Source organism: Paeniroseomonas aquatica (genome assembly GCF_030409335.1).
Lineage (GTDB): Bacteria > Pseudomonadota > Alphaproteobacteria > Acetobacterales > Acetobacteraceae > Belnapia > Belnapia aquatica.
In genome coordinates this window covers 1-91,094 of sequence record NZ_JAUFPN010000194.1, presented here as the reverse complement: position 1 = coordinate 91,094, position 91,094 = coordinate 1, and the positions used below count along the sequence as shown (strand labels likewise).

Below are 91,094 nucleotides of genomic sequence, written 5' to 3'. Positions count from 1 at the left end.
GAGCCCGGCGGCGGCGCAGCGGGGCCTGCCCGCGCCGGTGCCGGCGGTGGCGCCCGCCGCGGCACCGCAGGTCATGCCGGGCATCGCCGCCCCGGCCGGATCCGACCCGGCCGCCGGCACCCGGCGGGTGTCCTACAGCCTGCGCCAGCTCGGGCTGCGCGCGCCGATGCAGCTGCGCGGCGTCTCGGACCTGCAGGGCGTGCTCTTCGGCGTGCGCGGCGACGAGGTGGTGACCGAGGCGCGGCTGGTGCTGCAGGGGGCGACCTCGCCGGCGCTGATCCCCGAGCTGAGCCAGATCGCGGTCACGCTGAACGAGCAGTTCGTCGGCGCCATCCAGCCGGAGCGGAACCGGCCCGCCTTCGGGCCGCTGGAATTCCCGGTGAACCCGGTCTTCTTCGCCGACAACAACCGGATGAACTTCCGCTTCTCCGGCCGCTACGCGGTGGAGTGCAACGACCCGCTCTCGGGCCTGCTCTGGTCGGTGATCTCGGATACCTCGACGCTGAGCCTGGTGCTGGAGAAGCTGCCGCTGGCCCGCGACCTGGCGCGGCTGCCGGAGCCCTTCTTCGACCCGCGCCTGCTGCGCGACCCGCTGACCCTGCCGGTCGTGCTGCCGGAGGCCGCCGGCAACGACGCGCTGCGGGCGGCGGCCATCGCCGCCTCCTGGTTCGCGGTGCAGGCGGACTACCGCGGGGCGAGCTTCCCGGTCTCGGCCGCGCCGCCGCCGCGCGGCCATGCCGTCGTCGTCGCCATCGGCCCGGACGGCATCCCCGGGCTGAGCCTGCCGCGCTTCGAGGGCCCGACCGTCGCCCTGCTGCCCAACCCCGGCGACCCCTCCGGCCTGCTGCTGGTGCTCGGCGGCCGCACCGGGGCGGAGGCCGTCGCCGCCGCCACCGCCGTGGCGGTGGGGCGGGAGGCGCTGGCCGGCGAGATCGCCCTGGTGCAGCCGCCGGACGTGCCGGCCCGGCAGCCCTACGACGCGCCGCGCTGGATCCGCAGCGACCGGCCGGTGAAGCTGGGCGAGCTGGTCGATCCCTCCGAGCTGCAGGTCTACGGCTATGCGCCCGGGCCGATCTCCGTCCCCTTCCGCACCGCGCCGGACCTCCTCACCTGGCGCAACCGGCCGCTGGAGGCGGAGATCCGGTTCCGCGCGCCGCCGGGGCCGATCGCCGACGTCGCGGTCTCGCGCCTCGACGCCACGGTCAACGACCTCTACCTCCGCAGCTTCCCGCTGCGGCGGGCGGATCCGGCCTGGCCGCTGTCGCTGGCCGGCCGCCTCTTCGGCGGCGCCGACCGGTCGGAGGGCCGTGCCGGCATCCCGCCCTGGATCGTCTTCGGCCAGAACGAGCTGCAGCTGCGCTTCGACATGCGGCCGCTGTCGCGCGGCGAATGCGCCGCGGTGCCGGGCGACATCCGCGCCAGCATCGACCCCGACAGCACCATCGACCTGTCCTCGGCGCATCGCTTCGCCACCCTGCCGAACCTGGCCCATTTCGCCGGCTCGGGCTTCCCCTTCACCCGGCTGGCCGACCTCTCGACCACCGCGGCGGTGCTGCCGGACCGGCCGAGCGCCGGCGAATTGTCGGCCTTCCTCGGTCTAGTCGGCCGGATGTCGGCGCTGGTCGGCTATCCCGCGACCGGGCTGCAGGTGATCCGGCCGCAGGGGCTGCAACAGGCGGCGGAGAAGGAGCTGATCGTCATCGGCGCGCTGGGCCGCAACCCGGCCCTGCCGCAGCTGCTGCAGAACGCGCCGCTGCAGCTCGAGGGCAACCGGCTCAGCGTGGCGCTGCCGGACGCGCTCGGCCGGTTCCGCCAGCTGTTTGACCGCCGCGGCCGCAGCGGCGAGGCCGAGCGCGCCTCCGCCCAGCTGGCCGCGCCGGGGGAGGGCCTGGGGGCGATCTTCGGCTTCGAATCGCCGCTGCGCGCCGGCCGGTCGGTGCTGGTGCTGACCGGCGCCACCCCGGCCGGGCTCGAGGAGATGGTGCAGGCGCTGGGCGACGCCGAGCAGCAGCCGCGCATCCAGGGCGACCTCGCGCTGCTGAGCGGCGGCCGGATCCAGGCCTTCACCCTCGGCGACAGCTACACGACCGGCAGCCTGCCGCCCTGGCTCTGGCCGCAGCTCTACCTGTCCTCCAGCCCGGCGGCGCTGCTCGGGACCCTGGCCCTGGCCGTCATCCTCCTGGCCGCGCCGCTGTACTGGACGCTGCGACGGCGGGCCGTGCAACGCCTGCGGGTGAGGACCCAGTGATGGCACGCCGCGCACGCCTGATCGCCGCCGCGCTGGGGCGCGCGGCCATGGGGGCGGCCCTCGGGGCCGCCCTGCCGCCGGCCGGGCAGGCCCAGCCGGCCCCGCCCCCTCCGGCCAGCGGCCAGGAGGCGGCGGTCGCCACCCTGATCGACCAGGCCAATTACTGGCGCCTGCAGAACCGGCCGGAGCTGGCGCTGCGGACGCTGGAGCGGGTGCTGGCCGTCGATCCCCGCAACGTCGACGCGCTGGCGGGGGCGGCGCAGTCGCAGGCGCAGCTCGGCAACCGGCCGGCGGCGGAGGGCTACCTCGCCCGCCTGCGGCAGGTGGCGCCGGGCGACCCGCGGCTGAGCGAGACCGACATCACCGTGCGCGCCGCGACGGTGGACCAGGGCGCGCTGGCCGAGGCCCGCCGGCTCGGCCAGGCCGGCCGCGCGGCCGAGGCGGCGCAGCGCTACCGGGAGCTGTTCCGCGGCGCCGCGCCCCCCGATGCCTATGCGCAGGAATACTACGCCACCCTGGCCGGCACCGAGCAGGGCTATGCGGAGGGGCGCGACGGCCTCGCCCGGCTGAGCCAGCGCGCCCCGGCCGATACCCGGCTGCAGCTCGCCCATGCCCAGGTGCTGACCTACCGGGACGCCACCCGCGGCGAGGGCATCGGCCGGCTGCGCCAGCTCGCCGCCAACCCCGAGGTGGCCGCCGCGGCCGCCGCCGCCTGGCGGCAGGCGCTGCTCTGGCAGGGGCCGAACCGCGCCCTGGAGCCGGAGCTGCAGGCCTTCCTGCAGCGCTTCCCGAACGACCAGCAGGTCGCGGCGAAGCTGGCCGAGGCGCAGAACCCGCCCGCCGGGGCGCCCGACGAGGGCGGCCTGTCCCGCATCCGGGGCTTCGAGCAGCTGAACGCCGGGCGGCTGCGCGAGGCGCAGCGGGAATTCGAGACCGCGGTCGGCCGCAACCCGGAGGACGCGGATGCGACGGGCGGGCTCGGCCTGGTGCGGCTGCGCGAGGGCCGCTTCGGCGAGGCGCGGACCCTGCTCGAGCGCGCGATCCGGCTGGCGCCGGACCGGCGCGGCCAATGGCAGCGGGCGCTGGATGGCGCCGCCTATGCGGCGGAGGTCGCGGCGGCGCGGAGCCAGCTGCAGGCCGGCAACCTGGAGGCGGCGGAGCCCCGCCTGCGCCGCGCCGCCAGCCGCGAGGGCGGCGACCGGGCGGATGCCGAAGCGCTGCTCGGCGACCTCGCGCTGCGGCGGGGCGACTTGGCCGGGGCGGAGGCGCGCTACCGCGCCGCGCTGGCCCGGCGGCCGAACCTCGGCGCGGCGGCCAGCGGCCTGTACGAGGTGCTGCAGCAGCAGGGCCGCTTCGCCGAGGCGGAGGCGCTGCAGCGCCAGGCCGGCAGCGCCCTGGCCGGCGGCGATGCCGGCGCCGGCCGGGCCAGCGCCGTCCGCGGCGAGGCGCAGCGGGCCGCCGATCCGGCGGCCGCCATCGCCCTGCTGCGGCAGGCGCAGCAGCTCGACCCTTCCAGCCCCTGGATCCGGCTCGACCTCGCCCGGCTGCTGGCCCGCCAGGGCCGCGGCGCGGAAGTCCGGGCGACGCTGGAAGGGCCTGGCCCGGGCGCGGGCAGCCCGGACCAGCTCCACGCCGCCGCCCTCTTCGCGGAGGAGGACAGCCGGCCGGAGGAGGCCGCCGTGCTGCTGGAGCGCATCCCGGTGCGGCTGCGCAACGCCGACATGAACCGGCTGCTGGCCCGGACCAGGGTGGCGGCCGAGGTGCAGCAGGCCATGGGCCTGTGGCGCCGCGGCCGGCGGGCCGAGGCCCGGGTGGCGCTGTTCGGCATCGCCGGGCGGTCCGACCCGAGCGGGGCCGGCGGCCAGCTCGCGGTGCGCGCGCTGGGCCAGCTGAACGACCCCGCGGGCGCCGCCGAGGCGGGGCGGACCGCCATGGCGGCCAATCCCCGCGCGGCCCCGGCCGCCAGGCTCGGCCTCGCCGGGGCGCTGCTGGCCGCGGGGGCGGAGCCGGAGGCCGTCCAGCTCGCCCGCTCGGTGGAGGGCCTGCCCAACCTGACCGGCGAAGAGCGGCGGCAGTCGGTGGCGCTGCAGTCCGGCCTCGCGGTGCGGGTCGCGGACCGGCTGAACGAGCAGGGCGACCAGGCCGCCGCCTATGACGCGCTGGCCCCGGTGCTGGCGCGGGACCCGGCGGACCCGAGCGCCAACCTGGCCCTGGCCCGGCTGTACCAGGGCGCCAGCCAGCCGCGGCAGGCCGCGCTGGTGGCGGAAGGCGTGCTGCAGGCCGACCCGCGCAGCCTGGATGCCCGCGTCGCCGCGGTGGATGCGGCGATCGCCGGCCGCGACTGGCAGCGGGCGGAGGCGCTGCTGGTGGAGGCCCGGGCGCTGCATCCGCACGAGCCGCGGGTGGCGCTGCTGGAGGCCCGGCTGGCCCGGGCCTCGGGCAACAGCGCCCGGGCGCTGCGGGCGCTGGAGGCGGCGGCGGCGCAGCCGCGCCGGGCGCAGCCGGGCGCCGGGCTGGCCGCCGCCGGGAGGCTGGCCGGCCCGGTCGAGGCCAACCCGTTCCGCCGGACGGCCGGGCCCGCCGCCGCCGGGCCGATCGCCCAGGGCAGCGATCCGCTCGCTGCCGAGATCCAGCGCGAACTGGCGGCGGTGCGGGAGGAGACGACGGCCCGGCTGCAGGGCGGCATGGGCTTCCGCACCCGGACCGGCACCGCCGGCCTCGACCGGCTGGAGGAATATTCGGCGCCGATGGAGGCCTCGGTCGGGGCCGGCCGCCTCGGCGGGCGCTTCACCGCGACGGTGACGCCGGTCAGCCTCTCGAGCGGCAAGCTGGAGGGCACCACGGCCGAGAGCCTGCGCAGCTTCGGCAGCAATGCCCTGGCGGTGCCGGCGGGCACGACCGGCATCTCCGCCGCCACCCGGGAGCGGCTGGCGCCGCGGCAGACCGAGGCGAGCGGCGTCGGCCTCGGCCTCGGCTATGCCCGCGGCGGCTTCGCCGCCGATGTCGGCACCACCCCGGTCGGCTTCCGCCAGCAGCATGTGCTCGGCGGCATCGAGCTGACGCCGGCGCTCTCCGGTACCCTGCGGCTGCGGCTGACCGGCGAGCAGCGGGCGGTGACCGACAGCCTGCTCTCCTGGTCCGGCCAGCGGGATTCGCTGTCGGGCCGCAGCTGGGGCGGCGTGGTCCGCACCGGTGGCCGGGCGCAGCTGGAATACGCGGCCGGGCCGGTGGGGCTCTACGCCGGCGGCGGCTACTACGGCTTCAGCGGCGAGAACACCGCCCGCAACAGCCGCATCGAGGCCGGCGCCGGCCTCACCTATGCCTTCTGGCGGGAGCCGGAGGACGAGCTGCAGGCCGGGCTCGACCTCGTCTACCTCAGCTACGACAACAACCAGCGGCTCTTCACCTTCGGCAACGGCGGCTATTTCAGCCCGCGGAGCTACGTCGCGCTCAACCTGCCGGTCGACTGGCGCGGCCGCAGCGGCAACCTCTCCTACCGGCTCGGCGGGACCATCGGCTACCAGAGCTACCGCGAGGATGCCGCCCGCTACTTCCCGCACGACCCCGCCGCGCAGGGGCAGCTCGAGGCCTCGCTCGGCGGCGACCCGACCGGCCGGTCGAGCCAGCCGGCGCGGTCGGAGACCGGCCTCACCGGCGGCATCCGCGGCGATCTCGAGTATTCGGTCACGCCGAACCTGCGCATCGGCGGCCTGCTGCGCTACGAGCGGACGGCGAATTGGAACGAGGCGCGCGGGCTGTTCTTCGCCCGCTACCGCTTCGACCAGTAGGGCCCCGGCACCGCCACGCGGCGCTAGGGGAAGTGCCGGGCCGCGCCTTCGCCCCGCAGCTGCGGGTTGTCAAAGACCGGGTCGCGCCAGCGCCGCAGCGCCTCGCCCAGGGCGCCGGCCAGGTCGCGCTTCTGCTCGTCGCCCAGCAGCTTGCCGATCTCGACCGCCCGGCCGCGCTGGCGCAGCACCAGCAGGGCGACGCGGCCCGGGCGTTCCTCCAGCCGCAGCTGCGCCCAGTAGGGGTCGATCCGCAGCTCCTCCCGGCGGCCCTGGAAGTCGGTGCGGCGGATGGTCAGGCGCTCCTCGGTGAGCACCAGGACCTCGACCGAGCGCAGGCTCCAGCGCCGGTGCAGCGTCAGCAGGCCCAGCACCAGCGCCGCTTCCAGCCCGGTGAAGCCGAGCACCGGCCAGGCGCCGAGCGCCAGGAACAGCAGCCCGATCGCCGCCGAGGCGACCAGCACGAAGCCGGCGACCAGGCGCATGCCGCGCGCATCGAGGCTGCGCGGCGGGGTGCAGATGGCTTCGAACAGGACAGGGTCGGGCTGGGCTGGCATGCTGCAGCAGGACATGGGATGGCGCTGCCATCCGTCCAGCCGCCCCCAGGTGAATCGCCGCCGATGCCCCGCCCCCCCGCCAGACCGAAGCCCCCCCTGCACGGCAGCGCCCTGGCCTCCCGCCGGGCGCGGCGGATGTCGGCTGCCCAGGCCGGCGAATTCCTGCGGGCGCTGGCCATGCACAACCCGACGCCGGAGACGGAGCTGCTCTACGGCACCCCCTTCACCCTGCTGGTCGCGGTGGTGCTCTCGGCCCAGACCACCGATGCGGCGGTGAACAAATGCACCCCCGCCCTCTTCGCCGCGGCGCCCGGCCCGGCCGAGATGGCGGCGCTGGGGCCGGAGGGCATCGCCCCCTACATCCGCCGGATCGGGCTCTGGCAGGGCAAGGCGAAGAATGTCGCGGCGCTGTCGCGGATCCTGGTCGAGCAGCATGGCGGGGTGGTGCCGTCCGACCGGGCGGCGCTCGAGGCACTGCCGGGCGTCGGCCGCAAGACCGCCAATGTCGTGCTGAACGTGGCCTTCGGCGAGAACACCATGGCGGTGGACACGCACATATTCCGGCTCGGCAACCGCACCGGCCTCGCACCCGGCAAGACCCCGCGGGAGGTGGAGGACGGGCTGGTGAAGCGCTGCCCGCCGGAGCTGCTGCGGGACGCGCACCACTGGCTGATCCTGCACGGGCGCTACGTCTGCAAGGCGCGCCAGCCGGAATGCTGGCGCTGCCCGGCGGCAAGCCACTGCAACTACGGCGATAAGGTCCCGGCCCCGGGCTGACATCATTCGGTTCCCGACCCGGCTCCGGGAACTGCCGGAGGCAGGGCCGCGTTATCCTGGCGCAATCGATCCGAAGGCACCGGCCCGCCGTTCCGGCGGTCCCCCGCCCGGCTCGTCCGCCGGCGATCCTCGCAGGCGGCTCCACGGCGACCGCAGTTGAAGGGACCCCGTATGTCCGATGCCCTCCCGGGCACCGCCGCTGCCAGCTTGGTCCCAGGCCAGGCAGTCGCGCGCCCGCTCCCGTCGATGCTGCTCTGCCTGTCCCACCTGCGCTGGGACTTCGTCTTCCAGCGGCCGCAGCACCTGCTGACGCGGGCGGCGCGAACCTATGCCGTGGTCTTCTTCGAGGAGCCGATCTTCCATCCCGGCATCGCCCCGCGGCTGGACCGGCGGCAGACGCCGGAAGGGGTGACGGTCGCCGTGCCCCTGCTGCCCGAGGGCATGCCCGCCGGGGCGGCGGTCGCGGCGCAGCGGCAGCTGCTGGACGAGTTGCTGGCCGAGTCGGCCGCGGCCTCGCTGATCGCCTGGTTCTATACGCCGATGGCGCTGGAATTCGCCGGGCACCTGGCGCCGGCGGTGACCGTCTACGACTGCATGGACGAGCTCTCGGCCTTCCGCGGCGCGCCGCCGCGGATGCTGACCCTGGAGCAGGAGCTGATCTCCCGCGCCGACCTGGTCTTCACCGGCGGCCGCAGCCTGTACGAGGCCAAGCGGAACCGCCATCCGCGGGTGTCCTGCTTCCCCTCCTCGATCGATACCTCGCATTTCGCCGCCGCCCGCCAGGGCGCCGACGACCCGGCGGACCAGGCGGGCATCCCGCATCCGCGCATCGGCTTCTTCGGGGTGATCGACGAGCGGATGGATGCCGGGCTGGTCGGCGCCCTGGCCGCCGCCCGGCCGGACTGGTCCTTCGTGATGATCGGCCCGGTGGTGAAGATCGATCCCGCGGACCTGCCGCGGCTGCCGAACGTCCACTGGCTGGGCGGGCGCAGCTACCCGGAGCTGCCGCGCTACCTCGCGGGCTGGAACGCCGGCTTCATGCCCTTCGCGCTGAACGAGAGCACCAAGTTCATCAGCCCGACCAAGACGCCTGAATTCCTGGCGGCCGGCCTGCCGGTGGTTTCCACGGCGATCACCGACGTGGTGCGCGACTGGGGGCCGAAGGCCGACGGCGGACCTGGGCTGGTCGAGATCGCGGCCGAGCCGGTGGCCTTCGCCGCCGCCCTGCAGCGGGTGCTGGAGCAGGCCGGCGCGCCCTGGCTGAAGCAGGTCGATCGCCGGCTGGCGCAGATCTCCTGGGACCAGACCTGGGCCGAGATGGACGGCCAGATCGAGGCCGCGCTGCGGGCCGCGACGCGCCAGAAATCCGGCGCGGATACCACCACGATGCGGAGGGCGGGCCATGTTTGACTGGCTTATCGTTGGCGCCGGCTTCGCCGGCAGCGTACTGGCCGAACGGCTGGCGAGCGTGCGGGGCGAGAAGGTGCTGGTCATCGACCGGCGGCCGCATATCGGCGGCAATGCCTATGATCACCTGGACGAGGCCGGGCTGCTGATCCACCGCTACGGCCCGCACATCTTCCACACCAATTCGAAGCAGGTCTTCGACCACCTCTCGCGCTTCACCGGCTGGCGGCCCTACGAGCACCGCGTGCTCGCCGAGGTCACCAAGCCCGGCACCGATGAGACGGTGCGGGTGCCGATGCCGATCAACCTCGACACCATCAACCGGCTGTATGACCTGTCGCTGGACCAGGACGAGGTCGAGGGCTGGCTGGCCGCGCGGGCGGAGCAGGTGCCGACGATCCGGACCTCGGAGGATGTCGTCGTCTCCAAGGTCGGGCGCGAGCTCTACGAGAAGTTCTTCCGCGGCTATACCCGCAAGCAATGGGCGCTCGACCCGTCCGAGCTGGACAAGTCGGTGACGGCGCGGGTGCCGACCCGGACGAATACCGACGACCGCTACTTCACCGATACCTTCCAGGCAATGCCGGCCGATGGCTATACCAAGATGTTCGAGAAGATGCTGTCGCATCCGAACATCACCATCCGCACCGGCGTGGACTATGCCGAGGTGCGCGACAGCATCCCGCACAAGCGGGTGATTTGGACCGGGCCGGTCGACGAGTATTTCGGCTTCCGCTACGGCAAGCTGCCCTACCGCTCGCTCCGCTTCGAGCACAGCATACTGGACCAGGCCGAGTACCAGCCGGTCGGGACGGTGAACTACCCCGCCGAGGAGGTGCCCTATACCCGCATCAGCGAGTACAAGCACCTGACCGGGCAGGTCCATCCGAAGACCAGCATCACCGCGGAATTCCCGAGCGCCGAGGGCGATCCCTACTACCCGATCCCCCGGCCGGAGAACCAGGCGCTGTACAAGCGCTACGAGGCCCTGGCCGATGCGGCGCAGGATGTCTGGTTCGTCGGCCGGCTGGCGACCTACCGCTACTACAACATGGACCAGATCGTCGGGCAGGCGCTGGCGACCTTCACGAAGATCGACGCCAGCCTACCGCCGGAAGCGGCGAACGACGACGCCGAGGCGCTGCGCCGCGCCGCCGCGGGGGACTAGCCCGCCACGGTGAAGATGCGGCCGCAGGCGGCGGCCGGGCCAGGGTCCAGGCCCAGCCCCGCCAGGCAGGCCCAGACGCCGACCGAGGCGGAATCGAGCACGGGGATGCCCAGCTCGGCTTCCATCGCCGGCACGGCAAGCCAGCCCGGCAGGTTGGTGCTCCAGATCAGCACGGCCTCGGCGCCGGGCGCGAGGATCCGGACCAGCGCTGCGAGCCGCCCGGGCGGCACCGCGCCGGCCGCGCGGTTGTCGCCGATGCCGAGCCCGCGGGTCGCGATCGTCTCCACCGCGAAGCCGCGGCCATGCGCCGCCGCATCCGCGGCGCTGCCCTGGGCCAGGATGCCGATGCGGCGGATGCCGAGGCGGGCCAGCAGGGTCGCGGTTGCCAGCGCCGTCGTCGTGGCGGGGCAACCCGCGGCTTCCGCCATGACCGCGGCGAGGGCCCTGTCGGTCGCCAGCCCGAGCGCGGCGCCCTTCGAGCCGTTCCAGCAGACCACCTCGGCGCCGGCATGGCCGAGCAGCCGCGCCGCCTCGCGGTAGCTCGGCAGGTCGTAGCCGTCGGCCGGCTGGCCGAGGCCCTGGCCCCAGTAGGGGATGCGGGCGACGCAGGAATCGACCTGCGGGAAGGCCGGCATGATCGCCGCCAGGGCACGCTCCACGGTGCGGTTCGAGGAGGGCAGGATGGTGCCGATGACGCGGCGGGGCTTCGATGGCGCTGTCATGGCACGGTCAGCACCCCGACCGTGGCGCCGGCCATGCAGCAGGCGATGCTGGCGGCGACCAGGCTCGGCAGGCCGAGGCGGATGATCTCGGCCCGGCGCTCCGGGCACATCGCCGCCATGCCGGTCACCATGATCCCGACCGAGGCGAAATTGGTGAAGCCGCAGAGCGCATAGGTGAGGATGATGCGGGACCGCTCCGCCAGCCCGGCGCCGCCGCTGGCCGCCAGCTGCAGGTAGCTGACGAACTCGTTCACCACGACCTTCACGCCGAGGCTCCGGGCGACCGTCGCGCAGTCCTCGACGGGGACGCCCATGGCGAAGGCCAGCGGCCAGAAGACCCAGCCGACCACCTGCTGCAGGGTCAGGCCGCCCAGCGGCTCCAGCATGCCGTTCAGCAGCGCCACCAGCGCGACGAAGACCACCAGCGCCGCCATGATGCCGAACAGCAGCTGCAGCCCGTCGGCGGTGCCGCGGACGATGGCGTCCATGGTGCTGTCGTAGATGCGTGGGGCTTCGACCGCCGGCGTGTCCTGCGGCGTCTCCCGCTCGGGCCGCATCAGCAGGGCGGCGAGGATGGCACCGGGGGCCGAGACCAGGCTGGCGGTGAGCAATTGGCCGGCGGCATCGGGGACCACCGGGGCGATCATCGTGGCATAGACCACCAGCATGTTGCCGCTGATGGTCGCCAGCCCGGCCACCATCGCGACGAACAGCTCGGCCCGGGTCAGCGTCGCCAGCCAGGGGCGGATCAGCAGCGGCGCCTCCACCATGCCGACGAAGACATTGGCGGCGACCGAGAGGTTGCAGGCGCCGGAAAGGCCGAACAGCCGGCGCAGGCCACGGGCCAGCACATCCACCACCAGCGGCATCACCCGCCAGTGGTACAGCACGGCCGAGAGCGCCCCGACCAGCAGCACCAGCGGCAGCGCCTGGAAGAACAGGATGAAGCTGCCGCCCGGGGTGAGCTCGGCATAGGGCAGCGGGCCGCCGCCGAGGTAGCCGAAGACCAGGGTGGTGCCGGCGCGGGTGGCGGTGGCCAGGGCATTGACCGCATTCCCCACCAGGGCGAAGCCGGCCCGCAGCGGCGGGACATGCAGCAGCGCCGCGGCGATCAGCAGCTGCCCGCCGAGACCGGCGACCACCACCCGGGCACGGACGCCCCGGCGGAAGCCGCCGCAGGCCCAGGCCAGCAAACACAGCAGCGGCAGCCCGGCCAGGGCCTGGAGTTGCAGCAGGCTCATGGCGTGGCGGTCACTGGGCGGCGGCCTTCATCGGGGAGGGCGGGTCCATCTCCACCGCCTCGATCCGCGCCCCGGCGGCGGTGATCTTCTGCGCGGTGATCTCGATCTGCTGCACGTCCTGCTGCATCTCGGCGAAGTGGCGCTTGAGGTTGGCGACGCGGCGGTCCAGCCGGCCGGTCTCCTCCGCCAGCCTCGAGACCTCGAGGCGGAGGTGCTGCGCCTCGGCCCGCAGCCGGACGTCGCGCATCAAGGCGCGCATCGCCCCCAGCACCGCCCAGAGCGTGCCGGGCGAGACGAGGTAGACACCGCGGCGCGCGGCCTCCTGCACCAGCCCGCCATGCACCGCATGCAGGTCGGCGTGCAGCGCTTCGGAGGGGAGGAAGATCAGCGCCCCCTCGGCGGTCTCGCCGGGGCGGATGTATTTTGTCGCGACGTCGTCGACATGCCGGCGGATGTCGGTCGCCAGCCGGCGCTGGGCCAGGGCGCGGGCGGCGTCGTCCGGCGCGGCGCGCAGCGCCTGCCAGGCCTCGAGCGGGAATTTGCTGTCGATGGCGATCGGCCCGGGCGGGAAGGGCAGGCGGATCAGCGCGTCGCAGCGGACCCCGCTGGCGAGGGTGTACTGCCAGGCCCAGCCATCCGCCGGCAGCCGGTCCGCCAGCATGTCCCGCAGTTGCACCTCGCCGAAGGCGCCGCGCGACTGCTTGTTGCCGAGAATGCCCGAGAGCGTCGTCACCTGGGTGCCCAGCGCCTCGATATTCGCGCGGGCGGCATCGATGACGGCCAGGCGTTCATGGATGCGGCGGGCGCTGTCCTGGGTGCGGTCGGCGCTCTCGGCGAGACTCCGGGCGAGGCGCTCGTTCTGCGCCGCCACGGCGCCGTCGAGCCGCTGGGAGAGCGCGTCCATCCGGTCGGCCAGCAGCGCCACGCCGTCGTTGCCGCGAGGCCGGAAGGCCAGCACCACCAGCATGCCGGCCAGCGCGGCCGCCACCGGCACCAGAACCGGCAAGATCCACTCCGGCACGCCGCATCCCCCGAGTCGCAGGCGGGCAGCCTTGCATGTCCGGGCCTCCGGCCGCGAGCCTCAGGGCGCCCGCAGGTTCTCCCGCAGGGTGCGGCCGGCGTATTCGCGGCGGAACAGGCCGCGGCGTTGCAGCTCGGGCACGACCAGGCGGCCGAATTCCTCGAACATCAGCGGCGAGACGGTCGGCGAGAGCACGAAGCCGTCGCAGCCGCCGGCGCGGAACAGGTCCTCCATATGATCGGCGACCATGGCGGCGGTGCCGACGACCAGGCCGCGCGGCCGGCTGGCGGCCTCGGCGAAGCTGATGCCCTCGGCCTTCATGAGCTGGAGCACGCGGTCCTCGGTCCCCTGGATTCCCTGGTGGCCCTGGGCGGCGGAGAGCGCCTCCGGCGTGCGGTGCTGGCTGAGGTCGGCGCCGAGCATGGTGGAATTGGTGGCCAGCGTCAGCTCCGGGTTGATCAGGGACTGCAGGTGGGCGGCCTTCTCCCGGGCGATGGACGCGGTCTCGCCCAGCACCACCGAGAGCGCGGGCAGGATGGCGCACTCCTCCGGTGCGCGGCCGGCGGCGGCGACGCGGGCCTTCATGTCGGCATAGAAGGCCAGTGTCTCCGCCCGGCCGTGCGAGGCGCAGAAGACCGCCTCCGCCCAGCGCGCGGCGAAGGCGCGGCCGCGCGGGGAGGCGCCGGCCTGGAGGAAGACCGGCCGGGTCTGCGGGCTGCGCGGCATCGCCAGCGGGCCGCGGGTGGTGACGTATTGCCCGGCGTAGTCGGCGTAGCGGATGCGGTCGGGATCGGCGAAGCGGCCTGCCGCGGCATCCAGCACCAGCGCATCGGGCTCCCATCCCTCCCAGAGGGCGCAGCAGGCCTCCAGCATCTCATCCGCCTGATCGTAGCGCTGGTCCTTGGGCGGCAGGGTCATGCCGAAGTTGCGCGCCTCGAATTCGGTGGCGGAGGTGACGACGTTCCAGCAGGCGCGGCCGCCGCTGAGGTGGTCGAGCGTCGAGAGCATCCGCGCCAGCAGGTAGGGCGGGTGGAAGGTGGTCGAGAGCGTGGCGCCGAGGCCGAGGTGGCGGGTGACGCGGGCCATCAGCGGCAGCACCAGCATCGGGTCGAGGTAGCTGATCTGCCCGCCCAGCTCGACATAGGGGCGGAAGCTGCCGCGGTGGATGTCCGCGATGCCGAAGGCGTCGGCGTAGAAGCAGCCGTCGAAGCGGGCGGCTTCCAGCACCCGGGCGATGTGCTCGTAGCGGGCGGGGTCGAGGATGTTCTGCAGGTCGGCGCCGGGATGGCGCCAGCCGCCGGCATGGTTGGCGGTGGGGCCGGTCTTCAGGTAGGCGACCAGGTTCATCCGGCGGGGCATGGCACTACTCCTTCGGGCCCTGTGCCTGCCCGGGCGGATGGCGTCGTCCCGGATCGGCGTCCTGCGGCCGGAGTGTGGGCGGGGCGCCGCCGGCCGTCGAGGGCCGGGCCGCCGGGCCCGGCTTGCTCCCGCCCGGGCGAGCCGCCATCTTCGACTTTGATGGCATCCAGGGAGAAAGTGGTGGCGACGACTGCAGGGCATGACGGCGCCGGCCCGGACGCCTCGCTGCGGCATGCGGCGCGGCTCGGGCGGCTGGCCGAGCTGGCGGTGCGCGTGGGCCTCGGCCTGACCCCGGGGCAGGAGCTGGTGATGACCGCACCGGTGGAGGCGCTGCCGCTGGCGCGGCTGATCACCGAGCAGGCCTACCGGGCCGGCGCCAGCCTGGTCACCACCATCCTGGGCGACGACCAGTCGACGCTGGCGCGCTTCCGCCATGCCCCGGAGGCCAGCTTCGATGCCGCCCCCGCCTGGCTGTACGACGGCATGGCGCAGGCCTTCCGCGACGGCGCGGCCCGGCTGGCCATCGTCGGCGACGATCCCACGCTGCTGGCCGGGCAGGACCCGGCGAAGGTGGCGCGGGCCAACCGGGCGCGGTCGCTGGCCTATCGGCCGGCGCTGGAGCTGATCACCGCCACCGCCATCAACTGGACCCTGGTCGCCCATGCGACGCCGGCCTGGGCCCGCTGCATGTTCCCCGACCTCGACGAGGCGGCGGCGGTGGCCCGCTTGTGGGACGCCATCTTCGCCGCCTCCCGGGTCGACGAACCGGACCCGGTGGAGGCCTGGGCGCAGCACAATGCCCGGCTGATGGCCAAGCGGCGGATGCTGAACGAGCGGCGCTACGCCGCGCTGCACTTCCGTGGCCCGGGCACCGACCTGCGGGTCGGCCTGGCCGATGGCCATGCCTGGATGGGCGGGCTCTCGACCGCGAAGAACGGCATCACCGGCAACCCGAACATCCCGACCGAGGAGGTCTTCACCACGCCCCACTGCCTGCGGGTCGAGGGCGTGGTCGCGGCCAGCAAGCCGCTGGCCTACCAGGGCACGCTGATCCGCGACATCCGGGTGCGGTTCGAGGCGGGGCGGATCACCGAGGCCGCGGCCAGCGCCGGCCAGCCGGTGCTGGAGCGGATGATCGGCACCGACGACGGCGCCCGCCGCCTGGGCGAGGTGGCGCTGGTGCCGCATTCCAACCCGATCTCGCAGAGCGGGCTGCTGTTCTACAACACGCTGTTCGACGAGAATGCCGCCAGCCACATCGCGCTCGGCCAGGCCTATTCGAAATGCTTCGTCGATCCCGGGCTGGAGGCGGCCCAGCTGGCCGAACGCGGCGCCAATCGCAGCCTGATCCACGTGGACTGGATGATCGGCTCGGGCGAGACCGAGGTCGACGGGCTGGACGCGGCGGGCCAGGCCGAGCCGCTGATGCGCCGGGGCGAGTGGGTGCGGTAGCGGCGCGCCCGGGGCCGCGCGGATGATCGGGTCCGGGGTGGCGCTGCAGAGCTTCGTGCTGGCCTTCTCCGCGCTCTTCTCCATCGTCAACCCGATCGGCGCCTCGCTCATCTTCAGCCAGGTGACGGCGGAGCGGACGCATGCGGCGCGGGTGGCGCTGGCCCGCCGCATCGGCTGCTACGCGGCGCTGGTGATGCTGGGCTCGCTGTGGTTCGGCGCCTACCTGCTTGAGTTCTTCGGCGTCAGCCTGGCGGCGCTCCGCATCGCCGGCGGGCTGGTCGTGGCGACCCGGGCCTGGAGCCTGCTCTCGGCGCCGGAGCATATCGAGGCGCGCAAGCAGGAGCAGGCCGAGGGGGCCGAGGGCGAGGAGGATGTCGCCTTCTTCCCGCTCACCATGCCCTTCACCACCGGGCCCGGGACCATATCGGTGGCGATCGCCCTCGGGGCCAACCGGCCTGCGGGGGGAATCACGGCGATCCTGCCCTTCTTCGCCGGCATCTCGGCCGCCGCCATCCTCGTGGCGGCGGCGGTCTGGCTGGCCTATGCCTCGGCGGACCGGCTGACGGGGCTGCTGGGGGAGGCGCGCGCCCGCGTCGTCACCCGGCTGGCCGCCTTCCTCATGCTCTGCGTCGGCACCCAGATCACCCTGAGCGGCGTGACCGACGTGCTCGGGTCCCTGCTGGCAGCGAACCGGTAAGGGAATCGGCGCAGTCCGGGATCGGGCCTTGGCCGCCGCGCCGGGCGGGCCGGCCTCGCCGAAGGGAAGATGTGTCGATGCGCCTGGGACCGCCCTGGACTCCGAAGCTGATCGTGGCGCGGCGGCGGACCGCCATGGCCGCCCCCCTGGCCTCCCCCCTGGCCTGCCTGCTGCTCGGCATGGCGCTGCTGGCGGGCTGCAGCCCGCGGGTCGTGGGGCTCGGTGCGCCGGTCACCACGCCGGCGATCGGGGCGGGGCATCTCCGCACGGCCGACGGCCTTCGCCTGGCGCTGCACGAATGGCAGCCGGACGGCCCGCCCCGGGCGCAGCTGCTGGCGCTGCACGGGCTGAACGACCACGCCGCCAATTTCATCGCCGAAAGCGCCCCGCCGCTGCGCGCGGGCGGGCTGCGCCTCCTCGCCTACGACCAGCGCGGCCATGCGGGCAATCCGCACCGGGGGATCTGGGCCGGCCCCGAGGCCCTGGCGAGCGACGCGGTGGCGGCCATCCGGCTGATCCGCGCGCAGCGGCCCGATGTCCCGCTCTTCGTGCTCGGCGAGAGCATGGGGGCGAATGTCGCCCTGCTGGCGGCGGAGCGGCTGCAGGCGGCGGGGGAGGCGTCGCTGGTCGACGGCTGGATCCTGCTCGCGCCGGGGCTGTGGCGGCTCGAGGAGATGAATGCGGTGACGGCGGCGTCCTTCCGCCTGGCCCTGCTGCAATTCCCCAGCCTCGGCGTGTCCTCGGCCTCGCCCGCCATGATCGCCACCGACAACCAGGCCGCGCTGGACCGCTTCGCCGAGGACCCCCTCACCGTGAAGGACACCCGGGTGGATGTCGTGGCCGGGCTGCTGGAGATGAACGGGATCTCCAAGGCCGCGGTGGCGCGGTGCTGCGCGGCGCCGACGCTGTTCCTGTACGGGGCGAAGGACAACGTCACCGAGCAGGCGCCGACGGTCGCCACCCTGCGCCGCCTGCCGGCCGGCGGCGGCGGCCGGGTGGGGCTGTACCGGCAGGGATGGCACATCCTGCTGCGCGACCAGCAGCGGGCGGTGGTGGCGGAGGACATCCTGGCCTTCACCCGCGCGCCGCAGGCGGCCCTGCCTTCGGGGGCGGAGCAGGAGGGCGCGGCCTGGATCGCCAGGGGCGCCTTCTAGCGCCGACCCCGGCCGGACCGGCGGGCCAAGACCGCGCCGGCAACGACGCGGTGCGGTCAGGCGGCCCGCCGCGCCACTAACTCCTGATGCCTCGGCATGGAAACCGGGTAGCCTGCCCCGGTTTCCATGAACTCGTCCAGGATCGTACCGATCGCGGCGCGTTCCGGCGGGTGAGGGTTTGACGGTACCTTTGGCATCACTGCCCTGGCTGCTCGCCACGATCTGCTGCGCCCTGTCGCTGACCGCGGCGGTCGCGGCGGTGGTGCATGCGGCCCGGGTCCGGCCTGCCTCCCGCCGCTGCGAGGGCGGGGTCACGCTGATCCTGCCGCTGGCCGGCCCGACGCCGGCGCTCGCGGCGCTGTTCCGGGCGCTGGCGGCGCAGACCCTGCGGCCACGGCGGCTCATCGTGGCGGTCGAGGGCCCGGCCGATCCGGCCGCCGCCCAGGCCCTGTCCCTGGCCGCCCTGCTGCCCTTCCCGCTGCAGCTGGCCTTCGCCGCGCATACGAGGACCCGCAGCCACAAGTGCAGCAACCTGATCGCCGGCTTCCGGCAGCTGGACGAGGAGGACGCCGCCGCGGTGATGCTCGATGCCGACATCCTGCCGCAGCGGTGGTGGCTGTCGACGCTGGCGAGCCCGGCGCTGGAGGGCAGCTGGGACCTGGTCACCGGCTACCGCTGGCCCCTGACCGCGGGGGCGGGCGTCCTGGCGCAGTACCTCGCCTGGCTCGACCGCGGCTTCGCCGTGCTGCCGAAATTCCAGGCCTCCGCCTTCGCCTGGGGCGGCTCGCTCGCCTTCTCCCGCCGGGCGCTGGCGGTGCTGGACGTGCCGGCGGTCCTCGACCGCGTGCTCTCGGACGACCTGGCGATCGGGACCGCGGCCCGCCGGGCGGGGCTGCGGGTGCTGACGCGCCGGATCCTGCTGCTGCCGACTCCGCCCGAGGGCGGGGTCGCCTCCTTCATGCGGCGGCAGATGCGGATCGTGCACCTCTATCGCCCGCTGCTGTTCCACGCCTCGCTGCTGGTCTTCGGCCTGGACCTGGCCGGCTGGGTGGCGCTGCTGGGCCTGGCGGCCGGGTCGGGCCTGGCGCAGGGGCTCGTCCTCGGCCTGCTGGCGCTGCGGCTGCTGCGCTGGGGGCTGCAGGACCGGCTGGGCCGGCTGATCGGCGCCCCGGAGCCGCGCCGCGAGCGGCTCCGCCAGCTGCTGGTCGCGCTCACCCCGCCGGTCGGCACCCTGGTGACGCTGGTGCTCCTGCTGCAGGCGGTGCCGTGCCGGCGGCTGTCCTGGCGGCACGTCTCCTATGCCCTGGATGGCCCGGACCGGGTGCGCGTCCTGCCCTAGCGCCCCCGGCCTAGCGCCCCCGGCTGCCGCCCCCGTGTTGAATCCCCGGGGTGGAGGGGCCAGCATGCGGGACCCGCGCAAGACGGGTTCGCAACGGAGGAACGCCAGGATGGACTTCAGCGGAAAGGTCGCCGTGGTGACGGGCGGCGCGAATGGCATCGGCCGCGCCGTCTCGCTGGGCTTCGCCCGGCAGGGCGCGAAGGTGGTGGTGGTGGATCGCGATGCCGAGGCCGGCGCGGCGGTCGCCGCCGAGATCGGCCGGGCGGCGATCTTCCGCGCCGCCGACGTGACCCGCTCGGCCGATGTGCAGGCCTATGTGCAGGCGGCGCTCGACAGCTTCGGCCGGATCGACTGCTTCCACAACAACGCCGGCATCGAGGGCAAGGTCGCGCCGACCGCGGAGTACGACGAAGCGGTCTTCGACGCGGTCATGGGCGTCAACGTCAAGGGCGTCTTCCTCGGCCTGCGCCACGTGCTGCCGGTGATGATCCGCCAGCGCGGCGGCGCGGTGGTGAACACCGCCTCCATCGCCGGGATGATCGGCACCGCGGGCATGCCGGCCTATGTCGCCTCCAAGCATGCGGTGATGGGCCTCACGAAGGTCGCCGCCGGCGAGGTCGGGCCGCTCGGCGTCCGGGTCAATGCCATCTGCCCCGGACCGATCGCCACGCGCATGGTGCAGGACATCGCCCGGCAGGTGTCGCCGAACAACCCGGAGGGGCTCGAGGCCCGCTACGCCGGCTCGATCCCGCTGCGCCGCTACGGCACCGCGGAGGAGGTGGCGAACCTCGTGCTGTTCCTCTGCTCCGACCTCGCCGGCAACATCACCGGCGCGCAATACGCGATCGACGGCGGGCGGACGGCGGCCCCGGTCGGCATCTCGGCCGGCAGCCTGGATTAGCCGGCGGCAGGGGCAGGCCGCCGTCGGGCGGTGGGCTCAGTCCACCGCCGCGACCAGGCTGTAGACCGACATCGGGTCGAGCCTGTAGCGGGTCGGCGTCAGGCTGCGCAGGGTCACGCCGGGGTTCGCGCCGCGGAACAGGCTGAGGGCCAGCTCCACCTCGCGCGAGAGCTCCTGCTCGGCGATGCTCGCCATCTCGTAGCCGTCGAAGCCGGCGAGGTAGCAGGTCTGGGTGCCGAGCGCCTGGGTCGCGCCGAGGGCCAGGCCGAGCGGGCCGGTATCCGACACCGGGCCGATCTTCCCCGGCTGGTCCATGCGCAGCGCCGGGGCCTGGAAGACCGAGAGGTCGACGTCGCCGGGCAGGCAGCCCGGGACGCGCGGCGGCGTCGGCACGACGACGGCGGCGATGCCGCCGAGATGGTCGTGCGTGCCGGCGCGGAAGGCGTCGTGCCCCGGCAGGCACAGCAGCTGGGTGCCGCCGATCCGGCGGGCATGGGCGAGGTGGCGCGTGCTGGAGAAGACGACCAGCGGCCGGGTCCTGGCGACGAAGCGGCTGATGGCCTCCAGGTGCCGGGTGACCGAGGGGCCGCCGCCGATCAGCAGCACGCAGGGCGCGGCGAAGCTGTTGGGCCGCAGTTCCGGGTAGGGCTGCAGGTCGACGTCGCCGCCGCTCTGCCGCTGCAGCGCCTGGATGATCGAGTGAACCGAGTAGCGGTTCTTCGAGATCCAATCCATGACGTCCTTCTGCGGCAGGTTGTTCGCGCCGGACAGCATGTAGGGCAGGTTGGTGCCCCATTCGTGGACCCGGCGCAGCGCCTCGAAGGGCGCCACGGCGCTGCTCAGCGCCTGGTAGTCGAGCGGCTCGTTGCCGCCCTGGCCGGCGAGGTGGATGAGGGCGGTCTCGGTCCGCAGGTTGCCGGCGCCGCGGCCCATGCCGGTGAAGGTGCCGTCCACCACGTCGGCGCCGCCCTCGATGGCGGCGAGGGTATTGGCGAAGGCCAGGCACATGTTGTCGTGCCCGTGGAAGCCGATGATCTTGTTGGGCAGCGCTTCCCGCAGCTCGCGGAACAGCGCCGACACGCTGGAGGGCAGGCAGCCGCCGTAGCTGTCGACCAGGGCCAGGCTTACGTAGCTGTCCGACTCGTCGAAGGCGGTGCGGATCTGCGAAAGGTCGTTCTGGAAGGTCGAGAGGTACATGACGTTGAAGCCGACCTTGAGGCCGATGTCCTTCAGCGCCCGGGCCAGGCCCACGCCATGCCCGAGCGCATTCGGCGCCACGGTGATCCGCACCAGGTCCACCAGATGGGCGATCGGGCCGAACAGGGTGGCGAGCCGCTCCGGCTGGTAATTCTTGCCGTCGATCATGACGACGAGCTTCTGGTCGGGCCGCAGGACGGCGCGCACCGATGTCAGCATCTCCGGCGTCAGGAAATAGTATTCGCCGAAATAGCCCTCGGCGGGATCGTTCACGTAGCCGATCTCGATGTAGGTGATCGGCAGGCGGGCGATGCTGCTGAGATAGGTCCGGACCGTTTCCGGCTCGAAGTCCCAGTTCGTGTAATACCCGCCGTCACGCAACGTGCAATCGAGCACCTGGACCATGGGGATCTCCTGCGGGCGATCTGAAAGGTGGTGAACGCACTATGCGAAATATCTACCATGACGCGCTTTGTCCGGGCAATATCCAACCATAGACAAGGCATGGGGCCTACGGTCGGGACCGGGGTGTCAGGGCCTTCGGGCCGGGCGTCGCCGGCCGGCGCTGCCAGCCGCCGCGGCCTGCACGGCTTTCTGGCAGGCGCCGGATCGGGGATTTCCGCGAGCATGCGCCGCATGTCTTGCCGGAAGATTGTCGCGCCCCGGCCGGGCACCGCCGCGGCCAGCCGGGGGCGATGCGCGGCCCCCGGCGACGGCGGGCCGGATGGTTGCGCCGGTCCTGGCCCGACCATACAAGGCCCGGGCGCCCGGCGGCCGCAGACAAGGACGAGGAGCTGACCGATGTATCCAGGCATCACGGCGGATCCGGCGGCGGACGCGACCCTGGCCGATGCTTTCACCCTGTCGTCGAGGCTGTTGCCGGACGACGACGCCGCCGAATTCCTGGTGACGCTGTCGAGGCTGCCCGCCGCGCTCGCGGGGGCCAGGCTCCGGCTGCGTCTCGGCCCGACGACGGTGATGGCGATCAGCCTGCCGCCGGAGTCCCGGGATGCCCCGCTGCGCTTCGGCCCGACGCGGCTGCCGCTGTGGAAGCTCCGGCGCCAGCGGGCATTCGACGTCGTCGTCTCGAGCGAGGGCGACGCGCCGCCTCTGCGCTGTGCCGTCACCCGCCTGTCCGGCGAGCTGCTGGAAGCGCTGACCCTGCCGAGCCCTGAGGCGTTCTTCGACAGGATCCAGCTGCACCACCGCCGCTACAAGGACCCCAGGCTGCTGATGCTCGGGGCGATCTCGGCCTACGGGCGCTTCGCGGATTTCGAGGTGCGGGCGGCCGCCCTGACCATTCCCGCGCATCGCCTGCTGGAGCGCGACTTCCGCCGCTTCGACGCGCATGACCTCGAGCTGATGCGCTGGATCTGCGACCAGGGGCTGGATCTGGTCGATGAGGGCGCCGGGCTGCTGGCGCGGACGGCCAGCCCCAAATGGACGCTGGTGCGCTGGACCGTGTCCCTGGCCACGGTCTGCGGCCTGCTCTCGATCTGCCAGGACCGGCTGGACCACGCGACCCGGTTCTTCGGCGTCGCCGCGTCGCAGACGGAGCGCGTCACCATCTCGCCGGTCAGCGCCCTCAACCTGGTGAATGCCTGCTTCATCCATGGCCTGCTGCTGGCGGCGGAGGGGGGGCTGGAGCAGGCCCGGGACTCGCTCGAGCGCGGCGTCAGGGCCTTCCCGATCTGTGCCGGCGCGCAGAATGTCATGCGCAACGTCTGGGTGCTGGGCGACCTGCTGAACGTCTGCAAGGCGTCCCGCAGCTGCTTCCTGGCCCTGGGGCGGCTCGGCCTGCTGCAGCCGAAGTCGGAGCCGCAGATGAAGGCGACCGATTCCATCGACCTCGGGCAGATCCAGTCGCCGCTCCAGGCCATCCTCCGGGCCGGCCGGTCGCCACGGCTCCTGGCCGCGGTCCAGGACATCGCCGGCCGCCCGCTCGGTCCCGGGATCGGCGGCTGACGCGGCCCGGCGCCGGGGGCTGCGCTGGAGCAAACTCCGATCTGATGGACTCATCAGGCCGGAGGTATTTGCTCGCCACAACAACAGGCTAGAGCGGGCTCGGTGAGCCAGTGCGAACGGAAACCGCTCTAGCGGTGCCCGCTGCCCTGCCGCAGCCGCCACAGCTCGGCCGCGATCGCGAAATCCTCCTCCCAGTCGACGTCGACGGTCTTGTCCTTGGGAATGCAGTGCAGCAGCGGGCGGCGGCCGACCCGGTCGCTGCAGGCCCTGTAGACCTCGACGGCGGCGATGAAGATGGCGCTGTTGACCTCGTACAGCGGCGCCAGGGTCTGGGTCCGCGGCCATTTCTCCTGCGCCCGGTCGTAGTTGACCGGCCTGCCCTCGCCGCTCCAGATGAAGGTCTTCAGCTCGGTCACGCCCAGCAGGCTGTCGTGCGTGCCGGCGGCCAGCGCCTGCCGGTAGGCCGCGATGGCCAGGCCGTACTCCGCCGCCCCGAAGAACGGCGAGGTCACATGGGTCCAGAGCACGTCGCCCTCCGGCAGGATGCCGGGCACGTAGGTGATGACATCGTCGGTCCGCGTCGATGAGGCGCAGAGGTGGTCCGGGCGCCGGTCGAGCCTCAGGCGCCCGCCATGGGCGCTGAGCCAGGGCTGCGCGATCTCGATGACCGCCGCGTCGTTGGTCGACAGGACGACCTGGTCGATCGCGGCACAGCCGAGGAGCTGCTCCAGCTTGATGCCCAGCAGCCCGTCCGGCCGGTCGGCGAAGGGGCGGGTATTCTTGTGCGGGACCCGCTGGCTGCCGGCGCGGCACGGCAGGAAGGCAATGACGGGCATCGGTACACTCACCTCACAACAGGGGGACAAGCCCACGGAGATCGCGGATCGTCGGGAAGCCGGTCTCCGCTGCCAGGGCCCGCATCCGACGCTTGGCGGTGGAGAAATGGTCGGCGTAGATGAAGCGGCAGCCCGTCGCCGCCGCGGCCTTCCAGTCGGCCTCGGCATCGCCGACGAAGACCACCTCCGGCATCGGCGCGCGGATGCCGAGCTGCGCCGCCACCAGGGCGAGGTTGTCGACCTTGGTCGCGGGCGAGCCGTGAATGGCCGCGAACCACCGTGCCAGGCCGCGCTCGGCGAAGACCGCCGCCAGCTCGGCGCCGTCGGAGCCCGAGACGACGAAGAGCGGGACGCCCGCGTCCTGCAGCTGGCGCAGCACGCCGACCATGCCGGGCGTCGCGGGGCAGCGGACGTAGCGGGCATAGAGCGCGCTGCCATAGGCGGCGCACAGGGCGTCGCGCGAGGTCGCGGGGTAGGGGGACAGGTCCTGCCAGCCCAGCAGCGCATCGAAGAGGCGATAGCGCGACATGCCGAAATTCGCCCGCTGGAAGACCCGGAAGCGGGCGACATCGGCCGCCGCGAAGCCGGCGCCCTGCAGCACCTGTTCGAAGATGGCCGTCTTCAGCCGGTTGGAGGCGAGGAGCACGCCGTCACAGTCGAAGACGACGGCCCGCGGCTTGCGCGTCATGCCGCCGCCCTGCCGGTTCCGCCGCGGCAGGGCGCCCGCCCGGGGGCCGCCGTCGGCGCGGGTCCTGCGGAGCCTGTCTCGGGAAAGCCTCGGGCAGCGTCCGGGTGCATCGGCAGGGCCTTGCGACGTGACATGCGGGTTGCGTTTGCTGCACCGGCAGAATAGCCAAGGACGGGTGGTGCGGCAATCGATGATCCCGCCATGATTGATGGGGGCGGGGCCGGCGCCGGCTCCCGGGCGCCGGCAGGACAGGTCAGAGGCGGGTGACCGATGCCTGCAGCGGACGCGGCCCCTCGCTGGAGCGGACCGGCTCCGGCCGCGCCGGCACGCAGTCGGCGGGATCGGTGCCCGCCGTCCCGCTCATCACCAGGAGGGAGCGGTAATCGGCGCCCGGCCTCGGCACCACCAAGCAGCCGGCGTGCAGCACGAGGAGGTTCGAGGCATCGACGTGGTAGTCGACGGCGCCGGCGCTGTCGGCGCCCGGGCCGCCGAGATGGCCGCCCTCGACGACGCCGACCCGCGTCGGCACCGGGCTCCAGAGGATGACGTGGCTCGCCCCGCTGGCCGGATCGCCGCCATCGCGGATGGCCCGCAGCATGCTGTCGACGTCGGTCACCCGCTCGGTCCTCAGGGTGACCTCGTTCAGCACCGTCAGCTCGAGCAGCTTCCTGCCCAGGGTGGCGGCGGCCTCCTCGGGCGACTGCGGCACCGTGGGATCCATGTCGAGCGGCACCTCATGGACGCCGAACCGGGCCAGGCCGCGCAGGATGTCGTATTCGGCGCCGGCGATGATGTTCCGCCGCCGCAGCCAGCGGATGCGCCGCAGCATGTCGTCGGCCTTCAGCTCGCCGGCCCGGCCGGGGGTCCCGGCCCCGCCGACCCGGCTGCCGCGCTGGAGCAGCAGGGCCTCCGCATCCGCCAGGCGCACGACGACGGAGGCCAGCTCCGCATGCTCGGGCAGGCTGATGGGGAAGCTGAAGCCGAGGTAGCCGTCGTCCAGGCCGGCATCCGCCAGGTCCTGCCGGAACCGGTCCACCCGGCCGGTGCCGATGCAGACTCCGTCGGAGAAGGCCAGGATCAGGGCGTCACGCAGCGGCGCGGTCCGCGAATAGATCCAGCCGGACACCAGCTGCGCGGAAACTTCCTCGATCGCACCCTTGATCACATCTGTGCTCCACCGGTTGAGTCAGGTCAGGTGCCGCGCTTCTTTCGTTGTCCCCGCAGGAGAGCCACGTCGAGCATCGGGGAGGAGGGGCTGGCCGTGGTCGTCGGCCCGTCATCGGCCGAGCCCGGCCGGGCCGCGGCGGCGAAGGCCTGCAGGTAGCGCCGCGCCATCTCGACCGGGCCGAAGGGCTGCGGGATATGGGCCAGCAGCGCCGCGTGGGTCGCGGGATCGGTCGCCGTCGCGATGATCCGGGCGAGGTCGTTGCCGTCGCCGCGGCGGAAGTGCAGCCCGGTGACGCCGTTCCTGACCTTCTCGGCCATGCCGCCGATGCCGGTGCAGATCACCGGCCGGCCGGCGGCATAGGCTTCCTGGATGACGACCGGCGAATTCTCCCACCAGACGCTCGGCGTCAGGACATAGTCGCATTCGCGCATGAGATCGAAGACGGCGCCGTTCTCGTAGGGTCCGGTGAAGCGCAGGAAGGGCAGGCTTGCCGTCAGCTCCTGCAGCCGGGCGCGGAAGTCGTCCGGGACGCCCATCAGGTTGCCGTGGATGCGGATCTCGATCCGCTCGGCCATGCCGGGCATGCCGGCCAGGCGCTCCGCCGCGGTCAGCAGGACATCGACGCCCTTGAAGGGGGTGACCTGGCCGAAGTAGCCGAAGACCCAGGTGGATTTCTGCCCCGCGGCCGGCCCCTCATCCTGCTCCGGGATGAAGCGCGCCAGGCCATTCTCGATCATCCCCATCCGCGCGGCGGGGACGCCCCACTGCACGAAGCGGTCGATCAGGAACTGGCTCGGCGCGATGAAGTGGTCCACCGCCGCGAAGCTGTCGCGGAACAGCTCGGCCCGCAGGCCCATGCGGCGCCAGCCCAGCTCGGGGAAGCAGGCGCCGCAGGCGCTCTCGGTCGCCATCGAGCACAGGCTGCGATGCGGCCGGGTCACCATCTGCCCGTGGTGGTGGCAGATGGCCAGGAACTCGTGCAGCGTCACCACCGTGCGCAGGTCGGGCGTCAGTGCCAGGTCGCGCAGGGCGTTGATGCCGAAGCTCATGAAGTGGTGGAAGTTCAGCAGCCGCGCGCCGGTCTCGCGGAGGATGCCGCGGAGCTGCTGCAGCGTGGCGGCGTCGCCCAGCTGATAGAGGTGGTCGTAGGCCGCGGGGTCGTGGAAGACCGCGTATTCATCGGCCCCGAGATCCAGCTGGTCCCGCAGCGGCAGGGGCACGGCGGCGATGAAGACGGCGGGGATGCCGAGCGCCCGCAGGCCCTGGAACAGCGTATGGGCCGCGATCTCCGCCCCGCCCTTGGAGATCGAGGGATGGGCATGGGAGATGATGGCGACCGGCAGCAGCGCCTGCAGCCCGGGATCCAGCTCGATGCTCATCGGCTGCCGCCCTGCGCCGGGGCCGCCGCATCGACGGATTCGAGCATCCGGTCGGGCCGGCCGCCCAGTGCGGTCATGCGGGCCCGGCCGGCCACCCGTGCCGCCGGGCCGAGGAAGGCCTGGCCATGGGTCGCGCCGACCGCCGGGCTGGCGGTGGCCAGGTGGGCGCGGAAGTTGGCGGCGGTCCAGACCATGCCGGCCAGGGCCGCGCCATTGGTGGCGGTCAGCACGGACAGCGCTTCCTCCTCCCCCATCAGCCTGTCGAGGCTGCCGGACCAGGCCGCGGCATCCGGGAAGGCGCCGGCGCCCACGACCATGAAGCGCCGGGCGCCCAGGCTGTCGAGGATGGCCGGCAGCGCCAGGAAGGGCTTGCTGGTATCGTCCATGGTGAAGAGGGCGCAGGGCGCGCCGGTGGCCGTCCGCACCCAGTCGGCCATCAGCGGCAGCTGCGCCCGCGCCATGCCCTGTTCCGCCACCAGGGCGACGGCCGGAAGCGGGTCGCGGCCCCGCAGCCGCAGCGCCAGCTGGTCGACCATCAGCCGGGCATCGGAGGGATGCGGAGGCAGGATGGCGATGACGTAGCGTTCGGCCTGCGGCGCCGTGCCCAGCATCTGCGACGCCGCCAGCCGGCCCGCCATCTCGTCGCGCACGGCGCCGGCGAAATCCGCGAAGAAGGTCTCGTTCGCCAGGGCGGGGTAGAAGCGCAGCGCCGCCTCATAGGGCACCGCATGGCCGAGCCGGCGCACCACCTGCGGCTCGAGGGCGAAATTCACCGAGGTCCCGTCCGAGAACCAGGCCTTGAGGACCGGCGAGACCAGATCCTCGGGCTGCAGCATGCCGGTCATGGCGGCGACGAAGCCGGCCCGATCGAGCAGGCCGGGCAGCTTCGGGGCGGCGGCGCCGAGATCCGGCCGCGGCAGGAAATAGAGGCTGCCGGGGAGGCTGTGCAGCACCCGGTCGGCCAGCTTCACCGAGAGCCTGACCAGGCGCTTCGTCGGGCTGAGCAGCCAGCCATGCACGAAGCAGCCGAAGCCGGGCAGCGCCAGGATCTCATCGACCGCGGCCTCGACCGTGGCGCCCGAGACCGCCGCGGTGTCGGGCAGCCAGCTCCGGCCGCTCAGCATGGCGCCGCGCAGGGCATTGACGCGCCCGGCATGGCACAGCGCCTGGACCCGGCCGAACTCCGCCGCGAAGCCGGGGCCGTCCTGCAGCCGCAGCGGGCTGACGCTGCGGATGAATTGCCGCAGCTCCGGGCCGAGGAAGACGAAGACGTCGGTGGTCTCCGCGCCGGGCTGCCAATCGGTCTGCAGCAGGCCGACGAAGGCATGCGCATCGGGCGGCAGGTCGGCGCGTTCGTAGCAGGCCAGCGCCATGGCGCCGGCGTATTTGCGCCGATCCGCGAGCACCACCGGGAATTCCTGCCCGGCGTCGCGCCTGACCCAGCCGGTGAGCCATACCGCGCCGGGCCGTTCGGCCCAGATGGTCTCGACGTAGCCCGCCAGGTGATCGGACACCGGGCGCAGCGGCTGGGCGAGCAGCTCGGCCGCGGCCTGCGCATGCGCTTCCAGGACGCTGCGGAGATCGAGGTCGGCGGCGGGGCGGCTGGGCTCCATGACGGATGGACCGCTCAGGCGGCGGGGTGCGGCGGTCGGGTCGATCCGGCAGCCCGGCCGCAGCAGCCGTAATGATATGCGACCATGATGCCCCCGAGACCGTAATTCGCCGCGCAAGCCTCGCCGGATGGCCGGTCGCGTCCTGCCGCGTCGCTCATGCGTTAATGTGGTGTTCGACCGAAGTCGCACCCATTTGCAGTTGCGAGATGGCGGGCGTCAAGGGCGGCGACGCCCGAACTCGCAACGACACCGGGGCGATGCGCACGATCCGCGGTGCCCTGTCCCGCGCGGGACACACCAAGCCCCGCCCTGCCTGCGGGACGTGGTGCCGGCACCGGAACGGGTGGCGGCCGGGCCGGGCTGCGACTCGGGCCGGGCTGCGACTCGGGCCGGGCAGGGGACCGGATGGTGAACGGCCTTGTGGAGCGCGGGATCCGGGACCCACAAGCCCTTGTGGCCGAAGCCTTTTCCGCCCGCCCGAGTCGCAGGTCAGCGATTCGTTCCTGCGACTCGCGCCATCATATTGATTCGGTGGAACCAATTTTTGGCCGATGGGCGTGGCGATTCACGCCCTGTTCCGGCTACCCGACGCGGTTGGCAACCAAATCCGTCACCACCCCCGGATCGGCGAGGGTGCTGGTATCGCCCAGCGCCCCGGTCTCGTTCGCCGCGATCTTGCGCAGGATGCGGCGCATGATCTTGCCGGAGCGGGTCTTGGGCAGGCCCGGCGCCCATTGGATGGCATCCGGCGAGGCGATCGGGCCGATCTCCTTCCGCACCCAGGCGACCAGCTCCTTCCGCAGCGCCTCGGTCGGCTCCTCGCCGGTTTTGAGCGTGACGTAGCAGTAGATGCCCTGGCCCTTGAGGTCGTGCGGCATGCCGACGACGGCGGCCTCCGCCACCTTCGGGTGGGCGACCAGGGCGCTCTCGATCTCGGCGGTGCCCATGCGGTGGCCGGAGACGTTGATGACGTCGTCGACCCGGCCGGTGATCCACCAGTAGCCGTCCTCGTCGCGCCGGGCGCCGTCGCCGGTGAAGTAGGTGCCGGGGAAGGTGGAGAAGTAGGTCTGGATGAAGCGCTCGTGGTCGCCGTAGACGCTGCGCGCTTGGCCGGGCCAGCTGTCGAGGATGACCAGGTTGCCCTCGGTCGCGCCCTCCAGCCGGTTGCCCTCGCCATCCACCAGCGCCGGCAGCACGCCGGGCAGCGGCAGGGTGGCCGACCCCGGCTTCTGGTCCACGGCGCCGGGGAGGGGGGAGATCAGGATGCCGCCGGTCTCGGTCTGCCACCAGGTATCGACGATGGGGCAGCGGCTGTCGCCGACCACGCGGTAGTACCAGAGCCAGGCTTCCGGGTTGATCGGCTCGCCCACCGAACCGAGGATTCGCAGCGAGGCGCGAGAGGTCTTCTGCACCGGCGCCTCGCCGTCGCGCATCAGGGCGCGGATGGCGGTCGGCGCGGTGTAGAAGATGTTCACCTGGTGCTTGTCCACCACCTCCCAGAAGCGGGAGACGCTGGGGTAGTTCGGCACGCCCTCGAACATCAGGGTCGTCGCGCCGTTGGCCAGCGGGCCATAGACGATGTAGGTGTGGCCAGTCACCCAGCCGACGTCGGCGGTGCACCAGTAGACCTCGCCCGGCTTGTAGTCGAAGACCAGCTCATGCGTGTAGCTGGCCCAGACCATGTAGCCGCCGGTGGTATGCAGCACGCCCTTCGGCTTGCCGGTGCTGCCGCTGGTATAGAGGATGAACAGCGGGTCCTCGGCGCCCATCGGCTCCGGCGCGCACTCGGCCGGCTGGCCGGCGGTGATCGCCTCGTACCAGTGGTCGCGGCCGGCCTGCATCGGCACCTCGCGGCCGGTGTTCCGCACCACGACGACGGCGCGGATGCTGGGGCAGGTCGCCAGCGCCTCGTCGGCATTGGTCTTCAGCGCGACGGCACGGCCGCCGCGGCGGCCCTCATCCGCGGTGATCAGCACCGTGCATTCGCTGTCCTGGATGCGCGAGGCCAGGCTGTCCGGGGAGAAGCCGCCGAAGACGATGGAATGGATGGCGCCGACCCGGGCGCAGGCCAGCATGGCGACCGCCGCCTCGACGATCATCGGCAGGTAGATGCAGACCCGGTCGCCCTTCTGCACGCCGAGGTCGCGCAGCGCATTGGCGAGGCGGCAGACCCGCCCGTGCAGGTCGCGGTAGGTGACCCTGGCGTCGCTGTTCGGGTCATCGCCCTCCCAGAGGATGGCGGTCTGGTCGCCCCTGGTCGCCAGGTGCCGGTCGAGGCAGGAGACCGAGGCATTGAGGATGCCGTCCTCGAACCAGCGGATCGAGACGTCGCCGGTGAAGCTGGTGTTCTTGATGATGGTCGGCGGGGTCATCCAGGCGACGCGGCCGGCCTCCCGGGCCCAGAAGGCGGCGGGGTCGGCGGCGGCGGCGGCGGTCATGGCCTTGTGCTGCTCGGCGGTGACCAGCGCATGGTCGGCGATGGCCGGCTTCACCGTGATCAGTTGGGTCTCGGACATTCTGGGCCTCCCCTGGCGTCACGCTTTGTAGGGGGAGTTTGTCCATGCCGCCTTGCGCGGCGTCAATCGGGGCGGCGGAGGCGGCGCGAAAAGGCCGTGAAGCCTGACCCGCGGGCGGGCCGCGTCAGGCGTCCGGTTCACCCGGGCGGCCGGGGCAGGGGGTCATACCCCGGCGTCCGCCGGCACCACCAGCAGCCCGTCCACCACGCGCGAGGGAACCGCCTCCAGCTCCTGGCCGACGCAGGGGCCGGTGATGCAGACCCCGTCCTCGATCCGGAACCGCGCGCCATGGACCGAGCAGATGATGTGGGTCTTGCGGGTATCGAGGAAGCGGTGCGGCAGGGGCTCCAGCGGCAGGCCGATGTGCGGGCAGGAATTGACGTAGACCATCACCTGCCCGGCCTTCCGCACCGCGAAGAGGCCGGTGAAGCCGCCGGGCGCGGCCGGGAAGCCGCGCGCCGCACCCTCGGCGATCTCGTCCTCCCGGCACAGGACCCGTTCATCCGCGCCGACCGCCGCGTCCACCATCATGCGTCCTTCGTCAGGCCGAGCCGCTCGTGCCAGCCGGCGATGCTTTCCTCGGGGTAGCGCTGGTGCTGGCGGTCCTTGGGCCCGGCCTCCACCGCCACCCAGTCCGGCTTGAACTCCAGCATGATGTGGGTCGTCTCCGGCGGCGCCGGCAAGGGCGTATCGATGGCCGAGGCGAAGGGATGCACCAGCTCCGGCCAGGTCGGGTCATACAGCCACAGGGCGCTGCCGCATTGGCTGCAGAAATGCCGCTCCCCGCTGCTGCGATGCGCCCGCGCGTCCTCCGGGTTCTTCACCTTGGCATGGTGGATGGTGATGTTCTGCCGCCCCGTCACCTTCAGGCTGGCGTTGTCCGCCCCGAGGTTGATGGCATAGCCCCCGCCGCCCTGGGTCTTCCGGCAGATGGAGCAATAGCAACGCTGGTAGGGATAGGGATGCGGGCTTTCCACCCGGAATTTCACCGCGCCGCACTGGCAGGACCCTTCGAGCCGCATGCTCACCTCCGCTTCCTCGGGGGCTTCCAGCCGCCCATCCGGCACAGCATGGCCCAGTGTTCCGCGCCGATGGGCATCACGGAAAGGCGCGACTGGCGCACCAGGGCCAGATCGGCCAATTCGGGGGTCGCCTTGATGGCCGCCAGGGTCACCGGCCGCGGCACGGGGGAGAGCGCCTGCATGTCCACGCAGACCCAGCGGCCGGTCTCGTCGCTCGGGTCCGGGTAGGCCTCGCGCACCACCTCGACCACGCCGACGATCTCCTTGCCGATGTTGGAGTGGTAGAAGAAGGCCAGGTCGCCCTGCCGCATGGCCCGCAGGTTGATAGCGGCCAGCGCGTTGCGCACGCCGGTCCAGGGCTCGACCTTGGCCTCGACCTGCTGGTCCCAGGAAAACGCGTCCGGCTCGCTCTTCACCAGCCAATGGCCCATCGGATCATCCCCGTTGCGGGGATGATCCTACCCCAGCCCCTCAGGCGCGAACCAGCGGGCAGCCGCCCTCGCTCAGCGGCCGCCAGGCATCCTCCGGCGCGATGGTCGCGAGCGGCTTGTTGAAGTCGAAGGGATGGCGGGCTTCGGCGGCCGGCTTGACCTGCCAGAGGTACATCACGTGCAGGGTCCGGCCATCCTCCCGGATGCGGACGTTGTCGTTGTAGAAGTCGTTGACCGGCGTCGCCTTCATCCTCGCCGCGACCGCATCCGCGTCCAGGCCGCCGACCTCCTTCGCCGCCTTCAGCCAATGCGTCACGCCGGTATAGACCGCGGCATGCTGCAGCCCGGGCGGGCTGTTCATGCGGGCGATGTAGCGGCGGGACCAGGCGCGCGTCGCCTCCGTCATGTCCCAATAGAAGCTGTCGGTATAGACCATGCCCTCGCAGGTGCGCTGGCCCAGCGCGACCACGTCGGTCACCTGCACCAGCAGCGTCGCCAGCTTGGTGCCGCCGCGGGTGATGCCGAATTCCGCCGCCTGCTTGATGCAGTTCTGCAGATCGACGCCGGCCAGCGCCATGCCGATGACCTTGGCGCCGGAGGCCCGGGCCTGGATCAGGAAGGCGGAGAAATCCGCGTTGTTCAGCGGCGCCCGCACCGCGCCCAGGACCTTGCCGCCGTTGGCGCGGACCGCGGCCATGGTGTCGCGTTCCAGCGCATGGCCGAAGGCGTAGTCGGAGGTGATGAAGTACCAGCTGTCGCCGCCCGACTTGGTCAGGGCGGTGCCGGTGCCATGCGCCAGGGCATAGGTGTCGAAGCCGAAGTGCATGCCGTAGGGGGAGCACTTCGCCCCGGTCATGTCCGAGGTCGCCGGCCCGGTGATGAGGTAGATCCGCTTCTTCTCGCGGCAGACCTCCTGGATGGCGAGGCCCGAGGAGCTGGCGGCGCCATCCACCAGCACGTCGACGCCGAGGTTGTCGATCCATTCCCGGGCGAGGCCGGCGGAGACATCGGCGCGGTTCTGGCCATCGGCCTGGCGCAGGGTGATGGGGCGGCCGAGCAGGCTGCCGCCGAAATCCTGCACCGCGAGCTCCGCCGCCACCCGGTTGCCGGGGCCGCCGACATCCTTGAACGGCCCGCTCATGTCGCTGAGCAGGCCGATCTGCACCGGCCGCGCGGCCTGGGCCCGCAGGATTCCCGGCGCGGCGAATGGCGCCGCCGTCAGCCCGGCCAGCAGGGCCCGTCGTTCGATCTTGGACATGGTGGTTCTCCCTTGGGCGAAACTATCCCAGGTCGCCGCCACCACGCCAAGCCCGGCGGTGCTCAGCCGGCGGGCGGCATCGTCTCGGCCAGCGGCGGCAGCGCCACCACCTTGGCGTACCAGGCCTCGAGCTTCGGGTGGCCGGGGCGCCAGGGCTCGTGCGGGAAGCGGAAGTCGAGATAGCCGAGGGCGCAGCCGATGGTGATCTCGCCGATGGTGGTGAGCATCCCAAGCCTATCGGCCTCGGCCTCCAGCACGTCGAGCGCGCGGGCGACCTTGCCCTGCTGCATGACGATGTAGTCGATGCGGCCCTGGTCCTGCGGCAGCGCCACCTCGCGCCGGCGCGGCTGGCTGGCATCCAGGATGCCGTCGGCCAGGGCCTGCTGCTGCAGCGCCTTCCAGCGGGCCGGGCCGGCGGGCGGAAACAGCTTCGGCGCATCACCGATGCTGTCGAGGTATTCGCAGATCACCGGGCTGTCGTAGAGCGAGACGCCGTCGTCGGTGACCAGCGAGGGCACCTTGGCCAGCGGGTTGACCGGCAGTAGCGCCGGGTCGGTGGTGCCGACGGTCCAGCGCTCCAGCGGCACGCCGCGGGCGATGGCGCTGGCGGTGCATTTGCGGACATAGGGGCTGGCTGGCGAAAAGGCGATCTTCATGGGCGGTCCCTCCGGATTGCGGCGGGAACCATGGGTCAGCCCGCCGGGCGCCGCAAGGCGGCCAGGGGGAAGTTGGACGGCCGCCGCGAAACCCCCGATGATCGCCCGAAGGATCAGGAGACGGGCATGCGGATCGCGGTGATCGGGGCCGGCGGCGTCGGCGGTGGCTTCGGCGTGGCCCTGGCCAGGGCCGGGGCGGATGTGACCTTCCTCGCGCGGGGGGCGCATCTCGCGGCCATGCGGGAGAAGGGGCTGCGCGTCGAGGGCGGCCGCGGCGAGAGCCACCTGCTGCCCACCCAGGCGACCGACGACCCCGCCGCCATCGGCGTGGTGGACCTGGTGCTGTTCTGCGTGAAGCTCTGGGATGTCGAGACCGCGGGGGAACGGATCAGGCCCATGGTCGGGCCGGAGACCGCGGTGCTGCCGCTGCAGAACGGTATCGACGCGAGCGAGCGGCTGCTGCCGATCCTCGGCCCCCGCGCGGTGATGGGCGGCGTCGCCCAGATCAGCGCCACCATCGCCGAGCCCGGCGTCATCCGCCAGACCGGCACCTTCATGCGGATGATCTTCGGCGAGCTGGACGGGACCCGCAGCCCGCGCGCCGAGGCCTTCCTCGCGCTCTGCGAGAAGGCCGGCTTCGATGCCACGCTCAGCCCCGCCATCGTGACCGAGCTGTGGATGAAATTCATCATGCTGGCCAGCAACGCGGGGCTGACGGCCCTGACCCGCCAGCCGATCGGCCGGCTGCGGGACGACCCGGACATCGCGCCCTATTTCACCGCGGCCTACCGGGAGGTGATCGAGGTGGCCCGCGCCCGCGGCGTGCCGCTGCCGCCCGACGTGGAACAGAAGATGGCCGGCTTCAATCGGAACTCCCCGCCGAGCATGATGGCCTCCATGGCGATCGACCTGATCCGCGGCAACCGGATCGAACTGCCCTGGCTCTCGGGCAAGGTGGTGGCGATGGGCCGGGAGGCCGGCGTCCCGACCCCGACCCATGCCCTGATCTATGCCGCGCTGAAGCCCTACGTGGACGGCACGCCGGCCTGAGGCCGCCCCGGGACCGATGCAAAGCGCGAGGGCGGCCAACGCCCCGCCGAAGGAGGATCCGCCCATGAACCGCCGCCGCCTGCTGCCGGTGCTCGCCGGCCTGCCGTTCTGCCGCCCGGCCCTGGCCCAGCCGAGCCTGGCCCAACCCGTCTGGAGCCCCGACCGCCCGGTGCGCCTCGTCGTCGGCTTCGCCCCCGGCGGCAGCACCGATACCACCGCCCGGGTGGTGGCCCAGGCCATCACCGCCGGGCTGGGCCAGCCGGTGCTGGTCGAGAACCGCACCGGCGCCGCCGGCAACGTCGGCACCGAATACGTCGCCCGCAGCGCGCCCGACGGGCATACGCTGGTGGTGGCCTCGATGGGGTCGCACGCGACCAATGCGGCGCTGTATCGCAACCTGCCCTTCGACCCGGTGAAGGATTTCGCCCCGGTGTCGCTGGTGGCGCTGAGCGCCGCGCTGCTGGTGGTCCACCCCGGCCTGGCGGTGCCGGATGTCGCGGCGCTGGTGGCGCGCGCCCGGGCCAGGCCGGGCAGCCTCAACTGCGGCACCGCCGGCGCCGGCAGCACCCAGCACTTCGCCATGGCGCAGTTCGAGCACCTGGCCGGGGTGAAATTCACCCAGGTCTCCTACCGCGGCGGCGCCCCGGCCATGACCGACCTCGTCTCCGGCCGGCTGGACCTGATGTTCGCCCCGGTGGTCGAGGCCCTGCAGCAGGTCCGCGCCGGCCAGGTCCGGGCGCTCGGCATCACCCGGGAGTCGAGATCCGCGCAGCTGCCCGATATCCCGGCGGTGGCGGAAGCGGTGCCGGGCTACAGCTTCAACAGCTGGCTCGGCCTCTTTGCCGCGGCCGGGACTCCGCCGGCGGCGGTCGCCCGGCTGTCGCAGGAGGTGGCGTCCGGCCTGCGGCAGCCGGCGATACGGGAGCGGCTGGAGCAGCTCGGCTACCAGCCGGTGGGCAGCACGCCTGCGGAATTCGCCGCCTTCTTCGCGGCGGAGCTGCCGCGGGTGGCGGAATTGGTGCGGCTTTCGGGTGCCACGGTGGAGTGATCCGCCATGGCGGCGATGTTGCTCCTGACAAATCCCGCGGTTCGCGCTATGCCGCGCGAATCCAAAGGAGTTTAGTGCGTGTCGAAGAAGTTCCTGACCGACGTCATCGTCAAGTCCACCGAGATGCCGACCCTCGCGGCCAATGCGCTCGCGACCGACATCATCACCGCCATCAAGGCGGAGATCGTGGAGTCCGGTCGCTTCACCATCCCCGACTTCGGCGCCTTCATCGTGCGCGAGACGGCCAAGCGCAGCGCGCTGAACCCCCGCACCGGCGAGAAGGTGGCGGTGAAGGCCGGCGCGACCGTCCGCTTCAAGGCCAGCCCGGCGCTGAAGGATGCGGCGCTCTCCGGCATGAAGAAGGCCAAGCGCAAGGCCGCCAAGGCCTGAGGGCCCGGGCTGCGGGGCGGCGTCCCGCAGCTCGCCCTTGCGTCCCCCGCCAAAGGCTTGCCTTATCCGGTCCCCAACCCGGGAGGACCGCAGCATGCTCAAATTCTATTATAACCTCGCCCCGAACCCGACCAAGGTCGCGCTCTGCCTCGAGGAAATGGGCCTGGCCTACGAGCCGGTGCCGGTGGACACCCGCAAGGGCGAGCAGCACGCCGCCGCCTTCCTGGCGATCAACCCGAATGCCAAGGTCCCGGCCATCGTCGACGGCGACCAGACGGTCTTCGACAGCAACGCCATCCTGCTCTACCTCGCGGAGAAGACCGGCCAGTTCCTGCCGGGTGCCGCCGACCGCGGCCAGATGCTGTCCTGGCTGATGTTCATCGCCAGCGGCATCGGCCCCTATTCCGGCCAGGCCGTGCATTTCCGCAATTTCGCGCCGGAGCCGAAGGACTACGCGGTGAACCGCTACACCTTCGAGGCGCAACGCCACTGGGGCATCGTCGACGCGCGGCTGGCGACCCACGAGTTCATGGCCGGCAGCAGCTATTCCATCGTGGATATGGCGCTCTGGGGCTGGTCGCGGCTGGTGCCCTTCGTGCTCGGGCCGGATGCCATGGCCGGCTACCCGAACGTGAAGCGCCACCTCGACCTGGTCAGCGCCCGCCCCGCCGCCGCCCGCGCCCTGGCGCTGAAGGACAAGCACGCCTTCAAGGCGGACATGGACGAGGCCGCAAGGCTGGCGATGTTCCCGCACCTCGGCAAGAAGGTCGCCTGAGGCGCCACCGGCCGGCCGCGCAGGCCGCCCGGCGCCTCAGCCGAAGATGAAATCCGCCGCGGCCAGCTCGGCCGCGGCGACCCCCCGCAGCATGACGAAGTCGCCGTCGCCGAGGTTGATCACCGCGATCCCGCCATTGTCGAAGCTGGCGGCGCGGACCGCGGCGAAGCTCGCCGCCGCGAAGTCGACCAGCTGGATGCGGTCGGTGCCGCGGGAGAAGTCGGCGATGAGATCCCCGCCGCTGCCCCGCTGGAATTCGAAGACATCGGCGCCGGCCTCGCCGAACAGCACGTCGTCGCCGGCCTTGGCGTCCAGGGTGTCGTCGCCGGCGCCGCCCAGCAGGTAGTTGCCGCCGGCATTGCCGACCAGCAGGTTGGCCTGCTCGTTGCCGACGCCGTAGGCAGTGGTGCCGAGCAGGACCAGCGCCTCGGTATTGGCATAGAGGTAGTAGCCGCCGCCCGGGATATCGGCGAGGACGAGGTCGCTGCCGCCGCCGGGCGCCTCGAAGGTCAGGTCGGCGGAGGTGTCGACGACATAGGTGTCGTCCCCCGCCCCGCCGTCCATCAGGTCGTAGTCGGCCAGGCCGCTGTCGCCGTCCAGCGTGTCGGCGCCCTCGCCGGCGATGAGGATATCGGTGAAGAAGCCCTCGCCGCCGACCAGGCTGTCGTTCCCCGCCTCGCCGTAGAGGGCATCGCTGCCGGAGCCGCCATCCGCGCTGTCCGCGCCGCCGCCGCCGATGAGGTAGTCGGTATCGCCGCCGCCGAACAGCCGGTCGGCGCCGTCCTCGCCGTAGAGGACATCGTTGCCCAGGCCGCCATAGGCGGTGTCGGCCCCGGCGCCGGCGATCAGCAGGTTCTCGCCCTCGTTGCCGGTGAGGACGTTGTCCAGCGCGTTGCCGACGCCGAAGCTGTTGCCGGTCGCGGCGATGAGGGTGAGGTTCTCGATGCCGGCATAGAGGTAGACGCTGGCGGAGGCGCGGACCTCGTCGATGCCCTCGCCGGGATTCTCGTAGATCACGTCGGCGGCGTCGTCCGCGTAGTAGACGTCGCTGCCCGCCCCGCCCGCCATGACATCCGGGTTGCCGCCGCCCATCAGCGTGTCCTGGCCGGCGCCGCCGATCAGCGTGTCCAGCCCCTCGCCGCCGCGCAGCTCGTTGTCGCCGGCCGCATCGGCCAGCAGGTCCGCGTCGTTGCCGCCGTCGAGGGTGTCGTTGCCCGGGCCGCCGTCGAGCCGGTCGGCGCCGGTATCGGCGAAGAGCGAATCGGCGCCGGCGCCGCCCAGCATGGTGTCGTTGCCGGAATCGCCGACCAGCGTGTCCTGGCCCTCGCCGCCATCCAGCCAGTCGTCCTCGACGCCGCCCGTCAGCCGGTCGTCGCCGGCCTCGCCGAGCAGGGTATCGTTGCCGGCCTCGCCGACCAGGGCATCGTTGCCGATGCCGCCGAGCAGGCTGTCGTGGCCGGTGCCGCCGGCGATGGCATCGGCGCCCGCGGCACCGTCCAGCGTGTCCTGGCCGGCCTCCCCGAACAGGGTGTCGTCGCCGGCCTCGCCGAAGCCCAGGTCGTCGCCGGTGCCGGCCAGGATCCGGTCATGGCCCTCGCCGCCGAGGAGGGTGTCGAGGCCCTCGCGGCCGTAGATGGCATCGTCCCCGGCATAGCCCTGCAGCAGGTCGCCGCTCGGATGGACGGCGATGGAATTGAACGAGCCGGTGATGGTGTCGTCGCCGTAGAGGATGAGCGCGGCGATGCCGGCCTCGTCCCGGGCCCGGATCAGGGCGCCGAGGGTGGCGCCGGCGATGCCGATGCCGTCGAGGAACAGGAAGGGCTCGCCGGCCCCGGTCTGCAGCCGCAGCACCTCGGTGATGGTGCCGCCGATGGGCACGGCGCCGTCGAACACCATGCCGACGCCCTTGAACTGCAGCGACACCTCGACCTGCGCCGGCCCGCCGGTGGCGGCATAGGGGTTGGCGACCAGCATGGTCGCCACGTACTGGGTGGCGGTGGCCGTCACCACCCGCAGGGTGGCGAAGTCCCCGCTGCGCATGAATCCCGGGATGTCCTGCGGGAAGGTCGGATCGGGAGCGACGACGAATTGGGCCATGATCCCGCCAGTATAGTCTATCGCATATAATATTGTCGCCCTGGTTTAGGGCGGGGGGCCGGACCTCCCCCCGTTGCACCCCGCCGCCGCCCGCCACAGAGTGGCGGAAGGCGGCGGAGGGATGCGGCGATGAGCGTGGTCGAGACCGAACGGCACGGGCAGGTGCTGGTGGTGCGGCTGAACCGGCCGGAGCGGATGAATGCGCTGAACCACGAGCTGCGCTGCGCCCTGGCCGAGATCTGGACCGGCTTCCGCACCGACCCCGGGCTGGAGGTCGGCATCCTCACCGGCACCGGCCGCGGCTTCTGCGCCGGCGAGGACATGAAGGAATCGCTTGCCGACGGCGCCCCGGGCGGCCGCCGCCCGCCGGGCGAGGACCCCTTCATGGCCGGCGCGCTGGAGAAGCCGGTCATCGCCGCCATCAACGGCTTCGCCATGGGCGGCGGCTTCATGCTGGTGGAGCGCACCGACCTGCGCGTCGCCGTGCAGGGCGCGGTCTTCGAGGTCTCGGAGGCGAAGCGCTGGCTGCTCGGCGGCTACAACCACGGCACCATCGCCAACCTGCCCTATGCCATCGCGCTGGAGATGGCGCTCGGCTACCGCTTCACCGCCGAGCGTTTTTACGAGCTCGGCTTCCTGAACCGGTTGGTGGCGCCCGAGGCGCTGCTGCCGACCGCGCTCGAGATGGCGGCGCATCTGCTGACGCTGCCGCCGGCCTCCCGCGTCAATACCATCCACCTCATGCGGCAGATGCGGCCGAAGCCGGCCCCGGTCTTCGAGGCGCTGGCGGCGAAGCTGCACGACCACGGCGCCAAGTCCGACCTGATGGAATCCCGCGCCGCCTTCGCCGAGAAGCGGCCTCCGCGCTTCAAGGGATGGGATGATCCGGCGGACCGCTTCAACCTGCCGCAACTGGGCGATTGACCGCGCCCGGCGCCGCCTCCCGGCGCCAGGCGCTGCTGGGCCTGGCGCTGGCCCTCGCCGGCTGTGCCACCCGGCCGCCGCCGCCGCCCGCCGCGGCCGGCGGCCCCACCACCCTCGTTCATGTCGTCGGGCGCGGCTGGCACACCGATATCGCGCTGCCGGCGGCCGGGCTGCACCCCGCGCTGGCCGGCCTGGCCGAGGGCTTTCCCGGCGCCCGCCACCTGGTCTTCGGCTTCGGCGACCGCGCCTTCCTGCTGGGGCGGGAGGAGACGCCGCTTGCGATGCTGCGGGCGCTGCTGCCGGGGCGCGGCGCCATCCTGCTGACCGCGCTGGCCACCGCCCCCGAGGCCGCCTTCGGGCCGGAGGACGTCGTGCCCCTGCCGCTGTCGGCGCTCGAATTCGCCCGGCTGCAGGCCTTCGTCGCCGGGAGCCTCGACCGCGGCGGGACGGAGGCCGGCGGCCGGCTGCGGCCCTTCGCGGAAGGCCCCTATCCCGGCAGCGTGTTCCTCGCCTCCGGCATGACCTATGCCGCCACCTATACCTGCAACACCTGGACCGCCGAGGCGCTGGCCATGGCCGGGCTGCCGCTGCGGGTCCCGGGGGTCGTCCTGGCCCGCCAGGTCATGCTGCGGGCCAGGGCGGTCGCGGCGCAGCGGCAGGCCGGGGTCGCTGTGCCGGCGTCACCGGCCCCGGTGCGATCCTAGCGGGAGGGGACCACGACGGTGTCGCGCGCCGGTGGGTTCGGGTTGCTGCTGCTGAAGCTGACGCAGCCCGCCAGCCCGAGGGTGACGGCGATCAGCAGGGTGACGTGACGCATGGCGGGTCCTCGATCCAGGGGGCGGCGCCGCTTCGTGGCGCGGCGCCATGGCGGCAATACGTTCCCCCTGGACATTGGTTCCGCCTGCCGCGCGATCGGCCCGGCGAATCCCGGGACCGGCGGCCGCCGCGCCACGCAAATCGAGGAGGACACCGGCCGCCGAGCATGCAAGGCTGGCCGGATCGGCCGAACGGGGAATTGGGCGGATGCGATACCGGATCCTGGCACTGCTGCTGGCCACCGCCCTGCCGGGCTGCGCCGCGAACAGCTTCGGCGCGCCGCAGTGGCACGACAACGCGGAGGCGCCGGCCTGGCGCCGTCCCGGACCGGCGGCGCTGCCGCCGCTGCAACGCCTGCCGGCCCCGGCCTACAGCGCCCGGGCCTGAGGCCGGGTCAGGCGGGCGTCAGCCGCAGCGCGCCGTCGAGGCGGATCGTCTCGCCGTTGAGCAGCGGATTGGCGGCGATGGCCAGCACCATGCTGGCATATTCATCCGGCCGGCCCAGCCGGTTCGGGAACAGCGGCAGCCGGCCCAGCGCCTCCCGCGCCTCGGGCGCCAGCCCGGCCAGCATCGGCGTCTCGATCAGCCCCGGCGCCAGGGTCATCACCCGGATGCCGAAGCGTGCCAGCTCGCGGGCGGCCGGCAGCGTCAGCCCGACCACGCCGGACTTGCTGGCGGCATAGGCGCACTGGCCGATCTGGCCCTCGTAGGCGGCGATGGAGGCGGTGTTCACCACCAGCCCGCGCTCGCCGCTGGCCTGCGGCTCCAGCGCCGCCATCCGCGCCGAGGCCAGGCGCAGCACGTTGAAGGTGCCGATCAGGTTCACCCGCACCACCTGCTCGAACAGCCCGAGCGGATGCGGCCCCTGGCGGCCGGCGACGCGCGCGGCCGGGGCGATGCCGGCGCAGTTCACCGCCAGCCGCAGCGGGCCCAGGGCCTCGGCCGCATCCAGCGCCGCCGCGACCGCCCCCTCCTCGGCCACGTCGCCCGCCACCGCGACGCCGCCGATCCGCGCCGCGACCGCCGCCGCCGCCTCCTGCCGCAGGTCCATCACCACCACATGCGCGCCGGCCGCGGCCAGCGCCTCCGCCGTGGCGGCGCCGAGGCCGGAGCCGCCGCCGGTCACCAGTGCCGCGATGCCCGAGATGTCCATGGCCATGCCTCCCCTTGATGGGCCGGGAGTGTAGCGGGGGACGGGGCGGCTGGGCAGCGGGCGGCCGGCTCAGCCGCCGGCCGGGCTCCGGTCGTGCCAGCCGGGGGCCAGCACCCAGTAGCCATCCGCCTGCAGGATGCGGTCGCGCCGCGGGTCGGCCGCGGCACGGGCCAGGGCGAGGCTCTCGGCATCCCGCAGGACATAGAGCGTGCCCGGCTCGTAGCGGCCGCTGCGCAGGATGTCGGCCACCTTGTCCCGCAGCGCCGCGGCGGCGGCGGCATCGACCCGCGCCATGTAGATGCTGTCGGTCGGCATGCCGTGGCTGGCGGCGAAGCGGGCGATGGATTCCCAGCCCTCGCCCATGTTCCCGGCCGGCGCCGCGCGGACCCGGGCATAGCGGCCGGCGGCCTCGTCCCAGAAGGGATCGAACAGCCGCGGCGGCACCCCGGCCGGCGCCCCGGCCACCAGCGCATGCCGCCGGGCGAGGCCGGGCCGCAGGTCCACCGCCTGCACCGCCAGCAGAGCCAGCAGCACCCAGCCGGTCCGCCGCCCTCCCCAGCGGTGCGCCATCGCCGCCATGGCCCCCAGCAGCAGCGCATAGGCCAGCGGCCAGACCATGCGCTCGGCGTTGCGCAGCGCCCCGGCGACGGCCAGCACCCGGTCCGGCAGAGCCAGGATGGTGCCGCCGGCGCCGCCGATGGTCACCCGCGGCGTGATGGCGAAGGCGAGCAGCCCCAGCAGCGCCGCCAGCAGCGGCCAGAGGCGGCGCGGGATCGGCCGCGGCCGCTGCACCAGGGCGAGGAGGCCGATCGCCAGCAGCAGCAGCCCGCCCAGGCCGAGGTAGCTGCTGCCGGCCTCCCAATGGCCGGGATCCGGCAGGTCCGGCAGCAGCCCCGACCACAGCCCGCCGTCGAAGAAGGCCAGCAGGTCGAAATTCCAGGTGCCGTAGCCGCCGAGGTCATGGCCCGGCCCGCCGTCATGCCCGCCGCGCAGCAGGAAGAAGCCGCCCGCCCAGAGCGCCGCGGCCACCGCGCCCGGCACCGCCAGGACCTCGGGCAGCAGCCCGGGCCGGCCGCGGCGCAGCCGGTCGGCGGCCCAGAGCGGCCCGGCCATGGCCAGCAGGTAGGCGTGGATCAGGCTGGTCGTGGCCAGCAGCAGCGCCCAGAGCAGTCCGCGGCGCCAGGGCCTCTCCCGGGCCTCCACCGGCGTGCAGGCCAGCAGCAGGGCGGCCAGCAGGGTCCATTGCCCGGCCAGCGGGGTGTGCCCCGCCATGCGGTTGACCAGCATCGGCTGCAGCACCAGCAGGCCGGCGCCGCAGACCCGGGCCAGCGGGTCCCGCGTCGCCAGCCCGACCAGCCGCCAGCCCAGGTAGCCCTGCAGCAGGCCGCAGGCCAGCAGCCAGGGGCCGACGTATTGCGGCACCTCCAGCACCCCGCGCAGCGCCTTGAAGGCCAGCGCCAGCAGGGGGATGGCATCGGCGAAGTAGATCGCGGTGCCCAGTTCCATGCCGTAGGCCGGGTTGGCGCCGGGCGGCAGCAGCCAGGGCGAGGCGCGGAAGTAGCTCCAGCCCAGCCAGAGCTGCACCGGGTCCGGCCCCAGCGGGCCGGCCAGCAGCCAGCCCTGGTTCCAGGGGTTCAGCGCGGCGAGGCCGAAGACCCCCACCACCAGGGCGGCCCCGAGCAGGGCCGCCATCACGCCGCCGGGCCAGTCCCCGCGGCCCTCCCGTCCACCCATCACGAGTGCGTCACGCGGCCACCGCGCCCTGGCTGCCTGGCATCCCTGATCCTCCGCCCTCCTGCGAACGCCGGATTGCCGGCGCGGATGCGCCCTGGATGTGTTTGCGGATCCGCCCTGCACGCACATGTCGGGTCTGCACCGCGGCACCACGGCTGGTCCCTGCACGCTTTGCAGGCCATAACATGGTTCGTGGACCACGCGGACCGCTGAGACACAACGGGCCATGACAGGGAGGCGGCGATGCAGGTTCTGCTCATCGAAGACGATGCGCTGCTGCGCATGACCTTGTCCGATACGCTGAGCGAGGCCGGCATCGAGGTGAACGGCCTGGCCAACGCCGAGGACGCTTTGATCCTGCTCGGCGCCGGCCAGGTGCCCGACGTGCTGGTCACCGACATCAGCCTCGGCGACGGCCTCAGCGGCTTCGACCTGGCCGATGTCGCCCGCGCCCGCCACCCGGAAATCGGCGTCATCCTCATCAGCGGCACGGTCGCCGAGACCGAGCATTATTCGTTGCGTCGCCACGAGCGCTTCCTCGAGAAGCCCTTCGCCCCCGCCGCGCTGGCCAATGCCATCCGCGACGCCGCCGCCCGGGACCCCGACTAGGCAGGCCCGCCCTGCTGCGGATGCCCCCGTGGCTCGCCGGCGGCGTCTTCGTGCCGCTCTGGAGCAGCGGGATCCTGTTCGGCGCCCTCGCCATCCGGCATGGCCCTCCCTTCGCCGTCACCGGCCTCCGCTTCGCCGCGGCGGCGGCGATCCTGGCCGGGCTGGCGCTGCTGCGCCGGGCGCCCTGGCCGCGCGGCGCGGCGCTTGGCCATGCGGCCATGGTCGGGCTGCTGCTGCAGGGCGGGCATTACGCCGGGATCTATGCCGGCATGGCGGCCGGGATGGAGGCCGGGGTCGCCGCGCTGGTGGTCGGGCTGATCCCGGTGGCGACCGCCGCCGGCGCCGCCGTCCTGCTCGCCGAGGCCTTCACCCGCCGCCGCGCCCTGGCGGCCGGGCTCGGCCTGCTGGCCGCGGCGCTGGTCGCCGGCAACCGGGTCGGCTTCGGCCCGGGCGCNCCGGCAACCGGGTCGGCTTCGGCCCGGGCGCCGCCACCCCGGCCCTGGCGGCCCTGCCGCTGGCCGGCGGGGCCCGGGCGGCGCTGTGGCAGAAGCGCTTCGGCGCCGGCGGGGCGGGGCTGCCCGCGGCCGCCGTCCAGCTCGCCGCGGGCACGGCGGTGATGGGCCTCTGCTGGCTCGGCCTGGAACGGGGCCAGCCCGGGCCGGGCATCGACTGGGCGAACCCGGCCTTCCGCTTCGCCTTCGCCTGGACGGTGCTGGCCAATTCGGTCGGCGCCACGCTGCTGCTGCTCTGGCTGCTGGCGCGCGGCGCCGCCGGCCGGGTCACCGGCCTGTTCTTCCTGGTGCCGCCGGTCACCGCCCTGGCCGCGGTGCCGCTGCTGGGGGAGCCGCTGCGGCTGCCGCTGCTCGGCGCCGCCCTGCTCGGCGCCGGGGCGGTGCGGCTGCTGGCCGAGCCCGCCGCTGACAAGCCGGCGGCCCGGGATTAGGCTGGCGGCAACGGGGCATCGGAAGCCCCGACGAGGGAACCCCGCCGATGACCCTGTCCATCCGCCCCGCCAATCCCGCGCGCCCCGGCTTCGTCGGCGAGGTCGCCGGGATCGACCTCCGCCAGCCGATCGAGGCCGCGACGGCCGCCGCCATCCGCGCCGGCATGGACCGCTACGCCGTGCTGGTCTTCCGCGACCAGCGCATCGACGACACCCAGCAGATCGCCTTCAGCCGCCACTTCGGCGAACTGGAGCTGGCGACCGGCGACATCGTCCAGGGCGAGGCCCGCCGCCTGGCGATGGAGGTCAACGACATCTCCAACCTAGACCGCGACCTGAAGCCGCTGGCGCGGGACGACCGCAAGCGGCTGTTCAGCCTGGGCAACATGCTCTGGCACAGCGACAGCTCCTTCAAGCCGACGCCGGCGATGTACTCGCTGCTCTCGGCCCGGGTCATCCCGGCCACCGGCGGCAACACCGAATTCGCCGACATGCGCGCCGCCTGGGACGCACTCGACGCGGAAACCCAGGCGCTGGTCCGCGACATGGTCTGCGACCACAGCCAGATCTACTCCCGCGGCGTGCTCGGCTTCACCGACTTCACCGCGGCGGAGCTGGCGAGATGGACCCCCGTGCCGCAGCGCCTGGTCCGCCGCCACCCCGGCTCGGGGCGGCTCTCGCTGTTCCTCTCGGCGCATGCCGGGGCGATCCACGGCATGCCGGTGCCGGAAGCCCGCGCCCTGCTGCGGGACCTCACCGAGCACGCGACCCAGCGGGAGTTCGTCCATGCCCATGTCTGGCAGCCGCATGACCTGGTGATGTGGGACAACCGGGCGACCATGCACCGGGCGCGGCGCTACGCGGCGGAGCAGCCGCGCGACCTGCACCGGACGACGGTGGCCGACGTGGCGCCGACCCTGGAGCAGGCGGCCTAGGGACCGTCCCTCGGGTCCTCGCCGAGGCTGCGGGCGATGTCCTTCGCCACCTCCCGCGCCGTGCGGGTGATCCCCGCCAGGGTCGCGGAGGCGAGGCCGGTCCAGTCGCCGTAGCCGAGCAGCCAGAGCCGCGGCTCGCCCACCGCCCGGCCCTCCCGCACCGCCACCCGGCCCGCGGCGTCGAGCACGCCGAGCGGCGCCAGGTGGTCCAGGGCGGGGCGGAAGCCGGTGCACCAGATCACCGCATCCACGGCGCTGCGGCTGCCGTCCGGCCATACCACCCCATCCGGCTCGAAGCGCAGGAAGGGCCGCCGGCTGCGCAGCGCGCCGCGGTCGCGCGCCGCCCGCACCGGGGGGACCGCGACCACCTCCCCGAGGCCGCTGGCCGGGGCCTCGGGCGCGCGTCCCTCCTGCTGCGCCCGCAGCCGTGCCGTGGCGCGCGCGAAAAGCACGCGGCCGTCGACCTCGTCGGGCAGGAGGCGCGGCTCGGTCTCGGTCACCCAGGTCGTCATGGCGACCTGCGACAGCTCGGCCAGGATCTGCGCCCCGGAATTGCCGCCGCCGACCACCAGCACGCGTTGGCCGGCGAAGGCCTCCGGGGCGCGGTAGCCGGCCGAATGGAGCTGGCGGCCGCGGAAGCTTTCCTGCCCGGGGTAGGCGGGGATGACCGGCCGCCGCCAGCTCCCGGTGGCGCTGACCACGGCCTGCGCCAGCCAGGCCGCATCGGTGCCGCGCACCAGCAGCCCCTCCGCCCGGGCCTCGACCGCCACCACCTCGACCGGGCGGCGGACCGGCAGCGCGTAGCGCCGCTCATAGGCGGTGAGGTAGGCGACCACGTCGTCGCGGCCCGGGTACGCCCCGGGGACCGGCGGCATGGGCCAGCCGGGGAGGGAGCTCCACTGCGCCGGGGAGAACAGGCGGAGCGAGTCCCAGGCCGCCGGCCAGGCGCCGCCCGGCCTCCCGGACGCATCCAGGATCTCGAAATCGAGCCCGGCCCGGCGCAGGAAATAGCCGATGGCGAGGCCCGACTGGCCGCCGCCGATGACGACGACGCGGCGGCGGACCGGGGTCATGCCGGCCCCAGCAGCGGCAGCCACAGCGCCAGGGCGGCGAGGGCCAGCAGCAGCACCGGCGGGGTGATGGCGAGGCCGATGCGCATGTACTGGCCCCAGGTGATGCGAATGCCCTTGGTGCCGAGCACGTGCAGCCAGAGCAGCGTCGCCAGGCTGCCGATGGGGGTGAATTTGGGGCCGAGGTCGCAGCCGATGACATTGGCATAGATCATCAGCTCGCGCGTCACCGCCGGGATGCCCGGCGCCGCCTCGATCGACAGCGCGCCCACCAGCACGCCGGGCATGTTGTTCATCACCGAGGAGAGCAGCGCCGCGCCGAAGCCGGTGCCGATGGTGGCGACCCAGGGGCCCTGCCCGGCCAGCCAGGCCAGGGCGCCGGCCAGGTAACCGGTCAGCCCGGCGTTCCGCAGCCCGTAGACCACGAGGTACATGCCGAGCGAGAAGACCACGATCTGCCAGGGCGCGCCGCGCAGCACCCGGCCCACCGGCACCCGGCCGCCGCGCAGCGCCAGGCCGAGCAGCGCCAGGGCGGCGGCGCCGGTCACCGCCGCCACCGGCACGCCGAGCGGCGCCAGCACCACATAGGCCACGAGCAGCAGCCCCAGCAGCGGGAAGGCGGCGCGGAAGATCAACGGGTCGCGGATGGCGCTGGCCGGCGGCGCGAGCTGCGCCAGGGCATAGCGGGCCGGCACCACGCGGCGGTAGGCGAGCCACAGCACGCCCAGCGTGGCGGCGAGCGAGACCAGGTTCACCGGCACCATCACCGCGGCGTAGCGGTTGAAGCCGATGCCGAAGTAATTGGCCGAGACGATGTTGACGAGGTTGGAGATCACCAGCGGCAGGCTGGTGGTATCGGCGACGAAGCCGGTGGCCACCACGAAGGCCAGGGTGGCGGCCGGCGGGAAATCGAGCCGCAGCAGGATCGCCACCACGATGGGCGTCAGCAGCAGCGCCGCGCCGTCATTGGCGAAGACGGCGGCGATGCCGGCGCCGAGCAGCACCACCAGCGGCAGCAGGCGCCGGCCGCTGCCGCCGCCCCAGCGGGCGACGTGCAGCGCCGCCCATTGGAAGAAGCCGGCCTCGTCCAGCAGCAGCGAGATGACGATCAGCGCGACGAAGGTGAAGGTGGCGTCCCAGACGATCTGCCAGACCACCGGCACGTCGGCCCAGCCGATGACCCCGGTCAGCAGCGCCAGGACGGCGCCGCCGATGGCGCTCCAGCCGATGCCGAGGCCGCGCGGCTGCCAGATGACGAGGGCGAGGGTGGCCAGGAAGATGAGCAGGGCGAGCATGGGTCTCCTCGGCCCGCGGCGGCGCGGGCAGTTGCGTGGCGGCCCGGCGGGCCGCGGGCGTCGGTGTCAGGGCGGCACCGTCCCCGCGGCGCGGCACGGCTCCGGGGCCGCGCCGCGGCAGGGCGCCAGGGCGGCGATCAGCGGGGCGCAGAGCTCGGTCCGGCCGCCGCAGCAGTCCTCGGCCAGGAACAGCATCAGCGCCCGCAGCCGGTCGAGGTCGACGGCATAGATGACGGAGCGGCCCTGGCGCGCCGACCGCACCAGGCCGGCCCGGGCCAGGATGGCCAGATGCGCCGACAGGGTGTTCTGCGGCACCGCCAGCCGGCGGGCGACCGTGCCGGCGGGCAGCCCCTCCGGCGCCGCTGCCACCAGGAGGCGGAAGGCGTCCAGGCGGGTGCCCTGGGCGAGCGCCCCCAGGCCGGCGATGGCCAGGTTTTTTTCCATATATCCAGATTTACAGATATATATGCTGCTGCCTAGCGGGGCGGCGGCGTTCCGTCCCTGGGCAGGTCCGTGCGAGGCTCGGGCATGACGCCCCCGCCGCCCGAGTCCCAGGCCGGCGCCCATCCGGTGACGCCGGACGGGCGCTACTTCGTCGTCCGCGGCCGGCTCTGGCGCTGCAGCGACCCCCGCCTGGCGCCGGCCAAGCGGGCCGCGCTGGTGCAGGCGCTGATGGCGGCGCGGCGGGCCAAGGGCCAGGCGATGCGCCGGGGCGATGCCGCCGCGCGGGAGGAAGCCCGGGCCCGGGTGGAGGCGGCCAAGCAGGGGCTCGGCGAGCGCGGCCCGGTCTGGTGGGAGGATGGCGCCCCCGACTACAACCGGCACCTCGCCCGCAATTCCCCCTATGCCGCGTGGTTCGCCGGCCTCGCCGGCAGCCCGTGAGCGGGCATCCCGCCGCCGCGCGATTCCGTCCGGCACCTCAGGCCGCCGATGCCGCGTTGGCCTGTCAGCCGGACCGCATCGGGCCGGCAGGAGAAGTCCTCATGCGCATCAAGGCCGTGCTTTTCGACGTCGACGGCACCCTGGTCGATTCCGTGGACCTGCATGCCCAGGCCTGGGTCGATGCCTTCGCCGAGATCGGCCAGGCCATCCCCTTCGCCACCATGCGGGCGCAGATCGGCAAGGGCGGCGACCAGCTCATGCCGGTCTTCCTCCCGCCCGCGGCGCTGCAGGAGAAGGGCAAGGCGCTGGAGACGCGCCGCGGCGAGATCTTCCGGGAGGGCTACCTCCCCCGGGTCCGCGCCTTCCCCGAGGCGGCGGCGCTGGTGCGGCGCGTGGCGGCGGCCGGGCTGCGCAGCGCCCTGGCCTCCTCCGCCAAGGAGGAGGAACTCGCCGCGCTCAAGCGCATCCTCGGCCTCGAGGACGACCGGCTGGACGCCGAGACCTCCTCGAGCGACGCCGAACATTCGAAGCCCTTCCCCGACATCTTCGAGGCGGCGCTGGCGCGGCTGCCCGGGGTGACCCCGGCCGAGACCATCGTCATCGGCGATACCCCCTACGACGCCGAGGCCGCCGGCCGGGCGGGCATCCGCGCCATCGGCATGCTCTGCGGCGGCTTCCCCGAGGCGGATCTGCGGGCCGCCGGCTGCATCGCGATCTACCGCGACCCGGCCCACCTGCTGGCGGAGTTCGACGCCTCGCCGCTCGGCGGGGCGGCTCAGGTCCAGTAGAGGAGGCGGGCCGCGGGGAGGTGGCGGGCGACGCTGCCCTCCAGCGCGGCCCGCAGCTCGGCCATCCGCTCGCGCGGGAAGACGTATTTCACCCCGCCGAATTTGGTGGTCTTCCGGCTGCGCTCGTCCGGGTCCATCTCCAGCGCGCTGCCGGGGTACCAGCCCTGCAGCACCTGGCGCGAGCCCTCGGTGAAGCGGTGGGTGATGAGCTCCACCGTCAGCTCCGGGTCGGGAACGCCGGCCAGCGCCGCGGCGCAATCGGCCAGCAGCCGGTCGTAGCCCGCCCGCCAGTCCGGCACCGGCATGACCGGCGCGACGGTCAGCCCGATGCGGTAGCCCGCCAGCGCCACCTGCCGCATCGCCGCGAGGCGCTGCGCCATGCGCGGCGCGCCGCCCTCGAAGCGCTCGGCGCCCGCGGCGTTGACCGAGAAGCGGATCCGCGTCCGCCGGCCATGCGCCAGGCCGAGCAGCGGCGCCACCCCGTCGTATTTGGTGGTGAAGCGGAGCTGCACCGGCGCCTCCCAGGCGCCGAACTGCCGGATCGTCTCGGCCAGCGCGCCGGTGATGTGCTCGATGCCGAGCGGGTCGGTGTAGCAGGAGGCCTCGAAGGTCGTGCCCTCGCCGGCGCGGGCGGCATTCCGCGAGGTCACCTGGCCCTGGCCGAGCAGCGGCGGCAGCGCGGCCAGGATCTCCGGCAGGTTGGCATAGGCGCGGATGATCGGCGGGCCGGCCAGCGAGCCGGCGAGGTAGCAGTACTGGCAATGCGCCGGGCAGCCCGCGGCCAGGTCGAAGCGCCAGTCGGCGCTGGGCGGGATCGGCTGCGGCCGGCGCTTGCCCGGCGGCGCGACGACGACCGCGAGCGTCGACTTGGCGTCGCGGTAGGTATCGGGCAGGCCGGTCAGCCGGTCCGACTTCAGCCGCACCACCTCGGCCCCGAGCGCGGCGGCCCGTTCGACCATGGCGAGGCCCTGTGGCCAGCCGAGGGCGGCCGGCGTCGCCAGCACCCGCTTCGGCACCCAGGGGCGCTGCGCCGGCACCGCGTCGAAACGCCCCGCGTCAGAAGGCATAGCGCACCCGGCAATAGGGCATGTGGGCCGCCAGCAGGTCGCGGAAGCGGCCGAGCCAGCGGCCCTTCCAGCCGCTGCGGTAGCGGAGGTTGGTCTGGCCGCCCTCGGACTGCTTCTCCTCCTGGAGGTCGGGGCGCCAGAGCAGCGCCTCGGCCTTCGGATGCCAGGCGAGGTTGACCGCGTGCAGGGCGTCGTTGTGGGTCAGCATGATGATCTCGGCGGCGAGCTGGTCCTTCACCGCCGCCGGCAGCGCCGCGTCGAGCTCCTGGAACAGCGCCGCCCATTCCGCCTCCCAGCCCTCGCGCAGCACGACGGGGGAGAAATTCACCTGCACCTCGTAGCCGGCGCGGTGCAGCTCGGGGATCGCCGCGATCCGCTCGGCGACCGGCGCGGTGCGGATGTCGAGCAGCCTGGCCAGCCCGGCCGGCATCAGCGACATGCGGATGCGGGTGCGGCCCTGCGGGTCGTAGTCCAGCAGGGCCGGGTTGACCCATTTGGTGGCGAAGCTGCCCTTGGCATTGGGTAGGGTGCGGAACAGCGCCACCAGGTCCCGCACGTTGTCCGAGATCAGCGCATCGACCGAGAGGTCGCCGTTCTCCCCGAGGTCGTAGACCCAGTCCCGCGGGTCCACCTGGTTGGGCGGCTTGGGGCCGAGCCGGCCGGCATGGCGGGCGGTGGCGGCGGCGATCGCCTCGATGTTGGCGAAGACGGTGACCGGATTGGCATGGCCCTTGCGCCGGGCGACGTAGCAATAGGCGCAGGCCATGGCGCAGCCGTTCGAGGTCGAGGGCGCGATGAAGTCGGCGCTGCGGCCGTTCGGGCGGAAGGTCATCCCCTTCTTCACGCCGAGCACCAGCACCTCGCGCTTGGGGCGGAGGAACTCGCCGGGATCGGCCTCGCGCAGGGCGGGGATGCGCCAGTGGGAGTCGACCGGGATGCGCTCGGCCGCGGGGAAGCGCGCCAGGATCTCCCGCCCGCGCGGATGGGCCTCGGCCGCGGCTTCCAGGTAGATCCGGCGGATGTCGAGGAGCGGGGCGGCGCGGGCATCGGGCATGGCGGGGATATGGGGCGGCGGCGCGGAATGGCAGCCCGGCCGGCCTCTTGACGAATTCTTGGCGGCTTCGCGCCTAGAGGGGGGATGGCAACGGGCTCGGGGCAGGGATGCACGACGGCGAGGCTGCGGTGGTGAGCACTTCGGACAGCGGCCCGGAGAAGGCCAGGCGGGTCGTCCTCATCGTCGAGGATGAGGCGCTGCTGGCGCTGGAGCTGGAGGACGCGGTCCATCGCGCGGGGTTTGCGGCGCGCATCAGCACGGGCGCGGATGTGCTGGATGCGATCGGGGGCTGCGATCTCGTGGCCGCCGTCGTCGAGCTGAAGCTGGCGGCGGCGACCGATGGCCGGAGCCTGATCCGGCGCCTCCGTTCGGTGCAGCCAGGGCTGCCGGTCCTTGTCGTCACCGGCTACGCCAGGTCATCCGCCCAGGCCGACCTGCGCGGCCTGGGCGGCCCGACGGCCCGCCTCGAGAAGCCCGTGAACCTGGCCGAACTGGCCTGCAAGCTGCGCTGCGTCATCGGCAGCCACGACGGCATCGGCCTCTGAGGACCGGCACCTTCCGGGCCGGGCGCCGGACCTGGCGCCGGCGGGGCGGCGTTCGCGGCCAGGCTCACGGCAGCGCGGCCCTGGCAAGCCGTGGCCGGTTGCCCGGCCGGCCTTCGGCATCCGGCGCGAGAGTACGATAGCGTACCGTGCTGGCGCCTCCGCCTTGGTAACTAGGCGGTTGGCGAACAGGGAAGAATCAGAGCCGGGGCCAGAGCCGTGCGACAGGAGCGGGCATGGGAACGGGCCTGACCACCGTTGCCATCCTATCGGCCCCCAACCCTTGAATGCCGTCTTCTATATTTTCAGAAATCGAATTTCAGAGAGAATACATGCAACGGCTTGCGTTAAGAAGACGAATAGATCTGTTGATCTTCTCGACTGTTTTTCTTCTTATGGCCTTGAATGGCGCCAATATTTATATTTCATTCCAGAATGACGTCAGCGCCGCCAGCGCCCAGCTCCGCGTCATGGCCCGCTCCTTGTCCAACAGCATCAAGGCCGAGCTCGACACCCGTATCGCCACGCTCGAGGTCCTGGCCCTGTCACGGGCCCTGGCCGAAAACGACCTGCAGGCCTTCCGCCGGCAGGCCGAAGCGGTCCTTTTGAAGCAATTGCCGGGATCCAATATCGTCCTCGTGGACCGGGCCGGACAACAGGTGCTGAACACGGTCGTGCCGGCCGGCGTGGCGCTGCCCAGGCGGCAGTATCTCGAGAACCAGGAGAAGGTCTTCGCCTCGGGCAGGCCTTCGGTGTCGGATCTCTATCCCGGTCCCGGCCTCGAGCGGCCGGTGATCGCCATCGAGGTGCCCGTCCCGGGCCCCGACGGGCAGCCGCGGCTGGTGCTGGCCCTCAACCCCACCCTCGACACCTTCTCCGCGATCCTGCGGGAGTATCCGCCGCAGGCCGATTGGGCCGCCACCGTCCTCGACCGCTCCGGCCTGCGGATCGGCCGGGTGCCAGGCGGTCAGGAACTGATCGGCACCCGGCCGCCCGAGCAATTCCTGGTCGAGCGCGACAGCAGGGCCGATGGCGTGACCCGGGTCACCTCCCCCGAGGGCGTGCCGCTGCTGGTGGCCTATCGGCGTCTGGACGACACCGGCTGGACCGTCGCGGTCGGCAGCCCCGTGGCCAACCTGACGGGGCCTGCGTGGCGGCACGCCCTCGTCTCCCTGGCGATCGGCGGCCTGCTGCTGCTGCTGTGCCTCGCGGTTGCCCAGCGGCTGGCCAGCAGCATCCTGCGTCCCTTCGCCGCCTTGCGAGACCTCGCGGCGAGCAAGGACGAGGCCCGGCGCTACGCGCCCACCGGCCTGCGCGAGGCGGATGAGGTGGCCGAGGCGTTCCTGCAGGAGGCCTCCCGCCGGCAGGCGGCGACCGTGTCGCTGTTGAACAGCGAACGACGGCTTCGCCTGTCCATCGCGGAGCTGAATCACCGGGTCAAGAACGTCCTGGCGACGGTGCAGGCCCTGGCCTTCCAGACGGCACGCGGCGAGGCGGACCTGGAGCGTTTCCAATCCGTCTTCAGTGCCCGGCTGAGCAGCCTGGCGCGGGCCCATGACCTGATCACCGCCTTCTCCTGGCAGGCCGCGTCGCTGGACGCCGTGCTGCGGACCGGGCTGACGCCCTGGCTCGAGCCGGCACGTTCCCCGCCGCAACTGGTCATCGATCCGAGCTGCGGCCACGAGGCGGCCATGGTCCTGCCGAGCCAGGCGCAGGCCCTGGTCCTGGCGCTGCATGAACTGGCGACCAATGCCATCAAGCATGGCGCGTTGACGCAGCCGGACGGGCTGGTGACGGTGGCCTGCGCCGCCTGCGAGGGCGGGGACCACGCGCTGATCCACTGGATCGAGACGGGCGGACCGGCGGTCCCCGGTCCGCCGGCCCGGCAGGGCTTCGGCATGCGCTTGCTCAAGCGGGCCCTGCGGACCGATCTGGGGGCCGGGAGCGAGGTCGAGCTCGACTTCCTTCCGGAAGGCCTGCAGGCCCGGATCAAGGTCAAGGTGCATCCGACGTCGCCGGCGGCGCTGCAACTGGCCGGGCTGACCGTGGACTAGGACCGCCGGCCGGCACGGCGCCGTCTCCGGTATTCTGCCCGGCCTTGATGCCGGGTCCGGGACTGGGCCGATACTTGGCGAAGGGCATGCCGGGTGAGGGATTTGAACCCCCGACCTTCGGTTTACAAAACCGCTGCACTACCACTGTGCTAACCCGGCGCTGGCCGGACGATAGCATGGCAGCCAGGACCGGGAAACGGGACCGCGATGCCATGACGGCCGCCCGGTCCTCCCGCCGGGGAACGGGCCGGCGAGGGGCGGCAGCGCGGACCCGCCGTCCCTCCTGCGCGCGCCGGCGGCGACCACCCCATCATCTCGAGGCCGTGGCGACCAGTCGTGGATTGCAGTCCGGATAGAAGCGCCGAACGATGTCACTGACCTCCGCGCAGCCTTCTCCCATGGAGAGCGTGCCTCCATAGAAGCGCGAGGGTGATGCTTGCGGCTGGACAATATCCCTCGGCTGTTTCCTGACCTGGGGCCTGGCAGCCTGCGGGGTACGATTTGCCGCGGTCGTGGCCACGTCTTTCCGGCACTCCGGATAGAGGGACGGATCAAGCCCCGAAATCCGGCAGAATGCCGGCGCTTCCGACCGCAGCCGGGGATCGCCGTCGATGGTCCCGCCCCTGGGAACGACGGAGGGCGGAATGGGCAGGTTGGGCGGCGGGAGGGTCTCCGCATTGTACTGCCCGGCCTGGCCCGCGCCTGCGGGGTAGTTCGACGGCAATATGACGACCGCACCGCCGTCCTCGATGCAAGGGCGGCGAATTCGGATGAAGGCCTGCCGGATCACAGGGATCGAGCACAGAACTTCCCTGGCGGCCGCTTCGTCCCGAAGGCCGGATACCAGGACGGCAGCGTTGTTCCGTGTCTGGCATTCGGAATCGATATTGCTGAAAGCACCGCCGATGCCAACCAAGGGGGTGGTGACTCCCACGGATACTCCGGTGGCGCAGGGATTCAGGCCATAGATATTGCCAAGGCCAAGCGAGGGCGTTTGGTGTGGTATCCGCGGGTTGGACGGGAGGCCTTCGTTCCTCTGTATGCTTTCGGTTCGGATATTCTGATTGATCGTCTGCGTATTTGCATCTTGTGCATCAGCAGAGGCCGAGAAGGTGAGGGCGGCAAACACCGCCCCCACCCCCCAGAAGACTTTCGTCTTCATTGGCTGGATCAGACCGGCTCAGCGCGCCCAGGCGTGCGAGCCGCCCGAGGTCATGCCCTGGGTGACGAACACCCCCGCCCCGGCGAAGCCGCCCGAGCTGGAGCCGCTGTTGGTCCCGGTCATGGTGGTGGACCCGAACCAGTTCTTCGAGGCCGAGCTGCCGGTCACGGTCCCGGCCTGGCTGGTGGCGCCGACGATGAAGCCGCCGCCCGCCGCACCGGTGGAGGCACCGGCGCTGCTGCCGCTTCCGGCGGAGCCGGCGAGGGCGGGACCGGCCATGAGCATGGCGGCGGCGGCGGCGAATACGAATTTGCGCATGTCGTCTCTTCCTCGATTTCTCCCGGAGGACCTCCCCGGGAGTCGTTGCTGTGGCCAGGACATCGGGAGGTCCCGATGCAGCAGGGCGCAGGCGCCCGTCACGTCCGGAGGGGGCGTCCCTTCGGGCGTCGCTTGGGCGGATGAGGGTCCTCATCCGGCAACTTGGGTTTACGGAAACTTCGGTACGTTCAGGACCGTGGTGAACTGGCCGCCGTAGGAGGAGGTCGTCGTCCCGCTGTTGTTGGACACGACACCGCTGCCGACGTTGAAGCTGCCGCCGTTGATCGCCAGGCCCATGGTGCGGCTGATCACCTGGGTACCGGACTGCGACTGGCCGCCGAATCCGGTGTTGAAATTGGTCGAGCCCGTGAAGCCGCCGGATATCGACGTAGCAACGCCGACCCCGCCGGTGCCGTTGATGTTCACCTGCGTAGTAACGACGAACTGACCATTGGTATTCGTCCCGTTGGCCGGGGCACTCGTCGTGGCAGGTGCGGCCGAACGTGCTGCCGATGCCGGCGCGACGCTACTGATACTTTGCGCCGAACTGCTCTGGGATGAATGGCGCCGAGGTCGTCGCCGCGCTGGATCAGGTCGCGCGCCAGGTTGGAGAAGACGGACTCCCGCCCGTCGCTCACGTCGATGGATTTGTCGTAGCTGAAATCATCCTGCTCGCCCCTGGCATTGCCGCGATGCAGGATCCGGTCTGCCAGATCGAAGGCCCCGACATCCTCGGCCGGTGGCTTCGTGTCATGCAGGAAGCGATCGACTGCGCTCTTGTCGCCGCCGCGGGACTGCGCGTGGGTGTCCCCACGATTGGTGTAGCCAAATAAGTATTGTGGTCCTCGCATCGACCGTTCTCCCGTTCAACACACGGGAGTGTAGGGAGGCGAAACAACACGGATAGATCGATACCCCCGCCGCAAAATAACAATAACGTAAATAATACAGCCCTGGGTTGATGCCAGGTTCGATCTATTGGGAAAACGGGTATTGTGGCTGGTTCTTGCACTTGACTGGCCACTGTACCGGGCACCGCCTTTCCCGACCGCTCGATGCGCCGCCGAGCGTCAGACGACCGATCCCGGGACGAGCCCGGAGCCTACGGCCCGCGCCCCTGCGGCCAGGTCATGGGCCGCGACGCCGGCGATGCCTGCTGATGAGCCCGGAGCGGGGCCGTGGAGGACCGCGCCGCGGCCGGATGAACGCAGGCCCTCCGCCTGCCGCCCGCGGCGCGGCGCGGATGCGGCACCGCCGCACCGCCGCCGTGCCGCGCCGCGGCCGGTCAGCCCACGCCGAGCAGTTCGACGTCGAAGACCAGCGTCGCATTCGGCGGAATCACGCCGCCGGCGCCGCGCGCGCCATAGCCGAGCTCCGGCGGGATGGTCAGCGTCCGCTGCCCGCCCACCTGCATGCCGGCCACGCCCTGGTCCCAGCCGGCGATCACGTGCCCGGCGCCCAGCATGAACTGGAAGGGCTCGCTCCGGTCGCGCGAGCTGTCGAACTTGCGGCCCTTGTTGTCCGGCTTGCCCGGCTCGAACAGCCAGCCGGTGTAGTGCACCGAGACGTTCTGCCCGCTGGTCGCGGTGGCGCCGGCGCCGGTCTTGTGGTCGATCATGTCCATGGAAAGGGTGCTCCTCGATTGGCGCGGATCATGCACGTCCGGCCGCCCGGCGCCAGGGGGCACCTGCCGGATCGCCCGATGCGCCGCAGGAGACAGCCCATGACCGATGCCACCATTACCCCCCGGGTCGCCCTCATCACCGGCGCCTCGCGCGGCATCGGCCGCGAGATCGCCTGGGCGCTGGCCGGGCGGGGCTTCAGCCTGTTCCTCGCCGCCGAGGGCACGCCGGCGGAACTGGACGAGGCCGTCGCCGAATGCCGCCGCCGCGGCGCCCCCGATGCGGCGTCGGGGATCGTCGACCTGGCGGCGGCGGGGGCGGCGGAGGCCATGGTCGCCGCCGCCCTGGCCCGCCTCGGGCGGGTGGACGTGCTGGTGAACAACGCCGGCATCCGCTGCCGCAAGGCCTTCGGCGGCTTCACCCGGGCGGATTTCGACGGGGTCGTCGCGGTCAACCTCGCCGCCGCCTTCTTCGCCAGCCAGGCGGTGCTGCCGGCCATGCGGGCGCAGGGCGGCGGCCGCATCATCCACATCGCCAGCCAGATGGGCTCGGTCGCGGCGGAGGAGAACGCGCTCTACGGCCTGACCAAGGCCGGGCTGATCCACCTGACGCGCAACATGGCCTTCGAGCTGGCCCGCGAGGGCATCCAGGTGAACTCGGTCAGCCCCGGCCCCATCGCCACCCGGTTCAACCTCGACACCTGGGGCCGCCAGCCCGGCAAGCTGGAGACCATGGCCGGCCGCGTCCCGGCCGGGCGGATGGGTGAGGCCTGGGAGGTGGCGGAGGCGGTGGCCTTCCTGGCCACCGCCGCGGGCAGCTACATCCAGGGCCACGACCTGCTGGTGGACGGCGGCTACGTCATCCACTGAGCCGCGTGCCGCCCTGCGCCGGCTCAGCCGTGCCCGTGCCGGACCCGCGCGCCCGGCAGGGGCTGGCAGGCTTCGGCAACCGGCAGGACCGCATGGGTGTCGAGGAGCCGGACCAGATCCTCTCCGGCCAGCGGCAGGCTGAAGAAATAGCCCTGGGCCACCGGGCAGCCGAGCTCGGCCAGCCGGTCGCGCTCGGCCGCCGTCTCGATGCCCTCGCAGGTGACGACGATGCCCAGCGCACGGGCGACGCCCAGCGCCGCGCCCACCATGGCGGCCTGCACCGGGTCCCGGTCCAGGCCGTGGACGAAGCTGCGGTCCACCTTGATTTCCGTGAAGGGCAGGCTGCGCAGGCACTGCAGGGAGGCGAAGCCGGTGCCGAAGTCGTCCATGGCCAGGCCGATGCCGAGGCGCCGCAGCTCGGCGAAGCAGGCGGCGGTACGCGGACTGGAATCCGCGAGCATGGTCTCGGTCAGCTCCAGCGCGACCCAGCCCGGCTCGGCGCCGGCCTCGGCGAGGACGCGGCGCATCAGCGCGGCGATGTCGTCGCGCTGGAACTGCACCGGGGAGACGTTGACCGCGACATAGACCGCATGGCCGTGCCGGTGCAGCATCGCCGCGAAGCGGCTGGCCTCGGCCAGGGCCCAGGCGCCGATCTCGACGATCAGGCCGCTCTCCTCCGCCACGCCGAGGAAGCGCTCCGGCGACTGCAGGCCGAAGACCGGATGCTGCCAGCGCAGCAGCGCCTCGAGGCCGACGATGCGGCCGGTGGCGATCTCCACCTTCGGCTGGTAGTGCAGCACGAATTCCTGCTGCGTCAGGGCATTGCGCAGCTCGGCGGTCAGCCGCAGCCGGCGGCGCGACTGCCGTTCGGTCGCCGGGTCGTAGGCACGGACCTCGCCCCGGCCGGCGGCCTTGGCGGCATAGAGCGCGGTCTCCGCCCGGATCAGCACGGCCTCGGCCGGCTCGGTGTGGGTCTGGGCCACCGCCCAGCCGAGGCTCACCGTCATCGCCACGGTGATGCCGGGCAGGGCGAGCGGCTCGGCGATCGCCCGGTGCAGCCCGGCGGCGACGGCCGCGGCATCGGCGCCGCAGGGCAGGCGCAGCGCGACGGCGAATTGCCCGGCGGCCAGCCGGCAGGCCGCCTCGCTGCCCGCCGCGGCCTGCAGGCGGCGGCCGAGCTCGCGCAGCACGGCATCGCCCGCGGCCCGGCCGTAGGTGCCGTTCACGTCGCGCAGCCGGTCGGCGTCGCAGCACAGCAGCATCAGCGCGTCGCTCCAGGCGCGTTCCGCCTCCAGCCGGGCGAGGAACCGGCGCGGGATCGGTAAGCCGGTGACGTCGTCGTGGGTCGCGGCGCGCTGCAGCCGGTCGGCCCGGTCGCGGCAGGCGGTCACGTCCCGGCTGGTGGCCAGATAGTGGGTCGGCGTCCCGTCGTCGTCCCGCATCGGCCGCAGGCGCAGCTCGTTCCAGAACATGGTGCCGTCCTTGCGGTAGTTCCGCAGCACCACGCTCACCTCGCGGCGGGCGGCGATCGCCCGGGCCATGTCGGCGATCTCGGGCTGCTGGCGGTCGGCGCCCTGGAGGAAGCGGCAGTTCCGGCCGAGGATCTCGGCCGCGGCATATCCCATGATCCGCTCACAGGCGCTGTTGACGTAGATCAGGGGCATGTCGGGCTGTGTCAGGTCGGCGATGGCGATGGCGTCCGAAAGGCCTTCCAGGGTCTGGACATTGAGGGTCAGCCCGGCGAGCCGCTGATGGACCGCCGGCGGCAGCGACAGGCCGGCAATCGGTCGTTTCATCATGGCGGGCCCCTTGCCGCCGAGGCCGCGGCCCTCGCCGGCATCGGCGGACGTATCAGGTTGCGGCAAGGGCGGCGCCGAGGTTCGGCCGGAGGAAGGGACGGGTCATGCCCGCGGCCCGGATCGGGCCTGGCGATTCACGCGGCTGCCGTGGCGCAGAATTTTCATTTCTTTCTACAACATCAATAAACTATCGGCCGAGAACAACGATTTGACAGTGACCGGGACAGTTCCATCGGTCAAGGAAATATCACCTATTTGGTGTGCTTCCACTTGGTCTTGTGCGGCGCGTCGAGCCGGACGCTCAATATTGAGCGGAGTGGAGGAAAATTATAGACTGCGGGCCGGGAAGGAGCGTGGTTTCATTCTTTTGCCCTGCTGAAACGAGGCCGCTGGCCGGTGCCGCCCCCGGCAGGCCGGGGACCGCCCGCGGCATCGGCGCTTGACCCGGTGCCGCTTCTTCGCCATGGCGGGGCCGCCGCGTGCCGGCAGCCCCGATCGTTCCCTCAACCAGGAAGGTGCCCCGTGCTCGCGCTCCGCGTCATCCCCTGCCTCGACGTGAAGGACGGCCGCGTGGTCAAGGGCGTCAATTTCCTCGCCCTGCGCGATGCCGGCGACCCGGTCGAGCAGGCCCGGACGTACGACCGCGAGGGCGCCGACGAGGTCACCTTCCTCGATATCGGCGCCACCCACGAGAATCGCGACAGCATGTACGACGTCATCGCCCGCACCGCGGCCGAGGTCTTCATCCCGCTGACGGTCGGCGGCGGCATCCGCAGCGTCGAGGACGTGCGCCGCCTGCTGCTCGCCGGGGCCGACAAGGCCAGCATCAACAGCGCCGCCGTGGCGGAGCCCGCGCTGGTCTCGCGCGCCGCCGAGGCCTTCGGCAGCCAGGCGATCGTCGTCGCGGTGGATGCCCGGCAATCCGCGCCCGGCCGGTGGGAGGTCTTCACCCATGGCGGGCGGCGAGGCACCGGCATCGACGCCATCGGCTGGGCGCAGCGGATGGCGGCCGCCGGCGCCGGCGAGATCCTGCTGACCAGCATGGACCGCGACGGCACCAAATCGGGCTTCGACCTGGCGCTGCTGCGGGCGGTGCGGGCCGCCGTGCCGGTGCCGATCATCGCCTCCGGCGGGGTCGGCACGGTCGATCATTTCGTCGAGGGCGCGCGGGCCGGGGCGACCGGGCTGCTGGCCGCCAGCGTCTTCCACTACGGGGAATTCCGCATCGCCGATGCCAAGGCCGCCCTGGCCGCCGCCGGCCTGCCGGTGCGCCCCCTGCCTGACCCGGAGACCGCCTGACCATGGCGAAGACCACCAAGAAGAAGCCCGCCGCCAAGACCGCCAAGCTGCTGAACGTCCTCAAGCCGAAGCCACAAAAGAAGCGCGCCGCCGTGCCCGTGCCGGCCTCCCTGGCGGTGAAGCCGGCGAAGCCGCCCAAGGCCGTGCGCAAGGCCGAGGCCCGCCACCTGGCGCCGCTGGGCGGGCCGATGGGCGGCGATGCGGCGGTGCTCGACCGGCTCTGGGGCACGGTGGAGAGCCGCCGCCTCGCCGGCGACGCGGCGCAGTCCCACTCCGCCCGGCTGCTCGGCCGCGGCACCCCGAAGGTGGCGCAGAAGCTGGGCGAGGAAGCGGTCGAATGCGTCATCGAGGCGACGCTCGGCCATCGCGCCGAGACCATCCTGGAATCGGCCGACCTGCTCTACCACCTGGTCGTGGTCTGGGTGGACGCCGGCATCCGCCCGCACGAGGTCTGGGCCGAGCTGCAGCGGCGCGAGGGCATCAGCGGCATCGCCGAGAAGGCCGCCCGGCCCAAGGGCATCGTCCGTGCCGCCCGCACCACCAAGCTGGCCTGACCTGCAAGGGGACCCTGCCATGAGCGTTTCCGGCAAGCCGCCCTACGACCCCGCCAACATCTTCGCCCGCATCCTGCGCGGCGAGATCCCCTGCCAGCGGGTGGACGAGAGCGAGCACGCGCTGGCCTTCCACGACATCGCCCCGCAGGCGCCGGTGCACGTGCTGGTCATCCCCAAGGGGGACTGGGTGAGCGCCGCGGACTTCCATGCGGGGGCATCGAATGCGGCCATCGCCGGCTTCTGGCGGCTGGTGGCCAAGGTGGCGCGCGACCTGGGGCTCGAGGACCGGGGCTACCGGCTGCTGTCCAACATGGGCGAGGATGCCGGCCAGGAGGTGGCGCATTTCCACGTGCATCTCTTCGGCGGCCGGCGCCTGGGGCGGATGGTGCCGCCGGCCGGCTGAGGCCGCCGCCGCCTCGGACCGGCCCCGCGCTTTGTCTTGCAGTGCAGCGGCGGCGCGGCGAGAGTGCCCCCATGGCTTCCAATCCCCAGGATGACGCACGTGCCGCCCTGACCGCCGCGGGGCAATTGCCCGACGCGGAGATCGACCTGGCGGCGGTGGCGCTGCAATTGGCGCGGATCGATGCGCCCGAGGCGGATTGGCGGGCCGCCTCCGCCGCCCTGTCCGAGCTGGCCCAGGCCATGGTCGCCGCCGCCGCGGCCGACCCGGAGGCCGATGCCGGCGATGCCGAGCGCCGCCGCCTGGTCCTGGCCGAGGTGATCCACGCCCGCTTCGGCTATGCCGGCGATACCGAGGACTACGAGAACCCCGACAACGCCAACCTCATCCGGGTGGTCGAGCGCCGGCGCGGCCTGCCGGTGGCGCTCGGGGTGATCTGGCTGCACGCCGCCGAGGCCGCCGGCTGGGCGGCGCATGGCGTGGATTTCCCGGGGCATTTCCTGCTCGCGGTGGAAGGCGGCCGGGGCCAGGCGCTGATCGACGTCTTCGCCGGCGGCACCGGGCTGCAGGCCCCCGACCTGCGCGGGCTGATCAAGCGGATCGAGGGCGACAAGGCCGAGCTGCGGCCCGGGCTGGTGCGGCTGATGGAGAAGCGGGCCGTGCTGCTGCGGCTGCAGAACAACCTCAAGCTGCGGCGGCTGCGGGCCCAGGACCTCCCCGGCGCGCTGTCCTGCGCCGAGGACATGCTCCGCCTCGCCCCCGGCCAGGCCGGGCTGTGGCGGGAGGCCGGGCTGATGAACCAGCGGCTGGACCGGATCGGCGCCGCCCTGGCCTGCCTCGAGAAGTCGCTCGAGCTGGACCCGGCCGGCCCGGCCGCCAACCGGGCGCGGATGGTGGTCGAGGAGCTGCGCCACCGGCTGAACTGAGCGCCACGGCCGCCCGGGGCGGGCGCGCAAGGGGCTGGCCTTTTCCCCCGGTTCGGGGCACGGAGGCAGCCGAACCAAACGGGAGACGACCATGGCGCGCGCCTTGCGGGTGGCGGTCCAGATGGACCCCATTGCCGGCATCAACATCGACGCCGACAGCACCTTCGCCCTGATGCTGGAGGCCCAGGCCCGCGGCCATGCGCTGTGGCACTACCACGTGCGGGACCTGGCCCTGACCTCCGGCCGGGTGGTGGCGCATGCCGAGCCGGTGCGGGTGGAGCGCCGGCACGGCGCCCACTACGCCTTCGGCCCGCCGGAGGAGCTGGACCTGTCCACGGTCGACGTCGTGCTGATGCGGCAGGACCCGCCCTTCGACATGGCCTACATCACCGCCACCCACCTGCTGGAGCACATCCACCCGAAGACCCTGGTGGTGAACGACCCGGCCAGCGTGCGCAACGCGCCGGAGAAGCTCTTCGTCCTGCACTTCCCCGAACTCATGCCGGAGACGCTGGTGACCGCCGACCGCCGGCAGATCCTGAAATTCCGGGAGAGGCACGGCGACATCATCGTCAAGCCGCTGTTCGGCAACGGCGGCGCCGGGGTCTTCCATATCAAGCCCGGCGACAGCAACCTCGCCTCACTGATCGAGATGTTCACCGAGCGCTCGCGCGAGCCGCTGATGGTGCAGCGCTATGTCCCGGAGGTCCGCCTGGGCGACAAGCGCATCATCCTGGTCGACGGCGAGCCGATGGGCGCCATCAACCGGGTGCCGGCGGCGGGCGAGGCGCGCAGCAACATGCATGTCGGCGGCCGGCCGGAGCGGACCACCCTGACCGCGCGCGAGCGGGAGATCTGCGCCCGGATCGGGCCGGAGCTGAAGGCGCGCGGCATGATCTTCGTCGGCATCGACGTGATCGGCGACTACCTGACCGAGATCAACGTCACTTCGCCGACCGGGCTGCAGGAGATCGCCCGCTTCGACGGCGTGCACCTCGAGCAGGCGATCTGGGACGCGATCGAGGCGAAGCGGCAGGGCTGAGGCGGCCGCCCCCGCCCTGCACGGCCCCGCCCTGCACGCTGGCGGCCGTGGCGGCGGGCGGCTCACGCATCGCCCTGCACGGCCCGCAGCGCATAGCCGCCGCGCTGCATCACCAGCAGCCGCGGCTCCGCCGGGTCGACCTCGATCTTCTGCCGCAGCCGGTAGACATGGGTCTCGAGGGTGTGGGTATGGACCTGGCTGCTGTAGCCCCAGACCTCGTCCAGCAGCACCTTGCGGCTCACGGTCCGCGAGCCGGCCCGGTAGAGGAATTTCAGGATGCTGGCTTCCTTGTCGGTCAGCCGGACCTTGCGGTTGCGGGCGGCATCGACCAGCTGCCGGGCGCTGGGGCGGAAGGTATAGGGGCCGATGCGGAAGGTCGCGTCGTCCGAGCTGTCGAAGGCGCGCAGCTGGGCGCGCAGTCGGGCCACGACGATCTCCGGCCGGAACGGCTTGGCGATGTAGTCGTTGGCGCCGGAATCGAGGCCGCGGATCACGTCCTGCTCCGCATCGGCGCCGGTCAGCATGATGACCGGCAGCCGGTGGCCGCTGCGGCGCAGCTTGGCGCAGAAGTCCCGCCCGTCGGCGTCGGGCAGGCCGACATCGAGCAGGATCGCGTCGTAGCGCGGCTGCCCGGCGCTGAGCATCGCCTCGGCATCGGCGGCGGTGCCGGCCTCCTGGGTGACGAACTCGCCGTCCTGCATCAGGTGTTCGGCCAGGGTGGCGCGCAGCGCGGTGTCGTCTTCGACGAACAGTATGGCACGGGGCATGGTGAAGCTCCTCCGGGGGGGGGCGGGCATGGCGACCTCGCCATGCCTCGGAGGAGAGGGAAGCCCAGGCGACGTGAGCGCAGCGTGATCTGGCTCACTGCCCAGCGTGATTTCCGCCGCCGGGCCCGGAATTGATGCCCGTCATGGGCGCCGCAGGTTCTCCCGCAGGGTCGCGCCCCGGTATTCGGTCCGGTACAGGCCGCGCCGCTGCAGCACCGGCACCACGTGGCGGCAGAAATCCTCGAACATGCGGGGGAAGACGGTCGGCCAGATGATGAAGCCGTCGCAGGCGCCGGCGGTGAAGTAGTCCTCGAGCTGGTCGGCGATGCCCTCGCCGGTGCCGACCAGCAGGTCGCGCGGCTTGCTGGCGGCCTCGGCGAAGCTGAGCTTCTCCTGCGCCATCAGCTGCAGCACCCGGTCGTGCGAGCCGGAGATGCCCTGGTTGCCCTGGGCCCTGGCGACCTCCTCGGCGGTCTGGTGCCGCGTGAGGTCGGCGCCGATCAGGCTGGAATTCAGCATGCGCTGGGCCTCGGGGTCGATCAGCGACTGCAGGTAGGCGTATTTCTCCTGGGCGATCGCCTCGGTCTCGCCGACCACCACGGCGAAGGAGGGCAGCACCTTGCAGGCCTCCGGCGGGCGGCCGTGCCGCGCCAGGCGGGACTTGATGTCGTCGTGGAAGGCGATGGTGTCGGCCTTGCTGTGCGGCGTGCAGAAGATCATCTCCGCCCAGCGCGCGGCGAATTCGCGGCCGCGCTCCGAGGCCCCGGCCTGCAGGAAGACCGGGCGGCCCTGCGGCGTGCGCGGGATCGACAGCGGGCCGCGGCTGCGGACGAAGCGGCCCGCGAAGTCGGTGTAGCGGACCTTGGCGGGGTCGATGAAGACGCCCTTCTCCCGGTCCAGGACGAAGGGGTCGTCGTCCCAGCTGTCCCAGAGGGCGGTGCAGGCCTCGAGCACCTCGTCGCCGCGGTCGTAGCGCTGGTCCTTCGGCGGGATGCCGTCCATGCCGAAATTGCGGGCCTCGAGGTCGGTGGCCGAGGTCACCACGTTCCAGGCGGCGCGGCCCTTGGTCACCATGTCGAGCGAGGCCAGGGTGCGGGCGAGGTAATAGGGATTGCTGAAGGTGGTCGAGAGGGTGGCGCCGAGGCCGAGGTGCCGCGTCACCCGCGCCATCTGCGGCAGGATCATCAGCGGGTCGAGGTAGCTGATCTGGCCGCCGAGCCTGAGGTAGGCGTCGAAATTGCCGCCGTGGATATCCGGCAGGCCGAAGGTATCGGCGAAGAAGCAGGCATCGAAGCAGGCGGCCTCCAGGACGCGGGCGATGTGCTCGTAGCGGGCGGGCTCGAAGATGTCGTCGAGGTCGGCTTCGGGGTGGCGCCAGGCGCCGGGGTGGTTGGCGGTCGGGCCGGTCTTCAGGTAGGCGACCAGGTGCATCCGGCGCTGGGTCATGCTTGTGTCTCCGTCGGATAGGCGCCGGCCGCGCGGGCCCGGGCTTCGACCAGGGCGATCAGCAGGTCCATCGTCGGGGTCGGCACGCCCATCATCCTGGCGCACTCCTGCGGCGTGCCGAAGGTCGGGTGGAATTCCATCGGCCGCCCGGCGTCGAGGTCCTGCACGATGCTGGAACGGTGCACCTGCTTCGTCGCCCGGGCGATGTTCGCCTCGGCGTCGAATTGCGTCGGGTGGCCCATGGCGGCGGCGATGGCGCCGGCCTCGGCGGCGACCCGGCGCACCGCCTCGGCGACGGCGGGGATGTGGAAGGTGGCGCTCGGCGCCCTGTTCGAGAGGCAGCCGAAGAGGCCGGAGCAGAGGTTCATCTGCAGCTTCGCCCAGATCGCCTGGCGGATATCGGCGACGGCGGCCACCGTGAAGTCGTCGTCGCGCAGCAGGGCGGCCAGCGCCTCGGCCCGGGCGGTGCCGCCGGCGGGCTCGCCCAGGTAGAGCGTGGATTTCGGCGTCTCGACATGCACCTCGCCCGGCGCCACCAGGTCGCAGGAGGCGAGGATGACGCCGCCCAGGGCGCGGTCGGGGCCGACGGTGGTCCACATGGCATCCCCGGGGTCGATCCGCGGCAGGCGGCGGCCGTCCATCGGGCCGCCGTGGTGGGCGAAGTACCACCAGGGGATGCCGTTCATGACGAAGGCAACCGGCGTTCCGTCGCCCAGCAACTGGGCAAGCCCGGGCGCGATGGCGGGAAGCGCGGGGGCCTTCACCGCGACGATCACCGCATCCTGCGGGCCGAGCGCGGCCGGGTCGTCCGAGGCCGCCACGGGCGACTGCCAGCGCCGCGCCGGGGTCTCGACCGTGATTCCCCGCTCGCGGATGGCGGCGAGGTTGGCGCCGCGGGCGACGACGGAGACCTGCGCGCCGCCGCGATGCAGCCGCCCGGCCAAATAGCAGCCGACCGCGCCGGCGCCATAGATACAGACCTTCATGCGCCTCTCCGGTGTTCCACCTTGGCGCCGCGTCCCCGGCTGGCATCATCCCTGCAGGAAGTATGCGAGCCGGGTTTGCCCTAGGCAACGGCACCTCAGGGAGACAATGCGATGCGGGAAGACTTCGGCGCCTTCGTACCGGGCACATCGGTGCATATCGCGGGCAGGCCGGGCGAGCCGCTGAGCGGGCTGAGTTTCGCGGCGAAGGATCTGTTCGACGTGGCGGGCCACGTGACCGGCGGCGGCAACCCGGATTGGGGGCGGACGCATCCGGTGCCGACGACGCATAGCTGGGCGGTCGGCGCCTTGCTCGATGCCGGGGCGGAGCTGATCGGCAAGACCATCTCCTGCGAGATCTCGCTCGGCATCCTCGGCTTCCACCAGTTCTATGGGACGCCGGACAATCCCCGCGCGCCGGGCTGCATGCCGGGGGGCTCCTCCTCCGGCTCGGCGGCCGCCGTCGCGGGCGGGTTGTGCGATACGGCGCTGGGGACGGATAGCGGCGGCTCGGTCCGGGTGCCGGCGAGCCTCTGCGGGCTGTATGGGCTGCGGCCGACGCATGGGCGGATCTCCTTCGCCGGCGGCGTGACGCAGTCGCCGAGCTTCGATACGCCGGGCTGGTTCGCCCGCGATGCCGCGACCTTCGCCCGGGTGGCGGAGGTGATGCTGGGCGTGCCGATTCCCGCGGTGGCGCCGGCGAGGCTGCTGCTGGCGGAGGACTGCTTCGACGTGTGCGATGCCGGCGTCGCCGAGGCGCTGCGGCCGGCGGTCGCGCGGGTGGCGGCGGTGCTTGGCGGGGAGACAGTGCGGATGTCGCTCGGCCAGGGCGAGCTGGCGGCCTGGATGGACCAGCGCGGGGTGCTGCAGCGGGGCGAGACCTGGAAGACCTTCCAGCCCTGGATCGACGCGGTGAACCCCTGCTTCGCCTTCAACGTCGGGCGCAATCTGGCGGCCGCCTCGGCCATCACCCCGGCGCAGACGGCGGTGGCGCAGGTGGTGCGGGAGAGGGTGCGCGACCGCGCCCGTGCCTTGCTGGAGGGCGGCGCCATCCTCTGCATGCCGACCACGCCCTATACCGCGCCGCGGGCGGACATGCCGCTGCACATGATCGACGCCTACTCGGACCGGCTGGGGCTGCTGACCTCCTTCGCCGGGCATGCGGGACTGCCGCAGCTGAACCTGCCGCTGGGGGAGATGGCCGGCAAGCCGATCGGGTTGTCGATCATCGCCTGGCGCGGCGGCGATGAGCGGCTGGTGGCCATCGCCCGCGCGCTGGAGGGTTGAGGATGCTGGAGCTGAACATTCCCGAGGTGGTGGCCGAGGTCCGCGCCGCCTTCGAGCGCTACGACGCCGGGCTGGATGCGAACGACGTGGCGGTGCTGGACGACAGCTTCTGGGACAACCCGCTGACGCTCCGCTACGGCGTGGGGGAGAACCTGTACGGCCATGCCGCCATCGCCGCCTTCCGGGCGGGGCGGACGCCGGCGCAGCATGCCTCCCGCGCGCGGCGGCTGGAGAAGACCATCATCACGAGTTTCGGCCGGGACTTCGCCACGGCGAATACCGAATACGTGCTGCTGGGCGACGGCCGGCGCGGCCGGCAGAGCCAGAGCTGGGTGCGGACCGAGGCCGGGTGGAAGGTGGTGGCGGCGCATGTGAGCATGTTGGCGGAGCCCCTCTAGGGCCGCCGCGGCACCACCAGGTTCGGCACGATCACCTGCACCGGCTGCCCATCCTGGTTCAGGGTGGTGCAGCGGACCCGCAGCATGCCCTGCTGCGGCCGGGTCTTGCTCGGGCGGACCTCCAGCACCTCGATCTCGACCCGGATCTCGTCGCCCGGGCGCAGCGGGCGGGGCCAGCGCAGCTCCTCCATCCCGCCGCCGATGATGCCGCCGCGGGGGCGGAAGGGGCTGCCGACCAGCAGCTTCATGGTCAGCGCCGCGGTGTGCCAGCCGCTGGCGGCCAGGCCGCCGAACATGGTGCCGTGCGCCGCCGCGTCATCGAGGTGGAAGGGCTGCGGGTCGAACTCGGCGGCATAGGCGACGATCGCCTCGGCCGTGACCCGCAGGCGCCCGGAGTGGAAGACCTGGCCGGGGGTGAAATCCTCGAGGTACAGCTCCGTCATGCCCGCACTCCTCGCCTGGCGTACACGGTCAGGGCCAGCACGCCGAAGGCCGCCAGGGCGAAGTCCCCGCGATAGCCGATGACCGCCAGCCCCAGCCCGAAGGCGAGCGATCCTGCACTCTGGCCGAGGAACAAGGCCAGGGCGAAGGCGCCGACCGCGGTGCCGCGGGCCTCCGGCAGCGCCTCGGTCGCCCGGGTCTGCAGCACCCCGTGGAACATGTAGAAGCCGAGGCCCAGCACCACCTGCACCGCCGCCACCATCGGCCAGCCGGTGGCCAGCGCCAGCACCGCGAGGCAGCCGGCGCAGCCGAGCCCGCCGATCGCCAGCAGCCCGCCCTCGCCGAAGCGGCGCAGCAGGGCGCGGGCGCCGCGGGTATAGGCGAAGGCGCCGATGCCGAAGCCGGCGACCACCAGCCCGGATTGCGCGGCGTTGCGGCCGAACTCCTCGATGAGGAAGGAGCCGACGAAGGGGAAGGCGCCGCCGAACAGCAGGAAGCCGTCGAGGAAGGCAACGCCCATCATCCAACGGCCGATCGGCCGGTGCAGCAGGTCCACATAGGCGGCCATGCCGCGGCCGGCGGCGGCATCCTCCGGGCGGCGCCAGAGGTTGCCGCCGAGCTTCCAGGCGAGGATGCCGCCCACGCCGAGGGCCAGGGCGCCGAGCAGCAGGAAGGGCATGCGCCAGCCCGCCGCCTCGGCCACCACGCCGCAGACCGGGCCGGTGATGAGCTGGGCCATGACCATGCCGGTGAGGAAGCGGCTGATCGCCACCTGGCGCTCGGCATAGGGCACGCTGTCGGCGATATGCGCCATCAGCAGCGGGATGACGGCGCCGGCGAAGCAGCCGGACCAGGCGCGCAGCAGCACCAGCGTCGGCAGCCCGGTGGCGAAGCCGCTGCCGAGCAGGCCGAGCCCATAGAGCAGCACCGCGAAGCAGGCGATCCGCACCTTGCCCAGCCGGTCGCCCAAGGGTCCGGCGACCAGCTGCACCAGCCCATAGGGCAGCACGAAGCCGGCGATGACGGCGGTCGCCTGGGAGACGGTGATGCCGAGCCCGGCCGCGATCAGCGGCAGCAGCGGGTCGAGCATGCGCATCCCGGAGCCGGTGGTGAATCCGGCCAGAGCGAAGAGGGGTATGGGAATCATGGGTGGCCGATAGGGGACCGCATGCTGCGGTGCGTCAAGCCGGGGCGCCGCGTTGACAGGCACGCCAGGGGCGCGGAGCCTGGGTGGTTATAGGAGACGCCCATGCCGGACCCGACCCCGCCCCTGCTCGGCCTCGGGCTCTACTGGCAGCAACTGGCCGTCGGCCAACGCTTCCGCAGCTTCGGCCGCACCGTCACCGAGCACGACCTGATGGGCTTCGTCGCCCTGACCGGGATGCAGGAGCCGTTGTTCGTCGATGCCACCCATGCCGGCGCGCTCGGCGCCCGGCCGGTGCCGGCGGCGCTGACCCATGCGCTGATCGAGGGGATGCTGCTGCGGGGCATGGTGCATGGCACCGGGCTGGCGCTGCTCGAGACCCATATCCGGCCGAAGGCGCCGGTGCGGGTCGGCGATACCATCCATGCCGAGGTGGAGGTGACCGGGGTGCGGCCGACCTCCCGCGGCGGCCGGGCTGTCGTTGCCTGCGCGGTGCGGGTGGCCAACCAGCGGGGGGAGGCGGTAATGGACTACGACGTGACCCGGCTGCTCGCCGGGCTGCCGGGAGAGAACGCAGAATGATCGACCGCCGCACCCTGCTGGCGCTGGGCGCCGCCACGCTTGCCGCCCCGGCCCTGGCGCAAGCGCCCTTCCCCGGCCGGCCGATCCGCCTGGTGGTCGCCTTCCCGCCGGGCGGGCCGACCGATGTGGTGGCGCGCATCCTGGCCGAGCGCATGGGCCGCGACCTGGGCCAGCCGATCATCGTCGAGAACCGCGGCGGGGCGAACGGCAACATCGCCGCCGAGGCGGTGGCGAAGGCCGAGCCGGATGGCTACACCTACCTCTACAACACCTCCTCCATCGCCATCAGCCGGGCGCTGTACAAGACGCTGCCCTACGACCTCCTGCGCGACCTGACGCCGGTCTCGCTCACCGCCGCCTCGCCGCTGGCGCTGGTGGTGAACCCAGGCCTGCCGCCGCGGACGCCGGCGGAGTTCATCGCCTGGGTGAAGGCGAACCCGGGCAAGTTCAGCTATTCCTCGGGCGGGGTCGGCAACATCTCGCACCTCGTCAGCTTCCTGGTGCTGCGGCACATCGGCGGCGATGCGGTGCACGTGCCCTATCGCGGCACCGCGGCGGCGCTGACCGATACCGCCGCCGGCAACGTGCAGTTCACCAGCGACACGGTGGTGACGGCGCTGCCGCTGATCCAGGACAACCGGGTGCGGGCGATCGCGGTCAGCAGTGCGGAGCGGACGCCGCTGCTGCCGGAGGTCCCGGCCATGGCCGAGGCCGGGCTGATGCCGGCGGGCTTCGATGTCGGGGCTTGGCAGGGCATCCTCGCGCCGGCGAAGGCGCCGGCGGCGGCGACGGCGCGGATGAATGCGGCGGTCGGGGTGGCGCTCGCCGATCCGGAGGTGCGGGCCAAGCTGGCGGCGCAGGGCGCGCGCCCGACGGGCGGCAGCCCGGCGGACTACACGGCCTACCTGACCAGCGAGATCGCGCTCTGGACCAAGGTGGTGCAGGAGAGCGGCGCGACGGCGGATTAGCCTGGGAGCAGCAACGCCGGCAGCCCGGCGAGGTCCTGCAGCACGGCATCGGGCTGCCAGGCCGGGTCGAGGGCCTCGCTGTCCCGGTCGATCCAGACCGAGCGGATGCCGAGTTCGCGGCAGACCTTCAGGTCGGTGAACTGACCCATGCCGACATGGATCGTCTCCTCCTTCGCCACCCCCATGCCGGCATGGGCATGGAGGAAGAGGCGGTGGTCCGGCTTGTAGGCCCGGGCCTGCTGGGCGGTGACGACGAAGTCCACCGGCGTGCCGATCGCCGCCACGGTGCCGGCGATGAGCTCGTCGTCGGTATTGCTGATGATGCCGATCCGGTAGCGCGTGCGCAGCCGGGCGAGGGCGGCGGGCACTTCGGGATGCGGCGCGATCCTGCCGAGGATCGATCGCAGCAGGACCAGGTCGTCGGGGGTGGCGGCGTGGCCGGCCTCGGCCAGCGCCTGGGTGAGGCTGGCCTGCAGGATCGCGGGATAGGCGCGGAAGGGTGGCCGCTGCTGCTCCTCCCCCGCCACCGCCCGCAGCCGCTCCGCCATCGCGGCGGCCTGCCCCGGCGGCGCCGCCGCCCCCAGGTGCCGGGCGAGGATCGCGGCGGCCGCCTGGCGCATGGCGTCCGGCCAGCGGACCAGGGTGCCGTAGCAGTCGAAGGTGATGACCTTGGGCGGCGGATCGAGGGTGAGAATGGGGCGTCCTCCGGCGACGTGGCGGGGCGCCACTCTGGGCGGCGGGCACCGATGCGGGAAGGGGCCGCGATCACCCGGCCGGCGGGTCGAGCAGGACCCAAAGGCGGGAGATCCGCCCCTCCACCACCTGCGCCGCGTCGGTGCCGGTCACGGCAACCGCCTCGCCCGGGCCCGCGTGCCAGCGCAGGGTGCCGAGGCCGTGGTGGCCGACCGCCACGCCGTCGGCGTGGAAGACGAAGTCCGGCCCGGACTGCTCGAGCAGGCGCCCGGCGACCTCGGCGATCGCCGCGCGGCCCGTCACGACGCCGGTGGGCTCGTACATCACGGGTTCGGCGACGTAGAGCTCGGCCATGGCCGCGGCGCGACGGGCGGGATCGCGCTCGTTGAAGACGCGCTCGAGGTTGGCGCGGAGGAGATGGTCGAAATCCGGCTCCGGCGTCGCCGGGTCGTTGCTGGGCATGATGGGAGCTCCTCGGGGGAAAGGGGGCGGCGCCCTGCGGATCAGGCGGCGAAGCCGCCGTCGATCGTGTGCATCGCCCCGGTCACGAAGCCCGCCTCGGGCCCCGCCAGCCAGGCGACCATGCCCGCCACCTCCTCCGGCCTGCCGTGCCGCTTGAAGGCCATGGCGGGGTAGACGAGGTCCTTGAAGCCGCCAGCGGCCGGGTTCATGTCGGTGTCGATCGGCCCGGGCTGGACCACGTTCACCGTGATGCCGCGCGGCGCGAAGTCCCGCGCCAGTCCGCGCGCCATGCCCTGCAGCGCCGACTTGCTCATCGCATAGGCCGCGATGCCGGGGAAGGCGGACCGGTCGCCGTTGACCGAGCCGATGACGATGATCCGCCCGCCCTCCGGCATCCGCCGCGCCGCCTCCACCGCCGCGTGGTAGGGCGCGGCCACGTTGATGCGGATCAGCCGGTCCACCGCATCCGGGTCCAGCTCCAGCGGGTCGCCGTAGACGACGACGCCGGCATTCACCACCAGCACGTCGAGCGCCCCGCTGTCCCGCACCCGGGCGATCACCGCGTCGCGGTCGGCGCTGTCGGTCAGCGCCGCGGTGGCGCCGGTCTCGGCCGCCAGCTGCTCCGCCGCGGCCTGGGAGCCGGCATAGGTGAAGGCCACCGCCGCGCCCTCCGCCGCGAAGCGCCGCACGATCGCCGCCCCGATGCCCCGGCTGCCGCCGAGCACGAGAACGGACCTACCCTGGAAACCGGCCATGGGAACCTCCTTGAGGATCAATGTAGGCATCACTACATAAATCTCCCGAAGGCCCCGTCAAGGCATTCTGTATCGATGACTACAAATTCACCCCGCCCACGCGGCCGGCCCCGGGGCTTCGACCCGGACCAGGCCGTCGCCACCGCCCAGCGGCTGTTCCACGCGCGCGGCTATGATGGCGTCAGCGTCGCCGACCTCACCGCGGCGCTCGGCATCAACCCGCCCAGCTTCTACGCCGCCTTCGGCAGCAAGGCCGGGCTCTATGCCCGCATCCTCGGCCGCTACAGTGCCGCCGAGGGCCTCCCCCTGGCCGAGATCCTGCGGCCCGGCCGCCCGGTGGCCGAGGCCCTGGCCGCCCTGCTGGAGGAGGCCGCCCGCCGCTACGCCGCCGATCCGGCCGCCGCCGGCTGCCTGGTCATCGAGGGCGCGCGCTGCAACGACCCCGAGGCGCGGCAGGCCGCCCGCGCCATCGCCGCCACCGCCGAGGAGGCGATCCGCCGCTTCGTCGCCGCGACCCGGCCGGACGCGGCGGAACGCCTGGCCGATTACGTCGTGACGGTCATGACCGGCCTCTCCACCATGGCGCGGGAGGGGCATGGGCTGGATCGCCTGCTGGCGACCGCCCGCCTGGCGGGGCTTGCCCTGCCACGGGCGGTCGAGGCCTGAGCGCCCAGGCGGCTCAGCCCCCCGCCTTCGGCAGCGCCGCGCAATTGCTCGCCGCCACCTCCCCGGCGAAGCGGGCGGCGACCCAGGCATGCGCCTCCTCCGCCCCGCCGACCATCACGCCGTTATGGTCCCGCCCGGCCACCGGCCGGTAGGCGAGGCCGGTGCCATTGGCGCAGAGCTGCCCGGCCAGGCTATCCGTCCAGCCCGGCGGCACGGTCCTGTCGGCGGTGCCCTGCATGATCATGGTGGGGGCGGCGATGCGCAGGCTGCCCGGCTCGTTCTCAGCCGCCATCTTGCGGAAAGCCGTGAGGTCGGGGGCGGGCAGGAACTGGTCCTTCGCAATGGCGGTGGACCAGTAGCCGGTGGTCAGCGCATGGGTCATGCAGCCCACGTGCAGGTCCGGCAGATGCGGCAGCGCGGCCGGCGCCAGGATCTTTGTGAGGTTGATGGCGCGGTTGGTGCCGGCATAGGATTGCAGCACGTAGAGCACGTAGGGCAACGACAGCTCGACACCCGCCGCCTGCCGCACCGCATCCAGCCGGCCCATGATCTGCGAGCCCGGGGCGAAGGCGAGGGTGCCGACATGGGTGAACTCCGGCAGGTAGTCCGGCCCCAGCGCCCCGGTGAACAACGCCGCATGGCCGCCCTGGGAGTGGCCCAGCACGGCATAGCGGGTGCCGAGGTTGGGCTCGACCCGCCGGGCGGCGCGCAGCATGTCGAGCGCGTTCCAGGCATTGGGGCGGCCCTGCAGGAAGGGATGCGGCTCCGGCGTGCCGAGCCCCTCGTAGTCGGTCGCCACCACCGCATAGCCGCGGGCGACGAAGCCATCGAGCAGGGTGCGGAGGCCGGCGAGATAGGCATGCTCCGGCCCGGTCGGGGTATCGCGCGAGGGCGCGCAGACCGGCGCCAGGCCGGTGGTGCCATGGGTCCAGGTGATGACCGGCCAGCCGCCGGCCGGCGGGGTGCCGGGCGGGATGGCGATGGTGCCGGAGACGGCGGTGCTGCCGCCGGCCGCGGCGGTGGAGTGGTAGAGCACCAGGGTATTGCGGGCGGCGCTGGCGAGGGAGGCCTCGGCGGCCAGCGGCCGGGCCCAGATGACCGAGCCGCGCTCCCCCGCCGGCAGCGGGCTGGGCGCCTGGTAGAAGGCCATGCCGGCCGGGCCGGGGCGCACCGGCTGCGCGATCGCCATCCCGGGTAGGCCGAGCCCGGCCAGCAGCAGGATGGCGCGCGACACGACAGCAAGCATGGCAGAATCCCCCGGATGCGGCCGCGCCCGGGACTCATATCCAAGGCGAAGCGATGCAACCGCTATCGCCGAATGCTTGCCGGAATGCAACCAAAGCGCGAGAGCGCCGGGGCCTCAGGCGACCGCCTTCCGCCCCCGCTCGCTTTCCGTCTTCAGCTGCCCGCAGGCGGCCGAGATGTCCCGCCCGCGCGGCCGGCGGATCGGGCTGGAATAGCCGGCATCGTTGAGGATGGCGGCGAATTTGGCCGTCTGCTCATGCGTGCTGGTGAGATACGGGCTGCCGGGCCAGGGGTTGAAGGGGATCAGGTTGATCTTGGCCGGCAGGCCGGCGAGCAGCCGCACCAGCTCGCGTGCCTCGGCCTCGCTGTCGTTCACCCCGCGCAGCATGACGTACTCGAAGGTGATGCGGCGGGCGTTGGAGGCGCCGGGGTAGCGGCGGCAGGCATCCAGCAGCTCGGCGATCGGGTACTTGCGGTTCAGCGGCACGATCTCGTTGCGCAGCTCGTCCGTCACCGCATGGAGGGAGACCGCGAGGTTGACGCCCAGCTCCTCGCCGCAGCGGTCCATCATCGGCACGACGCCGGAGGTGGAGAGGGTGATGCGGCGGCGGGACAGGCCGATGCCCTCGCCGTCCATGATGATCCGCAGCGCCTTCGCCGTATTCTCGTAGTTATAGAGCGGCTCGCCCATGCCCATGACCACGATGGTGGAGAGCAGGCGGGGCTGGTCGTCCTTCGGGCTCGGCCATTCGCCGTAGCTGTCCCGCGCCGCCATGAACTGGCCGACGATCTCGGCGGCGCCGAGGTTGCGGACCAGCTTCTGGGTGCCGGTATGGCAGAAGCGGCAGGACAGGGTGCAGCCGACCTGGGTGCTGATGCAGACGGCGCCGCGGTCGGCGTGGCGGTCGGGGATATAGACCGTCTCCACCTCCTGCCCGTCGCGGTAGCGAAAGAGGAATTTGCGGGTCTCGTCGGCGCTGGTCTGCACCTCCGCCGCGGTGGGCCGGCCGACCACGAAGCGCTCGGCCAGGCGCTCGCGCAGCGGCCCGGCGATGCTGGTCATGCGGGCGAAGTCGGTGACGCCCTGGTGATAGATCCAGTGCCAGAGCTGCTTGGCGCGGAAGGGCTTCTCGCCCAGCGTCGCCAGCTCGGCGACCAGCTCCTCCCGCGTCAGTCCGACCAGCTCGCGGCGGCCGTCGGGCAGCGTCGCCTCCGGCGGGTTGAACAGCGCCGACTTGGCGAGGACGCGGTCGCGCTCGGCGACGGTCAGGTCGCTCATCGCCCGGCCCCGCCCGGCGGGCATTCCTTGCTGATGGCGTCGTAGGCCTGGCTGAAGCCGGCCAGGGAGAAGCTGTCGGTCACCGTGCCGCGGCCACTGGCGCCCGGCCCCCGCAGCACCGCGTCGCGGCCACTGCGGAAGGCGCGCACCGCGGCGGCGCCGTCCCGCGCCGCGGCGGTCGAGCCGGCGGTGTAGAAGGGCAGCTCGTTGGCGCTGACCGTCGCCATGACCTCGGCGTTGCGCGGATAGGCATAGCCGGCGGACATGGTGACCGTGTCCCGCCCGCTGGGCCGATGGGTCACCGTCAACAGCACGCCCTGGCGGCTGGCGCCCTCGCTGCGGGTTGGCTTGGCGAAGGCGTAGCAGACCTTCTGCCCCCCCTCGGCGTAGGTCGCGGCGATCCAGGCCTGGAAATCGCCCAGCTTGCGCGGACGAGCCTGCTGCTGTTGCGCCATGGCAACCGGGGCGAGGAGGAGGAGGATGGGCAGGGCGAGGCGAGGAAGCACGCGCATGCGCGCTAGATACGAGCCCCCGGCCTCTCCAGCAATGGACCTTCGCCGGAAACGCGACATCACGGCAAGCGGGCTGGTCGTCGGCGCCCCGGCCCCTTATGCCATCCGGCCATGACCGATGCCGCCGATGGCCACCTCGCCGCCCAGTACGAGGCCTTTCCCTATCCCGCCCGCGACCCGCGGGAGGAGGCGAAGCGGCTGATCATCGGCAGCCCGAGCCACCTGCGGGAGATCGACCACTGGATCTTCGGCGCCCGCCGCCCGGCCAGCCGGCCGCTGCAGGCGCTGTTCGCCGGCGGCGGCAGCGGCGACGGCACCATGATGCTGGCGCAGCAGATGGCCTGGGCCGGGCGCCCCGGCAGCGTCACCTGGCTCGACCGCAGCGGTGCCGCCCGCAGGCTGGCCGAGGCCCGGGCGGCGGTCCGCAAGCTGGAGAACATCCGCTTCGAGCAGGGCTCGCTGCTCGAGCTGGCGGGCTCTGGCCTCGGCCCCTTCGACTACATCGACTGCTGCGGCGTGCTGCACCACCTGCCGGACCCGCTGGCCGGGCTGCGGTCGCTGGTCTCGGTGCTGGCGCCGGGCGGCGGGCTCGGGCTGATGGTCTATGCCCCGCATGGCCGCACCGGGGTCTACATGCTGCAGGACGCGCTGCGGCAGCTGGCCCCGGCGACGGAGGCCCCGGCCGCCCGGGTCGAGGTGGCGCGGCGGCTCTGGCGGCAGGTGCCGGAGACCGCCTGGCTGAAGCGCAACCCCTGGCTGACAGACCATATCTCCGGCGGCGACGCCGGGATCTACGACCTGCTGCTGAACCCGCGCGATGCCGCCTTCACCGTGCCGCAGCTCGGCGCGCTGGTGGCCGCCGCCGGGCTGCGGGTCGCCTGCTGGGTGGAGCCGGTGCGCTACGACCCCGACAGCTACCTGGCCGACCCGCGGCTGCGCGCCCGCACCGCGGCGATGGCCCCGCTGGAGCGCGCCGCCCTGGCGGAATCGATCACCGGCAACATGGGCATCCACATCGTCTACTGCGTCCGCGCCGGCGACCCCGAGGCCGCGCCCCCCTGGGACGACCCGGCCGCGGTCCCGACCCTGCGGGAGATGGACGGCCCGGCGCTGGCCAAGGGCCTGCCGCGGGACGGCACCATCGGGGTGACCTTCGACGGCCTGCGGGTCAGCCTGCCGCTGCCGCGTCTGGCGGGGGCCATCCTGCAGCGGGTGGACGGCAGGCGCTGCTTCGGCGCCATCGCCGACGAGCTGGCGGCGAACGGCGTCTCCCGCGAGGCGTTCTGGCGCGACCTGCCGCTGCTGCGGCGGAGCATGGAAGCGATGAACCGCCTGCTGATCACCGCCCCCGCTTGAGCGCCGCCATCATCATCTTCGGCGCCGCCGTCCGCCCGGACGGCAGCGCCAGCCCGACCCTGCGCCGGCGGGTCGAGGCGGCCGCCCGGCTCGGCGCCGGGCTGGAGGCGCCGCTCTTCGTCCCGACCGGCGGCCAGGGCCGCTTCGGCCCGCCCGAGAGCCAGGTCATGGCCGCGCTGCTGGCCGAGTTCGGCGTGCCGCCGGGACGGATCCTGGAGGAGCCGACCGGGACCGACACCCTCTCCTCGGCCCGGGCCTGCGCGCGGCTGCTGCACGGCCATGCCGGGCCGGTCTTCGCCGCGACCAGCCGCTTCCACCTGCCGCGCTGCCTGCTGGTGCTGCGGCTGCTCGGGCTGCCGGCGCGGCCGGTGCCGATCGGCGGCTCCGCCCGCGGCGCCGGCGTGGCGCAGCGCTGGTACTGGCGGCTGCGGGAGGTCCCGGCCATTCCCTACGACGCCGGGCTGGCGATCTGGCACCGGCTGCGGGGCCGGTGATCCTCCCCGGCCGATAAGCGGCTAGGCTGCCCGCCTGCCCCGACGGAGCCCCGCATGCTGCCGCCGCCCATCCTGCACCTGCCCTATGGCCCCGGCCCCTTCCGCATGGCCATGGGCCTCACCGCCATCCCGCCCGGCGCATGGATCGAGATCGACGACCAGTACCCCGCCCAGCTTGCCGAGCGGCGCCGGCTGCTGCGGGAGCGCCCGGCCGAGGTCGTCGCCGCGCTGCCCGGCACCGAGGCGATCCAGCGGGAGCTGCTGGATCGCCTCGTGGCGCACCTCCCGGCGCGCTATCCGGACTGGTTCCGCCGCGACGGCCGCCGGCTGCACAATGCCTTGACCGGCGAGGCCTGCGACCTCGACGAGGCGCCGCTGCCCCTGGTCGGGCGGCTGGTGCAGGAGGATTTCTGCCTGCTGCGGGAGGAGGAGGGGGGCCTCCGGCTGGTCGGCGCGGTGCTCTGCTTCCCCAGCGGCTGGCGGCTGGCGGAGAAGCTCGGCCGGCTGCTGGGGCCGATCCACGCGCCGGTGCCGCGCTATGCCGAGACGCTGGAACGCCCGGTGGACCGCTTCCTCACCCTGCTGAAGCCGGGCCGGCTGGCGATGCGGCTGAACTGGTCGCTGATGGACGACGCCACCCTGTTCCGCGCCGAGGCCCATGGCCGCACCGACCACGCCGCCGCGGTGACCGCGGCCAATGCCGGGGAGGCGCTGGTGCTGCGGGTGGAGCGGCAGAGCTTCGTGCGGCTGCCGGCCAGCGGCGCCATCGCCTTCGGCATCCGCATCCACCTCACCCCGCTGGCCGCGGTGGTGCGCCACCCCGGCGAGGCGGCCCGGCTGCGCGAGGCGGTGCTGGCGCTGCCGCCGGAGATGCAGCGCTACAAGAGCCTGCTGCCCTTCCGGGAGGCGGTCCTCGGCTACCTCGAGGCCTGCCCCTGAGGCGGCGGCGCGGCCACCTCCGCCTCCGCCGCCCTCTGCGCCAGGGCGAAGACCCGGAGGGCGCTGGCCAGCGGCGGGCCCGCCGCGGCGCGGGCGGTGTCGATCTCGCACACCAGCCCGGCCAGGCTGGCGGCGCGGCGGGCGGCGACGGCCTCCAGCACCGCCCAGAACTCCGGCTCCAGCGCCACCGAGGTGCGGTGGCCGGCGAGCTGAAAGCTGCGTTTCCGCAGGTGGCCGCCCTCAGCCATCCAGCGTGGCGCCGGGGGCGACCATGTCCTCCGGCCGGACCCAGCGGTCGAAATCCTCGGGCGTGACGAAGCCGAGCTTCTCGGCCGCGTCGCGCAGCGTCAGGTTCTCGGCCAGCGCCTTCTTGCCGATGGCGACGGCCTTGTCGTAGCCGATCCTCGGGTTCAGCGCGGTCACCAGCATCAGCGACTTCGCCAGGTTCTCGGCGATGCGCTCGCGGTTCGGCTCCAGCTTCAGGACCATGTGCTCGGCGAAGCTCTCGGCGACATCGGCCAGCAGGGTCGCCGACTGCAGCACGGCGAAGATGATGACCGGCTTGAAGACGTTGAGCTCCAGGTGGCCCTGGGCGCCGGCGACGGTGACGGTGGTGGTGTTGCCCATGACCTGGGCGGCGACCATGGTCATCGCCTCCGACTGGGTCGGGTTGGTCTTGCCGGGCATGATGCTGCTGGAGAGCCCGGCCGCCGGCACCACCAGCTCGGCGAAACCGGAGCGCGGGCCGCTGCCGAGCAGGCGGATGTCGTTGGCGATCTTGTTCAGCGAGACGGCGATGGTGTTCATCACCCCCTGCAGCTCGACGAAGGCGTCATGCGCGCCCATGCCCTCGAACTTGTTCGGGTTGGGGGTGAAGGCGAGGCCGGCGCGCTCGGCCAGGATCTGGCAGAAGACCGTATCGAAGTCGGCGTGGCGGTTGAGGCCGGTGCCGACCGCGGTGCCGCCCTGGGGGACCGAGAGCAGCCGCGGCATCACGCCCCGCAGCCGCTCGATGCCCAACTCCACCTGCCGCGCCCAGCCGCCGAATTCCTGGCCGAGGGTAACCGGCACCGCATCCATGAGGTGGGTGCGGCCGATCTTGATGATATCGGCCCATTCCTCCGACCGGCGCCAGAGCGCGGCATGCAGCACGCCCAGCGCCGGGATCAGCCTTCCCTCCACCGCCTCGGCGGCGGCGATGTGCATCATGGTCGGGAAATTGTCGTTGGAGGACTGGCCGCGGTTGACGTGGTCGTTCGGGTGGACCGGCTTGCGGCTGCCGAGCGGAGAGCCCAGCAGCTCGTTGGCGCGGTTCGAGATGACCTCGTTGGCATTCATGTTGGTCTGGGTGCCGGAGCCGGTCTGCCAGACGGGCAGGGGGAAGTCGGCGTCCCGCCGCCCATCGGCGATCTCCTGCGCCGCCTCGCGGATCGGGCCGGCGAGCTCGGCGGGCAGCTCGCCGAGGCGCTCGTTGGCCTCGGCGCAGGCCCATTTGTGCAGGCCGACGGCGCGGATCAGCAGGGGCGGGAAATGCTCCGAGCCGATCCGGAACAGCCGGCGGGCACGCTCCGTCTGCGGGCCCCAGTAGCGCACGGCGGCGATGTCGATGCTGCCGAGGCTGTCGGTTTCGGTGCGGGTATCGGCCATCGGGGCATTCCTCTGCGATGTGGGTCGCAGAGCCCAACGTCAGTCAGGCCCTTTGGGTGCTCCAGGGCGGCGCCGGTCGTCAGGTGGAGTAGCTGGAGACCTCGATCAGGTTGCCCTCGGGGTCGCGGCAATAGACCGAGCCCATCGCGCCGAGCGCGCCGATGCGGGTGACCGGCCCGGCCTCGATCCTGACGCCGCAGGCGTGGAACTGGCCGACGATCTCCTCGGGCGCCACGGCGACGATGAAGCAGAGGTCCTGGGTGCCGGCGGCCAGCACCTCGGCCGCCATCCACTCCGCCTGCGGCACCCCGACCGGGCGCAGGTTGATCTTCTGCCCGCCGAATTTCAGCGCGACACGGGAGGGGGAGCCGAAATCCTCCCGCTCCATGCCGAGCACGCGCTGGTACCAGGAGGCCATGACCTCCACGTCCCGGCAGTTGATGACGAGGTGGTCCAGCCGGTCGACCGCGAATCGCATCAGGCGGATCCCTTCGGAAGGCGGGCGGTGACCTCGATCTCGATGCGCATGGCATCGGTCTGCAGCCCGGCGTGGATCAGGGTGGAGGCGGGCTTCGCCGTGCCGAGGTAGCGCTTCACCACCGGCCAGCAGGGCTCCCAATCCGCCCGGTTCGGCACGATGAAGAGCACGCGGACCACGTCGTCCAGGCTGCACCCGGCCTGGGCCAGGGCGGCGGCGATGTTCTCGAAGCACTGCGCCGCCTGGCCGGCGACGTCGTCCACGATGGTCATCGCCTTGTAGTCGTAGCCGGTGGTGCCGGAGCACCAGACATGGTCGCCATCGACCACGGCGCGGGAATAGCCGATCTCCTCCTCGAACCTCGAGCCCGAGGAGATGTAGACGCGGGGCATTACTCGAGCCCCTCGTAGAAGTCGTTGCCCTTGTCGTCGACGACGATGAAGGCCGGGAAGTCCTCGACCTCGATCTTCCAGACCGCCTCCATGCCGAGCTCGGGGTATTCCAGCACCTCGACCTTGCGGATGCAGTCCTGCGCCAGCCGGGCGGCGGGGCCGCCGACGCTGCCGAGGTAGAAGCCGCCATACTGCTTGCAGGCGTTCAGCACCGCCTTGCTGCGGTTGCCCTTGGCCAGCATGACGAGCGACCCGCCGGCGGCCTGGAAGCCGGCGACGTAGCTGTCCATCCGCCCGGCCGTGGTCGGGCCGAAGCTGCCGGTGGCGTAGCCGGCCGGGGTCTTGGCCGGGCCGGCGTAGTAGACCGGGTGGTCCTTGATGTAGTCGGGCAGGCCGAGCCCGGCCTCGATCCGCTCCTGCAGCTTGGCATGGGCGATGTCGCGGGCGACCACCACGGTGCCGGTCAGCGAGACGCGGGTCTTGACCGGATGCTTCGACAGCTCCGCCCGGATGGCCTCCATCGGCTGGTTCAGGTCGATCCGGACCACCGCCTCGCTGAGGATCTCGTCGGTCGCCTCCGGCAGGTATTTCGCCGGGTCGTGCTCGAGATCCTCGATGAAGACGCCCTCGGGGGTGATCTTGGCCTTCACCTGGCGGTCGGCGGAGCAGCTCACGCCGATGCCGATCGGCAGCGAGGCGCCATGGCGGGGCAGCCGCACCACCCGGACGTCGTGGCAGAAGTACTTGCCGCCGAACTGCGCGCCGATGCCGAGGTTCTGGGTCAGCTTGTGGACCTCGGCCTCGAGGCCCGGGTCGCGGAAGGCATGGCCGGAGCGGTCGCCCTCGGTCGGCAGGCCGTCCAGCCAGCGGGTGCTGGCCAGCTTCACCGTCTTCAGGGTGGTCTCGGCGCTGGTGCCGCCGATGACGATGGCGAGGTGGTAGGGCGGGCAGGCGCTGGTGCCCAGCGTCTTGATCTTCTCCTCGAGGAAGGCGAGCAGCTTCGGCTTGTTCAGCACCGCGCGGGTCTGCTGGAACAGGAAGGTCTTGTTGGCCGAGCCGCCGCCCTTCAACACGAACATCAGGTGCAGCTCGTCGGCATGGTGCTCGCCGGGCTGGGCCATGATGGAGAAGTCGACGGGGAGGTTGTTGCCGGTATTCACCTCCTCGAACATGCTGAGCGGCGCCATCTGCGAGTAGCGCAGGTTGGTCTCGGTATAGGTGCGGTGGACGCCGTAGCTGATGGCCTCCTCCTCGTCGCCCTGGATCCAGACCCGCTGGCCCTTCTTGCCGAAGACGATGGCGGTGCCGGTGTCCTGGCACATCGGCAGCACGCCGCCGGCGGCGATGTTGGCGTTCTTCAGCAGGTCGAGCGCGACGAAGCGGTCGTTGGCGCTGGCCTCCGGGTCCTGCAGGATCCTGGCGAGCTGGGCCAGGTGCCCCGGGCGCAGCAGGTGGGAGACGTCCTTGCAGGCCTGGAAGGCGAGCTGCTCCAGCGCCTCGGGCGCCACCTTGAGGACGGTCTTGCCCTCGACCTCGAGGGTCGAGACGCCGTCGATCGGCAGCTTGCGCCAGGGGGTGGCGTCGTCCTGCAGCGGGAACATCGGGCTGTAGAGGAAGCCCGAGGGCCGGGTCGGCGGGGAAACCGGGCCGGCGTCGGTATCGGGCGGCGGCGCGAGGGCGGTGTCTTCGGTGGGGGTCACGGGCGGGTCTCCGCGCAGGGGCGCCGCGGGTTGCATCGGCGGCGCAATCGGCTGTGCGGGGATTACCCCAGGCGCGGGTTCAAGCCAACCGCTGCGCCTTCCCTCGTGGCGTCAGTCGCGGGCGGGGCGGCGGCGGAAGGCGTCGAGGCTGACGACCTGCGGCCCGGCGGCGGGGGCGGGGGCGGCCTCTGGCTCCGGCTCGGCCCGCACCTCGGGCGCGGTCGCCTGGAAGCGCAGCCCGAAGCGCACGTGCGGGTCCGCGAAGGCGGTCAGCGCGGCGAAGGGGACGGTGAGCATGGCGGGCACGCCGCCGAAGGACAGGCCGACCGAGAAGGTGCCGGCGCCGCCGTCCACGGCCAGGTCCCAGAATTTGTGCTGCAGGACGATGGTCATCTCCTGCGGGTAGCGCGCCTTGAGATGGCCGGGGATGGCGACGCCGGGGAAGTCGGTCCGGAAGGTCAGGTAGAAGTGGTGCTCGCCGGGCAGGCCGTGCTTGGCGGTATGGACGAGGGCGTCCCGCACGACGGCGCGCAGCGCCTCCTCGGTCCAGAGGGCGTAGGGCAACAGGCTGTCTGGCCGGGCCGGCGAATCGCTCATGAATCGAACTCCCCCCCTACGTATAAAGCAAACTCAATCAATCACGGAAGTGGGAGCCGAGATTTAACTTGGATCAATGCAGGAAAAAAGGCTGAGTGGGGGGCTTCTGTTGCCCGGTGCCCCCCGAACCGCGCTTACCTATTCCTAGGCAGCGAGTGCGACAGCCTCACGGCTGTTATCGTTCGCACTTAGAATCGGCCCGATGACGGCGGAACCATGCCGGGCAAAAGCGGCCTCTTTACCACGATGGTGTAGGTACCCCGCGAACCTAGCCGGTTGCCCGACTCGACCGCACGAAGACCCCACCCCAAACCGGACGGGCACCTTTCGATGCATCCGGCTTTCACTGTGCCTAATGAGAACTTGGCCCCGTCCTTTACAAGAGGCCCGCGTGCAGCTTGCGGTGACACGTAGGGCAGAGAGCGGCCGACTTGCGGGTCCGCGATGCCATCAGGCCCTTAAAGAAAGGGGCCTTCGCCATGTCCGCCATCTTGCGGACGTGGTGTACCTCAACCTCCCCGGCTTCCCCACAGCTTTCGCACTGCTTGGCTGCAAGGCGGGTCGTGATATCGGTCCTGACATACGCGAAATTACGCTCAGTCGGAAACTCGTCCACCGAACGATTTGTCGCCGGTCTTCCTACGTACCGAAGACCGGAAAACAGGTTCCATAGCTGCACGCGGAGTGGGTCCTTACCCTCCCCTTGGCTGTGCGTCACGATGTAGACCCCCGGTCGCACCTTGAACCGGGCCAACTGCTGCAATGCGGTGCTCTGGTGCTTGTTAGCAAGAGTCCGCGCAAAGCTCTGCTGCCACACCCAATGTAACTTACTCAGGTGCCGCTTCACATGCTTGTCTAGCCGATAGTAGTTAGCAAGACCTCTCAACTCGGCGTTGAAGATCACCGCGATCTCGAAGTCTGAGCTATGAAGGAGTTCCGGTCGTGCCTTACCGATGGCCGTATCGTAATCCCCATATCGGTGTCGTTGACAAAAAGCTCGCAGTTTAGAATCCGGGGCACTGAGTGTGATCCGGTCCGAAGGACTACGTATTTTGTACGTAGCGTTCCCGCTGACCCGCTTCGTCTCTCGTGATCCCGTCTTGGTCTTGATCGTGTACCCTAGGAACATTACCCCCTCGGATGCCGGTACTACCCGCGTCTTATCTTCGGCCACGTCCAGATGGAGCGTGTCTTTCAGAAATCGGCGGACGTTTTCCAGCGTGGCGAGTGCTTCTTCGCGGGTACCAACCATTCCGATTAGGAAGTCGTCAGCATACCGCATGTACTGCATTCGCCGGAAGGTGGGATCGTGCGGGTCGGAGGCAGGTACTGCGTTCCGTCGCGCAATCAGTTCCTCGATCTCGGTAAGGAGTTGCTTCTTCCTAACCGTACTTGCTTCATCGTCGCCAAGGGCGTCGATTTTGCGCCGCCTATGTCGCGCTAGCTCCGAGAGGTTCTTCGCCAGAGGCGTAGCCCTTCGGACCTTACCGCGATTAAACCCGGCCATGAGTGCTTCCATGTGCATATCAAGCTCATGGAGGTACACGTTAGCCAGGATAGGCGAAACGATGCCCCCTTGCGGGGTACCGCTGTAGGTCGGCGTAAGCGTCCGTTTCTCCATCACCCCCGCTTTGAGTTGCTTGCGAATGATTTTGAGGAAGTCCTCATCGTCAACCCGCTTGCGCATCAGTTCTAGGAGCACGTCATGGTCGATGTTGTCGAAGTATCCTTTTATGTCCACCTCGACGAACCATTTCGTGCCAGCCCAGTAGCGGAGTTGTTCCAGGGCCGTGTGGCAGGACCGTCCCGGTCGAAACCCATGGGACCGATCTGAGAAGACCGGTTCGTAGATTTGTTCCAGTATGACCCGTTGCACGTCTTGTAACACGCGATCCGAAATCGTGGGTATCCCGAGCGGCCTTTCTTTACCGTTTGGTTTCGGGATGTACACGCGCTTGACCGGTTGCGCCGTGTATCGCCGCTCCACCAGCTTATCGACCCAACCCGAGACGGTGGCGGTCGTGAGACCGTCGAACGTTTCGTTGTCGATGCCGGGCGTGGAAGAGCCCTTGTTCTTGCGCACCCGTTCCACGGCATTTCGCCATAGGGCGGGTGACACGAGAAGTCGGTGAAGGCCATTCACTCGCTTACCGGCCAGAACGAGAGCCGGTATCTTGTCCATCCGCTTCTGAACGGTATCCGGAAGCATCAGCATCCCTCCATTCATGTTCGGATTTGTAGGCACCCTAGACCCCTTCACCTCGCCATCGGCGGTTTCGTCCGGAGTTACCGGACTTATCCCCTAGGTGATCCAGCCTCGCGGCTGGCTGTCCCGGCCATTACGCCGGGCATTTGGCTAGTACGAGTCCTCTGCACCCATGCAGGGTTGCCCCTGTTTAGGGTGTCCCGGAGTGGCCTGTCCTTCTGATCCAACCTGTTTAGGTGTCCCGTTCGTCCCGTGAACTGCCGATTGGCAGTGTGCCCGTCCTGGCTGACTGAGAGTGGGCGACTGAGCTATTCCCCTCTCCATGGACGAGTGAACCCCTCGAACTTCCCTGAGGTTCCGTCAGATTACAACCACTTAGGACTAGGATTGAAGCAATACAGCTTTCACCATGCAGGTTTTGGTCTCGCCGCTCAGAGGCTAGGAAGTTTTGCCTCATCCACGGCTTTTTCGGCATGCTAAGGTCCCCTTCGGGGTTTCCCCCTCAGGTAAGCCGAATGACCACGGGGCGGCGTCAGCTACCCCGGAGAACCAAGTTCTCACAGATTAAAAAGTCAAAGAACAAGCGCCTTCCGGCGCACCGCGTCGAGCCTGTTTCGCCCCCATGAAGACCCCTGCGACAGGGCCGATGGTGGAGGCGCCGGGCACTGCCCCCGGGTCCGCAACGATTATTCCAAGCCGTGTTTATCACCATAGTCGCCGAAGCGACGGCCCCTAGGTACGGCGTCCCGCGCCGGGTTTCGAGGGGTATCGGCGCTCACCATCGAGAGAGGCGGCAGGCGATGCGCGCGGGACACACTCCGCCCGGCGGCGGCGGCATCCCGTCTCGGGCCTGTCCGAATCCGGGCGTGCCCGGTAAAACCCTGCCATGGCCCTCACCCCGACCCAGCTCGACGACATCGCCGCCGCCCGCGCGGCCGAGCACCAGACCCGCCGCCCCACCGTTCCGGCCCTGGAGGCCCTGCTGTACCAGGCGCTGCCGGTGCTGGACCACGGCTTCGTCCGGGTGGTCGACTACATGGGCGACGACGCCGCGGTGGTGCAGGCCGCCCGCGTCTCCTATGGCCGCGGCACCCGGGCGGCGAACGAGGACCGCGGGCTGATCCGCTACCTCATGCGGCACTGGCACAGCACCCCCTTCGAGATGTGCGAGATCAAGTACCACGTGAAGCTGCCGATCTTCATCGCCCGGCAGTGGATCCGCCACCGCACCGCCAACGTGAACGAGTACTCGGCCCGCTATTCCATCCTCGACCGGGAATTCTACCTGCCGGCGCCGGAGCAGCTGGCCGCCCAGTCGAGCGACAACCGCCAGGGCCGCGGCGCCCCGCTGCAGGGCGAGGAGGCGGCCCGGGTGCTCGACCTGCTGCGCCAGGACGCGATGCAGACCTACGACCACTACGCCTGGATGCTGAACGAGGGGGCGGCCGACACCCCCGCCGACCCCGGCCGCCAGGGCCTGGCGCGCGAGCTGGCGCGGATGAACCTGACGCTGAACACCTATACCCAGTGGTACTGGAAGACCGACCTGCACAACCTGTTCCAATTCCTCAGGCTGCGCGCCGACGCCCATGCCCAGTACGAGATCCGCGCCTATGCCGAGGTGATGCTGGACACGGTGCAGGCCTGGGTCCCGGCCTGCCACGAGGCCTTCCTGGACTACCGCATGGGCGCCGCGACCTTCTCGGCCGGAATGCTCGGCGTGGTCCGCCGGCTGCTCGCCGGGGAGCCGGTGGCGCAGCCGGACAGCGGCCTGTCGAAGCGGGAATGGCGGGAGCTGATGGAGACCCTGGGGCGCCCGGTGGCATGAGCCCGGCGCGGGCGGGGCGGGCCGCGGCGGCCCCGGCCACCCGGCGCCGCGGCCG

At 72.3% G+C, this 91,094-nt stretch carries 90 protein-coding genes, 1 tRNA gene and 2 other RNA genes; 42 read left to right on the top strand and 51 right to left on the bottom strand.

All coding sequences use genetic code 11. The features are described from left to right. On the top strand, positions 1-2,248 hold a 2,248-nt coding region (locus tag QWZ14_RS24460; RefSeq protein WP_290319586.1), incomplete at its 5' end, for a cellulose biosynthesis cyclic di-GMP-binding regulatory protein BcsB. Beyond that, positions 2,248-6,036: a cellulose biosynthesis protein BcsC gene (locus tag QWZ14_RS24455; RefSeq protein WP_290319585.1), complete on the top strand. Its 3,789-nt coding sequence runs from the start codon at positions 2,248-2,250 to the stop codon at positions 6,034-6,036. The genes QWZ14_RS24460 and QWZ14_RS24455, both read left to right, overlap by 1 nt. A gap of 23 nt (positions 6,037-6,059) precedes the next feature. Here QWZ14_RS24455 and QWZ14_RS24450 read toward each other — a convergent pair whose 3' ends face one another. Next, positions 6,060-6,605: a DUF2244 domain-containing protein gene (locus QWZ14_RS24450; RefSeq protein WP_290319584.1), complete on the bottom strand. Its 546-nt coding sequence runs from the start codon at positions 6,603-6,605 to the stop codon at positions 6,060-6,062. 120 nt (positions 6,606-6,725) lie between these two features. On the opposite strand from QWZ14_RS24450, the gene nth reads away from it, so the two are divergent. From nth to glf, 3 genes are all read left to right on the top strand, one after another. Continuing rightward, positions 6,726-7,367: an endonuclease III gene (nth, locus tag QWZ14_RS24445; protein WP_290319590.1), complete on the top strand. Its 642-nt coding sequence runs from the start codon at positions 6,726-6,728 to the stop codon at positions 7,365-7,367. 171 nt (positions 7,368-7,538) lie between these two features. Continuing rightward, positions 7,539-8,777, top strand: coding sequence for a glycosyltransferase (locus QWZ14_RS24440; protein WP_290319583.1), 1,239 nt, complete (start codon positions 7,539-7,541; stop codon positions 8,775-8,777). After that, complete coding sequence (gene glf / locus QWZ14_RS24435) at positions 8,770-9,942, top strand: UDP-galactopyranose mutase (protein ID WP_290319582.1); 1,173 nt, start codon at positions 8,770-8,772, stop codon at positions 9,940-9,942. Before QWZ14_RS24440 ends, glf begins: the two co-directional genes overlap by 8 nt. Here glf and QWZ14_RS24430 read toward each other — a convergent pair. From QWZ14_RS24430 to QWZ14_RS24415, 4 genes are read right to left on the bottom strand one after another with little or no spacing between them, the layout of a single operon-like run. Then, positions 9,939-10,664 carry an aspartate racemase/maleate isomerase family protein gene (locus tag QWZ14_RS24430; RefSeq protein WP_290319581.1) on the bottom strand — a complete coding sequence of 242 codons (726 nt, stop codon included), beginning with the start codon at positions 10,662-10,664 and terminating at the stop codon, positions 9,939-9,941. The two genes, glf and QWZ14_RS24430, sit on opposite strands and share 4 nt — an antisense overlap. After that, complete coding sequence (locus QWZ14_RS24425) at positions 10,661-11,905, bottom strand: NupC/NupG family nucleoside CNT transporter (RefSeq protein WP_290319580.1); 1,245 nt, start codon at positions 11,903-11,905, stop codon at positions 10,661-10,663. Before QWZ14_RS24425 ends, QWZ14_RS24430 begins: the two co-directional genes overlap by 4 nt. Positions 11,906-11,915: 10 nt before the next feature. Continuing rightward, the gene (locus QWZ14_RS24420; RefSeq protein WP_290319579.1) at positions 11,916-12,926 is read right to left on the bottom strand and encodes a DNA recombination protein RmuC; all 1,011 of its coding nucleotides are present in this window, start codon (positions 12,924-12,926) and stop codon (positions 11,916-11,918) included. A gap of 60 nt (positions 12,927-12,986) precedes the next feature. Beyond that, entirely contained in the window at positions 12,987-14,285 is a 1,299-nt protein-coding gene (locus QWZ14_RS24415; RefSeq protein ID WP_290319578.1) for an NtaA/DmoA family FMN-dependent monooxygenase, read from the bottom strand. A 180-nt stretch (positions 14,286-14,465) separates the two neighbouring features. Here QWZ14_RS24415 and QWZ14_RS24410 point away from each other — a divergent pair, with 180 nt between their 5' ends. The 5 genes from QWZ14_RS24410 to QWZ14_RS24390 all read left to right on the top strand — a co-directional run bounded on the left by QWZ14_RS24410 (position 14,466) and on the right by QWZ14_RS24390 (position 19,828). After that, the gene (locus tag QWZ14_RS24410; RefSeq protein ID WP_377751566.1) at positions 14,466-15,737 is read left to right on the top strand and encodes an aminopeptidase; all 1,272 of its coding nucleotides are present in this window, start codon (positions 14,466-14,468) and stop codon (positions 15,735-15,737) included. A 22-nt stretch (positions 15,738-15,759) separates the two neighbouring features. After that, positions 15,760-16,434 carry a MarC family protein gene (locus QWZ14_RS24405; RefSeq protein ID WP_290319577.1) on the top strand — a complete coding sequence of 225 codons (675 nt, stop codon included), beginning with the start codon at positions 15,760-15,762 and terminating at the stop codon, positions 16,432-16,434. 77 nt (positions 16,435-16,511) lie between these two features. Further along, positions 16,512-17,588: an alpha/beta fold hydrolase gene (locus QWZ14_RS24400; protein WP_290319576.1), complete on the top strand. Its 1,077-nt coding sequence runs from the start codon at positions 16,512-16,514 to the stop codon at positions 17,586-17,588. A gap of 190 nt (positions 17,589-17,778) precedes the next feature. Further along, the gene (locus QWZ14_RS24395; RefSeq protein ID WP_290319575.1) at positions 17,779-18,927 is read left to right on the top strand and encodes a glycosyltransferase; all 1,149 of its coding nucleotides are present in this window, start codon (positions 17,779-17,781) and stop codon (positions 18,925-18,927) included. A 109-nt stretch (positions 18,928-19,036) separates the two neighbouring features. Continuing rightward, positions 19,037-19,828 (top strand): SDR family NAD(P)-dependent oxidoreductase, encoded by a 792-nt coding sequence (locus tag QWZ14_RS24390; RefSeq protein ID WP_290319574.1) that lies wholly within the window; start codon positions 19,037-19,039, stop codon positions 19,826-19,828. A gap of 36 nt (positions 19,829-19,864) precedes the next feature. Here the strand turns inward: QWZ14_RS24390 and QWZ14_RS24385 are convergent, their stop codons facing one another. Then, a complete protein-coding gene (locus QWZ14_RS24385) occupies positions 19,865-21,430 on the bottom strand; it encodes a beta/alpha barrel domain-containing protein (RefSeq protein WP_290319573.1) in 1,566 nt (521 codons plus the stop codon). Positions 21,431-21,826: 396 nt separating this feature from the next. Between QWZ14_RS24385 and QWZ14_RS24380 the strand changes: the two genes are divergently transcribed. Beyond that, positions 21,827-22,990 (top strand): hypothetical protein, encoded by a 1,164-nt coding sequence (locus QWZ14_RS24380; protein ID WP_290319571.1) that lies wholly within the window; start codon positions 21,827-21,829, stop codon positions 22,988-22,990. 128 nt (positions 22,991-23,118) lie between these two features. Here the strand turns inward: QWZ14_RS24380 and QWZ14_RS24375 are convergent, their stop codons facing one another. From QWZ14_RS24375 to QWZ14_RS24325, 11 genes are all read right to left on the bottom strand, one after another. After that, positions 23,119-23,826, bottom strand: a complete 708-nt coding sequence (locus tag QWZ14_RS24375) for an acylneuraminate cytidylyltransferase family protein (RefSeq protein WP_290319570.1) — start codon at positions 23,824-23,826, stop codon at positions 23,119-23,121. Between the two features lie 13 nt (positions 23,827-23,839). Beyond that, positions 23,840-24,514 carry an HAD family hydrolase gene (locus QWZ14_RS24370; protein WP_290319569.1) on the bottom strand — a complete coding sequence of 225 codons (675 nt, stop codon included), beginning with the start codon at positions 24,512-24,514 and terminating at the stop codon, positions 23,840-23,842. 253 nt (positions 24,515-24,767) lie between these two features. Continuing rightward, entirely contained in the window at positions 24,768-25,679 is a 912-nt protein-coding gene (locus QWZ14_RS24365) for a hypothetical protein (RefSeq protein WP_290319568.1), read from the bottom strand. A 26-nt stretch (positions 25,680-25,705) separates the two neighbouring features. After that, positions 25,706-27,061: a glycosyltransferase gene (locus QWZ14_RS24360; protein ID WP_290319567.1), complete on the bottom strand. Its 1,356-nt coding sequence runs from the start codon at positions 27,059-27,061 to the stop codon at positions 25,706-25,708. Beyond that, positions 27,058-28,674 carry a hypothetical protein gene (locus QWZ14_RS24355; RefSeq protein WP_290319566.1) on the bottom strand — a complete coding sequence of 539 codons (1,617 nt, stop codon included), beginning with the start codon at positions 28,672-28,674 and terminating at the stop codon, positions 27,058-27,060. Before QWZ14_RS24355 ends, QWZ14_RS24360 begins: the two co-directional genes overlap by 4 nt. A 581-nt stretch (positions 28,675-29,255) precedes the next feature. Beyond that, positions 29,256-31,190 (bottom strand): acetate--CoA ligase, encoded by a 1,935-nt coding sequence (gene acs, locus QWZ14_RS24350; protein ID WP_290319565.1) that lies wholly within the window; start codon positions 31,188-31,190, stop codon positions 29,256-29,258. Positions 31,191-31,352: 162 nt separating this feature from the next. Then, on the bottom strand, positions 31,353-31,721 hold the full coding sequence (locus tag QWZ14_RS24345; RefSeq protein ID WP_290319563.1) for a Rieske (2Fe-2S) protein: 369 nt from the start codon (positions 31,719-31,721) through the stop codon (positions 31,353-31,355). After that, positions 31,718-32,212 carry a GFA family protein gene (locus QWZ14_RS24340; protein WP_290319588.1) on the bottom strand — a complete coding sequence of 165 codons (495 nt, stop codon included), beginning with the start codon at positions 32,210-32,212 and terminating at the stop codon, positions 31,718-31,720. The genes QWZ14_RS24345 and QWZ14_RS24340 overlap by 4 nt, the downstream gene beginning before the upstream one ends. Before the next feature lie 2 nt (positions 32,213-32,214). Then, entirely contained in the window at positions 32,215-32,643 is a 429-nt protein-coding gene (locus tag QWZ14_RS24335; RefSeq protein ID WP_290319562.1) for an EVE domain-containing protein, read from the bottom strand. Positions 32,644-32,683: 40 nt separating this feature from the next. Beyond that, positions 32,684-33,901, bottom strand: a complete 1,218-nt coding sequence (locus QWZ14_RS24330; protein WP_290319560.1) for an ABC transporter substrate-binding protein — start codon at positions 33,899-33,901, stop codon at positions 32,684-32,686. Positions 33,902-33,963: 62 nt separating this feature from the next. Next, complete coding sequence (locus QWZ14_RS24325) at positions 33,964-34,557, bottom strand: glutathione S-transferase N-terminal domain-containing protein (RefSeq protein ID WP_290319559.1); 594 nt, start codon at positions 34,555-34,557, stop codon at positions 33,964-33,966. A 126-nt stretch (positions 34,558-34,683) separates the two neighbouring features. On the opposite strand from QWZ14_RS24325, the gene QWZ14_RS24320 reads away from it, so the two are divergent. The 4 genes from QWZ14_RS24320 to QWZ14_RS24305 all read left to right on the top strand — a co-directional run bounded on the left by QWZ14_RS24320 (position 34,684) and on the right by QWZ14_RS24305 (position 37,820). Continuing rightward, on the top strand, positions 34,684-35,607 hold the full coding sequence (locus QWZ14_RS24320; RefSeq protein WP_290319558.1) for a 2-dehydropantoate 2-reductase: 924 nt from the start codon (positions 34,684-34,686) through the stop codon (positions 35,605-35,607). A gap of 64 nt (positions 35,608-35,671) precedes the next feature. Continuing rightward, complete coding sequence (locus QWZ14_RS24315; RefSeq protein WP_290319557.1) at positions 35,672-36,655, top strand: Bug family tripartite tricarboxylate transporter substrate binding protein; 984 nt, start codon at positions 35,672-35,674, stop codon at positions 36,653-36,655. Between the two features lie 78 nt (positions 36,656-36,733). After that, positions 36,734-37,045, top strand: coding sequence for an HU family DNA-binding protein (locus QWZ14_RS24310; protein ID WP_290319555.1), 312 nt, complete (start codon positions 36,734-36,736; stop codon positions 37,043-37,045). Positions 37,046-37,139: 94 nt separating this feature from the next. Beyond that, positions 37,140-37,820, top strand: a complete 681-nt coding sequence (locus tag QWZ14_RS24305; protein ID WP_290319554.1) for a glutathione S-transferase family protein — start codon at positions 37,140-37,142, stop codon at positions 37,818-37,820. 36 nt (positions 37,821-37,856) lie between these two features. Here the strand turns inward: QWZ14_RS24305 and QWZ14_RS24300 are convergent, their stop codons facing one another. After that, positions 37,857-39,917, bottom strand: coding sequence for a calcium-binding protein (locus tag QWZ14_RS24300; RefSeq protein ID WP_290319553.1), 2,061 nt, complete (start codon positions 39,915-39,917; stop codon positions 37,857-37,859). Positions 39,918-40,046: 129 nt separating this feature from the next. On the opposite strand from QWZ14_RS24300, the gene QWZ14_RS24295 reads away from it, so the two are divergent. From QWZ14_RS24295 to QWZ14_RS24285, 3 genes are all read left to right on the top strand, one after another. After that, positions 40,047-40,841: an enoyl-CoA hydratase/isomerase family protein gene (locus QWZ14_RS24295; RefSeq protein WP_290319552.1), complete on the top strand. Its 795-nt coding sequence runs from the start codon at positions 40,047-40,049 to the stop codon at positions 40,839-40,841. Further along, the gene (locus QWZ14_RS24290; protein WP_290319550.1) at positions 40,838-41,545 is read left to right on the top strand and encodes a DUF2459 domain-containing protein; all 708 of its coding nucleotides are present in this window, start codon (positions 40,838-40,840) and stop codon (positions 41,543-41,545) included. The genes QWZ14_RS24295 and QWZ14_RS24290 overlap by 4 nt, the downstream gene beginning before the upstream one ends. A gap of 319 nt (positions 41,546-41,864) precedes the next feature. Beyond that, complete coding sequence (locus QWZ14_RS24285) at positions 41,865-42,044, top strand: hypothetical protein (protein WP_290319549.1); 180 nt, start codon at positions 41,865-41,867, stop codon at positions 42,042-42,044. A gap of 7 nt (positions 42,045-42,051) precedes the next feature. On the opposite strand, the gene QWZ14_RS24280 is transcribed toward QWZ14_RS24285, so the two are convergent. Both QWZ14_RS24280 and QWZ14_RS24275 read right to left on the bottom strand, forming a co-directional pair. Continuing rightward, positions 42,052-42,810: an SDR family NAD(P)-dependent oxidoreductase gene (locus QWZ14_RS24280; protein WP_290319548.1), complete on the bottom strand. Its 759-nt coding sequence runs from the start codon at positions 42,808-42,810 to the stop codon at positions 42,052-42,054. A 69-nt stretch (positions 42,811-42,879) separates the two neighbouring features. Beyond that, positions 42,880-44,544 carry a DUF6311 domain-containing protein gene (locus QWZ14_RS24275; protein ID WP_290319547.1) on the bottom strand — a complete coding sequence of 555 codons (1,665 nt, stop codon included), beginning with the start codon at positions 44,542-44,544 and terminating at the stop codon, positions 42,880-42,882. Between the two features lie 243 nt (positions 44,545-44,787). Here QWZ14_RS24275 and QWZ14_RS24270 point away from each other — a divergent pair, with 243 nt between their 5' ends. The 4 genes from QWZ14_RS24270 (at position 44,788) to QWZ14_RS24255 (ending at position 47,031) form a co-directional block, all read left to right on the top strand. Next, entirely contained in the window at positions 44,788-45,153 is a 366-nt protein-coding gene (locus QWZ14_RS24270) for a response regulator (protein ID WP_290319546.1), read from the top strand. A gap of 20 nt (positions 45,154-45,173) precedes the next feature. Continuing rightward, positions 45,174-45,770: an EamA family transporter gene (locus tag QWZ14_RS24265; protein ID WP_290319545.1), complete on the top strand. Its 597-nt coding sequence runs from the start codon at positions 45,174-45,176 to the stop codon at positions 45,768-45,770. After that, entirely contained in the window at positions 45,770-46,096 is a 327-nt protein-coding gene (locus tag QWZ14_RS24260; RefSeq protein ID WP_290319544.1) for a hypothetical protein, read from the top strand. The genes QWZ14_RS24265 and QWZ14_RS24260 overlap by 1 nt, the downstream gene beginning before the upstream one ends. A gap of 47 nt (positions 46,097-46,143) precedes the next feature. Next, positions 46,144-47,031: a TauD/TfdA dioxygenase family protein gene (locus QWZ14_RS24255; RefSeq protein ID WP_290319543.1), complete on the top strand. Its 888-nt coding sequence runs from the start codon at positions 46,144-46,146 to the stop codon at positions 47,029-47,031. Here the strand turns inward: QWZ14_RS24255 and QWZ14_RS24250 are convergent. The 3 genes from QWZ14_RS24250 to QWZ14_RS24240 all read right to left on the bottom strand — a co-directional run bounded on the left by QWZ14_RS24250 (position 47,028) and on the right by QWZ14_RS24240 (position 49,840). Next, positions 47,028-48,104 carry an ArsO family NAD(P)H-dependent flavin-containing monooxygenase gene (locus QWZ14_RS24250; RefSeq protein WP_290319542.1) on the bottom strand — a complete coding sequence of 359 codons (1,077 nt, stop codon included), beginning with the start codon at positions 48,102-48,104 and terminating at the stop codon, positions 47,028-47,030. The two genes, QWZ14_RS24255 and QWZ14_RS24250, sit on opposite strands and share 4 nt — an antisense overlap. After that, positions 48,101-49,396: an arsenic transporter gene (locus QWZ14_RS24245; protein WP_290319541.1), complete on the bottom strand. Its 1,296-nt coding sequence runs from the start codon at positions 49,394-49,396 to the stop codon at positions 48,101-48,103. Before QWZ14_RS24245 ends, QWZ14_RS24250 begins: the two co-directional genes overlap by 4 nt. A 66-nt stretch (positions 49,397-49,462) precedes the next feature. Next, positions 49,463-49,840, bottom strand: coding sequence for an ArsR/SmtB family transcription factor (locus QWZ14_RS24240; RefSeq protein WP_290319540.1), 378 nt, complete (start codon positions 49,838-49,840; stop codon positions 49,463-49,465). An 84-nt stretch (positions 49,841-49,924) separates the two neighbouring features. On the opposite strand from QWZ14_RS24240, the gene QWZ14_RS24235 reads away from it, so the two are divergent. Together QWZ14_RS24235 and QWZ14_RS24230 are read left to right on the top strand one after the other, a co-directional pair. Further along, positions 49,925-50,278 carry a hypothetical protein gene (locus QWZ14_RS24235; protein WP_290319539.1) on the top strand — a complete coding sequence of 118 codons (354 nt, stop codon included), beginning with the start codon at positions 49,925-49,927 and terminating at the stop codon, positions 50,276-50,278. Positions 50,279-50,379: 101 nt separating this feature from the next. Then, entirely contained in the window at positions 50,380-51,066 is a 687-nt protein-coding gene (locus tag QWZ14_RS24230; RefSeq protein ID WP_290319538.1) for an HAD family hydrolase, read from the top strand. Here the strand turns inward: QWZ14_RS24230 and QWZ14_RS24225 are convergent. Together QWZ14_RS24225 and QWZ14_RS24220 are read right to left on the bottom strand one after the other, a co-directional pair. Then, positions 51,054-52,133, bottom strand: a complete 1,080-nt coding sequence (locus tag QWZ14_RS24225; protein WP_290319537.1) for an SPL family radical SAM protein — start codon at positions 52,131-52,133, stop codon at positions 51,054-51,056. The genes QWZ14_RS24230 and QWZ14_RS24225 overlap by 13 nt on opposite strands. Further along, positions 52,123-53,187, bottom strand: coding sequence for a spore photoproduct lyase family protein (locus QWZ14_RS24220; RefSeq protein WP_290319536.1), 1,065 nt, complete (start codon positions 53,185-53,187; stop codon positions 52,123-52,125). The genes QWZ14_RS24225 and QWZ14_RS24220 overlap by 11 nt, the downstream gene beginning before the upstream one ends. A 131-nt stretch (positions 53,188-53,318) precedes the next feature. On the opposite strand from QWZ14_RS24220, the gene QWZ14_RS24215 reads away from it, so the two are divergent. Together QWZ14_RS24215 and QWZ14_RS24210 are read left to right on the top strand one after the other, a co-directional pair. Beyond that, positions 53,319-53,732, top strand: a complete 414-nt coding sequence (locus QWZ14_RS24215; RefSeq protein WP_290319535.1) for a response regulator — start codon at positions 53,319-53,321, stop codon at positions 53,730-53,732. Positions 53,733-54,016: 284 nt separating this feature from the next. Next, entirely contained in the window at positions 54,017-55,783 is a 1,767-nt protein-coding gene (locus tag QWZ14_RS24210; RefSeq protein ID WP_353959338.1) for a sensor histidine kinase, read from the top strand. A gap of 87 nt (positions 55,784-55,870) precedes the next feature. Here the strand turns inward: QWZ14_RS24210 and QWZ14_RS24205 are convergent. The 4 genes from QWZ14_RS24205 to QWZ14_RS24190 form a co-directional block, all read right to left on the bottom strand. After that, positions 55,871-55,942 (bottom strand) — tRNA-Thr (locus QWZ14_RS24205). 151 nt (positions 55,943-56,093) lie between these two features. Continuing rightward, complete coding sequence (locus QWZ14_RS24200) at positions 56,094-56,945, bottom strand: hypothetical protein (RefSeq protein WP_290319532.1); 852 nt, start codon at positions 56,943-56,945, stop codon at positions 56,094-56,096. Between the two features lie 18 nt (positions 56,946-56,963). After that, on the bottom strand, positions 56,964-57,263 hold the full coding sequence (locus QWZ14_RS24195) for a hypothetical protein (RefSeq protein WP_290319531.1): 300 nt from the start codon (positions 57,261-57,263) through the stop codon (positions 56,964-56,966). 168 nt (positions 57,264-57,431) lie between these two features. After that, positions 57,432-57,689 (bottom strand): hypothetical protein, encoded by a 258-nt coding sequence (locus tag QWZ14_RS24190; protein ID WP_290319530.1) that lies wholly within the window; start codon positions 57,687-57,689, stop codon positions 57,432-57,434. Between the two features lie 131 nt (positions 57,690-57,820). On the opposite strand from QWZ14_RS24190, the gene QWZ14_RS24185 reads away from it, so the two are divergent. Further along, positions 57,821-58,096, top strand: coding sequence for a hypothetical protein (locus QWZ14_RS24185; RefSeq protein WP_290319529.1), 276 nt, complete (start codon positions 57,821-57,823; stop codon positions 58,094-58,096). 452 nt (positions 58,097-58,548) lie between these two features. On the opposite strand, the gene QWZ14_RS24180 is transcribed toward QWZ14_RS24185, so the two are convergent. Continuing rightward, a complete protein-coding gene (locus QWZ14_RS24180) occupies positions 58,549-58,887 on the bottom strand; it encodes an FKBP-type peptidyl-prolyl cis-trans isomerase (protein ID WP_290319527.1) in 339 nt (112 codons plus the stop codon). Between the two features lie 99 nt (positions 58,888-58,986). Here QWZ14_RS24180 and QWZ14_RS24175 point away from each other — a divergent pair, with 99 nt between their 5' ends. Continuing rightward, entirely contained in the window at positions 58,987-59,754 is a 768-nt protein-coding gene (locus tag QWZ14_RS24175; protein ID WP_290319526.1) for an SDR family NAD(P)-dependent oxidoreductase, read from the top strand. Between the two features lie 23 nt (positions 59,755-59,777). Here QWZ14_RS24175 and QWZ14_RS24170 read toward each other — a convergent pair whose 3' ends face one another. After that, on the bottom strand, positions 59,778-61,553 hold the full coding sequence (locus tag QWZ14_RS24170) for a putative bifunctional diguanylate cyclase/phosphodiesterase (RefSeq protein WP_290319525.1): 1,776 nt from the start codon (positions 61,551-61,553) through the stop codon (positions 59,778-59,780). Positions 61,554-62,075: 522 nt separating this feature from the next. Between QWZ14_RS24170 and hisF the strand changes: the two genes are divergently transcribed. The 5 genes from hisF to gshB all read left to right on the top strand — a co-directional run bounded on the left by hisF (position 62,076) and on the right by gshB (position 65,774). After that, on the top strand, positions 62,076-62,852 hold the full coding sequence (gene hisF, locus QWZ14_RS24165) for an imidazole glycerol phosphate synthase subunit HisF (RefSeq protein ID WP_290319524.1): 777 nt from the start codon (positions 62,076-62,078) through the stop codon (positions 62,850-62,852). Positions 62,853-62,854: 2 nt separating this feature from the next. Beyond that, a complete protein-coding gene (locus tag QWZ14_RS24160) occupies positions 62,855-63,406 on the top strand; it encodes a phosphoribosyl-ATP diphosphatase (RefSeq protein WP_290319522.1) in 552 nt (183 codons plus the stop codon). A gap of 19 nt (positions 63,407-63,425) precedes the next feature. Beyond that, positions 63,426-63,809 (top strand): histidine triad nucleotide-binding protein, encoded by a 384-nt coding sequence (locus QWZ14_RS24155; RefSeq protein ID WP_290319521.1) that lies wholly within the window; start codon positions 63,426-63,428, stop codon positions 63,807-63,809. 71 nt (positions 63,810-63,880) lie between these two features. After that, entirely contained in the window at positions 63,881-64,732 is an 852-nt protein-coding gene (locus QWZ14_RS24150) for a SirB1 family protein (protein WP_290319520.1), read from the top strand. Between the two features lie 91 nt (positions 64,733-64,823). Beyond that, complete coding sequence (gene gshB, locus QWZ14_RS24145; protein ID WP_290319518.1) at positions 64,824-65,774, top strand: glutathione synthase; 951 nt, start codon at positions 64,824-64,826, stop codon at positions 65,772-65,774. A 62-nt stretch (positions 65,775-65,836) separates the two neighbouring features. On the opposite strand, the gene QWZ14_RS24140 is transcribed toward gshB, so the two are convergent. The 3 genes from QWZ14_RS24140 to QWZ14_RS24130 all read right to left on the bottom strand — a co-directional run bounded on the left by QWZ14_RS24140 (position 65,837) and on the right by QWZ14_RS24130 (position 68,973). Next, on the bottom strand, positions 65,837-66,541 hold the full coding sequence (locus tag QWZ14_RS24140; RefSeq protein WP_290319517.1) for a response regulator transcription factor: 705 nt from the start codon (positions 66,539-66,541) through the stop codon (positions 65,837-65,839). Positions 66,542-66,682: 141 nt separating this feature from the next. Further along, positions 66,683-67,987 carry an LLM class flavin-dependent oxidoreductase gene (locus QWZ14_RS24135; RefSeq protein WP_290319516.1) on the bottom strand — a complete coding sequence of 435 codons (1,305 nt, stop codon included), beginning with the start codon at positions 67,985-67,987 and terminating at the stop codon, positions 66,683-66,685. Beyond that, positions 67,984-68,973, bottom strand: coding sequence for a ketopantoate reductase family protein (locus QWZ14_RS24130; protein ID WP_290319515.1), 990 nt, complete (start codon positions 68,971-68,973; stop codon positions 67,984-67,986). Before QWZ14_RS24130 ends, QWZ14_RS24135 begins: the two co-directional genes overlap by 4 nt. Before the next feature lie 111 nt (positions 68,974-69,084). Between QWZ14_RS24130 and QWZ14_RS24125 the strand changes: the two genes are divergently transcribed. Continuing rightward, positions 69,085-70,257 (top strand): amidase, encoded by a 1,173-nt coding sequence (locus tag QWZ14_RS24125; RefSeq protein ID WP_290319514.1) that lies wholly within the window; start codon positions 69,085-69,087, stop codon positions 70,255-70,257. Positions 70,258-70,259: 2 nt separating this feature from the next. Then, a complete protein-coding gene (hpxZ, locus tag QWZ14_RS24120) occupies positions 70,260-70,655 on the top strand; it encodes an oxalurate catabolism protein HpxZ (RefSeq protein WP_290319513.1) in 396 nt (131 codons plus the stop codon). Here hpxZ and QWZ14_RS24115 read toward each other — a convergent pair. Together QWZ14_RS24115 and QWZ14_RS24110 are read right to left on the bottom strand one after the other, a co-directional pair. After that, the gene (locus QWZ14_RS24115) at positions 70,652-71,098 is read right to left on the bottom strand and encodes a MaoC family dehydratase (protein WP_290319512.1); all 447 of its coding nucleotides are present in this window, start codon (positions 71,096-71,098) and stop codon (positions 70,652-70,654) included. The genes hpxZ and QWZ14_RS24115 overlap by 4 nt on opposite strands. Next, positions 71,095-72,243, bottom strand: coding sequence for an MFS transporter (locus QWZ14_RS24110; protein WP_290319511.1), 1,149 nt, complete (start codon positions 72,241-72,243; stop codon positions 71,095-71,097). The genes QWZ14_RS24115 and QWZ14_RS24110 overlap by 4 nt, the downstream gene beginning before the upstream one ends. 102 nt (positions 72,244-72,345) lie before the next feature. On the opposite strand from QWZ14_RS24110, the gene QWZ14_RS24105 reads away from it, so the two are divergent. Both QWZ14_RS24105 and QWZ14_RS24100 read left to right on the top strand, forming a co-directional pair. Then, positions 72,346-72,822: a MaoC family dehydratase gene (locus QWZ14_RS24105; protein WP_290319510.1), complete on the top strand. Its 477-nt coding sequence runs from the start codon at positions 72,346-72,348 to the stop codon at positions 72,820-72,822. Further along, on the top strand, positions 72,819-73,790 hold the full coding sequence (locus QWZ14_RS24100) for a tripartite tricarboxylate transporter substrate binding protein (RefSeq protein WP_290319509.1): 972 nt from the start codon (positions 72,819-72,821) through the stop codon (positions 73,788-73,790). The genes QWZ14_RS24105 and QWZ14_RS24100 overlap by 4 nt, the downstream gene beginning before the upstream one ends. Here QWZ14_RS24100 and QWZ14_RS24095 read toward each other — a convergent pair. From QWZ14_RS24095 to bdcA, 3 genes are read right to left on the bottom strand one after another with little or no spacing between them, the layout of a single operon-like run. Beyond that, positions 73,787-74,518: an HAD family hydrolase gene (locus QWZ14_RS24095; RefSeq protein ID WP_290319508.1), complete on the bottom strand. Its 732-nt coding sequence runs from the start codon at positions 74,516-74,518 to the stop codon at positions 73,787-73,789. The genes QWZ14_RS24100 and QWZ14_RS24095 overlap by 4 nt on opposite strands. A gap of 37 nt (positions 74,519-74,555) precedes the next feature. Then, positions 74,556-74,945, bottom strand: a complete 390-nt coding sequence (locus tag QWZ14_RS24090) for a nuclear transport factor 2 family protein (protein ID WP_290319507.1) — start codon at positions 74,943-74,945, stop codon at positions 74,556-74,558. A gap of 41 nt (positions 74,946-74,986) precedes the next feature. Beyond that, complete coding sequence (gene bdcA / locus QWZ14_RS24085; protein ID WP_290319506.1) at positions 74,987-75,700, bottom strand: SDR family oxidoreductase; 714 nt, start codon at positions 75,698-75,700, stop codon at positions 74,987-74,989. A 75-nt stretch (positions 75,701-75,775) separates the two neighbouring features. On the opposite strand from bdcA, the gene QWZ14_RS24080 reads away from it, so the two are divergent. After that, the gene (locus QWZ14_RS24080; protein ID WP_290319505.1) at positions 75,776-76,366 is read left to right on the top strand and encodes a TetR/AcrR family transcriptional regulator; all 591 of its coding nucleotides are present in this window, start codon (positions 75,776-75,778) and stop codon (positions 76,364-76,366) included. A 13-nt stretch (positions 76,367-76,379) separates the two neighbouring features. Here the strand turns inward: QWZ14_RS24080 and QWZ14_RS24075 are convergent, their stop codons facing one another. From QWZ14_RS24075 to QWZ14_RS24065, 3 genes are all read right to left on the bottom strand, one after another. After that, the gene (locus QWZ14_RS24075) at positions 76,380-77,612 is read right to left on the bottom strand and encodes an alpha/beta fold hydrolase (RefSeq protein ID WP_290319504.1); all 1,233 of its coding nucleotides are present in this window, start codon (positions 77,610-77,612) and stop codon (positions 76,380-76,382) included. A 114-nt stretch (positions 77,613-77,726) separates the two neighbouring features. Further along, a complete protein-coding gene (gene rlmN / locus QWZ14_RS24070) occupies positions 77,727-78,890 on the bottom strand; it encodes a 23S rRNA (adenine(2503)-C(2))-methyltransferase RlmN (protein ID WP_290319503.1) in 1,164 nt (387 codons plus the stop codon). Next, positions 78,887-79,402: an invasion associated locus B family protein gene (locus QWZ14_RS24065; RefSeq protein WP_290319502.1), complete on the bottom strand. Its 516-nt coding sequence runs from the start codon at positions 79,400-79,402 to the stop codon at positions 78,887-78,889. Before QWZ14_RS24065 ends, rlmN begins: the two co-directional genes overlap by 4 nt. A gap of 111 nt (positions 79,403-79,513) precedes the next feature. Between QWZ14_RS24065 and QWZ14_RS24060 the strand changes: the two genes are divergently transcribed. From QWZ14_RS24060 to QWZ14_RS24050, 3 genes are read left to right on the top strand one after another with little or no spacing between them, the layout of a single operon-like run. Continuing rightward, a complete protein-coding gene (locus QWZ14_RS24060; RefSeq protein ID WP_290319501.1) occupies positions 79,514-80,758 on the top strand; it encodes a class I SAM-dependent methyltransferase in 1,245 nt (414 codons plus the stop codon). Further along, positions 80,755-81,252: a YdcF family protein gene (locus QWZ14_RS24055; RefSeq protein ID WP_290319500.1), complete on the top strand. Its 498-nt coding sequence runs from the start codon at positions 80,755-80,757 to the stop codon at positions 81,250-81,252. The genes QWZ14_RS24060 and QWZ14_RS24055 overlap by 4 nt, the downstream gene beginning before the upstream one ends. 54 nt (positions 81,253-81,306) lie before the next feature. Further along, a complete protein-coding gene (locus QWZ14_RS24050) occupies positions 81,307-82,191 on the top strand; it encodes a heme-dependent oxidative N-demethylase family protein (protein WP_290319499.1) in 885 nt (294 codons plus the stop codon). Here the strand turns inward: QWZ14_RS24050 and QWZ14_RS24045 are convergent. The 9 genes from QWZ14_RS24045 to ssrA (QWZ14_RS24005) form a co-directional block, all read right to left on the bottom strand. Then, the gene (locus tag QWZ14_RS24045) at positions 82,170-82,439 is read right to left on the bottom strand and encodes a ribbon-helix-helix domain-containing protein (protein WP_290319498.1); all 270 of its coding nucleotides are present in this window, start codon (positions 82,437-82,439) and stop codon (positions 82,170-82,172) included. The two genes, QWZ14_RS24050 and QWZ14_RS24045, sit on opposite strands and share 22 nt — an antisense overlap. Further along, a complete protein-coding gene (locus QWZ14_RS24040) occupies positions 82,432-83,838 on the bottom strand; it encodes a class II fumarate hydratase (protein WP_290319497.1) in 1,407 nt (468 codons plus the stop codon). The genes QWZ14_RS24045 and QWZ14_RS24040 overlap by 8 nt, the downstream gene beginning before the upstream one ends. Positions 83,839-83,917: 79 nt before the next feature. Further along, a complete protein-coding gene (locus tag QWZ14_RS24035) occupies positions 83,918-84,316 on the bottom strand; it encodes a VOC family protein (protein ID WP_290319496.1) in 399 nt (132 codons plus the stop codon). Next, positions 84,316-84,708 carry a RidA family protein gene (locus QWZ14_RS24030; protein ID WP_290319495.1) on the bottom strand — a complete coding sequence of 131 codons (393 nt, stop codon included), beginning with the start codon at positions 84,706-84,708 and terminating at the stop codon, positions 84,316-84,318. The genes QWZ14_RS24035 and QWZ14_RS24030 overlap by 1 nt, the downstream gene beginning before the upstream one ends. Then, positions 84,708-86,309, bottom strand: a complete 1,602-nt coding sequence (locus QWZ14_RS24025; protein WP_290319587.1) for a fumarate hydratase — start codon at positions 86,307-86,309, stop codon at positions 84,708-84,710. Before QWZ14_RS24025 ends, QWZ14_RS24030 begins: the two co-directional genes overlap by 1 nt. A 210-nt stretch (positions 86,310-86,519) precedes the next feature. After that, positions 86,520-87,005: an SspB family protein gene (locus tag QWZ14_RS24020; RefSeq protein WP_290319494.1), complete on the bottom strand. Its 486-nt coding sequence runs from the start codon at positions 87,003-87,005 to the stop codon at positions 86,520-86,522. A gap of 94 nt (positions 87,006-87,099) precedes the next feature. Beyond that, positions 87,100-87,303: a transfer-messenger RNA gene (gene ssrA / locus QWZ14_RS24015) on the bottom strand. A gap of 78 nt (positions 87,304-87,381) precedes the next feature. Then, entirely contained in the window at positions 87,382-89,220 is a 1,839-nt protein-coding gene (gene ltrA, locus QWZ14_RS24010) for a group II intron reverse transcriptase/maturase (protein ID WP_290319493.1), read from the bottom strand. A 561-nt stretch (positions 89,221-89,781) separates the two neighbouring features. Next, positions 89,782-89,938, bottom strand: a transfer-messenger RNA (tmRNA) gene (ssrA, locus tag QWZ14_RS24005). A 159-nt stretch (positions 89,939-90,097) separates the two neighbouring features. Between ssrA (QWZ14_RS24005) and thyX the strand changes: the two genes are divergently transcribed. Then, the gene (thyX, locus tag QWZ14_RS24000; protein WP_290319492.1) at positions 90,098-91,039 is read left to right on the top strand and encodes an FAD-dependent thymidylate synthase; all 942 of its coding nucleotides are present in this window, start codon (positions 90,098-90,100) and stop codon (positions 91,037-91,039) included. The last annotated feature ends 55 nt before the right edge of the window (positions 91,040-91,094 follow it).

Excerpts from the sequence above, each read along its gene's own strand:
- QWZ14_RS24450 (WP_290319584.1), bottom strand. The coding sequence starts at position 6,605 with ATGTCCTGCTGCAGCATGCCAGCCCAGCCCGACCCTGTCCTGTTCGAA.
- QWZ14_RS24220 (WP_290319536.1), bottom strand. The coding sequence starts at position 53,187 with ATGCCCGATGCCCGCGCCGCCCCGCTCCTCGACATCCGCCGGATCTAC.
- QWZ14_RS24185 (WP_290319529.1), top strand. The coding sequence starts at position 57,821 with ATGAATGGCGCCGAGGTCGTCGCCGCGCTGGATCAGGTCGCGCGCCAG.
- QWZ14_RS24170 (WP_290319525.1), bottom strand. The coding sequence starts at position 61,553 with ATGATGAAACGACCGATTGCCGGCCTGTCGCTGCCGCCGGCGGTCCAT.
- glf (WP_290319582.1), top strand. The coding sequence starts at position 8,770 with ATGTTTGACTGGCTTATCGTTGGCGCCGGCTTCGCCGGCAGCGTACTG.
- QWZ14_RS24200 (WP_290319532.1), bottom strand. The coding sequence starts at position 56,945 with ATGAAGACGAAAGTCTTCTGGGGGGTGGGGGCGGTGTTTGCCGCCCTC.
- QWZ14_RS24405 (WP_290319577.1), top strand. The coding sequence starts at position 15,760 with ATGATCGGGTCCGGGGTGGCGCTGCAGAGCTTCGTGCTGGCCTTCTCC.
- QWZ14_RS24275 (WP_290319547.1), bottom strand. The coding sequence starts at position 44,544 with ATGGGTGGACGGGAGGGCCGCGGGGACTGGCCCGGCGGCGTGATGGCG.
- QWZ14_RS24250 (WP_290319542.1), bottom strand. The coding sequence starts at position 48,104 with ATGACCCCGGTCCGCCGCCGCGTCGTCGTCATCGGCGGCGGCCAGTCG.
- QWZ14_RS24360 (WP_290319567.1), bottom strand. The coding sequence starts at position 27,061 with ATGAGCATCGAGCTGGATCCCGGGCTGCAGGCGCTGCTGCCGGTCGCC.
- QWZ14_RS24335 (WP_290319562.1), bottom strand. The coding sequence starts at position 32,643 with ATGGGCCATTGGCTGGTGAAGAGCGAGCCGGACGCGTTTTCCTGGGAC.
- QWZ14_RS24295 (WP_290319552.1), top strand. The coding sequence starts at position 40,047 with ATGAGCGTGGTCGAGACCGAACGGCACGGGCAGGTGCTGGTGGTGCGG.
- QWZ14_RS24045 (WP_290319498.1), bottom strand. The coding sequence starts at position 82,439 with ATGGCTGAGGGCGGCCACCTGCGGAAACGCAGCTTTCAGCTCGCCGGC.
- QWZ14_RS24430 (WP_290319581.1), bottom strand. The coding sequence starts at position 10,664 with ATGACAGCGCCATCGAAGCCCCGCCGCGTCATCGGCACCATCCTGCCC.
- QWZ14_RS24240 (WP_290319540.1), bottom strand. The coding sequence starts at position 49,840 with ATGGAAAAAAACCTGGCCATCGCCGGCCTGGGGGCGCTCGCCCAGGGC.
- QWZ14_RS24125 (WP_290319514.1), top strand. The coding sequence starts at position 69,085 with ATGCGGGAAGACTTCGGCGCCTTCGTACCGGGCACATCGGTGCATATC.
- QWZ14_RS24340 (WP_290319588.1), bottom strand. The coding sequence starts at position 32,212 with ATGCGGCTCGAAGGGTCCTGCCAGTGCGGCGCGGTGAAATTCCGGGTG.
- QWZ14_RS24385 (WP_290319573.1), bottom strand. The coding sequence starts at position 21,430 with ATGGTCCAGGTGCTCGATTGCACGTTGCGTGACGGCGGGTATTACACG.
- QWZ14_RS24320 (WP_290319558.1), top strand. The coding sequence starts at position 34,684 with ATGCGGATCGCGGTGATCGGGGCCGGCGGCGTCGGCGGTGGCTTCGGC.
- QWZ14_RS24075 (WP_290319504.1), bottom strand. The coding sequence starts at position 77,612 with ATGCTTGCTGTCGTGTCGCGCGCCATCCTGCTGCTGGCCGGGCTCGGC.
- QWZ14_RS24235 (WP_290319539.1), top strand. The coding sequence starts at position 49,925 with ATGACGCCCCCGCCGCCCGAGTCCCAGGCCGGCGCCCATCCGGTGACG.
- QWZ14_RS24440 (WP_290319583.1), top strand. The coding sequence starts at position 7,539 with ATGTCCGATGCCCTCCCGGGCACCGCCGCTGCCAGCTTGGTCCCAGGC.
- QWZ14_RS24090 (WP_290319507.1), bottom strand. The coding sequence starts at position 74,945 with ATGCCCAGCAACGACCCGGCGACGCCGGAGCCGGATTTCGACCATCTC.
- QWZ14_RS24130 (WP_290319515.1), bottom strand. The coding sequence starts at position 68,973 with ATGAAGGTCTGTATCTATGGCGCCGGCGCGGTCGGCTGCTATTTGGCC.
- QWZ14_RS24180 (WP_290319527.1), bottom strand. The coding sequence starts at position 58,887 with ATGGACATGATCGACCACAAGACCGGCGCCGGCGCCACCGCGACCAGC.
- nth (WP_290319590.1), top strand. The coding sequence starts at position 6,726 with ATGTCGGCTGCCCAGGCCGGCGAATTCCTGCGGGCGCTGGCCATGCAC.
- QWZ14_RS24035 (WP_290319496.1), bottom strand. The coding sequence starts at position 84,316 with ATGCGATTCGCGGTCGACCGGCTGGACCACCTCGTCATCAACTGCCGG.
- QWZ14_RS24225 (WP_290319537.1), bottom strand. The coding sequence starts at position 52,133 with ATGCCTTCTGACGCGGGGCGTTTCGACGCGGTGCCGGCGCAGCGCCCC.
- rlmN (WP_290319503.1), bottom strand. The coding sequence starts at position 78,890 with ATGAGCGACCTGACCGTCGCCGAGCGCGACCGCGTCCTCGCCAAGTCG.
- hpxZ (WP_290319513.1), top strand. The coding sequence starts at position 70,260 with ATGCTGGAGCTGAACATTCCCGAGGTGGTGGCCGAGGTCCGCGCCGCC.
- QWZ14_RS24210 (WP_353959338.1), top strand. The coding sequence starts at position 54,017 with ATGCCGTCTTCTATATTTTCAGAAATCGAATTTCAGAGAGAATACATG.
- QWZ14_RS24105 (WP_290319510.1), top strand. The coding sequence starts at position 72,346 with ATGCCGGACCCGACCCCGCCCCTGCTCGGCCTCGGGCTCTACTGGCAG.
- QWZ14_RS24020 (WP_290319494.1), bottom strand. The coding sequence starts at position 87,005 with ATGAGCGATTCGCCGGCCCGGCCAGACAGCCTGTTGCCCTACGCCCTC.
- thyX (WP_290319492.1), top strand. The coding sequence starts at position 90,098 with ATGGCCCTCACCCCGACCCAGCTCGACGACATCGCCGCCGCCCGCGCG.
- QWZ14_RS24330 (WP_290319560.1), bottom strand. The coding sequence starts at position 33,901 with ATGTCCAAGATCGAACGACGGGCCCTGCTGGCCGGGCTGACGGCGGCG.
- QWZ14_RS24370 (WP_290319569.1), bottom strand. The coding sequence starts at position 24,514 with ATGACGCGCAAGCCGCGGGCCGTCGTCTTCGACTGTGACGGCGTGCTC.
- QWZ14_RS24355 (WP_290319566.1), bottom strand. The coding sequence starts at position 28,674 with ATGGAGCCCAGCCGCCCCGCCGCCGACCTCGATCTCCGCAGCGTCCTG.
- QWZ14_RS24155 (WP_290319521.1), top strand. The coding sequence starts at position 63,426 with ATGAGCGTTTCCGGCAAGCCGCCCTACGACCCCGCCAACATCTTCGCC.
- gshB (WP_290319518.1), top strand. The coding sequence starts at position 64,824 with ATGGCGCGCGCCTTGCGGGTGGCGGTCCAGATGGACCCCATTGCCGGC.
- QWZ14_RS24040 (WP_290319497.1), bottom strand. The coding sequence starts at position 83,838 with ATGGCCGATACCCGCACCGAAACCGACAGCCTCGGCAGCATCGACATC.
- QWZ14_RS24260 (WP_290319544.1), top strand. The coding sequence starts at position 45,770 with ATGGGCCTCTGCTGGCTCGGCCTGGAACGGGGCCAGCCCGGGCCGGGC.
- QWZ14_RS24455 (WP_290319585.1), top strand. The coding sequence starts at position 2,248 with ATGGCACGCCGCGCACGCCTGATCGCCGCCGCGCTGGGGCGCGCGGCC.
- QWZ14_RS24305 (WP_290319554.1), top strand. The coding sequence starts at position 37,140 with ATGCTCAAATTCTATTATAACCTCGCCCCGAACCCGACCAAGGTCGCG.
- QWZ14_RS24160 (WP_290319522.1), top strand. The coding sequence starts at position 62,855 with ATGGCGAAGACCACCAAGAAGAAGCCCGCCGCCAAGACCGCCAAGCTG.
- QWZ14_RS24135 (WP_290319516.1), bottom strand. The coding sequence starts at position 67,987 with ATGACCCAGCGCCGGATGCACCTGGTCGCCTACCTGAAGACCGGCCCG.
- QWZ14_RS24415 (WP_290319578.1), bottom strand. The coding sequence starts at position 14,285 with ATGCCCCGCCGGATGAACCTGGTCGCCTACCTGAAGACCGGCCCCACC.
- QWZ14_RS24150 (WP_290319520.1), top strand. The coding sequence starts at position 63,881 with ATGGCTTCCAATCCCCAGGATGACGCACGTGCCGCCCTGACCGCCGCG.
- QWZ14_RS24115 (WP_290319512.1), bottom strand. The coding sequence starts at position 71,098 with ATGACGGAGCTGTACCTCGAGGATTTCACCCCCGGCCAGGTCTTCCAC.
- acs (WP_290319565.1), bottom strand. The coding sequence starts at position 31,190 with ATGTCCGAGACCCAACTGATCACGGTGAAGCCGGCCATCGCCGACCAT.
- QWZ14_RS24400 (WP_290319576.1), top strand. The coding sequence starts at position 16,512 with ATGCGCCTGGGACCGCCCTGGACTCCGAAGCTGATCGTGGCGCGGCGG.
- QWZ14_RS24080 (WP_290319505.1), top strand. The coding sequence starts at position 75,776 with ATGACTACAAATTCACCCCGCCCACGCGGCCGGCCCCGGGGCTTCGAC.
- QWZ14_RS24050 (WP_290319499.1), top strand. The coding sequence starts at position 81,307 with ATGCTGCCGCCGCCCATCCTGCACCTGCCCTATGGCCCCGGCCCCTTC.
- QWZ14_RS24025 (WP_290319587.1), bottom strand. The coding sequence starts at position 86,309 with ATGTTCCCGCTGCAGGACGACGCCACCCCCTGGCGCAAGCTGCCGATC.
- QWZ14_RS24100 (WP_290319509.1), top strand. The coding sequence starts at position 72,819 with ATGATCGACCGCCGCACCCTGCTGGCGCTGGGCGCCGCCACGCTTGCC.
- QWZ14_RS24315 (WP_290319557.1), top strand. The coding sequence starts at position 35,672 with ATGAACCGCCGCCGCCTGCTGCCGGTGCTCGCCGGCCTGCCGTTCTGC.
- QWZ14_RS24195 (WP_290319531.1), bottom strand. The coding sequence starts at position 57,263 with ATGCGCAAATTCGTATTCGCCGCCGCCGCCGCCATGCTCATGGCCGGT.
- QWZ14_RS24230 (WP_290319538.1), top strand. The coding sequence starts at position 50,380 with ATGCGCATCAAGGCCGTGCTTTTCGACGTCGACGGCACCCTGGTCGAT.
- QWZ14_RS24065 (WP_290319502.1), bottom strand. The coding sequence starts at position 79,402 with ATGCGCGTGCTTCCTCGCCTCGCCCTGCCCATCCTCCTCCTCCTCGCC.
- QWZ14_RS24140 (WP_290319517.1), bottom strand. The coding sequence starts at position 66,541 with ATGCCCCGTGCCATACTGTTCGTCGAAGACGACACCGCGCTGCGCGCC.
- QWZ14_RS24255 (WP_290319543.1), top strand. The coding sequence starts at position 46,144 with ATGACCCTGTCCATCCGCCCCGCCAATCCCGCGCGCCCCGGCTTCGTC.
- QWZ14_RS24285 (WP_290319549.1), top strand. The coding sequence starts at position 41,865 with ATGCGATACCGGATCCTGGCACTGCTGCTGGCCACCGCCCTGCCGGGC.
- QWZ14_RS24245 (WP_290319541.1), bottom strand. The coding sequence starts at position 49,396 with ATGCTCGCCCTGCTCATCTTCCTGGCCACCCTCGCCCTCGTCATCTGG.
- QWZ14_RS24425 (WP_290319580.1), bottom strand. The coding sequence starts at position 11,905 with ATGAGCCTGCTGCAACTCCAGGCCCTGGCCGGGCTGCCGCTGCTGTGT.
- QWZ14_RS24270 (WP_290319546.1), top strand. The coding sequence starts at position 44,788 with ATGCAGGTTCTGCTCATCGAAGACGATGCGCTGCTGCGCATGACCTTG.
- QWZ14_RS24325 (WP_290319559.1), bottom strand. The coding sequence starts at position 34,557 with ATGAAGATCGCCTTTTCGCCAGCCAGCCCCTATGTCCGCAAATGCACC.
- QWZ14_RS24380 (WP_290319571.1), top strand. The coding sequence starts at position 21,827 with ATGTATCCAGGCATCACGGCGGATCCGGCGGCGGACGCGACCCTGGCC.
- QWZ14_RS24110 (WP_290319511.1), bottom strand. The coding sequence starts at position 72,243 with ATGATTCCCATACCCCTCTTCGCTCTGGCCGGATTCACCACCGGCTCC.
- QWZ14_RS24060 (WP_290319501.1), top strand. The coding sequence starts at position 79,514 with ATGACCGATGCCGCCGATGGCCACCTCGCCGCCCAGTACGAGGCCTTT.
- QWZ14_RS24300 (WP_290319553.1), bottom strand. The coding sequence starts at position 39,917 with ATGGCCCAATTCGTCGTCGCTCCCGATCCGACCTTCCCGCAGGACATC.
- bdcA (WP_290319506.1), bottom strand. The coding sequence starts at position 75,700 with ATGGCCGGTTTCCAGGGTAGGTCCGTTCTCGTGCTCGGCGGCAGCCGG.
- QWZ14_RS24345 (WP_290319563.1), bottom strand. The coding sequence starts at position 31,721 with ATGATGGTGGACGCGGCGGTCGGCGCGGATGAACGGGTCCTGTGCCGG.
- QWZ14_RS24375 (WP_290319570.1), bottom strand. The coding sequence starts at position 23,826 with ATGCCCGTCATTGCCTTCCTGCCGTGCCGCGCCGGCAGCCAGCGGGTC.
- ltrA (WP_290319493.1), bottom strand. The coding sequence starts at position 89,220 with ATGCTGATGCTTCCGGATACCGTTCAGAAGCGGATGGACAAGATACCG.
- QWZ14_RS24030 (WP_290319495.1), bottom strand. The coding sequence starts at position 84,708 with ATGCCCCGCGTCTACATCTCCTCGGGCTCGAGGTTCGAGGAGGAGATC.
- QWZ14_RS24280 (WP_290319548.1), bottom strand. The coding sequence starts at position 42,810 with ATGGACATCTCGGGCATCGCGGCACTGGTGACCGGCGGCGGCTCCGGC.
- QWZ14_RS24175 (WP_290319526.1), top strand. The coding sequence starts at position 58,987 with ATGACCGATGCCACCATTACCCCCCGGGTCGCCCTCATCACCGGCGCC.
- QWZ14_RS24390 (WP_290319574.1), top strand. The coding sequence starts at position 19,037 with ATGGACTTCAGCGGAAAGGTCGCCGTGGTGACGGGCGGCGCGAATGGC.